The sequence below is a fragment of the Niveispirillum sp. KHB5.9 genome, from assembly GCF_048066115.1.
GTDB lineage: Bacteria > Pseudomonadota > Alphaproteobacteria > Azospirillales > Azospirillaceae > Niveispirillum.
The window spans coordinates 1-115343 of the sequence record NZ_JBLTYX010000010.1; the positions used below are offsets into that span (position 1 = coordinate 1).

The 115343-nt window shown below is 66.2% G+C and carries 95 protein-coding genes and 1 riboswitch (1 of these 96 running past the window's edge); of the genes, 60 read left to right on the plus strand and 35 right to left on the minus strand.

All coding sequences use genetic code 11. The features are described 5' to 3' along the window. Positions 1 to 132 precede the first annotated feature (132 nt). The 9 genes from prmB (at position 133) to ACM9HJ_RS16915 (ending at position 8794) form a co-directional block, all read left to right on the plus strand. On the plus strand, positions 133 to 1074 hold the full coding sequence (gene prmB / locus ACM9HJ_RS16875; protein WP_416572921.1) for a 50S ribosomal protein L3 N(5)-glutamine methyltransferase: 942 nt from the start codon (positions 133 to 135) through the stop codon (positions 1072 to 1074). A 46-nt stretch (positions 1075 to 1120) separates the two neighbouring features. Beyond that, positions 1121 to 3421: a putative monovalent cation/H+ antiporter subunit A gene (locus tag ACM9HJ_RS16880; RefSeq protein ID WP_416572922.1), complete on the plus strand. Its 2301-nt coding sequence runs from the start codon at positions 1121 to 1123 to the stop codon at positions 3419 to 3421. After that, positions 3421 to 3816, plus strand: a complete 396-nt coding sequence (locus ACM9HJ_RS16885) for a Na+/H+ antiporter subunit B (protein WP_416572923.1) — start codon at positions 3421 to 3423, stop codon at positions 3814 to 3816. Before ACM9HJ_RS16880 ends, ACM9HJ_RS16885 begins: the two co-directional genes overlap by 1 nt. Next, positions 3816 to 4175 carry a Na+/H+ antiporter subunit C gene (locus ACM9HJ_RS16890; RefSeq protein ID WP_416572924.1) on the plus strand — a complete coding sequence of 120 codons (360 nt, stop codon included), beginning with the start codon at positions 3816 to 3818 and terminating at the stop codon, positions 4173 to 4175. The genes ACM9HJ_RS16885 and ACM9HJ_RS16890 overlap by 1 nt, the downstream gene beginning before the upstream one ends. Next, positions 4172 to 5725 (plus strand): proton-conducting transporter membrane subunit, encoded by a 1554-nt coding sequence (locus tag ACM9HJ_RS16895; RefSeq protein ID WP_416572925.1) that lies wholly within the window; start codon positions 4172 to 4174, stop codon positions 5723 to 5725. Before ACM9HJ_RS16890 ends, ACM9HJ_RS16895 begins: the two co-directional genes overlap by 4 nt. Then, the gene (locus ACM9HJ_RS16900; protein WP_416572926.1) at positions 5722 to 6195 is read left to right on the plus strand and encodes a Na+/H+ antiporter subunit E; all 474 of its coding nucleotides are present in this window, start codon (positions 5722 to 5724) and stop codon (positions 6193 to 6195) included. Before ACM9HJ_RS16895 ends, ACM9HJ_RS16900 begins: the two co-directional genes overlap by 4 nt. After that, positions 6192 to 6494, plus strand: a complete 303-nt coding sequence (locus ACM9HJ_RS16905) for a monovalent cation/H+ antiporter complex subunit F (protein ID WP_416572927.1) — start codon at positions 6192 to 6194, stop codon at positions 6492 to 6494. The genes ACM9HJ_RS16900 and ACM9HJ_RS16905 overlap by 4 nt, the downstream gene beginning before the upstream one ends. Then, complete coding sequence (gene mnhG / locus ACM9HJ_RS16910) at positions 6487 to 6852, plus strand: monovalent cation/H(+) antiporter subunit G (RefSeq protein WP_416572928.1); 366 nt, start codon at positions 6487 to 6489, stop codon at positions 6850 to 6852. The genes ACM9HJ_RS16905 and mnhG overlap by 8 nt, the downstream gene beginning before the upstream one ends. Before the next feature lie 232 nt (positions 6853 to 7084). After that, positions 7085 to 8794, plus strand: coding sequence for a long-chain-fatty-acid--CoA ligase (locus tag ACM9HJ_RS16915; protein ID WP_416572929.1), 1710 nt, complete (start codon positions 7085 to 7087; stop codon positions 8792 to 8794). Positions 8795 to 8971: 177 nt separating this feature from the next. Here the strand turns inward: ACM9HJ_RS16915 and recQ are convergent, their stop codons facing one another. The 4 genes from recQ to ACM9HJ_RS16935 form a co-directional block, all read right to left on the minus strand. After that, positions 8972 to 10837 (minus strand): DNA helicase RecQ, encoded by a 1866-nt coding sequence (recQ, locus tag ACM9HJ_RS16920; protein ID WP_416572930.1) that lies wholly within the window; start codon positions 10835 to 10837, stop codon positions 8972 to 8974. A gap of 362 nt (positions 10838 to 11199) precedes the next feature. Next, positions 11200 to 12003: an alpha/beta hydrolase gene (locus tag ACM9HJ_RS16925; protein ID WP_416572931.1), complete on the minus strand. Its 804-nt coding sequence runs from the start codon at positions 12001 to 12003 to the stop codon at positions 11200 to 11202. Then, the gene (locus ACM9HJ_RS16930) at positions 11972 to 12103 is read right to left on the minus strand and encodes a hypothetical protein (RefSeq protein ID WP_416572932.1); all 132 of its coding nucleotides are present in this window, start codon (positions 12101 to 12103) and stop codon (positions 11972 to 11974) included. The genes ACM9HJ_RS16925 and ACM9HJ_RS16930 overlap by 32 nt, the downstream gene beginning before the upstream one ends. 61 nt (positions 12104 to 12164) lie before the next feature. Then, positions 12165 to 12887, minus strand: a complete 723-nt coding sequence (locus ACM9HJ_RS16935; RefSeq protein WP_416572933.1) for an alpha/beta fold hydrolase — start codon at positions 12885 to 12887, stop codon at positions 12165 to 12167. 174 nt (positions 12888 to 13061) lie between these two features. On the opposite strand from ACM9HJ_RS16935, the gene ACM9HJ_RS16940 reads away from it, so the two are divergent. Beyond that, entirely contained in the window at positions 13062 to 14726 is a 1665-nt protein-coding gene (locus tag ACM9HJ_RS16940; RefSeq protein ID WP_416572934.1) for a DEAD/DEAH box helicase, read from the plus strand. A gap of 5 nt (positions 14727 to 14731) precedes the next feature. Then, a complete protein-coding gene (locus ACM9HJ_RS16945) occupies positions 14732 to 14974 on the plus strand; it encodes an Lrp/AsnC ligand binding domain-containing protein (RefSeq protein WP_416572935.1) in 243 nt (80 codons plus the stop codon). Here ACM9HJ_RS16945 and pseG read toward each other — a convergent pair. Beyond that, positions 14967 to 16010, minus strand: a complete 1044-nt coding sequence (gene pseG / locus ACM9HJ_RS16950) for a UDP-2,4-diacetamido-2,4,6-trideoxy-beta-L-altropyranose hydrolase (protein ID WP_416572936.1) — start codon at positions 16008 to 16010, stop codon at positions 14967 to 14969. The two genes, ACM9HJ_RS16945 and pseG, sit on opposite strands and share 8 nt — an antisense overlap. Before the next feature lie 138 nt (positions 16011 to 16148). Between pseG and ACM9HJ_RS16955 the strand changes: the two genes are divergently transcribed. The 3 genes from ACM9HJ_RS16955 (at position 16149) to ACM9HJ_RS16965 (ending at position 18790) form a co-directional block, all read left to right on the plus strand. Next, positions 16149 to 17231, plus strand: a complete 1083-nt coding sequence (locus tag ACM9HJ_RS16955) for a 3-oxoacyl-ACP synthase III family protein (protein ID WP_416572937.1) — start codon at positions 16149 to 16151, stop codon at positions 17229 to 17231. 225 nt (positions 17232 to 17456) lie between these two features. Then, entirely contained in the window at positions 17457 to 18593 is a 1137-nt protein-coding gene (locus tag ACM9HJ_RS16960; RefSeq protein ID WP_416572938.1) for a PepSY-associated TM helix domain-containing protein, read from the plus strand. Continuing rightward, positions 18590 to 18790, plus strand: coding sequence for a hypothetical protein (locus ACM9HJ_RS16965; RefSeq protein WP_416572939.1), 201 nt, complete (start codon positions 18590 to 18592; stop codon positions 18788 to 18790). Before ACM9HJ_RS16960 ends, ACM9HJ_RS16965 begins: the two co-directional genes overlap by 4 nt. Before the next feature lie 196 nt (positions 18791 to 18986). On the opposite strand, the gene ACM9HJ_RS16970 is transcribed toward ACM9HJ_RS16965, so the two are convergent. The 3 genes from ACM9HJ_RS16970 to ACM9HJ_RS16980 form a co-directional block, all read right to left on the minus strand. Continuing rightward, complete coding sequence (locus ACM9HJ_RS16970; protein WP_416572940.1) at positions 18987 to 20405, minus strand: M20/M25/M40 family metallo-hydrolase; 1419 nt, start codon at positions 20403 to 20405, stop codon at positions 18987 to 18989. A gap of 318 nt (positions 20406 to 20723) precedes the next feature. Further along, positions 20724 to 21443 carry a hypothetical protein gene (locus tag ACM9HJ_RS16975; protein ID WP_416572941.1) on the minus strand — a complete coding sequence of 240 codons (720 nt, stop codon included), beginning with the start codon at positions 21441 to 21443 and terminating at the stop codon, positions 20724 to 20726. Between the two features lie 47 nt (positions 21444 to 21490). Then, positions 21491 to 22153, minus strand: coding sequence for a MarR family winged helix-turn-helix transcriptional regulator (locus ACM9HJ_RS16980; protein ID WP_416572942.1), 663 nt, complete (start codon positions 22151 to 22153; stop codon positions 21491 to 21493). A 656-nt stretch (positions 22154 to 22809) separates the two neighbouring features. On the opposite strand from ACM9HJ_RS16980, the gene ACM9HJ_RS16985 reads away from it, so the two are divergent. Beyond that, positions 22810 to 23592, plus strand: a complete 783-nt coding sequence (locus ACM9HJ_RS16985; RefSeq protein ID WP_416572943.1) for an SDR family NAD(P)-dependent oxidoreductase — start codon at positions 22810 to 22812, stop codon at positions 23590 to 23592. 51 nt (positions 23593 to 23643) lie between these two features. Beyond that, on the plus strand, positions 23644 to 24273 hold the full coding sequence (locus ACM9HJ_RS16990; RefSeq protein ID WP_416572944.1) for a LysE family translocator: 630 nt from the start codon (positions 23644 to 23646) through the stop codon (positions 24271 to 24273). Positions 24274 to 24279: 6 nt separating this feature from the next. Here the strand turns inward: ACM9HJ_RS16990 and ACM9HJ_RS16995 are convergent, their stop codons facing one another. After that, a complete protein-coding gene (locus ACM9HJ_RS16995) occupies positions 24280 to 25086 on the minus strand; it encodes a hypothetical protein (protein WP_416572945.1) in 807 nt (268 codons plus the stop codon). A gap of 204 nt (positions 25087 to 25290) precedes the next feature. Between ACM9HJ_RS16995 and ACM9HJ_RS17000 the strand changes: the two genes are divergently transcribed. Continuing rightward, positions 25291 to 26634 carry a glutamine synthetase family protein gene (locus tag ACM9HJ_RS17000; protein WP_416572946.1) on the plus strand — a complete coding sequence of 448 codons (1344 nt, stop codon included), beginning with the start codon at positions 25291 to 25293 and terminating at the stop codon, positions 26632 to 26634. A 164-nt stretch (positions 26635 to 26798) separates the two neighbouring features. Here ACM9HJ_RS17000 and flgH read toward each other — a convergent pair whose 3' ends face one another. From flgH to flgF, 4 genes are all read right to left on the minus strand, one after another. Then, a complete protein-coding gene (gene flgH, locus ACM9HJ_RS17005) occupies positions 26799 to 27578 on the minus strand; it encodes a flagellar basal body L-ring protein FlgH (RefSeq protein WP_416572947.1) in 780 nt (259 codons plus the stop codon). An 11-nt stretch (positions 27579 to 27589) separates the two neighbouring features. After that, the gene (gene flgA / locus ACM9HJ_RS17010; RefSeq protein ID WP_416572948.1) at positions 27590 to 28573 is read right to left on the minus strand and encodes a flagellar basal body P-ring formation chaperone FlgA; all 984 of its coding nucleotides are present in this window, start codon (positions 28571 to 28573) and stop codon (positions 27590 to 27592) included. An 87-nt stretch (positions 28574 to 28660) separates the two neighbouring features. Then, positions 28661 to 29446 carry a flagellar basal-body rod protein FlgG gene (flgG, locus tag ACM9HJ_RS17015; protein ID WP_416572949.1) on the minus strand — a complete coding sequence of 262 codons (786 nt, stop codon included), beginning with the start codon at positions 29444 to 29446 and terminating at the stop codon, positions 28661 to 28663. A 26-nt stretch (positions 29447 to 29472) separates the two neighbouring features. Next, the gene (gene flgF, locus ACM9HJ_RS17020) at positions 29473 to 30195 is read right to left on the minus strand and encodes a flagellar basal-body rod protein FlgF (protein WP_416572950.1); all 723 of its coding nucleotides are present in this window, start codon (positions 30193 to 30195) and stop codon (positions 29473 to 29475) included. A gap of 78 nt (positions 30196 to 30273) precedes the next feature. Here flgF and ACM9HJ_RS17025 point away from each other — a divergent pair, with 78 nt between their 5' ends. Further along, positions 30274 to 30852, plus strand: a complete 579-nt coding sequence (locus ACM9HJ_RS17025; protein WP_416572951.1) for a mismatch-specific DNA-glycosylase — start codon at positions 30274 to 30276, stop codon at positions 30850 to 30852. 32 nt (positions 30853 to 30884) lie between these two features. Then, positions 30885 to 31202, plus strand: a complete 318-nt coding sequence (gene fliN, locus ACM9HJ_RS17030) for a flagellar motor switch protein FliN (protein WP_416572952.1) — start codon at positions 30885 to 30887, stop codon at positions 31200 to 31202. 111 nt (positions 31203 to 31313) lie between these two features. On the opposite strand, the gene ACM9HJ_RS17035 is transcribed toward fliN, so the two are convergent. Next, entirely contained in the window at positions 31314 to 32219 is a 906-nt protein-coding gene (locus ACM9HJ_RS17035; protein WP_416572953.1) for a LysR family transcriptional regulator, read from the minus strand. Between the two features lie 109 nt (positions 32220 to 32328). Between ACM9HJ_RS17035 and ACM9HJ_RS17040 the strand changes: the two genes are divergently transcribed. Then, the gene (locus tag ACM9HJ_RS17040; RefSeq protein ID WP_416572954.1) at positions 32329 to 32943 is read left to right on the plus strand and encodes an FMN-dependent NADH-azoreductase; all 615 of its coding nucleotides are present in this window, start codon (positions 32329 to 32331) and stop codon (positions 32941 to 32943) included. 288 nt (positions 32944 to 33231) lie between these two features. Here the strand turns inward: ACM9HJ_RS17040 and mgrA are convergent, their stop codons facing one another. After that, a complete protein-coding gene (mgrA, locus tag ACM9HJ_RS17045; protein ID WP_416572955.1) occupies positions 33232 to 34263 on the minus strand; it encodes an L-glyceraldehyde 3-phosphate reductase in 1032 nt (343 codons plus the stop codon). 156 nt (positions 34264 to 34419) lie between these two features. On the opposite strand from mgrA, the gene ACM9HJ_RS17050 reads away from it, so the two are divergent. Next, a complete protein-coding gene (locus tag ACM9HJ_RS17050) occupies positions 34420 to 35496 on the plus strand; it encodes a PA0069 family radical SAM protein (RefSeq protein WP_416572956.1) in 1077 nt (358 codons plus the stop codon). Positions 35497 to 35556: 60 nt separating this feature from the next. Here the strand turns inward: ACM9HJ_RS17050 and ACM9HJ_RS17055 are convergent, their stop codons facing one another. After that, positions 35557 to 36108: an isochorismatase family protein gene (locus ACM9HJ_RS17055; RefSeq protein ID WP_416572957.1), complete on the minus strand. Its 552-nt coding sequence runs from the start codon at positions 36106 to 36108 to the stop codon at positions 35557 to 35559. A gap of 116 nt (positions 36109 to 36224) precedes the next feature. On the opposite strand from ACM9HJ_RS17055, the gene ACM9HJ_RS17060 reads away from it, so the two are divergent. The 3 genes from ACM9HJ_RS17060 (at position 36225) to ACM9HJ_RS17070 (ending at position 37986) form a co-directional block, all read left to right on the plus strand. Next, on the plus strand, positions 36225 to 36458 hold the full coding sequence (locus tag ACM9HJ_RS17060; RefSeq protein WP_416572958.1) for a hypothetical protein: 234 nt from the start codon (positions 36225 to 36227) through the stop codon (positions 36456 to 36458). A gap of 75 nt (positions 36459 to 36533) precedes the next feature. Next, on the plus strand, positions 36534 to 37100 hold the full coding sequence (locus tag ACM9HJ_RS17065; RefSeq protein ID WP_416572959.1) for a glutathione peroxidase: 567 nt from the start codon (positions 36534 to 36536) through the stop codon (positions 37098 to 37100). Between the two features lie 160 nt (positions 37101 to 37260). Beyond that, positions 37261 to 37986: a hypothetical protein gene (locus tag ACM9HJ_RS17070; protein ID WP_416572960.1), complete on the plus strand. Its 726-nt coding sequence runs from the start codon at positions 37261 to 37263 to the stop codon at positions 37984 to 37986. A 144-nt stretch (positions 37987 to 38130) separates the two neighbouring features. On the opposite strand, the gene ACM9HJ_RS17075 is transcribed toward ACM9HJ_RS17070, so the two are convergent. From ACM9HJ_RS17075 to ACM9HJ_RS17095, 5 genes are all read right to left on the minus strand, one after another. Next, positions 38131 to 40155: a glycoside hydrolase family 97 protein gene (locus ACM9HJ_RS17075; protein ID WP_416572961.1), complete on the minus strand. Its 2025-nt coding sequence runs from the start codon at positions 40153 to 40155 to the stop codon at positions 38131 to 38133. 47 nt (positions 40156 to 40202) lie between these two features. Next, a complete protein-coding gene (locus ACM9HJ_RS17080; protein ID WP_416572962.1) occupies positions 40203 to 41672 on the minus strand; it encodes a tryptophan 7-halogenase in 1470 nt (489 codons plus the stop codon). Continuing rightward, complete coding sequence (locus ACM9HJ_RS17085; RefSeq protein ID WP_416572963.1) at positions 41669 to 43201, minus strand: tryptophan halogenase family protein; 1533 nt, start codon at positions 43199 to 43201, stop codon at positions 41669 to 41671. Before ACM9HJ_RS17085 ends, ACM9HJ_RS17080 begins: the two co-directional genes overlap by 4 nt. 99 nt (positions 43202 to 43300) lie before the next feature. Beyond that, positions 43301 to 46684 (minus strand): TonB-dependent receptor, encoded by a 3384-nt coding sequence (locus ACM9HJ_RS17090; RefSeq protein WP_416572964.1) that lies wholly within the window; start codon positions 46682 to 46684, stop codon positions 43301 to 43303. 411 nt (positions 46685 to 47095) lie between these two features. Beyond that, on the minus strand, positions 47096 to 48616 hold the full coding sequence (locus ACM9HJ_RS17095; protein ID WP_416572965.1) for an MFS transporter: 1521 nt from the start codon (positions 48614 to 48616) through the stop codon (positions 47096 to 47098). A gap of 59 nt (positions 48617 to 48675) precedes the next feature. Here ACM9HJ_RS17095 and ACM9HJ_RS17100 point away from each other — a divergent pair, with 59 nt between their 5' ends. The 6 genes from ACM9HJ_RS17100 to ACM9HJ_RS17125 all read left to right on the plus strand — a co-directional run bounded on the left by ACM9HJ_RS17100 (position 48676) and on the right by ACM9HJ_RS17125 (position 56756). Next, a complete protein-coding gene (locus ACM9HJ_RS17100) occupies positions 48676 to 49689 on the plus strand; it encodes a LacI family DNA-binding transcriptional regulator (protein WP_416572966.1) in 1014 nt (337 codons plus the stop codon). Positions 49690 to 49920: 231 nt separating this feature from the next. After that, the gene (locus ACM9HJ_RS17105) at positions 49921 to 51150 is read left to right on the plus strand and encodes an alginate export family protein (protein WP_416572967.1); all 1230 of its coding nucleotides are present in this window, start codon (positions 49921 to 49923) and stop codon (positions 51148 to 51150) included. A gap of 71 nt (positions 51151 to 51221) precedes the next feature. Then, positions 51222 to 53186 carry a methyl-accepting chemotaxis protein gene (locus ACM9HJ_RS17110; RefSeq protein WP_416572968.1) on the plus strand — a complete coding sequence of 655 codons (1965 nt, stop codon included), beginning with the start codon at positions 51222 to 51224 and terminating at the stop codon, positions 53184 to 53186. A gap of 552 nt (positions 53187 to 53738) precedes the next feature. Continuing rightward, the gene (locus tag ACM9HJ_RS17115; protein WP_416572969.1) at positions 53739 to 55049 is read left to right on the plus strand and encodes a CmpA/NrtA family ABC transporter substrate-binding protein; all 1311 of its coding nucleotides are present in this window, start codon (positions 53739 to 53741) and stop codon (positions 55047 to 55049) included. 21 nt (positions 55050 to 55070) lie between these two features. Continuing rightward, positions 55071 to 55943 carry a nitrate ABC transporter permease gene (gene ntrB / locus ACM9HJ_RS17120; RefSeq protein WP_416572970.1) on the plus strand — a complete coding sequence of 291 codons (873 nt, stop codon included), beginning with the start codon at positions 55071 to 55073 and terminating at the stop codon, positions 55941 to 55943. Positions 55944 to 55958: 15 nt separating this feature from the next. Beyond that, positions 55959 to 56756 carry an ABC transporter ATP-binding protein gene (locus tag ACM9HJ_RS17125; RefSeq protein ID WP_416572971.1) on the plus strand — a complete coding sequence of 266 codons (798 nt, stop codon included), beginning with the start codon at positions 55959 to 55961 and terminating at the stop codon, positions 56754 to 56756. Between the two features lie 71 nt (positions 56757 to 56827). On the opposite strand, the gene ACM9HJ_RS17130 is transcribed toward ACM9HJ_RS17125, so the two are convergent. The 4 genes from ACM9HJ_RS17130 to ACM9HJ_RS17145 all read right to left on the minus strand — a co-directional run bounded on the left by ACM9HJ_RS17130 (position 56828) and on the right by ACM9HJ_RS17145 (position 61768). Beyond that, complete coding sequence (locus tag ACM9HJ_RS17130) at positions 56828 to 58519, minus strand: methyl-accepting chemotaxis protein (RefSeq protein WP_416572972.1); 1692 nt, start codon at positions 58517 to 58519, stop codon at positions 56828 to 56830. Between the two features lie 325 nt (positions 58520 to 58844). Beyond that, positions 58845 to 59855 (minus strand): CmpA/NrtA family ABC transporter substrate-binding protein, encoded by a 1011-nt coding sequence (locus ACM9HJ_RS17135; RefSeq protein ID WP_416572973.1) that lies wholly within the window; start codon positions 59853 to 59855, stop codon positions 58845 to 58847. A 2-nt stretch (positions 59856 to 59857) separates the two neighbouring features. Further along, positions 59858 to 60445 (minus strand): ANTAR domain-containing response regulator, encoded by a 588-nt coding sequence (locus ACM9HJ_RS17140; RefSeq protein ID WP_416572974.1) that lies wholly within the window; start codon positions 60443 to 60445, stop codon positions 59858 to 59860. Between the two features lie 6 nt (positions 60446 to 60451). Then, positions 60452 to 61768: a NarK family nitrate/nitrite MFS transporter gene (locus ACM9HJ_RS17145; protein ID WP_416572975.1), complete on the minus strand. Its 1317-nt coding sequence runs from the start codon at positions 61766 to 61768 to the stop codon at positions 60452 to 60454. 533 nt (positions 61769 to 62301) lie between these two features. Here ACM9HJ_RS17145 and nirB point away from each other — a divergent pair. The 4 genes from nirB to cysG all read left to right on the plus strand — a co-directional run bounded on the left by nirB (position 62302) and on the right by cysG (position 69334). Further along, complete coding sequence (nirB, locus tag ACM9HJ_RS17150; protein WP_416572976.1) at positions 62302 to 64776, plus strand: nitrite reductase large subunit NirB; 2475 nt, start codon at positions 62302 to 62304, stop codon at positions 64774 to 64776. A gap of 6 nt (positions 64777 to 64782) precedes the next feature. Continuing rightward, positions 64783 to 65106: a nitrite reductase small subunit NirD gene (gene nirD, locus ACM9HJ_RS17155; RefSeq protein WP_416572977.1), complete on the plus strand. Its 324-nt coding sequence runs from the start codon at positions 64783 to 64785 to the stop codon at positions 65104 to 65106. A 156-nt stretch (positions 65107 to 65262) separates the two neighbouring features. Then, positions 65263 to 67908, plus strand: coding sequence for a molybdopterin-dependent oxidoreductase (locus ACM9HJ_RS17160; protein WP_416572978.1), 2646 nt, complete (start codon positions 65263 to 65265; stop codon positions 67906 to 67908). Continuing rightward, positions 67883 to 69334, plus strand: a complete 1452-nt coding sequence (gene cysG, locus ACM9HJ_RS17165) for a siroheme synthase CysG (RefSeq protein WP_416572979.1) — start codon at positions 67883 to 67885, stop codon at positions 69332 to 69334. Before ACM9HJ_RS17160 ends, cysG begins: the two co-directional genes overlap by 26 nt. Positions 69335 to 69543: 209 nt before the next feature. On the opposite strand, the gene ACM9HJ_RS17170 is transcribed toward cysG, so the two are convergent. Beyond that, a complete protein-coding gene (locus ACM9HJ_RS17170; RefSeq protein WP_416572980.1) occupies positions 69544 to 71925 on the minus strand; it encodes a glycoside hydrolase family 2 TIM barrel-domain containing protein in 2382 nt (793 codons plus the stop codon). A gap of 864 nt (positions 71926 to 72789) precedes the next feature. Between ACM9HJ_RS17170 and ACM9HJ_RS17175 the strand changes: the two genes are divergently transcribed. Continuing rightward, complete coding sequence (locus tag ACM9HJ_RS17175) at positions 72790 to 75735, plus strand: TonB-dependent receptor (RefSeq protein WP_416572981.1); 2946 nt, start codon at positions 72790 to 72792, stop codon at positions 75733 to 75735. Positions 75736 to 75795: 60 nt separating this feature from the next. On the opposite strand, the gene ACM9HJ_RS17180 is transcribed toward ACM9HJ_RS17175, so the two are convergent. After that, on the minus strand, positions 75796 to 82341 hold the full coding sequence (locus ACM9HJ_RS17180; protein WP_416572982.1) for a tetratricopeptide repeat protein: 6546 nt from the start codon (positions 82339 to 82341) through the stop codon (positions 75796 to 75798). 162 nt (positions 82342 to 82503) lie between these two features. Between ACM9HJ_RS17180 and pseB the strand changes: the two genes are divergently transcribed. From pseB to ACM9HJ_RS17200, 4 genes are read left to right on the plus strand one after another with little or no spacing between them, the layout of a single operon-like run. Further along, a complete protein-coding gene (gene pseB / locus ACM9HJ_RS17185) occupies positions 82504 to 83529 on the plus strand; it encodes a UDP-N-acetylglucosamine 4,6-dehydratase (inverting) (protein WP_416572983.1) in 1026 nt (341 codons plus the stop codon). Beyond that, on the plus strand, positions 83526 to 84740 hold the full coding sequence (gene pseC, locus ACM9HJ_RS17190) for a UDP-4-amino-4,6-dideoxy-N-acetyl-beta-L-altrosamine transaminase (protein ID WP_416572984.1): 1215 nt from the start codon (positions 83526 to 83528) through the stop codon (positions 84738 to 84740). The genes pseB and pseC overlap by 4 nt, the downstream gene beginning before the upstream one ends. 4 nt (positions 84741 to 84744) lie before the next feature. Beyond that, positions 84745 to 85509, plus strand: coding sequence for an SDR family NAD(P)-dependent oxidoreductase (locus tag ACM9HJ_RS17195; RefSeq protein ID WP_416572985.1), 765 nt, complete (start codon positions 84745 to 84747; stop codon positions 85507 to 85509). Beyond that, complete coding sequence (locus ACM9HJ_RS17200) at positions 85506 to 86069, plus strand: GNAT family N-acetyltransferase (RefSeq protein WP_416572986.1); 564 nt, start codon at positions 85506 to 85508, stop codon at positions 86067 to 86069. Before ACM9HJ_RS17195 ends, ACM9HJ_RS17200 begins: the two co-directional genes overlap by 4 nt. Before the next feature lie 6 nt (positions 86070 to 86075). Here the strand turns inward: ACM9HJ_RS17200 and ACM9HJ_RS17205 are convergent, their stop codons facing one another. From ACM9HJ_RS17205 to ACM9HJ_RS17230, 6 genes are read right to left on the minus strand one after another with little or no spacing between them, the layout of a single operon-like run. Beyond that, complete coding sequence (locus ACM9HJ_RS17205; protein WP_416572987.1) at positions 86076 to 86684, minus strand: 2-hydroxychromene-2-carboxylate isomerase; 609 nt, start codon at positions 86682 to 86684, stop codon at positions 86076 to 86078. 14 nt (positions 86685 to 86698) lie between these two features. Further along, a complete protein-coding gene (locus tag ACM9HJ_RS17210) occupies positions 86699 to 87379 on the minus strand; it encodes an SDR family oxidoreductase (protein ID WP_416572988.1) in 681 nt (226 codons plus the stop codon). A gap of 23 nt (positions 87380 to 87402) precedes the next feature. Next, the gene (locus ACM9HJ_RS17215) at positions 87403 to 87912 is read right to left on the minus strand and encodes a macro domain-containing protein (protein WP_416572989.1); all 510 of its coding nucleotides are present in this window, start codon (positions 87910 to 87912) and stop codon (positions 87403 to 87405) included. An 8-nt stretch (positions 87913 to 87920) separates the two neighbouring features. Beyond that, on the minus strand, positions 87921 to 88649 hold the full coding sequence (locus ACM9HJ_RS17220; RefSeq protein ID WP_416572990.1) for an ATP-binding protein: 729 nt from the start codon (positions 88647 to 88649) through the stop codon (positions 87921 to 87923). Then, positions 88646 to 89194 (minus strand): hypothetical protein, encoded by a 549-nt coding sequence (locus ACM9HJ_RS17225; RefSeq protein ID WP_416572991.1) that lies wholly within the window; start codon positions 89192 to 89194, stop codon positions 88646 to 88648. The genes ACM9HJ_RS17220 and ACM9HJ_RS17225 overlap by 4 nt, the downstream gene beginning before the upstream one ends. Further along, on the minus strand, positions 89194 to 89757 hold the full coding sequence (locus ACM9HJ_RS17230; RefSeq protein WP_416572992.1) for a hypothetical protein: 564 nt from the start codon (positions 89755 to 89757) through the stop codon (positions 89194 to 89196). Before ACM9HJ_RS17230 ends, ACM9HJ_RS17225 begins: the two co-directional genes overlap by 1 nt. A 161-nt stretch (positions 89758 to 89918) precedes the next feature. Here ACM9HJ_RS17230 and pepN point away from each other — a divergent pair, with 161 nt between their 5' ends. From pepN to ACM9HJ_RS17320, 18 genes are all read left to right on the plus strand, one after another. Continuing rightward, on the plus strand, positions 89919 to 92570 hold the full coding sequence (pepN, locus tag ACM9HJ_RS17235; RefSeq protein ID WP_416572993.1) for an aminopeptidase N: 2652 nt from the start codon (positions 89919 to 89921) through the stop codon (positions 92568 to 92570). Between the two features lie 331 nt (positions 92571 to 92901). Further along, positions 92902 to 94227 carry a methyl-accepting chemotaxis protein gene (locus tag ACM9HJ_RS17240; protein WP_416572994.1) on the plus strand — a complete coding sequence of 442 codons (1326 nt, stop codon included), beginning with the start codon at positions 92902 to 92904 and terminating at the stop codon, positions 94225 to 94227. Positions 94228 to 94295: 68 nt separating this feature from the next. After that, positions 94296 to 95075 carry a M48 family metallopeptidase gene (locus tag ACM9HJ_RS17245; RefSeq protein ID WP_416572995.1) on the plus strand — a complete coding sequence of 260 codons (780 nt, stop codon included), beginning with the start codon at positions 94296 to 94298 and terminating at the stop codon, positions 95073 to 95075. Beyond that, entirely contained in the window at positions 95065 to 96669 is a 1605-nt protein-coding gene (locus ACM9HJ_RS17250; RefSeq protein WP_416572996.1) for a hypothetical protein, read from the plus strand. The genes ACM9HJ_RS17245 and ACM9HJ_RS17250 overlap by 11 nt, the downstream gene beginning before the upstream one ends. Continuing rightward, positions 96666 to 97559 carry a LysR family transcriptional regulator gene (locus tag ACM9HJ_RS17255; protein WP_416572997.1) on the plus strand — a complete coding sequence of 298 codons (894 nt, stop codon included), beginning with the start codon at positions 96666 to 96668 and terminating at the stop codon, positions 97557 to 97559. Before ACM9HJ_RS17250 ends, ACM9HJ_RS17255 begins: the two co-directional genes overlap by 4 nt. A 286-nt stretch (positions 97560 to 97845) precedes the next feature. After that, on the plus strand, positions 97846 to 98322 hold the full coding sequence (locus ACM9HJ_RS17260) for a formate dehydrogenase subunit gamma (protein WP_416572998.1): 477 nt from the start codon (positions 97846 to 97848) through the stop codon (positions 98320 to 98322). After that, positions 98319 to 99863: a formate dehydrogenase beta subunit gene (locus ACM9HJ_RS17265; RefSeq protein ID WP_416572999.1), complete on the plus strand. Its 1545-nt coding sequence runs from the start codon at positions 98319 to 98321 to the stop codon at positions 99861 to 99863. Before ACM9HJ_RS17260 ends, ACM9HJ_RS17265 begins: the two co-directional genes overlap by 4 nt. Positions 99864 to 99937: 74 nt before the next feature. Then, positions 99938 to 100147, plus strand: coding sequence for a DUF433 domain-containing protein (locus tag ACM9HJ_RS17270; protein WP_416573000.1), 210 nt, complete (start codon positions 99938 to 99940; stop codon positions 100145 to 100147). Positions 100148 to 100363: 216 nt separating this feature from the next. Beyond that, complete coding sequence (gene fdhF, locus ACM9HJ_RS17275; protein WP_416573001.1) at positions 100364 to 103234, plus strand: formate dehydrogenase subunit alpha; 2871 nt, start codon at positions 100364 to 100366, stop codon at positions 103232 to 103234. Beyond that, positions 103231 to 104052, plus strand: coding sequence for a formate dehydrogenase accessory sulfurtransferase FdhD (gene fdhD / locus ACM9HJ_RS17280; protein ID WP_416573002.1), 822 nt, complete (start codon positions 103231 to 103233; stop codon positions 104050 to 104052). The genes fdhF and fdhD overlap by 4 nt, the downstream gene beginning before the upstream one ends. Next, entirely contained in the window at positions 104042 to 104254 is a 213-nt protein-coding gene (locus ACM9HJ_RS17285) for a formate dehydrogenase subunit delta (RefSeq protein ID WP_416573003.1), read from the plus strand. Before fdhD ends, ACM9HJ_RS17285 begins: the two co-directional genes overlap by 11 nt. A gap of 174 nt (positions 104255 to 104428) precedes the next feature. Beyond that, positions 104429 to 106078: an OFA family MFS transporter gene (locus ACM9HJ_RS17290; protein WP_416573004.1), complete on the plus strand. Its 1650-nt coding sequence runs from the start codon at positions 104429 to 104431 to the stop codon at positions 106076 to 106078. A 91-nt stretch (positions 106079 to 106169) separates the two neighbouring features. Continuing rightward, entirely contained in the window at positions 106170 to 106964 is a 795-nt protein-coding gene (locus ACM9HJ_RS17295) for a hypothetical protein (protein WP_416573005.1), read from the plus strand. 75 nt (positions 106965 to 107039) lie between these two features. Further along, a complete protein-coding gene (locus ACM9HJ_RS17300; protein ID WP_416573006.1) occupies positions 107040 to 107459 on the plus strand; it encodes a c-type cytochrome in 420 nt (139 codons plus the stop codon). Positions 107460 to 107627: 168 nt separating this feature from the next. Continuing rightward, the gene (locus ACM9HJ_RS17305; protein WP_416573007.1) at positions 107628 to 108074 is read left to right on the plus strand and encodes a MarR family winged helix-turn-helix transcriptional regulator; all 447 of its coding nucleotides are present in this window, start codon (positions 107628 to 107630) and stop codon (positions 108072 to 108074) included. Then, a complete protein-coding gene (locus ACM9HJ_RS17310) occupies positions 108067 to 109137 on the plus strand; it encodes an HlyD family secretion protein (RefSeq protein WP_416573008.1) in 1071 nt (356 codons plus the stop codon). Before ACM9HJ_RS17305 ends, ACM9HJ_RS17310 begins: the two co-directional genes overlap by 8 nt. 97 nt (positions 109138 to 109234) lie before the next feature. Further along, positions 109235 to 110755, plus strand: a complete 1521-nt coding sequence (locus ACM9HJ_RS17315; protein WP_416573009.1) for a DHA2 family efflux MFS transporter permease subunit — start codon at positions 109235 to 109237, stop codon at positions 110753 to 110755. A 63-nt stretch (positions 110756 to 110818) separates the two neighbouring features. Beyond that, positions 110819 to 111064 (plus strand): hypothetical protein, encoded by a 246-nt coding sequence (locus ACM9HJ_RS17320; protein WP_416573010.1) that lies wholly within the window; start codon positions 110819 to 110821, stop codon positions 111062 to 111064. 5 nt (positions 111065 to 111069) lie between these two features. Here ACM9HJ_RS17320 and ACM9HJ_RS17325 read toward each other — a convergent pair whose 3' ends face one another. Both ACM9HJ_RS17325 and ACM9HJ_RS17330 read right to left on the minus strand, forming a co-directional pair. Continuing rightward, the gene (locus tag ACM9HJ_RS17325) at positions 111070 to 111891 is read right to left on the minus strand and encodes a substrate-binding periplasmic protein (protein WP_416573011.1); all 822 of its coding nucleotides are present in this window, start codon (positions 111889 to 111891) and stop codon (positions 111070 to 111072) included. 344 nt (positions 111892 to 112235) lie between these two features. Continuing rightward, entirely contained in the window at positions 112236 to 112742 is a 507-nt protein-coding gene (locus ACM9HJ_RS17330; protein WP_416573103.1) for a TIGR00645 family protein, read from the minus strand. Between the two features lie 208 nt (positions 112743 to 112950). Continuing rightward, positions 112951 to 113069: riboswitch (guanidine-I (ykkC/yxkD leader) on the plus strand. A gap of 71 nt (positions 113070 to 113140) precedes the next feature. On the opposite strand from ACM9HJ_RS17330, the gene ACM9HJ_RS17335 reads away from it, so the two are divergent. From ACM9HJ_RS17335 to ACM9HJ_RS17345, 3 genes are all read left to right on the plus strand, one after another. After that, entirely contained in the window at positions 113141 to 114217 is a 1077-nt protein-coding gene (locus ACM9HJ_RS17335; protein WP_416573012.1) for a putative urea ABC transporter substrate-binding protein, read from the plus strand. Positions 114218 to 114347: 130 nt separating this feature from the next. Then, a complete protein-coding gene (locus ACM9HJ_RS17340) occupies positions 114348 to 115169 on the plus strand; it encodes an ABC transporter permease (RefSeq protein WP_416573013.1) in 822 nt (273 codons plus the stop codon). Further along, positions 115166 to 115343, plus strand: the start of a protein-coding gene (locus tag ACM9HJ_RS17345) for an ABC transporter ATP-binding protein (RefSeq protein ID WP_416573014.1). Its footprint extends 653 nt past the window's final position; 178 of the gene's 831 nt are visible here — the first part of the coding sequence; its start codon is at positions 115166 to 115168; the stop codon falls past the right edge of the window. The genes ACM9HJ_RS17340 and ACM9HJ_RS17345 overlap by 4 nt, the downstream gene beginning before the upstream one ends.

The window sequence follows — 115343 nt, forward strand, 5'->3', positions numbered from 1 at the left end:
ACCGGATTAAAAGCAATACTGTCAGGGCTCGCCTCCGGCTCGACCTGACCTACGGCGCACTTTTCTTGCCCCCGCCGATCCACCCTGCCATCCTGCGCGCCGACCCCGTTTCCAGCCGGAGCAAGTGCCCCCATGTCCGACCTGTCCCTGCCCGCCACCAGTTCCGTGGCGGCGGAACTGTCCACGGTGCGCGATTTCATCCGCTATGCCGTTAGCCGCTTCAACCGCGCCGGGCTGGTGCATGGGCATGGGGCCGTCACCGCCTATGACGAGGCGGCGTTCATCGTGCTGGAGACCCTGAAGCTGCCCGTCGATCAGCTGGAACCCTATTTCGATGCCAGGCTGATGCCGGCCGAACGGCTGGCCCTGGCGGAAATCATCCATAGCCGTGTCCTGACCCGCAAACCCGCCGCCTATCTGACCAAGCGCACCTATATCCAGGGCGTGCCCTTCTATGTCGATGACCGGGTCATCGTGCCGCGTTCCTTCATCGGGGAGCTGCTGTTCGGCGACCTGTTCGGTGGCGATCAGGATTTCACCCTGGTCGATGACGTGACTGAGGTTGAAAGCGTGCTGGATCTGTGCACCGGGTCCGGGTGCCTGGCCATCCTGGCCGCCGGCATCTTCCCGCTGGCCAAGGTGGACGCGGTCGACCTGTCGCCCGACGCGCTGGAAGTGGCGAAGATCAATGTCGCCGACCATGGGCTGGAGGATCGGCTGCAGCTGTTCCATGGCGACCTGTTCAAGCCGCTGAAGGGCCGCAAATACGACCTGATCATCTCCAACCCGCCCTATGTCGATGCCGAGGCCATGGACAATCTGCCGCCGGAATATCAGGCGGAACCGCGCATGGCCCTGGTCGGCGGCGATGATGACGGCATGGCCATCGTCCACCGCATCCTGAAGGACGCGCCGAAATACCTGAATGCCGGCGGCGGCCTGCTGGTGGAACTGGGCACCGGCCGCCCGGCGCTGGAGGCAGCCTATCCCGACGCCGAATTCCTGTGGCTGGAGACCGAGCATTCCTTCGGCGAGGTGTTCTGGATCACACGGGAACAGCTGCTGGAGCTGTGAGCGGCGCAATGCCTGGGCCCTCTGTCACGGAAAGGCGGATATCGGCGTGATCCTGACGGCCATCCTCGCCATCCTGCTGGCGGCATTCATTGCCCCCACTCTGAACCGCCTGCTCCCCGCCCTGTCGCATTGGCTGCTGGCGCTGGTGCCGCTGGCGGCGACCATTGGGTTCGCCATGCAGCTGCCGGGTGTGGCGGCAGGGGCAACCGTGACGGAGGCTACGTCCTGGGCCCCGTCGCTGGGGGTGGCGCTGTCCTTCCGCCTGGACGGTCTGTCGCTACTGTTCGCCCTGTTGATCTGCGGCATCGGCACCCTGATCACGCTCTATGCCGGCGCCTATCTGCGCGGCCATCCGCACGAGGGGCGGTTTTTGCTGTTCATCCTGGCCTTCATGGCGGCCATGCTGGGGCTGGTCACAGCCGACGACATCATCAGCCTGTTCGTTTTCTGGGAACTGACCAGCATCACCAGCTTCATGTTGATCGGTTTCAACCATGAAGACGCCCGCTCCCGCCGCTCCGCCCTGCAGGCCTTGCTGGTCACCGGCAGCGGCGGCATGGCACTACTGGCCGGACTGGTGCTGATGGGTCTGGCGTCGGGCGAATGGACCCTGTCCGCCATCGCCGCCTCGGGCGCCGATCTGCGCACCCATGCGCTCTATCCCGCGATGCTGGTCCTGCTGTTGCTGGCCGCCTTCACCAAGTCGGCACAGGTGCCGTTCCATTTCTGGCTGCCCAACGCCATGGACGCGCCCACCCCGGTCAGCGCGTACCTGCATTCCGCCACCATGGTGAAGGCCGGTGTCTATCTGCTGGCCCGCCTGAACCCCACGTTGGGCGGAACGGAACCCTGGTTCTGGGCACTGGTCCTGGCCGGCGGGGTCACTGCCCTGTGGGGCGGTGCCGTGGCCCTGCGTTCCACAGACCTGAAGAAGATCCTGGCCTATACGACGCTGATGGCGCTGGGCGTTCTGGTGCTGCTGGTCGGCATCGGCACGGATGGTGCGGTCAAGGCTTTTGCCGGCTTCCTGCTGGCCCATGCGCTGTACAAGGGGGCGCTGTTCATGGCCGCCGGATCGGTCGATCATGGCACCGGCACGCGCGAGGTGGGGGAACTGGGGGGGCTCTGGCCGAAAATGCCGGTGACCGGCCTGTGCGTGGCGCTGGCCGCCCTGTCCATGGCCGGCCTGCCACCCTTCCTGGGCTTCATCGCCAAGGAACTGGTCTATGACGGCACGCTGGACAGCATCGGGATCGTCGCCGTGCTGGTCCTGGCCAATGCCACGATGGTGGCCGCCGTCGGGCTGGTCTTCGTGAAGCCCTTCCTGGGGTCGCCCGCCAAGGCGACGGCCCACGCGCATGAGGGCAGCATCGACCTGCTGGCCGGCCCCGCGCTGCTGGCCGCCCTGTCGCTGCTGTTCGGCCTGTGGGCCGGGCTGCCACAGGGCCTGCTGGCGGCCACCGCCGACGCCGTGAAGGGGGCGCCCCTGGGCCTCGAAATGCACCTCTGGCACGGGCTCACCCCCGCCCTGGGCCTGTCAGGCCTGACCATCGCGCTGGGCGTGGGGCTGTTCCTGGTCCTGGCGCCAGTCAAGGCGCTGCTGGCCGGGATACAGCGTATCACCCGCATCGACCATGACCGCGCCTGGGATTGCCAGCTCGCCCTGCTGGACGGCTTTGCCCGCGCCGTCACCGGCCTGTTCCAGAACGGAGCGCTGTCGCACTATCTCACCATCATCTTCGCCGGCATGCTCACCCTGCTGGGCGCCACGCTGGTGATGCGCGGCAGCCTGCCCCGCCTGACACCCGGCTTTGCCCCCGGTGACGCTCTGGGCGTGGCGCTGGCGCTGCTGATGCTGGCCGGCACGGTCGGTGCCATCCGGGCCGGGTCGCGGCTGGCCGCCATCCTGTCGCTGTCGGTGAACGGCATGTCGGTTGCCCTGTTCTTCCTGCTCTATGGTGCCCCTGATGTCGGCATCACCCAGTTGATGGTGGAAACCCTGACCGCCATGATCCTGGTGCTGGTCCTGGGCCGCCTGCCCTTGCTGGCACCGGGCAGCGACCGGCCGGCAGCGGCGAAGATCATCCATGCCTTCATCGCCATCGGCCTGGGCGGCGTGGTCACCCTGATCATGCTTTCGGTGCTAGACCAGCCGCTGCCGCTGGATCTGACCCGCTTCTTCGGTGACACCTCGCTGCTGGAGGCGCATGGGCGCAACGTCGTCAATGTCATCCTGGTGGATTTCCGCGGCTTCGACACGCTGGGGGAAATCACCGTGATCGCCACCGCCGGCCTGGGCGTCTTCGCCCTGATGAAGGCACGGCTACGGCGGAAGGAGCGGACCTGATGGACAGCCTGATCCTGCGCACATCCGTCCGCCTGCTCCTGCCCCTGATGATGCTGTTCAGCATCTTCATCCTGTGGCGCGGGCATAATGAACCCGGCGGCGGTTTCGTGGGCGGGCTGATCTGCGCCGTCGGTTTCGCCCTGCATGCGCTGGCCTTCGGCGTGGATGCCATGGTGAAACTGCTGCGCGCCGATCCGCGCTCCATCCTGGGGGCCGGGCTGCTGCTGGGTGTCGCCTCCGGCTTCATCGGCGTCCCCACGGGTGAGCCCTATATGACCGCGCAATGGCTGGGTGGCCTGGGCACGCCGGTCCTGTTCGATATCGGCGTCTATCTGGTCGTGGTCGGCGGCATCCTTTCCATGGTCCGCGCCCTGATGGAAGAGGGGGCGGGCTGATGGAAACCATCATGGCCCTGGCCGTGGGCGGCATGGTCGCCGGTGCGGTCTATCTGTTCCTGTCGCGGCAGTTCCTGCGCGTGCTGTTCGGCGTGGTCTTGCTGTCCAACGCCGTCAATGTCGCCATCCTGACCGTGGGCCGCCTGACCCCGGGTCAGCCGCCGCTGATCGCCCCGGGCACGGAGATCCTGGCCCAGGGCGTGTCCAATCCCCTGCCCCAGGCCCTGATCCTGACCGCCATCGTCATCGGTTTCGGTTTGCTATCCTTCGCGCTGGCGCTCGGCTGGCGCGCCTATCAGGAGTTGGGAACCCTGGACAGCGGTGCCATGCGCGCGGCGGAACCGGAGGACGGCCTGTGAGTGCCTGGCTGGTCACCGCCCCCATCCTGACCCCGCTGGCCACCGCGGCACTCTGCATGGTCGCCTGGAAGCACCCGGCTGCCCAGCGTGCCCTTTCCCTGGCCGGCAGCTTCACGCTGATGGTCCCGGCCGGCCTGCTGATCTCGCGTGTGACCGATAACGGGGTGCAGGTGGCGCAGATGGGCGCCTGGGCGGCACCCTTCGGCATCACCCTGGTCGCCGATCCGCTGGCCGCGATGATGGTGCTGGTCGCCTCCATCATGGGTTTCTGCTGTGCGCTGTACGCCATGGGCGATATCGACCCGGTGCGGGAGGGCGGCGGCTTCCACCCCGCGTTCCAGGTGCTGATGACCGGCGTCTGCGGTGCCTTCGTCACCGGCGACCTGTTCAACCTCTATGTCTGGTTCGAGGTGATGCTGATCAGCAGCTTCGTCCTGCTGTCGCTCGGCGGGGAAAAGCGACAGATCGACGGAGCGGTGAAATACGTGGCCATCAACCTCGTGGCGACCGCCTGCCTGCTGCTGGCCGTGGCTTTGCTCTATGGCGTCACCGGCACGCTGAACATGGCCGACCTGTCGCAGCGCCTGCCCCACGTCGCCAACCAGGGGCTGGTCAGCGCCATTGCGGTGCTGTTCATCATCGCGTTCGGGATGAAGGCGGCCCTGTTCCCCTTCTTCTTCTGGCTGCCCGCCGCCTATCACACCCCGGCAGCCTCCGTGCAGGCCATCTTCGCCGGGCTTTTGACCAAGGTCGGCGTCTATGCCCTGCTGCGGGTCTTCACCCTGATCTTTGTCGGCGATACCGGCTGGACCCACTCCATCCTGCTCTGGCTGGCCGGGATCACCATGATCCTCGGCGCGCTCGGATCGCTGGCGGTACGCGACCTGAACCGTGCCTGGTCCTGGCAGGTGGTGGCCCATATCGGATCCATGACCATGGGGCTGGCCATCGGCACGCCGCTGGCGCTGGCCGCCACCGCCTTCTATCTGGTGCACGACATCGTGGTGAAGACCAACCTGTTCCTGGGCGCGGGCATCGTGCGGCGTCTGGCCGGCGGGATGGCAGATTACGCAAGCCTGGGCGGGCTGTTCAAGGCGGCCCCCTGGCTGTGCATCCTGGTGTTCGCGCCGCTGGGATCGCTGGCCGGTTTCCCGCCCTTGTCGGGTTTCTGGGGCAAGCTGCTGCTGGTCCGCGCCGGGCTGGAGACGGAACATTATATCATGGTCGCGGCATTGCTGGTCACCGGCCTGCTGACCATCTGGCTGGTCGGCCGCGTCTGGGTGGAGATGGTGTGGAAGGCTCCGGCCGAGGCCCCCACCCCGCTGCCCCCCACCTTCCGCACCACCGCCCTGATCCTGCCCCTGGTTCTGCTGTCGCTGATCACCATCGGCATCGGCGTACAGCCTGAACGGCTGCTGGCCGCCGCCGGCCGGGTGGGCGACAGCCTGTACGATCCCAGCGCCTATGTGGAGGCTGTGCTGGGCATCACCCCCGACCAGGGCCAGCCGACCCTGGTCGGCGAACTGCCACCGCAGGGGGACGCGCCATGATCCTGCTGGCTATCAATCTGCTGCTGGCGCTGGCCTGGATGGGCATCAATGCCGATTTCAGCCTGTCCGGCTTCATCATCGGTTTCATCCTGGGCCACCTGATCCTGTGGCTGGCCCGCCCGCTCTATCCCGGCCAGCGTTATTTCCGCCGCCTCTGGGGCGGCAGCGCCTATGCACTGTGGCTGGCGAAGGAGATTTTCGTCTCCTCCTGGAAGGTGGCCAAGGCCGTGCTGGGTATGGGTGATCCCATCCGCCCCGCCATCATCGCCATCCCACTGGATGCGAAGAGTGATTTCGAGATCACGCTGTTCGCCTGCTCCATCACCCTGACACCGGGCACCCTGACCCTGGACATCGCCCCCGACCGCCGCACCCTCTATATCCACGCCATGTTCGCATCCGACCCTGATGCCGTGCGGGAAGAGACCAAGGCGACCATGGAACGCCGCATCCTGGAGGTGCTGCGATGACGCCGTTCCTGGCCACTTGCATCACCATCGCGCTGGCCTTGCTGGTCCTGGCGCTGTGCCTGTCGGTATACCGGGTGCTGCGCGGGCCGACGCGGGGCGACCGGATCGTCGCCATCGACCTGTTCGGTGTGCTGGCCGTGGCCCTGATCGCCTTGTTCGCCATCTGGATGGACCGGGCGGTGTTCCTGGATGCCGCCATCGCCCTGGCGCTCGTCGCCTTCTTCGGCACCGTCGCCTATGCCCGCTTTGTGGAGGACAAGGCCGCCCGCAACCGGACCAAGGAGGATGGCGATGAATGAAGCCTGGCACGCCCTGGTCGGCATCCTGGCCGTGCTGGGGGCCCTGTTCTGCGTCATCGCCGCCATCGGCGTGGCCCGCCTGCCCGATGCGCTGACCCGCATGCATGCCAGCAGCAAGGCCGGCACCCTGGGCTGCGGCCTGATCCTGGCCGGGGTCGCCCTGTTCCACCCGCAGGTGGATGTGCTGGCCCGCGTCATCGCCGCCATCCTGTTCCTGTTGCTGACCACGCCTGTGTCCGCCCACATGATCGGCCGCGCCATCCATGCCAGCCGTGAACGGCTCTGGTCCGGCACGGTGCGCGACGAGTTGCGGGGGACAAAGGATGATCCGGGCGAACGGTTGGGTAGAAAACATTAAACCAACGGCAAGCCCCCTCGCCGTTGTAGGCCGGCGACCGCCGGCCCGCGCCCACATGGGCGCGTGAGCCAAGCCGACGGATGTCGGCGCCCGGCGCCTGAGGGAACAAAAAAACCTTCAACCTTCCGTAACGTCACCCGGATTAATCGCTTGAGGTTGCGTTTTCGCTCCCGATATAGGTCAATCAAAGGCGCGACGCTGGAGCGCGCCAAGAGCATACCGGGAGGGCAAAATGGCCGAAGCCGCCATCAAGACGAACGCGCGCGACCCCTTCATCTGGGAGAAGAGCTACCCGTCGGGTGTCAGCTGGGACATCGATCTGCCGGCGCAATCCCTGCCCGATATGCTGGACGCCTCCATCCGGCGTTTCCCCAACAATCCCTGCCTGGATTTCCTGGACAAGAAATACACCTATGCCCAGGTCGGCTCGCTGGTCGACCGGTTCGCGGCGGGCTTGCAGAAGCTGGGCCTGAAAAAGGGGCAGAAGGTCGGCCTGTTCCTGCCCAACACCCCCTATTCGGTGATCTGTTTCTTCGGCATCCTGAAGGCCGGCGGCACGGTGGTGAATTTCAACCCGCTCTACGCGGAACGTGAAATCGCCCACATGATCAATGACAGCGAGGCCGACTGGATGGTCAGCCTCGACCTGAAGGTCACGTACGACAAACTGGCCAAGATGTTCGGCCAGACCCGCCTGCAGAAGATCATCGTCGTGCCCATGGCCGACATCCTGCCGTTTCCCAAGAACTGGCTGTTCCCCATCGCCAAGCGCAAGGATGTCGCCGACATCCCCCATGACGACCGTCATGTCCGCTTCAAGGCGCTGACCGCCAATGACGGAAGCCCGGCGCCCGTCACCATCGACGCCGTCAACGACATCGCCGTGCTTCAATACACGGGCGGCACCACCGGCGTGCCCAAGGGCGCGATGCTGACCCATTTCAACATCACCGCCAACACCCGCCAGGCCGTCACCTGGTTCAACGAGGCAGAGGATGGCAAGGAGCGCATGCTGGGCGTGCTGCCCTTCTTCCATGTCTTCGCCATGACCTGCGTGATGAACCTGACCCTGATGAAGGGCGGGGAGATCATCCTGCTGCCCCGGTTCGAGCTGGACCAGGTCATGGACGTCATCGACAAGAAGAAGCCGACCCAGTTCCCGGCCGTGCCCACCATCTATACGGCCATCAATAATCACAAGGACGTGGGCAAGTACGACCTGTCCTCCATCAAGCTGTGCAATTCCGGCGGCGCGCCGCTGCCGGTCGAGGTGAAGGCACAGTTCGAGAAACTGTCGGGCTGCAAGCTGGTGGAAGGCTACGGCCTGTCGGAAAGCTCCCCCATCGCCACCATCAACCCGCCCCATGCCAGCCGCGCCGGCTCGATCGGCCTGCCTGTTCCCGGCACCCAGATCCGCATCATCAGCCTGGAGGACCGCACAACGGAGATGCCCCGGGGCGAGCGCGGCGAGATCTGCATCATCGGCCCGCAGGTGATGAAGGGCTATTGGAACAAGGAAGAGGCGACGCGCGACACGCTGGACGGCGACATGCTGCATACCGGCGATGTCGGCTATTTCGACGAGGATGGCTATATCTTCATCGTCGACCGCATCAAGGACATGATCCTGGCCGGCGGCTACAACGTCTATCCGCGCAATGTGGAAGAGGCGATCTATCAGCATCCCAACGTCGCCGAATGCATCGTCCTGGGCGTGCCCGACCCCTATCGCGGCCAGACCGTGAAGGCGTACATCAAGACGCGCGAGGGCTGCGCGCTGTCGAAGGACGACATGAAGGCCTTCCTGCATGACAAGCTGTCGACCATCGAACAGCCCAAACTGTACGAGTTCCGCGACGAACTGCCCAAGACCATGATCGGTAAGCTATCGCGCAAGGCGCTGCTGGACGAGCTGGAGGCGGAGCAGAAGAAGGCGGGGTGAGGGGCTGCGATAAGTCTGGGCTGCCGGGCGTCCAAAAATATCAACCGTCACCCCGGCGAAGGCCGGGGCCCAGGTCGTAGAGCGAAGCGCTTGTCACTTGGGCCCCGGCTTCAGCCGGGGTGACGGTTGAGGGTACGGCAACGAAGGGGCCCACAATCTTCGGGAAGAGTCACTCCCTCAGCTATGTGTCAGCACCACATCCAGGAAATATTCCCCGTAGCGCTCCAGCTTGCGCGACCCCACACCCGGCAGCGTGCCCAACTCGTCCAGGTCGGTCGGCCGTTCCCGCACCATCTCCATCAGCGTCGCGTCATGGAAGATGACATAGGGCGGCACCCCCTGTTCGCGCGCCAGTTCCAGGCGCAGCGCCTTCAGCGCGTGCCACAGCGTATCGTCCGCCGGTGACAGGTCGGCCGTCGATGTGCGCGGCTTGGCCGCCCCGCCGCCACCCGACGATGACCGCCCCCGCCCCTTGGCTTCCGCCGCCGGATCGCGGCGCAGGCGCACGACCTCCTGCCCCTTCAGGACAGGTGGTGCCGTCTCCGTCAGGATCAGGCCGCCATGGCCCTCCGGATCGGCGCACAGGAAGCCGTTGGCCACCAGTTGGCGGAACACGCTGTGCCATTCCTGCTTGCCCAGTTCGGTGCCGCAGCCGAAGGTCTTCAGGCTGTTGTGCCCCTTCTCCACCACCTTGTCGGTGGACACGCCGCGCAGCACATCGACCAGATGGCCCACGCCGAACCGCTGCCCGGTGCGATAGACCGCCGACAGCGCCTTCTGCGCCATCACGGTGCCGTCATAGGTCTCCACCGGCTGGAAGCAGGTGTCGCACTTGCCGCACGGCTTGGGATATTCCTCCCCGAAATAATTCAGCAAGGTCTGGCGGCGGCAGCGTGCGGTCTCGCAGAAACCCAGCAACGCTTCCAGCTTCTGCCGCTCCGTGCGCTTGAAGGCCGGCGGGCTGTCGGACCCCTCCACCATCATCCGCATCTGCACGACGTCGGCGAAGCCGTAAAGCATCAGCGCCTCAGCCGGCAGCCCATCGCGCCCGGCGCGCCCCGTCTCCTGGTAATAGGCTTCCAGCGAACGCGGCGGGTCCATATGCACGACGAACCGCACGTTCGGCTTGTCGATACCCATGCCGAAGGCGACGGTGGCCACCATCACCACGCCTTCGCCCTTGATGAACCGGTCCTGATTGTTCTGCCGCGTCTGCGGGTCCAGCCCGGCATGATAGGGCAGCGCGTCGATCCCCTGGTCGGCCAGATGCTGGGCGATGGCATCGACCTTGCCGCGGGACAGGCAATAGACCACGCCCGCATCCTCCGGCCGGCGGCGCAGGAAATCCACCAGCTGGCGGCGCTCCTGGTCCTTCGGCACGATGCGATAGGCGATGTTGGGCCGGTCGAAACTGGCCAGGAACAGCCGCGCGTCGCTCAACCCCAGGCGGGCGGCGATATCGGTCCGGGTCTGCGCATCCGCCGTCGCCGTCAGCGCCACGCGCGGCACTTCCGGGAACTTCTCATGCAGGATGGACAGCTGGAGATATTCCGGACGGAAATCATGGCCCCACTGGCTGACGCAATGCGCCTCGTCCAGGGCGAACAGCGCGATACGTGAGCGTTCCAGCAGTTCCAGGAAACGCGGCGTCACCAGCCGTTCGGGCGCCACATACAGCAGGTCCAGATCGCCCCGCTCGCACGCCCGCTCCACCTCCTGCGCCTCCCGCCAGTCCAGCGTGGAGTTCAGATAGGCCGCCCGCACCCCCAGCTGGCGCAGCGCATCCACCTGATCGCGCATCAGGGCGATCAGCGGTGAGACGACGATGGCCACGCCCGGCCGCACCAGGGCCGGGATCTGATAGCAGAGCGACTTGCCCCCGCCGGTGGGCATCAGCACCAGCGCATCCCCGCCGGCCACGACATGTTCGACAATGTCGGCCTGCATGCCCCGGAACGCCGGATAGCCCCAGACCTTGCGCAACACATCCTGCGCCGCTTCCAGCGGCGACAAGGCAAGGTCATTGGCGAGGGCGTCGGGCATGGACTGCTATGGCTTGCGGTTACGAATGTGTGGAGCCACCAGATAGAGGATGGCTGCCGACAGGTTTACGGCAGCATGGGCGGCGGGTCCAGGGCTAAGGTGGCCTCTTGTACGACAGGCCAGGGGCGAGCAAGGGGTGTAATTGCAGACTTCCTAACCGGTTCCTGCTATTCTTCACCCATCAACGCCATAGCCGTGCCCGGATGAGACGCCCGACCTTTCGGAGCGGGTGTGTGCATCACTCCGAACGAAACCGATTTTGTGTTGCATGATGTTTCACATGGTCGGAGTAGTTGGGTTGGCAACTCCGAATGCTTGACAGGAAAAGCCCCGCGTAAACGTCTAGGCTGTAAGGGCTTCCCCTACCCCAACCACGCCCCCATCGCCCGTCGCAGTAAAGGCAGCGGGATCGTGTGCCCGCCCTCGAACGGTTCATAGGTGACTGTGAACCCGCGCCGGCGCAAGGCAGGTACCGTCACCTCCGCCGTCGCCTTCTCCGGCAGCACCCGGTCGCCCGTGCCATGGATGATGTGGATTTCCGCCCCCGGTCCACGCGTGATCTTGGGAATGGTGCTGGGTGCCACCAGGAACAGGCGGGCGAACAGGTCGGGATTGCGGATGCCCAGATCCAGCCCGAAGGTGGCCCCGTCGGAAAAGCCCATCAGGGCGATGCGCGCCGCATCGATGGGCAGCAGGGTGAAAACCTCCGCCAGCGCCCGGTTGATGCGCCCCAGGTCGGGTCCCATGCCCGGCCTCACCCGGCTGCCGCCCTGCTGGCGGATCGGGTCCAGCCAGTCCCAGGTGCGCCCGGCGGAATCGGGGGCAAGCAGGACCAAGCCCAATTCATCGGCCAGCGGCAGCAGCCCCTGCGCCAGCGGTCCGCCACCCTGCCCCGCCCCATGCAGGGCCAGCAGCAGCGGTGCGGGCCGCCCGACCGGCATTGTCGATGGAATGTAAAGCACGCCCAGATCGCCCAACCGCCGCAGGCCATGGGCGGGCGGATCGGCGGGCGGCACCCCCGACGGCCGGGCCGTCAGTTCACCTTGCAAGGCATGGGCGGGCGATGCGACCCCGGCGAGGGCCGGGACCGTCAGCAGGCAAAGCAACCGGCGGCGCGACAGGCCACCGATCGGATCAATGGTGCCCGTGGCCGCCATGATGGCCATGGCCGTGACCCCCGTCGCCTCCCGGCGCCTTGATGGCGGCGATGCACAGGGCGGCCAGGACGCTGGCGATGACGAACAGGCCGATACCCGCGAAGCTCATGATAATTCCTCCGAACCGAATTCCGCCGCACCCTAACGGCGCACCGATGCCGATGCAACCGTCACACCGCCGCACTCAACCAGTCCCTTATCAGCGCCGTCACCGCCTTGGGCTGTTCCAGCGGCGACAGGTGGCCGCAGCGCGGCAGGATATGCAGATGCGCGCCGGTGACCGCCTGCATGATCTCCCGCGACCGGTCGGGCGGGGTCTGGGCATCGTCGGCACCGACGATGATCAGGGTGGGCACCTTGATGCCGGGCAGGTCCGGCCGGCTGTCGGGGCGGGACAGGATGGCGGCCTGCTGCCGGCAGAAGGCGTCGCGGCCCACGCGCGCCGTCATGGCCAGCACCACGCCACCGATCTCCGGCACCTCCACATGGTCGGGATGCACCTGGGTGGCCAGCAGGCGCGGTGACATGCCCCGGAACTTGCCGATGCGCGCCAGCTTCAGCATCGCCTCGCGCCGCCGCCGCTGCTCATCCGTGTCGGGCCGGGCCGAGGTATCGCACAGGCACAGCCGCGTCACCCGTTGCGGCGCCTGGCGCAGAATCTCGAACGCCACATAGCCGCCCATCGACAGGCCAGCCAAGGCGAAGCGGTCGGGCGCATTGTCCAGCACCGATGCCGCCAGGGCGCCGATCGTGTCATGTCCGGTCAGGTCGGGCACCTTCATATCGGCGATATCGGACAGGTTTTCGATCTGATGGGCCCACAACGCCCGGTCGCACAACAGGCCCGGCAACAGGAGGAGGGGCTGCCCTGCGTGCGGCGTGGGGTGCGTCATCGCCCGAAATCCTTGCTCTCAAAGGCCGAAATTGATATCGAAGGCGCGACCGTAATGCATCGCGCCCCGGATCGCCAATGCGAAGGGATGCGGAATTGCCATCGGTCGATCGATTTTCGCCGCCGACGTCACGGTGTTTATGTTCGACGTCGCCTCCAGAATGATGAAGGCCTAATGCTGTTCTCGGAACTTGGACTCGGGTCCGAAGTCCTGCGCGCCGTTGACGAAGTCGGTTATACCACGCCGACGCCGATCCAGGAAAAAGCCATCCCGTGGGTCCTCCAGGGCCGGGATGTGCTGGGCTGCGCCCAGACGGGCACCGGCAAGACCGCCTCTTTCACGCTGCCGATGATCGAGATCCTGGGCCGCGGCCGTGCCAAGGCCCGCATGCCCCGCTCGCTGATCCTGGAGCCGACGCGCGAGCTGGCCGCCCAGGTGGCCGAGAATTTCGAGCTGTACGGCAAGTACCACAAACTGAACATGGCGCTGCTCATCGGCGGTGAAAGCTTCGGCGACCAGATCAAGAAGCTGGAACGCGGCGTCGACGTGCTGATCGCCACGCCCGGCCGCATGATGGACCTGTTCGACCGCGGGAACATCCTGCTGACCGACATCAAGATCCTGGTGATCGACGAAGCCGACCGCATGCTGGACATGGGCTTCATCCCGGATATCGAGCGTATCGTCAGCCTGCTGCCGCGCAAGCGCCAGACCCTGTTCTTCAGCGCCACCATGCCGCCGGAGATCAAGCGTCTGGCCGACAAGTTCCTGACTACCCCGGAAGAGGTGACGGTCAGCGCGCCGGCCAGCACCGCCACCACCGTGGCCCAGCACCTGCTGGTCGTGGACGAGCAGGACAAGCGCGAGGCGCTGCGCCGCCTGATCGCCACCGACGATGTGAAGAACGCCTTCATCTTCTGCAATCGCAAGAAGGACATCGCCGTCGTCCATGGCTCGCTGGTCAAGCATGGCTTCAATGCCGGCGCCCTGCATGGCGACATGGTGCAGTCCAAGCGGACGGAGACGCTGGAGGCCTTCAAGGCCGGAACCATCGATCTGCTGGTCTGTTCCGACGTGGCGGCGCGCGGCATCGACATTTCCAATGTCAGCCACGTGTTCAATTTCGACACGCCGCACCATTCCGAAGATTACGTGCACCGTATCGGTCGCACGGGTCGTGCCGGCAAGTCGGGCCGCGCCTTCACCATCGCCACGCCGGAAGACGGCAAGCTGGTGCAGGCCATCGAAAAGCTGATCGGCAAGGAAATCCCGCGCTTCACTGTCGAGGGTCTGGCGACGGCTGAACTGTCATTCGACGCCGATCCGCGCCGCCGTGGCCGCGCCACGCCGCGCAAGGACGGGCCTGGTCGTGGTGGCCGTGACCGTGGGGAACGCGGCGAGCGTGGCCCCCGCCCCGAGCGTCACGCCCATGTTCATGTCGAGCCGGAGACGGCCGAGGCCGCCATCGAGGCGCATCAGCAGAAGCAGGACCGTCCCGAGCGCCAGGAACGTCCCCGTCACGAACATCGCGGCGACCGCAACGAGACGCGTGGCGATCGCAACCGTGACCGATCCGAAGCCCGGCCGGAAGCACGCCCCGAGGGTCGTCCGGAGAGCCGCAACGAAGGCCGTGGCGAGTTCCGCCGCGATGAATACCGCCGGGACGAGCATCGCCGTGACCGCGACGACCGTCGCGACCGCCGCCCCCGCCGGGATGAGGATGATGATCGCGGCCCGCCCGTGGTCGGCTTCGGCGACGACGTGCCGGCCTTCATCCTGCGTGCCGCCCGCCCGCCCAAGGCGCCGGCCCATGAGGTGGTGGAGAGCGTGGAGGCCTGAGGCGCATGCAGACGATCTTCGTCCAGGTGAAATGCGAGTTGGGCCGCGCCTATGACGTGGCCGACCTCGCCGTGCAGACGGTGCCGGAAGTGTCGGAAGTGCATTCCGTCTCCGGCCAGTACGACCTGATGATGAAATGCTTCCTGGAGGATGGCGAGGATATCGGCCATTTCGTCACGGGGCAGCTCCAGACTCTGGACGGGGTGAAGGACACCTTCACCATCATCACCTTCAAGGCGTTCAGCTGAGGCGTTTCAACAACGCCTTGGCCACCCGTTCCGCCCCCTGTCCGTCGATGCCGCCGGCCGCGATGCGTCGCGCCAGTTCGCTCCGCGCCGACAGATTGGCCCATAATGCCAATGCCTTGGCCACGATGGCATCGGCAGCCGCCACCCGGTCGCCCCGCGCCTCGATGACGGCGGCCCATCCCCTGGCCCTGGCATCATCCGCCGCCGGCACCTGATTGTCGGCCACCACGGCCAGCAGGCTGGGCACGCCCAGGGCTGCCAGTTCCGCCACGGTACCACCACCCGCCGTTACGGCCAGCCCGGCCGCCGCCATCAGCGCCCCCATTTCCCGGCTGTCGACATGCAGCCGGACCCTGTCGGCAAACCGCCCGCAGGCGGCGGTAATGCACTCCAGCGCCGGGTTGCTGCCGCCGGCCACCACATCCAGCCGCACACCCACCGACAGCAGCGGCGCCAGCCGCTTGACCACCGGCACGGTCAGCCCCGCCGGATCCGACCCGCCGAAAGTCAGCAGGATGCTGACCCGCTCCGCCAACGCCAAACACGGCCCCGCCGCCGCCAGCCTGATCTCCCGCCGCAGCAGCAGGTACGGTTCCCCGGCCAGCAACTCCGCCCCCGGCGCGATGGTGCCATAGGGCAGCCCCGCCGCCCCCGGTGCCGGGTTCCACACCAGATCGGCGGAGAGCGCCCGGTCGGCCAGATCATCCAGCGCCAGCACTACCCGGAATCCCGGCCGCACGGCCGCCCGCCAGTCCGCGTCCAGCCAATAGCTGTCCACCACCAGCCCCGACGCCCCCAGCCGTCGGGCCAAATCCAGCAATTCCGCCGGATCGTCACCCGCCAATGAATGATGCGCGAAGCCCTCATCCGCCAGCCGCCCCGCCAGCGACGGCGTGATCTCCGCCGTGGCGAAGGCCACCTCCGCCCCCTGGTCGCGCAATGCCTCGGCCAGGGCCAGGCAGCGCATGATGTGCCCCGTACCCTTGGCCGGGCTGGCATCGGCACGGATCAGGACCAGCGCCGCGTTGCGCGACATCAAGGCGGCTCCTGTCAGAGGGTTGTAAAGTCTGGCAGAAAAATGCCTATCACCCGCCTCCGCCTCCGTCCAGCTTGGATCGGAGGGGCGCTTTATGCTCTAGTGGGGGCACGACATGAAGGTCAGGACAGTGCAGCCATGAAGGCCATCATCGAAGGGGTACGGATCGCCGGTGTGCGGGCCGTGGTGCCGCGCCAGCGCCATTCCTTTGTCGAGGAACCGGGCATCTTCGCACCGGACGAGGCGCGCAAGCTGCATGCCGGGATCGGTGTCTATGAACGCCGCGTCCTGCCGCGTCCCTATTGCGCGTCCGACATGTGCCGGGCGGCGGCGGAAGGGCTGTTGCAGCAACTGGGCTGGGACCCCGCATCGGTCAACGTGCTGATCTTCGTCAGCCAGGATGTGGATTATGTCTTGCCCGCCACGGCAACCGTGCTGCAACACCATCTGGGTCTGCCGACATCCGCCGCCTGCTTCGATGTCACCCTGGGCTGCTCCGGCTTCGTCTATGGCACCTGGATGGCGGCACGTCTGCTGGGCGGGTCCAGCGCCAAGCGTGCGCTGGTCCTGTGCGGCGACAATTCCACCCGCTGGCTGCACCCGGAGGACAAGGCCACCCTGCCGCTGTTCGGCGATGCCGGGTCGGCCACGGCGCTGGAGATCGATCCCAATGCCTCGCCCATGCATGTCAGCCTGGGTACCGATGGCGGCGGGGCCAAGCATATCTTCGTGAAGGCCGGCGGCAAGCGCGACTGCCTGATCCCCACCGACCCGCCCCGGTCGGAAGCGGAGATGGCTCGGCTCTACCGCGATGCCCGCCTGCAATTGAACGGGGCGGAGGTCTTCACCTTCACGCTGCGCGCCGTGCCCAGCCTGCTGAAGGAGGCGATGGCCGATGGCGGCGTGACCGTCGACAGCCTGGATTTCGTCGTGCCGCACCAGGCCAACAAGATGATGCTGGACCATATCCGCAAGAAGATCGGCTGCGACCCGGCCAAATACATCATCGACATGGAAAAGTACGGCAATACCAGCAGCGCGTCGGTGCCGCTGGCCATCTGTTCCCGCCTGGGTGCGGAGCTGGAGGGCGGCACCAAGAAGCTGCTGATGGCCGGGTTCGGGGTCGGCTGGTCCTGGGGCACCATCCTGGCCGATATCGGCCCCATCCCGGCGCCGCAAGTCGTGGACCTGCCGGAGGACTATCCCTGCATGGCGGTGTGACCTAGAGTGTGATCGGTTTAAATGGAATCATTTAAACCGTGAATCACACGACAAACCAAAAGCTTAGAGCCCGTCAGGCACTTCTATGAGCGCCTGACGGGCTCTAATATCTGGTCCGGGCCAACATCTGTCGCTGACGGGCCGGAGCGAACTATCGCTTGCGGCATCGATAGTCGAGATCTATAAAACTGCGAATTAATCGCAATAACACTTGGCAGCAGTCCCATGACGCCCCGGACGATCCGCGTCTGGTTCCTGGTCCATAAATGGTCCAGCCTGATCTGTACGGCCTTCCTGCTGATGCTCTGCATCACCGGTCTGCCGCTGATCTTCCATGAGGAGATCGATCACCTGACCGATGGTCAGAAGGCCCTGGTCGCAACCGACGCGCCCAACAAATCGCTGGATGAACTGATGGCCATCGCCCTGGCATCGCGGCCGGGCGAGGTCGGGCTGTTCTTCAGCTTCGATGAGGATCGCCCCGTCGCCAACATCACCACCGGCCCGCGTCCCGACGTGCCCGGCGAACTGATGACCACCCAGTCCTTCGACATGCGCACCGGTGAGGTGGTGGGTGTTTTCACCGATGAAGGCGTCATGCATTTCATCCTGCAGCTGCATATCGACATGTTCCTGGGCCTGCCAGGCATGCTGTTCCTGGGGCTGATGGGCTTGCTGGCCTTCGTGGCCACCGTGTCGGGCGTCGTGCTCTACGCCCCCTTCATGCGCAAGCTGGCCTTCGGCACCCTGCGCACGACGCGCAGCACCCGGGTCAAATGGCTGGACTATCACAATCTTCTGGGCATCGTGACCCTGGCCTGGGTCAGCGTCGTCGGCCTGACCGGCGTCATCAACACCCTGGCCACGCCGATCGTGCAGCTGTGGCAGGCCAATGATCTGGCGGAGATGACAGCCGCCTATAATGGCCAGGATGCCGTGGCGCCCGACAAGCTGGGCTCCATCCATGCGGCGGTGGAGGCGGCCCGCCAAGCGGCCCCCGGCAACCGGGTGCAGTTCGTGGGCTTCCCCGGCGGTGCCTTCAGCAGCAAGCACCATTATGCGGTGTTCCTGCAGGGCGACACGCCCCTGACGGAAAAGCTGCTGACCCCCGCCCTGGTCGATGCCCAGACGGGTGAGCTGACGGCGATGCGCCCCCTGCCCTGGTATGTGCAGGCGCTGCTGATGTCGCAGCCGCTACATTTCGGTGATTATGGTGGGCTGCCCATGAAAATCCTGTGGGCTATCCTGGACATCATCACCATCATCATCCTGGGTTCCGGCCTGTATCTGTGGCTGGGCCGGCGCAGCAATGCGCGTGAACCGGGAATGGTGGCAGCGCCCATGGCCGAGGCCGCGGAATGAACCGGCGCGATACGACAAGCCGCAGCCGGCAGTCCCTGTGGGCCGTGTTCGCAGCCCCCATCATCATCGCCATCCTCAGCACCGTGGGCCTGGTCGTGGCCCTGGCGGGGGATGGCTGGCACGACATCCTGTCCTGGCTGACCCTGGGCGTGCCGGTGGCCGCCATCGTCTGGGCCATGAAGGCACGGCGGTCGTAACGACAGGTGATGACTTCCTATGGGCTGTGGGGGCTTAGCAAGCTCCACCGTCACCCCGGCGAAAGCCGGGGCCCAGCGTAAGGCGCGGTTAGCGCCGATATGACTCATATCGCGGCAGACGCCGCTCTGCACCTGGGCCCCGGCTTTCGCCGGGGTGACGGTTGGAGGAGCCGAAACGCGTTAGCTCCCCTGCTTTTCAATGGTCCTTCTTGTCCACCGGACCGAAGGCCACGGGGGATTCGGCCGCCAGCCAGACGAAGCTGGCATAGGCAGCGACCGCCTGATCCAGCTTCTTGGGATCCACCTTGTCCAGCGTGTCATCAGCTGTATGGTGGTAATCGAAATAATCGGTGCCATCCAGGCCCAGGCCGGCGCTGGCCACGCCCTCGGCCGTCATCGGGCCGATATCGGGTCCGCCGCTGCTGGGGCCACGGCCGGGCACGATGCCCAGCGGCGCCAGGATCTTGCCGATGGCGGTGATCACCGGTTTGGCTTCCGGCCGGACATTGGCGTTGAAGGTGATGACGGGACCGGCGCCGAAATCGGCCTCCGTCCCCACCTGATGCTTAGGCAGTTCGGCGGCATGCTGCTTGGCATAGGCTTCGGCACCCACCAGCCCCACCTCCTCCGCCCCGAACAGGACAAAGCGCACGGTGCGGCGCGGGGCCTGCGGCAGGGATTTCAGGATTTTGGCCGTGGCCAGGACGATGCCCACCCCGGCCCCGTCATCCAGCGCACCGGTGCCCAGGTCCCAGCTGTCCAGATGCGCGCCGATGACGACGATCTCGTCCGGCAGTTCCCGGCCCTTGATCTCCGCCAGGACATTGGCGTCGTTCAGCGTGCCCATGGCCTGGCTGGACAGGACCAGCTTGATGCTGACCGGCTGGCCTAGCGCCAGCACACGGTTCAGCTGGTCGGCATCGGGGTTGGACAGGGCGCCAGCCGGGATCGCTGTCACGCCCTCGGCATAGCGGGTGATGCCGGTGTGCGGGAAACGGTGGCTGTCGGTGCCGATGGACCGGATCAGCAGGGCCACCGCCCCCTTGCGGGCCGCGGCCTCCGGCCCCTTGCCGCGCACGCCCACGGCCTCGCCATAGCCGCCGCCATCCTGCAAACGGCTCATCTTCTTGTCGACGAAGGCGATCTTGCCCTTCAGGCTGCCCTCGGGTGCCGCTTCCAGGTCCTCCAGCGTATCGAAACGCACGATGGGCGCCTCGATGCCTTCGGGCGGCGTAGTGACGCTGTGGCCCAGGGCGTTGACATGCAGGTGGTGGGCAACAGGCTTGGTGATGGACGCCATCTCCAAGCCACGCTCCCAGCCATCGACGGTGAAGGGTTCCACCTTGATGTTGGTCAGGCCCAGTTCCTTGAACCGCGCCTCGGCCCATTGATGGCTCAGCTTGGCGGCGGGCGATCCGGCCAGACGTGGCCCCACCCGCACGGTCAGCGATTCGACGAAGCCGAAGGCACCGGACCCGGCCAGGGCCTTGCCCTGGATGTCAGTGGCGGTCTTCACAGCGGCGGGGGGAAGCACGGGGGCATCGGCGGCAAAAGCCGGCCCGCCCAGGGCCAGCAGCGCCACACCGGTGGCCAGCAGGAAACCGAAACGCTTCAAGGCACTCGCTCCTTCACGAACGGCCGGGGATCCCGGCTGCATGCGCGACAAGGTAACCCAGGCCACGCCGGTTCGGAAAAAGCTGAATTGTAACAGACACAAATCGGGCGTAACCCTGACCCGCTTCTTCTCTTTCCATTCGCCTGGAGGGGAAAAGCCGCCGGCCTGTCGATGGCAGTCGACAGGCCGGAACCTTTTTCTGTTCCCTCAGGCGCCGGGCGCCCGCATCCGCGGGCTTGGCTTACGGCGCACGTGCGCCGGGCCGGCGGTCGCCGGCCTGCAGCGGCCCGGGAAGGGCCGCTGCCTGCACTTAACGCCTTACTTCGGCGCCATGACCTTGCCCGGCAGGCTGAGATTGCCCGAGGCGACCTTGAACACGTTGGAGACGCACAGCAGCGGGGCATGCAGATTGCCATTGACCTTCAGGCCGCTGGTCACCCCGTCATAGGAGGCCCCGGCGATACCACCCAGCAGCTTCAGCGGAATGCGCACCTCCACCAGGTCGCCGGAGAAATGCGTGGGATATTCCGGGCTGTCGATCAGCAGCGGCACGCCCGGCCAGGTTTCCGGCAGCTTGGGCGTGGCGCCCTTGGGAATGTCCGTCACCTTCAGCCCGGCACCGCAGGCCTTGTCCTCGTTCAGGACCACCCAGTGCGGGTGCCAGACATGGCGGTTCTTGGCCCCCTTGGCGGCGTCATCGAAATCGGGGTGGAAGGTCACCGCCAGGGCCACGATGCCCTGGTCCTTGTCGAACCCGATATCGCCGCTGTTCAGCGTGGTGGGCCAGACATAGGCATAGACTTCCGAACCCTCGAACTTGCCGGTGGCATCGGGCTTATCCTTGCCGGCCTCGCCCCGCACGCGGGTGGCGAACAGCACCTCGCCCTTCTCCACGGTGATGCGGGTCTCGACAATGTCGAAGGAGGCCAGTACCTCCTGGTTGGGGGCGGCGGTCACGGTATGCGCCGCTGCGGCGGAAGGCAGGCAAAGGGGCAGCGTCGCGGCGAGCATGGCGCCCGCCAGCCAATTCCTGAACATGATCTCTATCCTTCTCTGATGCTTGGATGTTGCCTGGAGGGGAATGCCTATCCCTTGTGGAAAGCGGCCCAGGTGGCAGCCCTGGTCGCGGGATCGGCGGTGACATGGTCGGCGCATTCGACCCGGAAATCCCGGCGGCCGAAGGCGGCGTCCACAAAGGCGCAATGATGCGGCCTGTCGGCATCATCATGCGCAAAGGGGCGAAAATGGCGGCAGGTCGCGCACATCCGCTGGATGGGAATGGCGCCGGCCTCCTGCAGGTGACGGATGACACCGACCAGCATCATCAACATCTCCTCCTGCGCGGGGGGGGCCAGGGCGGCGATGGCATCCTGGGTGGGGTTGGGCATCGCCTCCGCCTGGCGCAGCAGGTCGCGCCCCGAAGGCGCGATACGCACCAGGACCGACCGTCGATCGCCCGCCCCCGTCACCTTGGCCACATGACCCTTGCGCTCCAGGGCGTTGATACTGTCCGTGGCGGTCGGCTGCGACACGCCCAGTTCCGCCGCCACCTCCTTCACCTTCACGCCCGCATCGCCGCGCACCGCCAGGAAACCCAAGATGTTCAATTGGGTCGGCGTCAGTTCCAGCCTTGTGGCGGCATCCCATTCCTGCGACCGCAGGACGGCGGTGATGCGCGCAAGGCCATCACCGATCCGGTCGGGCAGAGGGGCGGGCCAAGAAGGGGGATTGGGCGGGTTCGTGTTCATGGGAAAAACATATAGGATTCCTATTTAAATGCCAAGAGGAACATTCGCCACGATGGGCCGTCCACACGAATGGCAGGCATACGCAAGCCGGATGGTCATGCGGTGACCTTCTGGATAGGGCCGGAGCACCCAACACAAAAACGCTTGACGCCCATGCCTGATCGGAGCACCATCAAATCGTAACAAAGATACGGAGGGTGGTTTTGATGATCCAAACGCTCTTTTCGCAGTGGGCGGCCAAGTAAAGAAGGCGATCAACTGCGTTCCGTAGCTTGGGAGGGTGTGTAAAAACATGGACCCACCGCAGCAGGATTTAGCGATTACTTGATATATCGCAGCAACCATCCCGAGGCCGCTTTTTGACATAGGTCCTTGTGGTTTCGGTATTGAGGAGACCCCCGTAGGCGCATCCAGCTACGGGGGTTTTCTTTTGCCTACCCACCCCCCAACCGAGCGGGTGCGCCATCACGGCGCTTTGGCCCCCGACCGGAAACGGTTATGCAGAAGATGGTGACGGTCCCACGCCGCACGTGCGGCGTAGCCAAGGCGCCGGATGGCGCCGCCGGCAATTGAGGCCGGTGATCGGTTACGATCACCGGGACTTGATATGGGCCGGACAAGCCATCAACAGAGACCGACCGGACGGGAAGAAAACCATGCAATTGAACAAGGATATCGCCGCCATCGTCACCGGCGCCGCCTCCGGCCTGGGCGAGGCAACGGCCCGGGCGCTCGCCGCCACGGGTGTACGCGTGGCACTGTTCGACCTGAATGCCGAACGCGGCACCCAGGTGGCGGCGGAGATCGGCGGCCTGTTCGTGTCCGTCGACGTGACCAGCGAGGACAGCGTCGCCAACGCGTTTGCCACGGCCCGCGCCGCCCACGGCCAGGAACGCATCCTGGTCAATTGCGCCGGCATCGTCGCCGGGGCCAAGACCGTGGGCCGCAACCGCGAGACGGGTGCCGCCGTCGGCCATTCCCTTGCCCTGTTCGAGAAGGTGATCCAGGTGAACCTGATCGGCACCTTCCGCTGCATCGTGGCCGCCGCCACCGGCATGGCCGGTGCGGAGCCGATGGAGGATGGAGAGCGCGGGGTGATCATCAATACCGCGTCGGTCGCCGCCACCGACGGGCAGATGGGCCAGGCCGCCTATACGGCGTCCAAGGCCGCCATCCTGGGCATCAGCCTGCCCGTGGCCCGTGATCTGGCTGCCGAGGGCATCCGTATCAATTCCATCCTGCCCGGCATCATGGAAACCCCGATGATGGCCGGCATGGCCGACAATGTCCGGGCCAGCCTGTCGGCATCCGTTCCCTTCCCCAAGCGTCTGGGCCGCCCGGCGGAATATGCCAGCCTGGCGCTGGAGATTTGCCGCAACACCTATCTGAACGCCGAAAGCTTCCGTCTGGACGGTGCCATCCGTCTGGCCCCGCGCTGACCATTCGGGGGCGGGTTCCACCCCCCGCCCCCGATTCCATAAGGTGATGTGATGCCGATCCCCTTCGACACGCTGGCCGCCTTCATCGTCACGGCCCTGCTGCTGGCTTTCGCGCCGGGACCGGACAATATCTTCGTGCTGACCCAGTCGGCCCTGAAGGGACCGTGGAAGGGCGTGATGGTGACGCTGGGCCTGTGCACCGGCCTGATCGTCCATACCACCGCCGTGGCCCTGGGCGTGGCCGTGATCTTCCAGACCTCGCAGCTGGCCTTTACCGCCCTGAAGGTGGTGGGGGCGCTGTACCTGCTCTATCTGGCCTGGGGCGCCTGGCGGGCGGGACCGGAAAGGCTATCGGATGGGGAGGAAGCGAGGGGGGAGTACGGCAAGCTGTATCTGCGCGGCATCATCATGAATGTCACCAACCCCAAGGTGGCCATCTTCTTCCTGGCCTTCCTGCCGCAATTCACCGATCCGGCCCGCGGCGGGCTGGTGGTGCAGATGTTCGTGCTGGGGGGCGTATTCATGGCCTGCGCCCTGGTCGCTTTCTCCGCCATCGCCTTTGCCGCGGGCGGCATCCGCCGCTGGCTGCGCACGTCGGACCGGGGACAGGTGCTGCTGAACCGCATCGCCGCCCTGGTCTTCGTGGGCTTGGCCGTGAAGCTGGCCACGGCGCAGCGCTGACGGGGATCATATCCCCGCCAGTCCACGCCCCGCATCCAGCCTCAGCACCAGATCGGCCCGGCCGGGCATTTCATCCAGGATATGGCGGGTCAGCCGTTCATAATACTGGATGAAGGCGGCCACCTGTGCATCGCTCATGGTGGCGTCGACAGGCTTGCCCTCCCGCCGCAGCCTTGCGCGCAACCCTTCCTCCTGCTGGATGCGCCAGTCGCGGACGATGGCGAAATCCGGGGCGGCCAGCAGGACCAGGGCGTCGATACGGCCGAACAGGCGCTGGTATTCCGCGGCCAGGCACTGATTGACATGCCGGCGCCAGCGCCCGTCGGCATCCCGGTCACGCTCCAGCGCGTTCACGGGCACCGACAGCGCCGCCGCATCCTGCGGTACCGCCCCCACGCACCAGCCCTCGAACAGCACGACATCCACCGGCCCCTCGACCCGCACCCTCGTCGCGGCACGGGTATCGACAGCCTTGTCGAAACGGGGCAGCAAGGTGGGGCCCGCCTGCGTCAGCCCGTCCAGCACCGATAAGCCCAGCGCCACATCATGCGTGCCGGGCACGCCGCGTGTGGCCAGCATCGGATGGACATCGCGGGCCAGCGCATCGCGCTCCGGCCGGGTCAGATAGAGATCGTCCAGCGACAGCACCGCCACGCGCAGCCCCGTTGCCGCCAACCGCTGCGCCAGCCCGTCGGCCAGGGTGGATTTGCCACTGCCCTGCGCCCCACAGATGCCCAGCACGAAGGGGCGCCGCCCGGCCACCGCCATCCGCTGCCGCAACAGCGCTTCCACCCGATCAAGCGAACTGCCCATGGTCCCTCCCTTTGCGGGAACGGTAAGACGCCGGGCCCCATCGCGGCAATGGTGGCGCTTGCCTGCCCCCCCTTTCCTCTGCCTATACTGATCCATCCGAAACAACGTGGAGGGCTGCGGGCGTAGCTTCATTTCCCAGCCCCGAAGGCCGGCGCGATGCCGGCTGCGACGGGTGCATCTGGGCCGCCAACCCGCGGCGTGGTCATGAGTACATTGGAAGAATTCATCCGTTCGCGGCGCATCACCGAGGTTGAATGCCTGGTGCCCGACATGGCCGGCATCGCACGCGGCAAGATCGTGCCCGCCGAGAAATTCCTGCGTATCCTGCGCGACCGTGGCCTGCGCCTGCCGGAATCCATCTTCATCCAGACCGTCACCGGCGAGTATCCCGAGGACGAGGATGTGACGAGCGTGGAGAACTGGGACGTCTATATGACGCCCGACCCCGCCACCGTCCGTGTCGTGCCCTGGTACAGCGAACCCACCGCCCAGGTCATCTGCGACTGTTTCTATGCTGACGGTTCCACCGTCGACATCTCGCCCCGCTCCGTACTGAAGCGCGTGCTGGCACTCTATGACGAGCGCGGCTGGAAGCCCATTGTGGCGCCGGAGCTGGAATTCTTCCTGGTCGCCGTCAACAAGGACCCGGACTATCCGCTGGTCCCGCCCATCGGCCGTTCCGGCCGGCAGGAAAGCGGCCGGCAGGCCTATGGCATCGACGCCGTCAACGAATTCGACCCGATCTTCGAGGATGTCTACGATTTCTGCGAGAAGCAGGAGATCGACGTCGACACGATGAGCCACGAGGCCGGTGCCGCCCAGATCGAGCTCAATTTCAACCATGGCGAGGCGCTGGAACTGGCCGACCAGGTGTTCCTGTTCAAGCGCACGGTGCGCGAGGCGGCAATCCGCCATCAGGTCTATGCCACCTTCATGGCCAAGCCCATGCAGAACGAGCCGGGCAGCGCCATGCATGTCCACCAGTCGCTGGTGGATGCCAAGACCGGCACCAACCTGTTCGCCAATGCCGATGGCAGCGACACGCCCCTGTTCATGAGCTTCATTGCCGGCCTGCAGAAATACCTGCCCTACGCGATGCCGCTGCTGGCGCCCAACGTCAATTCCTACCGCCGTCTGGTGCAGGGATCGGACGCGCCGATCAATGTGCATTGGGGCCGCGACAACCGCACCACGGGCTTCCGCGTGCCGGTCAGCCCGCCGGAGGCGCGGCGTGTGGAGAACCGGGTGGCCGGTGCCGACGCCAACCCGTATCTGGCCTTCGCCGCGTCGCTGGCCTGCGGCTATATCGGCATGACCCAGGAGTTGGAGCCGTCGGACCCGGTCAAGGGCTCCGCCCACCGCTTGGCCTTCTCGCTCCCCCGCCACCAGGGCGACGCGCTGAACAAGTTCAACGCCTGCAAGCCGTTGAAGGAGATCCTGGGTGACCGGTTCGTCTCTGCCGTCAGCGCCGTGAAGCAGGCGGAATACGACGCCTACCAGCGCGTGATCAGCAGCTGGGAACGCGAGAACCTGCTGCTGAACGTGTAAGCGGCAAGGAAGCCTGAAGGAACGGAAAGCCCTCGGACATGTGAGTGTCCGGGGGCTTTTCTGTCAACCAGTACCCAGGCCGGCGACCGCCGGCCCGCGCCGCGTGGGCCGTCAAGCCAAGGGCGCGGATGCGCCCGCCCGGCGCCTGAGGGAACACGAAACAATTAAAACGGGCTGATCGCCTCGATCACCTGCTGGCCCCAGCGCGGTGCCTGCACGTCGGTGATCTGGCCGCGACCGCCGTAGGAGATGCGGGCTTCGGCGATCTTCTCGTACGAAATGGTGTTGGCCGACGTGATGTCCTCCGGCCGGATGATGCCGGTCAGGGTCAGTTCGCGCACCTCGTTATTGACGCGGATTTCCTGCTTGCCGTTCACCACCATGTTGCCATTGGGCAGGACCTGCACGATCAGGGCCGCCACCTGCATGTTGATCTGCTCCTGACGCTGGATGGTGCCGGTGCCGGTGCTGTTCGACGTGCCGGAGGTGGACAGCAGGTTGGCCGGGTCCACGGTATTAGGCAGGATGTTGTTGGTGCTGGCCTCCAGGCCGAACAGGTTGGGGATGCCCATGCTGTCGCTGCCATTGCGCGACCGGGTGCTGTTGTTCTGAAGCTGGGCACGGTCGTTGATCTGGATATTGACCGTCATGATGTCGCCGACGCGGGCGGCGCGCTGATCCTTGAAGAAGGCGCGCGCACCGGCACGCCACAGCGAATTGGCCTGACGGTCCTGCACCGGCGCTTCCGGCATGGGCAGGCGCACGGGGCGGTAATTGGGATCGCGCGACGGATCGTCGATGCCCGACAAAGCCGGGGTCTGACCCACGGCGGCCAGCTTGTCGGTGACGCAGCCGGTCAGCGGCAGGACGGTCAGCGACAGCAGCAGGGCGGTGCGGCCAGTGCGGGTGAAAGCGGTACGGCTCGACAGGGTACGGGCGGACATCTCGGTTCTCCTTACCGGGCCGCCTTCTTGGACGTGCCCGACACATGGCTGACAGGGGCGATGCCTTGGCCGGCGGGGTTGACGGTCACCAGATTGGGACCGGCCACGACAGCCTCGATCACTCTGCTGGAGGACGTATTCACAATCCGTACCAACTCGCCCTGGGCCCCGTCGGAAAGCGCCTTGCCCGAGGCCGTCAGGGTCATGGCCTTGCTCTGGAGCAGGATGGTGACGGCCTGGCCCTTGGCCACGACCACCGGTTCCCGCACGTCCCGCACATAGACGGCCTGGTTCGGCGCCACGGCGCGGCGGACGGTTTTGCCAATCATTTCAGATACATCGGTAACCGCACCGGCCTGCACGCGGTCGCGCGGCTGGCGGATATAGGTGATGTCGGCGTCGGCGATCACCTCACCGGTGTTCAGCCGGCGGGCCAGGACCGGCAGTTCGACCATGTGCACGGCACGGCCGCCGACCGGCTGGCGCAGCAGTTCCTGGCCCGTGGCAGGGGCGACGATTTCCGCCGACAGCCGACCGCGCTGGGCATCATAGGCAAGATTTTCCACGCGCACGGAGGCATCGTTGCCGGCCGGCAGGAAAAGGCTGAGCGTGCGGTTGTCCAGCAGCACATCCACCCCGTCGCCGGCTCCGGCTTCACGCAAGGCCTGGCGCAGGCTGGCGACGATGGCGTCGCTGGTCACCTGCACCGAGGCGCGTTCGATGGTGATGCGATCGGCACCACCCGCCGCACGCCAGTCGACACCATTGGTCGACGCGATGCGCTGCAAAGCGGGGGCGTCCAGGCTGACGCGGCGGCCGGGCTCCGGCGCGGTCAGGATCGGATGCACCGCCTGTTCCGGTGACAGGCCGTCGAACAGGTCGCCCAGCAGAATTTGCCCATCCATCACCGACGCGCCCGACTTCAGCGTGGCGGCCCCGGCGGCGGTACCGGTCAGCAGGGCGGCGGCGAGCATCAGGGCGGCGAAGCGGGTCATGGCACGGACTCCGGGCGGGGGTGGGCAAAATTGTCCTAGCAGGGCCGTCAGGCCCCGGCGGCGACGCTTCAGGAACTTAAAAACCAATCAGCGCAGCTGGCTGACCGACTGCATCATCTGGTCGGTGGTGGAGATCACGCGGGAATTCATTTCGTAGGCGCGCTGGGCGGTGATCAGCTGGGTGATCTCGGCCACGATGTTGACGTTGGACGTCTCCACGGCACCCTGCATGATGCGGCCGAAACCGGGGGCGCCCGGCGGGCCTTCGATGGCGGCACCCGATGCCGGGGTTTCCAGCAGCAAATTGTCGCCGATGGCTTCCAGGCCGGCGGTGTTGGGGAAGGTCGCCAGCTGGATCTGGCCGACATTCTGCGGCTCGATCTGGCCGTCGATCTTGGCCAGAACCTCACCGTTCGGGTTGATGGTGATGTCGATGGTGTTCTGCGGCACCACGACGCCGGGCATCACCTGGTAGCCGTCGGCCGTGACGATGGTGCCTTCGGCGTTCAGCGACAGTGAGCCGTCGCGGGTATAGGCGGTCTCGCCGTTGGGCAGCTGGATCTGCAGATAACCCTGACCGTTGATGGCCACGTCCAGCGTGTTGCCGGTGGGGTTGATGTTGCCCTGCTCGTTGATGCGGTAGATGGCGGCGGCCTTCACACCCAGACCCACCTGGATGCCCGACGGAACGATCGTGCCGGCGTCGGACGAGGTGGAGCCCACGCGGCGCTGGTTCTGGTACAGCAGGTCCTGGAATTCGGCCCGCTGACGCTTGTAACCGGTCGTCGTCATGTTGGCGATGTTGTTGGAGATGGTTTCGACGTTCAGCTGCTGGGCCAGCATGCCGGTGGCGCCGATGGAGAGGCTGCGCATGGTTTTGATCCTTCCTGCTGGCTTGATTACTGAACGCGGGCGAGCTTGCCGATGGCGCCGCGGATGCGTTCGTGTTCGGTATCGATCATCTTCTGGACGCTCTGGTAGGTGCGCAGCACGTCGATCATCTGCGTCATCTCCACCACGCTCTGCACGTTGCTGCCTTCGATCGTACCCTGGGTGACCTCGGGCTGTTCGACGGCAATTTCTTCCTGGTTGGCCTCATACAGGCCACCGCCCAGTTCCATCATCTTCTGCTGGTCGGCGAAGGTGACGACCTTCAGCTTGCCCAGCGGGCCGGCCTCGGTGCCGACCGAACCGTCGCCGGCGATATGGATGTCCTTGGCGTCGGCCGGCACCACGATGCGCTGGTTGTTGGTGTCCATCAGCGGCAGGCCGGAATGGTCCACGACCTCGCGGTTGCTGTTCAGCTGGAAGGCGCCGCCACGGGTATAGCGGGTGCCGCTCAGCGTTTCGACAGCGAAATAACCCTCGCCGCGCAAGGCGACATCCAGCTCATTGTTGGTGACGGTCAGCGGACCGGCCTCGGTGTTGCGCAGCAGGCCGTAATCCTGGACGAAGCTCATCCGGTCGCCCTGCTTGTCGGGGCGCTCCATATATTCCAGGAACAGCATGCGCTGCGACTTGAAGCCGGTGGTGTTCATGTTCGCGATGTTGTTCGACACCACGTCCAGCTGCCGGCGCAGGGCTTCCTGGCGGGACAGGGTGATGTAGAGTGAATTTTCCATCGCGGTGACTTCCTCATGCTGGCCGGTGGGCCGTTGCTCGCCAGAACTAAAAGCAAGGGGCGTGCCAACTGTCGGGGAATGGCGGAGTTCCGCGGTTTCCTGTTGCGCCATGATCGGGAGCGGCAAATACTGCCGCCCATCATGATCCTGCCCGATATCCTGGCCCCCGGCCTCCACCTCGTCTTCTGCGGTACGGCCCCGTCCCGCGTCTCCGCCGCCAAGGGGGCGTATTACGCCAATCCCGGCAACGCCTTCTGGCCGACGCTGGCGCGCACGGGCCTGGTGCCCGACGGTTGGCGGGCATCCGACTTCATCCGCATGAACGAACTGGGCCTGGGCCTGACCGACCTGAACAAGGTAGAGATCGGCAATGATGTCGACCTGACGGCGGACGGGTTCGATATTCCCGGCTTTGCCGCCAAGATGCGCGCCCACCGTCCGGCCGCCATCGCCTTTACCAGCAAGAACGGTGCCCGGCTGTTCCTGGGACCGAAGGCACCCCTGTCCTGGGGGCGTCAGACGGATGACTGGGAAGGCATCGCCCTGTTCGTCCTCCCCTCCCCCTCCGGTCAGGCGCGGGGCAGCTTCTCACTCGCGCCCTGGCAGGAAGCGGCCGCCTTTGTCGCTGCACGAAGGCCGGCACCCGTGCTAGGGTGAATCCCGGTACAGGCTTACCGGGATGGAGCGACATGCCCGACCAGGACGATATCGATGCCATGTTCGGCGAGATGGCCAGCGGCGGTTCCGTCCGCTCGCTCCCTGAACAGCAGGAGATTTCCGCCGTCTATGACACGGAGGTGGAGATGAGTGTCGTGCTCGGCACCTCCTTCATCCGCGTGCGCGACCTGCTGAAGCTGGGCCGCGGCGCCATCGTGGAGCTGGACCGCAAGATCGACGATCTGTCCGACATCGTCGTGTCCGGCCGCATGGTGGCGCGGGGCGAGGTGACGATCGTGGAGGACAAGATCGCCGTGACCTTCCGCGAATTCGCGCGGATCAATAATTAAACCCTGCTCATCCGCCGCAGGTCAGGTCGAGCCTTAGGCGAGCCCTGACAAGCGACGGTGCGGCTTGCAGATGTCAGGGCTCGGGCTTGCGCCCTCGACCTGACCTACAACTCACCTCGTATTCGGGCAGCCTTCCCAACTCCGGTCGCGGCCGAACCGTTCGACCAGCGCGTCCATCAATACCCTGATCTTCGTGGGCATCTGTGCTGCCGGCGGTGGGCGCAGCAGATAGAGGCTGGCCTCCGGGATCGGGTATCCCGGCAGCAGATAGACCAGCTCCCCTCGCCCGATGGCGGGACCCGCCAAGAAGGCCGGCAGGCGGCCCACGCCCAGGCCCGCCACCACGGCGGTCAGCAGCGCCTGGCCATTGTCGGCCACGAACCGGCCGCGCGGACGCACCGCGACCTCCCGCTCCCCATCCCGCAGCCGCCAGACCTCGTCGCCCTGGTGCACGGCCGCGTGCCGTTCCAGGTCTTCCGGCTTCTCCAGGGGCGGGGCCTTGACCAGATAGGCGGGGCTGGCCACGAACACGCCATGCACCGGCCCGATGCGCCGCGCCACCAGCGAACTGTCGGGCAGGTGACCCAGCCGAACGGCGACGTCGTACCCCTCGCCCACGATATCGACATGCCGGTCGCTGTAGCTGGTGCGGATTTCCAGCTGCGGGTGGGCCAGGGCCAGTTCCGCCAGCAGCGGCGCCAGATGCGTCAGCCCGAAGCTGAGCGGGGCGGCGATGCGCAGCAGGCCGGACGCGCCACAGCCGGCGGTGATGGCATCGATGCCGGCCTGCATCTCCGCCACCATGCGGTCGGCATGCGGCTTGAACCGGGAGCCGGCATCGGTGATCGACACGCCGCGCGTGGTACGGGCCAGCAGTGGCACGCCCAGCTGCGCTTCCAGCCGCGCCAGCCGCCGGCTCAGCAGGGATTTGGAAATGCCCAGCCGCTCCCCCGCCCGGCTGAAGCCCCCGGCCTCCACCACCTCCACGAAGGCCCGCACATCATCCAGCTCGACCATGGCTGTTCCCGATTCCGCAACAGTCTTTCCCAGGATTGGCCACTAGTGTCGCCGATCCTGCAACGCCAACTTATCGCACATGCACTCCTTCCTTCGAACGGAAACGAAGATGACCAACATTCTTGTGATTGAAAGCTCGGCCGGCGGTGACGCGTCGGTCACCAAGCTGCTGGTGGGCGAGGCGCTGGCCGGCCTGTTGGCCGCCAACCCGGCCGCCAACGTGACCCGCCATGATCTGGGCCTGAACCCCGTCCCGCATGTGACGGCGGAAAACCTGGCCGGCCTGCGCGGGGAGCCGGTGACGGCGGCGGAAAAGGCCACCCGCGCCCTGTCCGACAAGCTGGTGGCGGAGCTGAAGGCGGCTGATGTGATCCTGGTCGGCGCGCCCATGTATAATTTCGGCGTCTCGACCGTCCTGCGCTCCTGGTTCGACCATGTGCTGCGCGCCGGCCTGACCTTCACCTATTCCGAAGCCGGCCCCAAGGGTCTGCTGGAAGGCAAGCACGCCATCGTGATCGAGGCGCGCGGCGGGCTCTACAGCGAGGGCCCGGCCAAGGAAATCGACTTCCAGGAACCCTATCTGCGCCAGCTGTTCGGTTTCATCGGCGTCACCGATGTGACCTTCGTGCATGCGGAAAAGATCGGCTATGGCCCCGACGCCCGCGCCGCCGCCATCGACGGTGCCAAGGCGACGCTGGCCGCGATCACCGCTGTTGCGGCGTGAGTTTCCTGAATTGACCTTTCCCTCGTCATCCCGGCGAAAGCCCATAGGCGCTAACTTAAGAGGTTTGCCCTGTCGTGGAAGCCCCTTCTACCGTCACCCCGGCGAAGGCCGGGGCCCAAGTGACAAGCGCTTTGCTCTATGATTTGGGCCCCGGCCTTCGCCGGGGTGACGGTAGTGAGGGCGGGATTGGTCTGCTCAATTGCCTAAGTTAGCGCCTATGGGCTTTCGCCGGGATGACGAGGGATATAATTCTACAAAGTCGATAGGCCCTGGGGTGCCCGAGGGAAATTATAATGACGAAGACCCCCGCCACAGGTCTGTGCCGCCATCCTGGGCATGGGTGTCTATGGCGGCCAGTTCTTCTACCGTGAAGGACAGGTTGCCCACCGCGTCCAGCGAATTGTCCAGCTGTTCCACATTGCGCGCGCCGATCAGGGCCGATGTGACGCGCGGATCGCGCAGCGCCCAGACGATGGCCATCTGCGCCAGGCTCTGTCCCCTTGCCTTGGCGATGTCGTTCAGTGCGCGGATGCGGGCCAGATTGTCCGGGCTGATCATGCTGGATTTGAAGGAACCTTCCTTGCCCGCCCGGCTGCCGGTCGGCACGCCCGACAGGTAACGGTCGGTCAGCAGCCCCTGCGCCAGGGGGGAGAAGGCGATGCAGCCGGTGCCCAGATCGGCCAGCGTGTCCAGCAGCCCGTTCTCGATCCAGCGGTTCAGCATCGAATAATTGGGCTGGTGGATGAACAGGGGCACCCGCTCCGCCGCCAGGATTGCCGCCGCCTTGCGGGTCAGTTCTGGTGAATAGCTGGAAATGCCGACATAAAGCGCCTTGCCCTGCCGGTGCAGATGCGCCAGCGCACCCATCGTCTCTTCCATTGGCGTCTTGGGATCGACGCGGTGGGAATAGAAGATGTCGACATAATCCACCCCCATGCGCTTCAGCGACTGGTCGAGGCTGGCCACCAGATATTTGCGGCTGCCGCCGATGCCGCCATAGGGGCCGGGCCACATGTCCCAGCCGGCTTTGGTGGAGATGATCAGCTCGTCGCGATGGGGCTTCAGGTCGCTTGCCAGCACCCGGCCGAACATCTCCTCCGCTGAACCGGGCGGGGGGCCGTAATTATTGGCCAGGTCGAAATGGGTGACGCCGCGGTCGAAGGCCCGGCGCAGCATGGCGCGCCCCGTCTCATAGATATCCGTGCCGCCGAAATTCTGCCAGAGACCCAGGGAGATCAGCGGCAGGTCGATGCCGCTTTTCCCGCAGCGGCGATAGGGCATCTGGCCTTCATAGCGGTTGGCGGCGGGCATGTAGCTCATGGGTCCATCCTCAGGGTTCCGGTGGATCAGGCGCATAGGATAGGCCCGGCGGGGCGGCGGGCAAGCACCATCTCCACCCCGTCACGAAAGCGCTTTGCCGGACGACGCCCGCCTGATATGTTCACTTTATGTTCCATTTCCGGCCAGGAGGCAACGGTGGATGAACTGTCGCCACAGCCGACAAGGGGACGCGCCGCCGTCAGCAATCTCGGTTCCCGGTTCGAACGCGAACAAAGGGTGCGGATCGATGATGGCTGGGGCTGTGACGGGGGCCTGCCGGAGAAGCTGCGCACCATCGTCATGGCCGACGCGGCGCGCAGCATCATCAGCCGCAATGACAGCCCCGACATTCCCTTCGACAGTTCGGTGAACCCGTATCGCGGCTGTGAACATGGATGTGTTTACTGCTTCGCCCGGCCCACCCATGCCTATCTGGGCCTGTCGCCCGGGCTGGATTTCGAGACGAAGCTGTTCGCCAAGCGCGACGCGGCGGCACTGCTGGCCCGCGAATTGCGCTCCCGCTCCTACGTCTGTCGGACGCTGGCCCTGGGTGCCAATACCGATCCCTATCAGCCGGTGGAGCGGGAGGAAGGGATCACGCGCGAAATCCTTTCCGTCTGCCGCGATTTCAACCAGCCGGTCAGCATCATCACCAAATCGGCCAATGTCCTGCGCGACCTGGACATATTGGCGCCCATGGCGGCGGACGGGCTGGCGCATGTGGCGATGTCGATCACCAGCCTGGATCGTGATCTGGCCCGCACCATGGAACCGCGCGCCAGCACGCCGGGGAAACGACTGGAGGCCGTGCGGACCCTGACCGGGGCCGGCGTGCCGGTAGCGGTGCTGACCAGCCCGATGATCCCGGCCCTGAATGATCATGAGATGGAAGCCATTCTGGAGGCGGCGGCCGATGCCGGGGCCACGGCCGCCAGCTATATCCTGCTGCGCCTGCCGCTGGAGATTGCCGACCTGTTCGGCGAATGGCTGCGCACGCATTATCCCGACCGGGCGGAACGGGTGCTGTCACTGATCCGCCAGTCACGCGACGGGGCGCTGTACCGGTCGGAATTCGGCACGCGGATGAAGGGCACCGGCGCCTATGCCGACCTGCTGCGCAGCCGTTTCCGGCTGGCCATTAAACGCCTCGGCCTGGACCGGCGGCGTTGGGAGATGGATTGCTCCAAATTCAGGGTGCCGGCGGCACCGGTGCGGCAATTGTCACTGTTCTAGAACGGTTTCCGGTTAGCCGGAAGCCGTTCCGGCGGCGATTGAGGAACAGGAAAAGCCATATCATTTGATCAGCCGCAGCACTTCCCTGAATTCCGGCCGGTCATAGCGTTCCAGCCATTCGAACAGCACCATTTCCACCGTGACCAGTTCCACCCCGTGGGCGCGCAACCGGTCGAAGGCGGCCTGACGGCTGGCGGGCTGGCGCGATCCCGCCGCATCCATCACCACGCCCACCCGCAGACCCAGCGCCTTGAGGCCCAAGGCGGTCTGCAACACGCAAACATGCGCCTCCGTTCCGGCCAGCAGCACCGTGCCCCCGCCGGCCGCCCAGGCCAGGAAATCCCCCTGGCGCGCGGCGGAAAAATGCACCTTGCCGAAGCGCAGCGGGATCAACGCCGCCAGTGGGGCGGTGGTAGGGCCGATGCCGGCCGGATTCTGTTCCGTCGCCGCCACCGGCACGCCCAGCCTTTGCGCCGTGCGCACCAGTTTCAGGCAGTTTTCCACCACCGCATCGGCTCCGTCGATGGCAGCCAGCAGCCGGTCCTGCACATCGATGATGACCAGCCGGCTGTCGGTGGTCAGCAGCCATTGCGGGGGTGCTGTGTCGGTCATCACGCGGGCTCCTCTGGGCTGCCATGCCCTTCAATCTGTGCGGCGGATCACTTTCCGGCAAGGGGCCACGGCAGATAGTCCGGCCAGTTCACCACGACATGATGATGGAGGCGGCGATGGGCCGCTTGATCCTGGTTCTCTCGACCTTGTTCCTGCTCTCCGCCTGCGCCGGGCCCGACACCGTCAGCCCGCCTTTGCAAGTGGCGGACGAACATCCCCACTTTGCCAACTGCGCCAGCTATATCCAGGCTTCCATGCCGGGCACGGATGCCGAGACGGCCCGCGCCACTGCCCTGGAAAACTGCCTGGCGCGCAATAGTGGCGGCCGTCAGGTGGCGACCCGGCTTTGATCACTGGACGCCGGCCCCGGCTCTGCTGCATTCTCCCCCGGACTTCCCTTCCCGATAAGGTGGATCATGGGTGAAATGGCGATGCGTGCTGGCCGGCGGGCCGTCCTGGCCCTGGCCGGCGGCTTGGCGATGATGGGGGTGATGGGCATGAGCGTTCCGGCACAGGCGGCCAGCGCCTATGATTATGGTTTCACCGCCATCGAGGGTGGGCCGCTGAAGCTGGACAGCTATCGCGGCAAGGCCGTGCTGGTGGTCAATACCGCATCGATGTGCGGCTACACCCCGCAATACAAGGGCCTGCAGGCCCTGTGGGACAAGTACAAGGACAAGGGCCTTGTCGTCCTGGGCGTGCCGTCCAATGATTTCGGCGGGCAGGAGCCGGGCTCCGCCGCGGAGATCAAGGAATTCTGCAACGTCAATTTCGCCATCGACTTCCCCATGACCACGAAGGAACCGGTGAAGGGACCCGACGCCCATCCGCTGTACAAGTGGCTGGCCGAACAGAAGGGCGAGCCGAAATGGAACTTCCACAAATACCTCATCGGCACCGACGGCAAGCTGATCGAGGCTTACGGTTCCAAGGTGACACCGGATTCCCCCGAACTGGCGGCGGCCATCGAGAAGGCGCTGCCTAAGGGCTGATATCAAACCTGCGATGAGAATGGCGGCGCCCGGCGCCTGAGGGACCGCGCGTCAAACCAAGGGGTTGAGCTTGTAATTGGCTTACAGGCTGGGTAGGGTCGGCGAAAGCGCCAGCCGCACAGGCGGGCCGGCCCCATCCCCTTGAAAAGCTTGGGAAGAAATGAGCTACGGCCTTTACGATAACCACCGTCGCTACCGCCGTCGCGTTTGGGCCCGCGTGGGCAAGGCCGTCCTCTGGCTGACCCTGTTGGGCGGGGTCGCCGGCTTCTCCTATCTGGTGGGTGTGGAGCAGCTGAAATCCCGTGAAGGTTCGATCCAGGAAGAGCTGGCGAACATGATTGCGGCCAAGGACAAGGCCGAACGTCGCGCCCAGCAATTGCAGCAGATCGCCCAGACCCAGGAAATCCGGGCCAATGAGCTGGATATCCGCCTGCAGCGCGAAGTGCCCAGCGGTGAGTTGGCCAAGCTGAACGAGCTGGTGGCCCGCAAGCTGGCCGAAGGGGTGAACCCCGAACGCATGGCCTTCGTGATCGAGCAGACCAGCAATCCGCGTTCGTGCGGTCGGCCGGAAACCAAGCGCTTCGTCCTGCCCACCCCGATCTACAAGGGTTCCAACACCCAGGTGGCCTTCGCCGACGGCACCATCATCGTGACCGGCGAGGGCGTGCCCGCCCGCAACGAGGGCGGCAGCCCCGAAGCCTGGTACGACCCGACCAAGCCGGTGAAGGTCAGCTTCACCGACGCCGCCGGCAAGGTGGAAGAGGTCAATGGCGTCCTGCCGCTGACCCACAACCTGATCACCACCGACAAGGAAGTGCGCCTGACCGTGGGTGCCGGCGCCCGTTCCTTCGTGGAGGTCACGGGCGAGGTCTGCCGCTTCCCGTAAAGCCCGCTTGCTTATTCATGCCCTCCCCCTTGATGGGGGAGGGAGGTATCCGCCGCGAAGCGGTGGGAGGGAGAGGGTGGCCGCCGAACAGTGCCGTTGTTCCCTCTCCCTCCCTCTCCCGCAAGCGGGCGAGGGTAAATTTCCTCACAGCGCCTTGAACCGCACGGCTACGCCGCCGCCCGGTGCCATGTCCAGGTCCAGGCTGTCCTTGGACGTCACCACTCGCTTTTCGATCTTCAGCGCCGTCGGGCTGGTACGGTAATCCGCGCCGGCCCCGTCGGCATAGATCTGCGCCTCGAAACGCTTGCCGGCCGGCAGGAAGTCCAGCTTTTGGGTCAGCTTGCGGGCTTCCTCGTCGGTCACCGCACCCAGGAACCAGTCCTTGGCCCCCCGCTGCTGACGGGCGACGACGACGTAATCGCCGATCTCCGCCTGCAGGGTCTTGGAGACCTCCCAATCCGCCGCCACGTCGCGGATGAACTGGAACGCGTCCAGCCGCGCCTCGTAATTCTCCGGCAGGTCGGCGGCCATCTGCACGGGGCTGTACAGCACAACATAAAGCGCCAGTTGGGTGGCCAAGGTCGACTGTACCCGCGCCTCCAGCTTCACCTTGCCATGCACCAGGTCGAAGATGCCGGGCGTATAGTCCATCGGCCCTGCCAGCATCCGGGTGAAGGGCAGGATAGTCACATGCTCGGGCGGGTTGGTGGGCTTGCCCCAGGCGTTGAATTCCTGGCCGCGCGCGCCTTCCCGGCTGACCCAGTTGGGATATGTCCGGCGCAGGCCGGTATCCTTCACCGGTTCATGCGTATCGACGGCAATCTTGTTGCGGGCCGCGACCTCCACCGCATGCAGGTGATGGCGCACCAGATACTGGCCGGCGAACCATTGCTGGCCGCCCTGGTCGTCCAAAATGGTGCCGCTATGCTTCACATAGCCGCTTTTCACCGTGTTCACGCCGACCTTGGCATAGAGCTTCATGGCGTCTTCAAGCTGGGCCTCGTAATTGACCACGGCCCCGCCCGTCTCATGATGGCCGATCAGCCCGACGCCCTTCGACTTGCCATAGGCGGCCAGGGCCGGCAGGTCGAAGTCCGGATAGGGTTCGGTGAAGCTGAACTTGTCGCCATTGGCGATCCAGTCGCCGTCCCAGCCCTTGTTCCACCCTTCGACCAGCACGCCGGTGAAGCCGTACTTGGCGGCGAAATCCATGTACCGCTTCACGTTGGCATTGTTGGCACCATGGATGGGGCCGCTGCCCCAAGTGGATTTCTCCAGATGCATCTCCCACCAGATGCCGACATATTTGCCGGGCTTGAACCAGGAGACATCGCCCAGCTTGTTGGGCTCGTTCAGGTTCAGCTCAATCCGGCTGTCGGCCAGCGCCGCGGCACTGTCGCCGATCAGCACCGTGCGCCAGGGGGTGGCGAACGGCCCCGTCTTGCGGGCCAGCACCCCGTCGGGCCAGGGCATCAGCCTGGCCGTCAGCGTCCCCGCCCCATCACCCGCCAGCAGCATGGACGGGAAATCCACCAGGGCCGCTTCATGGATCGACAGGTGCAGCCCGTTGTCGCCCTTCAGGGTCAGCGGCGTTTCGGCGATGGTGATGCGGCGTGCGTCGGTCCTGGTATAGAGATACTCGTCCCGCTCCTCCCCCAATGCCGGGTACCACCAGGCCTTTTGCGGACCGACCGGCCGGAACTGCGTGCGCTCCGCCACCACCTCCACATCCTGGCCGGCGGGAATGGCGTTGTAGCCATAGCGGAAGCCGATCCCGTCATCGAACAGGCGGAAGGTGACATCCACCTTGCCGTTCAGCGCCGTATCACCCGCCAGCGTCACGGTCAGTTCGGTGTGGTTGTCGCGCACCGTCCGCTGCTCGCCCCAGGGCTGTTCCCAGCTGCTGTCGCTGGCCAACCGCTTGGCGCCTGTGATGGCGGTGTAGCGCACCGGTGCCTCGCCCTTGAAGCCCAGGCCCAGGGCGCCCGGCGCCAGAACGGGCGCGCCCTTGCGGCTGACCTCGTAAAAGGCCTGACCGTCCTTCACGAAGACGCACAGCTCGATCAGCTTGCCCGGCGACTGGGCGCATTCCCGGTCGGCGGCCAGCGCCGGATTGGCGGTGCTGAGTGCCACGAGCGAGGACAGGAGCGTCAGCGAACGGAAATTCATCGAACAAGCCTCTTTGCTGGATAGGACGGGTGGGAAAGACGGCGGCATCACCCGCCCCGCAGATAGGCGTCATGCACCGGCTGGCGCAGCACCTGGTTCTTCACGAAGCCCAGCATATGGCGCAGATGGGCTTTCAGATCGTCGGGTGGCAACAGGTCCACACCCGGCGGATGGCTGTCGGGCAGCAATCCATGGCCGGCAAGGAAGGCACGCCAGCTATCGGGGGCCAGATCGTCCTCCTCCCACGGCGCCAGTTCGCCGCGCGCCCGGAACAGGGCGACACGGTGGAACAGATCGTCCGACAAAGGCAGCGCCCGTGCCGCATCCCAGAAGGCGCCGGGATGGCGGGCAAGGTGATAATGCAGGGCCTGGAAATCCCGCAGATGGGTGAAATGGCCGGCCGTTACCCGGTTATATTCCGCCTGCGCCGCATTGAGGCGCATGGTGCGCGGGAAATGCGCCAGCAGATGCACCAATCCCTGCTGCACCGACAACAGGTCCAGGTCATGCAGCGGGTCAAGCCGCACGGCGGCCGACCCCAGCGCCACACAATTGCCGTCCCAGGCGCGGGCCCGCAGACCGGGGCTGCTGGACCGCACAATGGCATCCTGGGGCGCGAAACCGCAGAGCGACGGCAGGCGGCGCAGTACGTCGCCCTCCCCCGGCCCGGACTTCCACACGGCGGTGATAAAGGTGCCGGCCTGGGCCGGGCGCAGGGCCAGCCAGCCATCGGCGAACCCCCGCACCTCCGCATAGGTGGGAATGCTGGTCAGTCGCGGCCCGCGCGCCGTCAGCACCCGGTCGGCGGGGAAAGCCCAACTCGTCATGCCGTTGCCCGGCCCGCCGATCAGCAGCGCGTCGGGACCGGTGACATCCAGGAAGAAGTCACCCTCCACCCGTCGCCCATCCTCCAACGCCAGCGCATTGATCAGGCCGGTTTCCCCGTCGCGAACGGGGGACAGGCTGGCGGCCGACAGGATTGTCACCCCGGCCTGACGCGCCACATCCTTCAGCACCCCGGCATAGGCCAGGGCCGGCAGGTGGTAGCCGTAATCGCTGCGCCCGTACCGCTCACTCTCCGTATCCGGAATGAATAGCCTTCCCTGCCGCGCGGCGGCGGCCGTCAGGCTGAAATCCTCCAGCGGCACCGACAATCCGTGTCGGCGGGCGCGCAGCCAGTGGGGGAAGAAATCCTGACCGGCGATGGGTGAGCCGAAGGCGCCGAACGGATGCAGGAAGGGGGCGACCGCCCCGCCCGCATCGGCGAAGTTCCAGCCCAGCGTATAGGCCCCACCGACGGCGGACAGCAGGCGGCGCTCATCCAGCCGCAACTGTTTATGCAGCGCCTCCAGCGCCGGCAGGCTGGCATGCAGGTCGGCCGAAGTCGCCTTGGACGGCAGTTCCACGGCGGTGACCGTCAGGCTGGACGGGGCCAGCGCACGGGCCAGGGTGGAGGCGGCCAGCCATAGCGGCGCATCACGGCCGACGATGACCAGATGGTTGATGGGCTGGCTCATGCGGCCTCCCCCTGTCCGGCGGCGTCGCGTGCCGCGCAATGTCTCTTGATAAAGTCACCGTGGCTGGGCACGCCGACGACACCATCGCGGATGCGGGTGCGCAGGTCCGACAGGCGCTTTTCCAGCTCCGCCAGTGGCAGCCTGTCGGCCAGCCGCGCATAATCACCGGGCATCACGCCCTGCCCCTCGAACACCGACAGCCAGCTGTCGCGGGAGAACAGGCCCAGCTTGTATCCCGGCGCCACCGCCCCCTCGCGGAACAGCTCCAGCTTGTGCATCAGGCTGTCGGGCAGGGGCATGGTGCGCACATGGTCCCACAGCGGCTCCCCATGCCGGCTGTTGGCCATGTAATGCAGGACCAGGAAGTCGCGTACCCGGTCGTAATGGATCGCGAACAGCCGGTTGAACTCCGCCGGCAGGCGCGGATCGATGCCGCCGGCCCGGGGCATCAGTTCCACCAGATCGAACAGGGCCGCCTGGATCAGGAAGATGGACGTGCTTTCCAACGGTTCCAGGAAGCCGCTGGCCAGACCCACGGCCAGGCAATTGCCCGCCCACGCCCGTGCCCACCGGCCGGCGGCAAAGCGCAGCAGGCGTGGTTCCATCTGCGCCGGCCCGTCCAGGGCTGCCATCAGCGTGTCATGCGCCTCCTCCTCCCCGCACCAGCGGCTGGAGAAGACGTAGCCATTGCCGATCCGGTGCTGAAGCGGGATGCGCCAGGTCCAGCCGGCCTTGGCCGCAGTGGCGCGGGTGAAGGGGGTCAGCGGCTCCACCCGGTCCGACGGCACAGCCAGCGCCCGGTCGCACGGCAGCCACTCGCTCCAGTCACACCAAGGCACTTGGCACGCGCCCCCCACCAGCAGGGAACGGAAACCGCTGCAATCCACGAAGAAATCGCCCTCGACGCTCTCGCCCGACTTCAAGGTCAGGCTCCGGACATGGCCCGTCTCCGCATCGCGATGCACATCGGTGATCCGCCCTTCGATCCGCTTTGCGCCGCGCCGTGTGGCCCAGCCACGCAGAAAGCCGGCATAAAGCCCGGCATCGAAATGATAGGCGTAGGAATAGGTGGAGCGGATGGAGGCCGTGTCCGCGTCCGGCAGCTCGAACGCGTTCGCCCGGCACAGTTCGATGGCGTAGCAATAATCCTGCAAGGACCCGGCATCGATACCGGCCAGCCGGGCACGGGCCCAGTGATGCTGAAAATCCACGCCGGCCCAGGGTTCGCCAAAGGCACCGAACGGGTGGATATAGCGGTCGGTGGGATTGTTCCAGCCGACAAATTCGATACCCAGCTTGATGGTGGCGCCGGTGGCGCGCATGAACTCCGCCTCGTCGATGCCCAGGCGGTCGTTGAACTGCTTGATATGGGGCAGCGTCGCCTCGCCCACGCCCACTGTCCCGATCTCGTCGCTTTCGATCAGGGTCAGGTCGTACTGGTCGGATGGCAGCAGCCGCGACAGGCCGGACGCCATCATCCATCCCGCCGTGCCACCACCGACGACCACAATCCGCAGACGCTGTGCCATCTCTGCCTCACCCCGTGAAAGCCGCCGCAGGTCAGGGCGCATTCTATGAAAAAAGGGGGCGCCGCCGGAGGGAGTTTTGGCGGCGCCCCTTGGGGAGGATCAGAATTTCACGCGGGCACCGACCTGGACGCGGCGGTCGGCCTTGCCCCAGTTGGCATCCTTGTAGACAGCCTTTGCCCCCGGCGTGGCGGCACTGTCACCAAAGATCTGCTGCTGATAGACCGTCTTGGTATCCAGCAGGTTCGACCCTTCGATGGCCACTTCCAGGTTCTCGCTGATGGAGTAGCGGATGGAGCCATCAAGGAACCCGGCCGCCTTCTGGAACACCGGCAGGCCGATGCAGCAATCCAGATTGTTGGTCAGGAAGCGCGAGCGCCAGTTATAGGCAAGGCGCAGACCGATCGGCCCCTGCTCATACAGGCCGACAATGTTGTAGGTGTGCTTGGAGATGCCGGCCAGCTTGTGACTGTCGATCACCGCACCACGCCCACCCGACACGTCCAGACCGGCACCGAAGCCGCCGGTACCGCCGGCATCGAGCGCGCCCTGGGTCACCAGGTTGGAATTGTTGATCCCAGACTGGTCCACGTACGTGTAGTTGACCTGCATGCCCAGCCCGCTCCACAGGCCCGGCAGGAAGTCGAAGAAGGTCTGGTAGCCGGTTTCGAACCCGTACAGCTCGCCCCCGCCCTTCTGGTTGCGCGGACCACGCATGATCACGGTCTGGGTGGAGGTGCCATTGGTGAATTCGCGGACGAACTCGCCGTAGGAGATGGAATTGCGCAGCTTCTTGTAGAAGCCGCCGAAGGAGAACAGGCCGCTCTTGCCCAGGTAATATTCGTACGCCAGATCGAACTGGTCGGCCTTCAGCGGCCGCAGGCCCGCATAGCCGGATTCCGCCCGGAAGACGAAATTGTAGCCTGTGACCTGACCCGCCGCGTTCTTGATCAGGTAGGGAGAACTGGCGGTGGTGTCGATGACCGGCGTCTGGATGGAGACGAAGTTGCGCAGCAGGCCGAAATCCGGACGCGCCATGGCACGCGACGCCGCGAAGCGGATGAACTGGTCGTCATCCAGCCCGAAGCGCACATTGAAGCTGGGCAGGACGTTGGTGTAGTCGGTCTTGAAATTGTTGGCAGTGCCGGCGCCGTTTGCAAATGCCAGGATGGCCGGCGTCAGGGAACAGGCGGGGTTCACCACCGCACCCGGCGGCAGGGTGGCGCCGCACGGCGTCTGCTGCAACTGCACCAGGGCGGTATTGGTGGGGAAGCCGACGCTGCCCTCGCTGTCGATCTTGGTCTGCACCAGGCGGGCACCGATATTGCCGTCCACGGTGATGCCGTTCAGGATCGTCATGTCACCGCCGCCAAAGCGCAGCATGGCATAGCCGGCATTGGTTTTTTCCTGCACATGCATGACTTCCGACGGCAGGAAGCAGCTGCCCGAGGGCAGGCCGGCGCGATCGCAGATCGGTGCCCAGCTCATCGGCGAATTGGTGTTGGGGCCGGACAGCGACTTCACCAGCCGGTCACGATCCTTCAGCACGTCACGGCTGAGATAGACCAGCTCGCCATTGGGATAGACGTCGCCATTGTAGAAATCGTCGCCCAGATCGACCGTGTCCCAGATGCCCGCACCATAGCCCTTGAAGGGCTGGCCATTGCCGCAGCCGGCGGGATAGGCCCCACCCGTGCTGTCGGCATTGAAACCGGGGCCGTTGCAGTTCCAGCTGGCGGCAACGGGCGACCAGTTGAAGGTGGAATAGCGCACGGTCTGCTTGCGATCGGCATGGCGCACGCCGACCTTCAGCGAATGCAGCCAGCCATCGGCTTCGTCCAGGTCATAAGTGGCGTCGCCGCGGAACGCCGTCTCCTTGGCGTCATTGTCCTCCAGATGCGCCTGGATGAACGGGATCCAGTAATTATGCGGGTTGGACAGGCCGCCCTGGGCATAGTTCACGTTGGAACCTGGGCTCATCACCACCTGCGGCACCCCGTCCTTGCCGACGGAATATTGCATGTTGGCCATGGAGCCAGTGGCCACCAGGATATCGTCATTGGTGGTCGACGCCGTGATGCGCTGTACGTCGAAGGTGGTGTGCAGCCGGTCGGTAACGTCCCACTTCACATTGAAGGAAAGATCCTTGGTCCCTTCCTTGTGATCGAAATTGCGTGCCTCGTTCTGGAAATAGAGGCCGTCCTGCAACGTGGTGCAATTGGCACCCGCACCGCAGAAATTCACAAACGGCTGGCCGGGAACGGCGGAGCCGGTATTGATCGCATCCTGCAGACTGTCCCACGATCCGCGCCAGGACCCATGTCCCTGGGTCAGCAGGCCGCTTTCCAGCATGCCGTCGGCACCGAACTTCAGGGCAGGCGACCCGGTGGCCGGGCCGATGATGCTGGTGCTGCGCGGCCGGAAGGCGGACGAGCCATAGGCGCCGCCATCCAGGATCACGTGGCTGGCATTTTCCAGCCAGGCATTGTGATATTTGGACTGCATATACTGCACGGTAGCCTGGAAGCTGCCATCCGGGCTTTCATACTGGCCGGCGGCAGAGATGCCGCGACGCGTGCGGTCGTAATCGACCAGCGAATAGCGCACGCCGTCGGGCATATAGGCCCAGCCCGTGCCGCCGAACGGGTTGGCCGTGCAGGCGACGGTGCCATCGGCCGACACGTTGGCATTGCCGGCGGCATTGGTGGCACCGGCCGAGCAATAGGTGTTGATCTTGTCCATGATGACGCTTTCGGTCCGCGTCACCACATCGGAATGGGCGTAATTGCCCAGCAGGCCGAACTTGCCGGCATCCGTCTCCCAGACATTGCTGATCAGGCCGGAATATTCGCCCGTCCATTTCTTGGACTTGTCGCCGTAGGAGCCCTTGATATTGCCGGCGATGGCCAGCCCGTCACTGTCGAACGGCAGCCGGGTGCGCAGATTGACCGTGCCGGCGATGCCGCCTTCGATCATGTCCGCCGTCTGGTTCTTGTAGCTGTCGACGCCGGCCATCAGTTCGGGCGAGACGTCGTTGAAATTCAGCCCGCGATAGCTGTCGGCGGAGAAGCTGTCGCGGCCGTTGAATTCGGTGCGGACCTGCGGCAGGCCGCGGATCAGGACGCTGGTCGCCTCACCCGAGGGATGCGTGCTGTCATCGGCCGATTGCAGGCGCGACACGGTGATGCCGGGCACGCGCTGCAACGCTTCCGATACCGACTTGTCGGGGAAGGCGCCGATATCGGTGGCGGTGATGCTGTCCACCACCGTGCCGGCATTGCGCTTGATGTCCAGCGCACTTTCCAGTGCGGCACGCACACCGACAACGACAATTTCCTCCAGCACCGGTGCGGCTTCGACCTTGGCATCGTCGGCGGGCGCCGTCTGGGCCTGGGCGCCGCTGGCGCCGGCAAAGGCCAAGGCGAGCAGCGAGACGCCCCCGCGCAGCCACAGACCGCGGCCGCGGTTGATCTGGTGATCCTTCACTTCCTGTTTCCTCCCCTGTTCAGGCTTTTAGCACCCGATCCCGACGGACCCGGCAGACCCTGAGATGACGATCCCCACCATCCCACGTCAGGATAGCCCGTCGTCTTGTTTGCGTAATTTTGCGCAAACTTGCGCTGGGTGCAAGGGTAAATTTTGGCGGACATGTGGATTTTGATTATCTATTTGTTTTAAAATGATAAAAACTCTCCGCCCTCCTGAGATTTGATGCAATTAGCTGCTCGATTCCTGTTCTTGAATCCCCGCATTACGGCATCAATTAATGCAAAATTTGCGTAAGCACGTGCAGCAATTCCAGGAAATGACCGTAGGTCAGGTCGAGCCGCAGGCGAGCCCTGACAGGGAAAGCTTGAAAGCAACTGTCAGGGCTCCGGCTTACGCCCTCGACCTGACCTACGGCTTTTCGCTGCGGGGGATGGCCAGGGTGCAAACCGCCGCCAGCACCAGCGACAGGGCCGCCAGGCTCAACGCATGGATGGCCTGGCCGCCGAACGCCCGGCCGACCAGCGGCCCCAGGATGGTGGCGGCCACCAGCTGCGGCAGCACCAGGAAGATGTTGTGGATGCCCATATAGACCCCGGCCTTCTGTGGCGGGATGGCGCTGGACAGCATGGCATAGGGGATGGACAGGATGGCGGCCCAGGCGATGCCGATCGCCACCGCCGGCAGCCACAGCAGCATGGGATCGTCGATCACCCGGAACCCCGCCAGCCCCAGCGCCCCCAGCAGCAGGCAAACCGCATGGCACGCCCGCCGCCCCACCCGCTCGGCAAAAGCCGGCAGAGCCAAGGCCGCCAGGGCGGCCACGCCATTATACCCGGCGAACAGCACCCCCACCCAGTCGGCGCCCGCATTATAGGCGGCGGACGCCGCGTCGCTGGTGCCGTAATGGCGGGCGGCCACGGCCGGCACCGTATAGATCCACATGGCGAACAGCCCGAACCAGGTGAAGAACTGCACCAGGGCCAGCCGCTTCAGCATCGCCGGCATATGCAGGATATCCTCCACGATCTCCAGCATGCCCAGCGACACCGCACCTCGGCGGCGCGCCCAGGCCACGGCGATCTGGGCCAGACCGAAAGCGACCGCCAGCCCGGCGATGAAATGGATTTCCCGCTCCTGCCCCGTGGACAGGGCGAAGGCGAACAGCGCAAAGCCCCCCACCATCCACAGCGCCCCACCGCGCAAACCACGTTCGCCGCTGGACATGTCGTCCCCGGTCACCTTCGCCAAAGGCCGTGCACAGGGCCTTTCGGGCGTGGTGACCACCGTCCAGACCACGGCTACCAGCAGGCACAGCGCACCCACATAAAACGCCGCGCGCACCGATGGCGGCAGCGCCTCCCCATCGCCGCGCGCACTCATCCCGAACCAGCGGGCCATGACCCAGGGCAGGACCGACGCGAATACAGCACCTGCCCCGATGAAAAACACCTGGGTGGCGAATCCACGCGTGCGCTGTTCATCGGGCAGCGTGTCGGCCACCAGGGCGCGGAACGGCTCCATGGCGATGTTGATCGCCGCCGTGAGCAGCCAGAGTGTCATCGAACAAGCCCAGAGCGTGGATGCGTTGGGCATGGCGCACAGGGCCAGCGCCGACAGCACGGCACCGGCCAGCAGATAGGGCCGCCGCCGCCCCAGCGGCGTCCATGTCCGGTCCGACAGGTAACCGACGATGGGCTGCACCAGCAGGCCGGTGATCGGCGCCGCGATCCACAGGATCGGCAGATCGGCGATATCGACACCCAGCGCCTGGAAGATGCGGCTGGTGTTGACATTATGCAGGCCCCAGACGATCTGCACCCCGAACAGGCCGCAGCACATGTTCCAGATCTGGCGGGAGGACAGCAGCGGCCGGGCCACGGCCGGGCCGCCACCGGGGGCGGCCCCGGCGTTCTCGTCACTCGCTTGCAATTTGCCCCCTCCCATGCGCTATGCTGCCGCGCTTTCCTTTTCCGGCAGCTTTGACCCTGATGGCCGTATCCGGCAACTCCAAAACCACACTTGAAGATCTGGCGAAGCTGGCCGGCGTTTCCGTCGCGACCGTGTCGCGCGCGCTGAACGACCATCCGACCATCAGCACGCGGACCAAGCAGCGCATCTGGGCGCTGGCGCGCGAGCATGACTACCCATTCCGCCATTACATGCCGGCCAGCCCCATTGGGGCGGAGGGCACGATCGCCATCGTCACCCCCTTCGTGCATGGCAAGCCGCTGCCTTTGTCCCACCCGTTCTTCCTGGAACTGCTGGCCAATATCGGGGAGGCGGCGCGGGCACGCGACTGCGACTTCACCGTCAGCCATGTGGCACCGGCCAGTTTTGACGATCTGGTGGCCACCGTGACCACCAGCCGGGCCAGCGGCGTCATCTTCCTGGGCCAGGGCACCCTGCATGAGGCGTTCAACCGCTTGGCCGGCACCAATGCCCGCTTCGCCGTCTGGGGCGCACAGCTGCCCGGTCAGGAATATTGCACCATCGGGTCGGACAATCTGCAGGGCGGGCGCCGCGCCACGCTGCATCTGGCCCGGCTGGGCCGCAAGCGCATCATGTTCCTGGGCGGCAACGACCCGGAGGCCCAGCATCGCCGCAAGGGCTATTGGGAAGCTTTGGCCGAAAGCGGGCTGGAGGTCGATCCCAAGCTGGATATCGCCGCGGAGTTCGAGCTGGAGTCTGCCGAGGCCGCCGTGGGCCGCCTGCTGCGCCGGGGCGTGCAGTTCGACGGCGTTGTGGCCGCATCCGACCTGATCGCGCTGGGCGCCATGCGGGCGCTGCGCCGCAACGGCCTGTCGGTACCGCGCGACGTTTCCGTCGTGGGATATGACGACATGCTGCTGGCCCGGCTCAGCACCCCGGCCCTGACCACCATCCGCCAGGACACGGGCGAAGCGGGGCGCAAACTGGTCTCCCAGATCCTGGACCCGCTGACCGACCACCGCGCCGAACTGCTGCCCACGGAACTGATCGTGCGCGAGAGTTGTGGCGCCTGAGCGCGCAAATGCCATGCTGCACTGCCCCTAAAATGGGCGAGCGAGCCCCATACGCCAAGGAAAACAGCGCTTCGCACCTGCGGCATGGGAATTGCTGATGGTTAACGCGGTGTGAGGCCAACGGCGGTCTCCCCTTCATAGGATCGGTTCCCCGATCCACCAGACAATGGCGTCTGAACGCCCGGGATGATCCCCGGGACGTTTAGGCGCCTTTTTTATTTGGAGCCTCAGATGACGACGCGGAAAAACGCGCGCAGCCTGTCCCTGCTGATCCTTGCCCCCGTCCTGTCATTGACCGCCTTGCCCGCGATGGCGTCCGACGCCGCCGCCCTGGTCAAGGATGGCAAGTTGCTTGTCGATTTCCGCTATCGCCTGGAAAATGTCGATCAGGCGGGCCTGCCGGAGGATGCCACCGCCCATACGGTGCGGGTCCGTTCCGGCTTCCAGACCGGCAAGATCAACGGTTTCTCCCTGCTGGCCGAAGCCGAAGCCGTCGCCCATATGAACCAGGCCTTCAATGACAGCCTGAACGGCAAGACCCGCCGGCCGGTGGTCGCCGATCCCGACGGCATGGAACTGAACCGCCTGCAGGTCGACTATACCGGCTTCACCAAGACCACGGTCACCGTGGGCCGCCAGCGCCTGAACCTGGACAACCAGCGCTTCATCGGCGCCGTCGGCTTCCGCCAGAACGAGCAGACGCTGGATGCGGTGAAGATCAACAGCCAGGCCATCGACAAGCTGGACCTCACCTACGCCTATGTCGCCCAGGTCAACCGCGTCTTCGGGCACAAGAGCCCCCAGGGCGAGTTCGAGGGTGACAGCCACCTGTTCAATGCCGGCCTGACCCTGGCGCCCTATGCCAAGGTCACCGGCTATGCCTATCTGCTGGACCTGGAGGAACAGCCGCTTCTGTCCACCGCCACCTATGGCGGGCGCGTGGCGGGCAAATATGCCCTGGACAAGGTCACCCTGACCTATGCCGCCGACTATGCCCGCCAGAGCGACTATGAGAACAACCCGCGCGATATCTCGCTGGATTATGTCGGGCTGGAACTCACCGCCACCTATGCCGGCCTGTCGGTCGGCGGCGGTTATGAAAGCCTGGAAGGCGACGGGGTGCGCGGCTTCGCGACACCGCTGGCCACGTTGCACAAGTTCCAGGGCTATGCCGACGTCTTCCTGACGACGCCCGCCAATGGCATCGACGATGCCTATGGTCGTATCGGTTATGAAACGAAGCTGGACTGGGGCCGTATCACCGGCTTTTCCGCTGCTCTCTGGTACCATGATTTCGAAGCCGAAAAGATCAACCGATCCTATGGCAGCGAGGTCAATGCGGAAGCATCGGTGAAGCTGGGCCCGAAGGTCACCATCAGCACCAAATACGCCGATTATGATGGCGACGGCACCTTCGCCGATCGCCGGAAATTCTGGCTGTCACTGGAATACACCTACTGATCCCACCGTGGCCGCCCATCCAAGTGGCTGGGCGGCCGCCTTGTCCGCTTCCTTGCGGAGGAGCATCCGCCATGCCCGACTTTCCCCGCCTTGCCGCCCTGCGCTTCCTGATCTCCGCCCGTGCCCAAAGGTTGAACAGGCTGAAACGGCTGGCCCGGCTCTGTTCGCTGGTTACCGGCATCGGCGGGCTGGTGCATGCGCTGCAACGTGAACGCGGCACCACCAACCTGCATCTGGGTGCCCACGATGACAGCTCCCTGCCCGATCTGAATGCCCGCCGGACAGAAACCGACCAGGCGATGGAGCGGGTGCGGGCGGAACTGGCCGGGATCGATCCGCTGGGCTGGGAAGGGTCGCTGACCGGCTGCCTGCGTTTCGCCCGGCGTGCGCTGCTGGACCTGCCCGACCTGCGGGCGCGGATCACGGCAAGGCAAGTCGATCTGCGCACCGCCACACTCTCATATTCCGCCCTGGTGGAAGCGCTGCTGGCCGTGGTCACCGCCGTGGCCGGGATCAGCACCGACAACCCCCTGTCGCGTGCCCTGACCGCCCTGCTGAATTTCATGCGCGCCAAGGAATTCGCCGGCCAGGAACGCGCCGTGGGGGCCGCCGCCCTGACAGCAGGCCAGTTCGACGCCACCCGGTTCCGCCGCATGGCACAGCTGGAAGGGGCGCAGAAGCAGGCGCTGGGCCTGTTCACCGACCATGCCGATGCCGGCCAGCGCCGGTTCCTGGCCGCCACGCTGCGGGGCCCGGATTGTGGTCAGGTGGAGGCGTTGCGCACCCTGTTGCGCGATACCGGCCCCAACCGGCCCGTCACCGCCATCAGTGCCGGCCAATGGTTCGCCGCCGCCACCGGCCGCATCAACCGGCTGAAACAGGTGGAGGACCGGTTGATCACCGATCTGGAAAGCCTGTGCACCGACCGGATTGCGGAGCTGGCGGAGGAACTGACGGCCCCCATCGCCGGGGCGCCCCTGCATCTGCGCCTGTTCGCCTGGGCCCTGGGCGGGCGGCTGCGCCGGGCCGGCGACTGGTCGGAACGGGTGGCCGATGGCATGTCCACCCTGGATCGCAGCCATTTGCCACCCTGGCTGGCCAGTGCCCTGGACAGCGTGACCGGTGATATCGACCCCGACCTGTCGCCCGCCGCCCAGCAGCAGCGCGAGCGCCAATGGGCCGAAGCCAACCGCGAGGCGCTGGAAGCGGTGATCGACCGGTTCAGCCAGCAGCATGAACAGGCTTTGTCGATCATGGCCAACCATGCCGGCGGTATCCAGGGTGATGCCCGCAGCATGGCCGATCTGGCCGGCCGCAATGCCCGCCATTCCCTGACCATGGCCAGCGCCAGTTCCCAGACGCGCGGCGGGGTGGAGGCGGTGGCGGAAGCCGCCGGATCGCTGTCGCTGTCCATCCGCGACATCAATGCCCAGGCCGGCCAGGCCCTCTCCGTATCGGCGGAAGCGGTGGCGGAGGCGCGGGAAACCCACCGCGCCGTGGAGGGGCTGACCGATGCCGCCCGCAATATCGGCCGCATCGTGGAGATCATCGGCGAAATCTCCGGCCAGACCAACCTGCTGGCGCTGAACGCCACGATCGAGGCGGCGCGGGCAGGCGAAGCCGGCAAGGGCTTCGCCGTGGTGGCGGGAGAGGTGAAAAGCCTGGCCAGCCAGACCGGCCGCGCCACGGATGAGATCGCCGGCCGGATCGAGGAGATGCAAACCGCCACCGGTGCCGCCGTCACCGCCATCGGCGCCACCGCTGCCAAGATCGAAGCCATCGCCGGCCTGATCGCCGGGATCGAAGCCGCCCTTTTGCGCCAGCGCCAGGATACCGAACGGATCGAGGAGAATATGCGCAGCGTCGCCGAAAGTGCCGCCGATATCGACAGTGTGGTGGAGGATGTGGCCCAGGGGGCCGACCATATCGGCCGCATGACCGGCAACGCCCTGTCGGCCACGGGGGAGTTGTCGCGGCTGGTGGACAGTCTGCGCGACGGGCTGGAAGGGTTCGTCACCCGCGTGCGGGCGGCCTGATCCCCCTGTCGGGCTTTCCCCGTACCCCTTGAAAGGCGGCCGGTGCGACCCGGCCGCCCTTTTCATATCCGGTATATTGCAGCGCAAAAGGATAGGTTTGGCACCGGGACCCCCTAAGGCGCCCCAAGAATGCCGCCCGTGGCGCCTAAAAAATCATCAATACCCCGCACTGCACAAATCCGCGCCATCGCCGCCCGCATCTTGGGCGGATTTTGCGCCATTGCCTTGGGCAGATAGCGGGGCCAGCCGCGCCCCATGATGGTTAACCATCTGATAATCCATACAATCCACATTGCCCCGCCGACCTTTCGGCATTTGGCACGCATTTCGCTAATCAGGGACTACACACGCGGTGCGGGGCGATGCTGCTCCTTTCCCGGGCTGGCAGCAGCCAGGGCCGCGTGTGCCGAAATCGCGGCTCCCATGGCGGGACCGCCTGGAGCAAAGGCGCTCCGATGGTAAGCATGGCCGCATTTCGCGGGCCCTGCCTGCTGTCGGAGCGCCTTTTTGTTTTTCACCCCCGGCCGCGGCCGGAAAAGGAGCCCGACGATCATGAGCCAGACCGACACAACCCCCGCCGGCCTGACCCGCCGTTCGCTGCTGACCACCACCGCCCGGGCCGCCGGTGCCGCCGCCTTGCTGACGGCCGCACGCGCCGCCTTGCCGGGCGGTGGTGCCTGGGCCGCATCCGGGCCGGAGGTGACGGGCGCCACGCTGGGCTTCATCGCGCTGACCGACAGCGCACCGCTGATCGTGGCCAAGGTGAAGGGCCTGTTCGACAAATACGGCATGCCCGACGTGAACGTGGTGAAGCAGGCCAGTTGGGGCACCACCCGCGACAATCTGGAACTGGGCGGCGGTGCCGGCGGCATCGACGGCGCCCATATCCTGACGCCCATGCCGTACCTGATGTCCACCGGCAAGATCACCAAGAACAACGTGCCGCTGCCCATGGCAATCCTGGCCCGACTGAACACCAACGGGCAGGCCATCTCCGTGGCCGCGCGCTACAAGGAACTGGGCATCACCACCAAGGCCAAGGGCCTGAAGGAGGCCTTCGCCAAGGCCAAGGCCGAGGGCAAGGAGATGAAGTGCGCCGTCACCTTCCCCGGCGGCACGCATGATCTGTGGATGCGCTATTGGCTGGCGTCCAACGGCATCGACCCGGACAAGGATGTCTCCACCATCGTCGTGCCGCCGCCGCAGATGGTGGCCAATATGAAGGTCGACACGATGGAGGCCTTCTGCGTGGGCGAACCCTGGAACGCCCAGCTGGTCAACCAGGGCATCGGCTTCACCGCCCTGACCACCGGCGAACTGTGGCACGACCATCCGGAAAAGAGCTTCGCCATGCGCGCCGATTGGGTGGAAAAGAGCCCCAACGCCGCCAAGGCCTTGCTGGCGGCGGTGATCGAAGCCCAGATCTGGTGCGACAAGCCGGAGAACAAGGCCGAGATGTGCCAGATCGTCTCTGGCCGCGAATGGTTCAAGGTGCCGGTGGACGACATCTTGGGCCGCGCCCAGGGCACCATCGATTATGGCGACGGGCGCTTGGTCAAGGACAGCCCGGAGATCATGAAATACTGGCGCGATCATGCCTCCTACCCCTACCAGAGCCATGACCTCTGGTTCCTGACGGAGGATCAGCGCTGGGGTTATCTGCCCGCCGACCTGGATACCAAGGCCCTGATCGCCAAGGTCAACCGCCAGGATCTGTGGCGCGATGCCGCCAAGGCGGCCGGCGCCACCGACATTCCTACCGGCACCTCGCGCGGCATCGAGAAATTCTTCGACGGCCGCGCCTTCGATCCCGCCAACCCGGCGGCCTATCTCGCTTCGCACGACATCAAGCGTATCGCCTGAGTTTTGGGGAGGAACAAACACATGTCGACGATCAGCGAAGATAGCGCCGTCGGGCGGGTGCAGGGTGGCGGCGGGCTCACCGCCCTTGCCGCCACCCTGCAACGTCTGCCCGTCCAGGCCTGGACGAAATTCCGTGAAAGCGTGCCGTTGCTGGTGGCACTTGTCGTGCTGCTGGGCATCTGGGAACTGGCCTGCCGTGGGGCGGGCGCGTCACTGCCGCCGCCGTCGCGGGTAGTGAGCGATACCTGGGAACTGATCATCGATCCGTTCTTCGACAATGGCGGCGTCGATAAGGGCCTGTTCTGGCACCTTTCCGCCAGCCTGAAGCGGGTAGCCATCGGCTTTGCCCTGTCATCGGTCACCGGCATCGCGCTGGGCGTGCTGATCGGGCAATCCAGCCTGGCCTATCGCGGGCTGGACCCGATCTTCCAGGTGCTGCGCACCGTACCGCCGCTGGCCTGGCTGCCCATTTCGCTGGCGGCCTTCCGCCATGCTGATCCCAGCGCCATCTTCGTGATCTTCATCACGTCGATCTGGCCCATCATCCTGAACACCGCCGTGGGCGTGCGCCAGATCCCGCAGGATTACCGCAATGTCGCCCGCGTCCTGCGCCTGTCGCCGCTGGAATTCTTCTTCCGCATCATGATGCCGGCCTGCGTGCCCTTCATCTTCACCGGTCTGAAGATCGGCATCGGCCTGTCCTGGCTGGCCATCGTGGCGGCGGAGATGCTGATCGGCGGGGTGGGCATCGGCTTCTTCATCTGGGACGCCTGGAACAGCTCTCTGATGAGCGAGATCATCCTGGCTTTGGTCTATGTCGGCCTGGTCGGCTTCATCCTGGACCGCATCATCACGCTGATCGGCAACCGTGTCGCCGGCCGCAAGGTCGGCTGAGCAGAGGATACAGTCATGACCGCTCCCTATCTCTCGCTGGAAAATGTCGGCATGGATTTCACGGTCGGTGGACGTGTCTTCCATGCCGTGACAGAGGTCAACCTGGCCATCGAACGCGGCCAGTACGTCTCCATCATCGGCCATTCCGGCTGCGGCAAATCCACCCTGTTGAACATCGTCGCCGGCCTGACCCGCTGCACGGCCGGCGGCGTCATCCTGGATGGCCATGAGGTCAACAGCCCCGGCCCCGACCGGGCCGTGGTCTTCCAGAACCATTCCCTGCTGCCCTGGCTGACCGCGTATCAGAATGTGCGGCTGGCCGTGGACAAGGTGTTCGGTGCCACCAAGAGTGCCGACCAGCGCCATGACTGGACCCTGCACAATCTGCGGCTGGTCCATATGGACCATGCAGTGGACAAGCGCCCGGACGAGTTGTCGGGCGGCATGAAGCAGCGCGTGGGCATCGCCCGGGCGCTGGCCATGGAGCCCAAGGTGCTGCTGATGGACGAACCGTTCGGCGCCCTGGACGCCCTGACCCGCGCGCACCTTCAGGACACGGTGATGGAGATCCAGACCCGTCTGAACAGCACAATCATCATGATCACCCATGACGTGGATGAGGCGGTGCTGTTGTCCGACCGGATCGTGATGATGACCAACGGTCCGTCCGCCACTATTGGCGAGGTGTTGACGGTCGATCTGCCCCGTCCCCGGCGGCGGTTGGACCTGTCGGACGATGCGCGGTATGTCGGCTACCGGGCGTCGGTGCTGCGTTTCCTGTATGAACGGCATGCGAAGCCTGAGGCGGCTTGAAGCGCAGATAGAAAGAAGGGGATGGAACTGTCAGGCCCCATCCCCTGTTCATCGTGAACCGGACTGTTTACTCAGGCGGCGCGAACGGTGGCGATGAAACTCTCCACCTCACGCCGCAAGACCTCTGCCTCCTTGGACAAGCCGTTGGCCGAGCCCAGAACCTGGGTGGCGGCGGCACCGGCCTCCGAAGCAGCTTGGCTCACGCCCGTGATATTGGAGTTCACCTCCTGCGTACCATGGGCCGCCTGCTGGACGTTGGAGGATATTTCACGCGTGGCCGCACCCTGCTGCTCAATCGCCGCCGCAATGTTGCCGGCGATCTCATTCAGGCGGGCGATGGTCTTCTCAACACCCTCGACGGCGGTCTTGGCTCCACCTGTCGCCGCTTGGATTTCGCTGACCTTCAACTGGATATCCTCGGTGGCCCTTGCCGTTTGGGTAGCCAGCGCCTTTACCTCCGATGCAACCACGGCAAATCCCTTGCCGGCGTCGCCGGCCCGTGCCGCCTCGATCGTCGCATTCAGGGCCAGCAGGTTGGTCTGCCCCGCGATCTCGTTGATGAGCTTGATGATATCATCGATCTGCTGCGCCGCCGTGACCAGGATGGTCATCGTATCGGAGGTACGCCTGGTCTCCATCACGGCTTGACTGGCGATCTGGGTGGAACTGGAAACCTGCCGTCCGATCTCCTGGATGGAAGACGCCAGTTCTTCCGTCGCGCTGGCGACCGTCTGGACATTGGCGGATGCCTGCTCAGAGGCTGAGGCCACGACCATCGCCTGCCGGCTTGTCTCTTCCGCCGTGCCCGACATCGCCGATGCGGTCGCCTGCATTTCGGTGGCCGCCGACGCCACGGTCTCGACAACGCCCTTCACCCGCGCCTCGAAGGCATCCGCAAGCTTCAGCATCGCCGCGCGACGGTCCGCGTCGGCCTTGGCCTTCAATGCCACCTGTTCGGCCTGAAGGCGTTCCATTTCAATGGCATTCTCCTTGAACACCTGGACTGCCGCCGCGATCTTGCCAAGTTCGTCGCTACGCTGGCGGAACGGCACCTCCACCGTCTTATCGTTGGCGGCCAGCTTGCGCATCACATCCGTGATACCGACGATCGGCGTGCTGACGCCGCGGACCACCGCCAGGCCAAGCAAGGACGAAAGCACGACCGCCACAGCCATACCGACCCATGTTGCCAGTCGGGAAGCGTCCAGCGCCTGCTGCTGCTCGGCCGATCTGGCCACCAGCAGGTCGCTTTCAACATCGCGTATCTCCGCCGCGATACGGCGCAGCCTGTCGAAGGCGGACTTGCCGGCACCATTAGCCTCCATGTCACGCGCCGCCTGCATGGTGGCCGTATTGGCCATCAAAGCGATCTCACGTTCGGCGACATCCTTCTGCCATTGATCGATGGCCACCTTCAGATCGTCCAGACGCCGCTGCTGAGCGGGATTATCCGCCGTCAGTTGCTTGGCTGTTGCCCAACTTTCGGCGGTCAGCTTGGCGCCGACGGTATAGGGTTCAAGGAACTCCTTCTTGCCAGAGACGAGATAGCCGCGCAGTCCGGTTTCCTGATTCACCATACCGGATTCGATGCTGTCGACACTATCAAGCACCTTATATGTATGCGTGTTCCAGTCACTGGCTAGGCGCACAATCGATATTTGCGTATTGATATAGACGCCCATCAACATAATAACGATGAGAACACCAAAAAATGAGAACCCTATTTTTGATTTGATTGATATGTTATTCAGAAATTCAAACATGGCGCGCCCTTTCTGTGGCCCTCAAAGCGATTTGACAGGAGAATATGTGAACATAAAGGCATAAATTCCTTTCTAAATTCCAGGAATACTGCCCACATAACTTCAAGCCTACATATGGATGCAGTTCACGGTCAATCTGACCTTGCGTATAGCACTGATCAATCGATCATGATTATTAATAAATAATTATCTTCAACTCCACGCTGGCAACGTGGGCTGATTTCTTTCCATTGAATCAAAGCGTTTCCTGGTTCCAGCGCGAAACGGCGCCACAGCCCATATCCGGGGGCGGCAAAGCAGGGAGGGGGCCATCCCCTCCCCTCCGTTAGCAACCCATCGCCTCATCATACAGGTCCGGCCGCCACACCGCCGCCGCCAGCCCCGCCCGCTCGGCCTCCGGCAGTTCCAACTGCCCCGCCGCCGCCATCTCCGCGAGCAGCTTTTCCACATCCGCTGGATCGGGCCGGTTGCGGTTGGGCGCCGGGATGGCCCCCTTCAGCGTCAGTTCGATCAGATCCGCCGGCAATCCCACATGCCGCGCCTCGGCCAGCAGCCTTGCCAGTTCCCCCCGGTTGGCGGGATCGCCGCACCAGTCGGCGGCCTTGACCACCGCCCGCACCAGCGCCGCCGCCTGGGCCGGGTTTTCCTCTGCCCATTCCGTGCGCAGGCCCAGCACCTTCTCCAGCCCGTCGGGGCGGATATCGGCCTTGGTGACGACCACCTGCCCCACGCCGCGCTGCATGGCGCGCTGGTTCCAGGGTTCACCCGCGCAATAGCCGTCGATCCAGCCGCTGGCCAGACTTTCCACCATGCGCGGCGGGGCGATGACGCCGATATTCACCTCCGACCGCCCGTCGATCCCGCCATCGGCCAGCCATTTCAGCAACTCGTAATGGTGGCAGGAGAAATGGAAGACGGTGACAAAGGACAGAAGCGGTTTGCCAGCCGCGCGGTCGGCATCGATGATGGGACGCAGCGCGCGGGCCCGCAGGGAAGGCGCCCCCGCCATCACCTCCGGCGCCACCGCCATCATGCGTTCATACAGGTCCAGCGACAGGGTGATGGCATTGTTGCCCAGACCCAGCGACACCGGCACCTGCAACGCCGTGGCCGGCACCCCGGCAATGCCCTGATGCAGGGCCAGCGCCAGTGGCGCCAGGATATGGGCGGCATCGACCAGCCCGAAGGCCAGCCGGTCGCGCAAAGCCGCCCAGGAGGGCGCGCGTTCCAGCACCAGATCGATCCCTTCCGCCACGGCGAAACCGCGTTCGGCCGCCGCGACGGGAATGGCGCAATCCACCAGGGGCGCGAAGCCCAGCTTGACGATCTCTGCCATTCCTAAAGCTCCATCTCGAAGGCGGTGATCACGCTCTGCGCGATGTCGGACAGTTTTCGGTTCTGCTTCATGGCGGTACGGCGCATCAGGTTGTAGGCATCCTCCTCCGACAAGCCGCGATGCTTCATCAACAGGCCCTTGGCCTTTTCCACCTGCTTACGGTCCTGAAGCTTGGCCTGTGCGTCGTCCCGCTCGCGGCGCAGCCGGTCGAAGGCGTTGAAACGGGTGATGGCCGTCTCCACGATCGGCTTGATCCGGTCCTGACGCAGCCCGTCCACGACATAGGCGGAAACGCCGGCCTCGATCGCGGCATGGATCATGTGGCTGTCACTCTGGTCCACGAACATGGCGATGGGCCGCTGCACCACGCGGCTGACCTGGAACATCTGCTCCAGCGTGTCGCGGTCGGGGTTCTCCAGGTCGATGATGATGACATCGGGGGCAAGGGCCTGGATGCGGGCCAGCAGGTTGACCGACGGGCCGATGGTGCTGACCCGCACCCAGCCCGCCTCCACCAGCCCGCGCTCCACCACCGAAGCGCGGTCGGGATTGCCGTCGATGACCAGGATGTTGGGTTCGTTATTGGCCAATAGGTCTCACTCCGCCGGCACGGGAAGCACGCCCCGCACCTCTTCCACCGCACCCTCGTTGAACCGGATCAGCAGCGTGGGCAGCGATGCCAGCGTCACCGCCATGCCCAGATACAGCAAGCCCTGCTGATAGCTGATCCCTTCCGCCTTGAACAGGAAGCCGGCGGCCACCGCCCCCATATTGCCCCCGGCCCCGACCACGCCGGATACCGCCCCCAGCGCCTTGCGGTTCACGAACGGCACGATGCCGAAAGTGGCGCCACAGCCCATCTGCACGAACAGGGAGAAGAACAGCATGGCGGCGATCGCCACCCACAGCACCGACATCTGCGAAAACACCACCAGCGCCAGCCCCTCGGCGAACAGCACCAGGAACAGCAGGCGCACGCGGGCCTGCAACCCGGCCTGCCCCGCCCAGCGGTCGGACAGCCAGCCACCCAAGGTGCGGGCAAACAGGCTCATCGATCCGAACAGGCCGGCGATGATGCCGGCCGTCGCTAGGTCCAGCTTGAACGTATCGAAGAAATAAATGGCGGCGATGTTGTGCAGGGTCAGTTCCACCCCGAAACAGGCACCATAGGCCAGGAACAGCGCCCAGACCCGGACATCGCGCAGCACGGCCAGGAACCCGCCCTTGCCGCGCGCCCCGCCGGCCGGCGGCAGACGGCCCGCGGCCCGCAGGTCCTTGAAATCGCCGTCGGGACAATCCTGGGTAAAGCGCCAATAGGCCAGTGCCGCGACCAGCAGCACCAGACCCGGCACCACCATGGCCAGCCGCCAGGCATGGTGCTTGTCCACGCCCAGGAACAGGATGCCGCCCAGCACCAGCGGCATCACCATCTGGGTGATGCCGCCGCCCAGATTGCCCCAGCCCGCCGTGGTGGCATTGGCCGTGCCCACCACGTTGGGCGCGAACATCACCGACGTATGATACTGGGTGATGACGAAGGCGGCACCGACGGCGCCAATGGCCAGCCGCGCCAGCAGAAAGGTTTCGTAACTGTCGGCCTGACCCACGGCCATCACTGGGATCGAACCCAGTGCGAGCAGGCCGGTATAGGTGCGGCGCGGCCCGAACCGGTCGCACATCGGCCCGATGATCAGGCGGACGGCAACAGTGATGGCCACCGACGCGATCATGATATTGCCGATCTGCCCCTTGCTCAGGCCCAGATCATCGCGGACCACGGCCATCAGCGGGGCGATGCCGAACCAGCCGAAAAAGCAGAGGAAGAAGGCGAACCAGGTCATATGGAAGGCCCGCATCTGCACGCTTTTCAGCGTGAACAGGTCGATGCGCGTGGCCTTGTTGCGGATATCCATCGTGTAAAGCCCTTGGGGTCCGGGGCCGTCCGTTTCGTTACCGTCGCGGCCGGCCATGCGTTGCGGCGGTGGCTTTCGCCCTCGCCCTGCCTGGTCGTCCGCCGTTGGACGATGGAGTATCCCTGCCTCGGGACGTTCCCTCCTTCGCAATGCCCGTGCCAGCAGGGGGAGGCGCGGATTTCCGCCGCTCCGCCACCAAGGTGGCCTTCGCATTTGCACAAAAATGCATCATGCCCAGAGGTGTGCCTGAAATTTTAGCAACAATGGCTTGTCCCGCCCTCCGCGCAAAGGGCATGATTCATTTAAAACCAATCACTTAAGCGGTTGGCACGCCGTTCGCTATAGGGAAAGCGAGGCAGGGCGATGGAGCCCCACCTCACGCCTGTCCTTCGGGGCGGCGCATATAGGGGTCCAAGGCCGGGCCCCACCGGATAATGGCGTCCGAACGTGTAACGGTCCCGCGAGGCGGGGCGATGCACGGTCGGGCGCCTTTTTTATTGCGCTTTTTTTGCGCAGAGCCTGGAGAGCCAGACATGACCCCCATCTCCATCCAACCGGCCCCATCAGCACGCCCCCGGCTGGTCGTCATCGGCAACGGCATGGCCGGCATCCGCGCCGTGGAGGAGCTGCTGCAACGCGCCCCCGACCGGTACGAGATCACTGTGTTCGGCGCCGAACCGCGCGTGAACTACAACCGCATCATGTTGTCCCCCCTGCTGTCGGGGGAGAAGACGTTCGATGAGATCGTCATCAACGACCTGGACTGGTACGCGACCAACGGCGTGAGGCTGGTGGCCGGCGACGCGATCGAACGGATCGACCGGGAACGGCAGGTGGTGGTGGCCAAGTCGGGCCTGGAGACGCCATACGACCGGCTGCTGATCGCCACCGGTTCCATGCCCATCGTCATCCCCATTCCGGGCGCGCGGCTGCCGGGTGTGGTCACCTTCCGCGACGTCGATGATGTGGATGCGATGCTGGCGGCATCGGCCAAGGGCGGGCATGCCGTGGTCATCGGTGGCGGGCTGCTGGGGCTGGAAGCTGCGGTCGGGCTGAAGGCGCGGGGGATGGAGGTCACCGTCCTGCATCTGGCAGGCCATCTGATGGAGCGGCAGCTGGACCCGTCCGCCGGGCATCTCCTGGCCAAGGAATTGGAACGGCGCGGCCTGACGGTCCTGACCCGCGCCGACACGGCCGCCATCCTGGGCGACACCCATGTCACGGGGGTGGCGCTGAAGGACGACACCAACCTTCCCGCCGATCTGGTGGTCATGGCCGTCGGCATCCGCCCCGACACGCGGCTGGCGGCGGCGGCGGGTCTGGAGGTCGGGCGCGGGATCATGGTCGATGACCATATGGTCACCAACGACCCGGCCATCACCGCCGTGGGCGAATGCGTGCAGCATCGCGGCAATTGCTATGGCCTGGTGCAACCCCTGTTCGATATGGCGAAGGTCCTGGCCGACCATCTGGCCGGCAAGCAGGTGGCCGGCTATGCCGGCTCCGTCACCTCCACCAAGCTGAAGGTCACGGGCGTGGATGTGTTCTCCGCCGGTGATTTCTCCGGCGGGCCGGGGACGGAGGATATCGTGTTCCGCGATGCCGGACGCGGCGTCTATAAGCGCATCGTGCTTGCCGACGGCCGCATCAAGGGTGCGGTGATGTATGGCGATACTGCCGATGGCGCCTGGTATTTCCAGTTGCTGAAGGCCGGTGAGGATGTGTCGGGCCTGCGCGACACGCTGATCTTCGGGCAAGGGTACGGTGCCAAGGAAGGCGGTGCCGCAAACCCTACCGCCGCCGTTGCGGCGCTGCCTGATACGGCGGAAATCTGCGGCTGCAACGGCGTCTGCAAGGGCACCATCGTCAAGGCCATCACCGAAAAGGGCCTGACGACCCTGGATCAGGTCAAGGCCACGACCAAGGCGTCGGCCTCCTGCGGGTCCTGCACCGGTCTGGTGGAAGGGCTGCTGGCCCACACGCTGGGCGGGGAGTATGAAGCCGCCGGCGTCAAGCCGATGTGCAAATGCACGGACCATGACCATGACACGGTCCGCCGTCTGATCCGCGTGCAGGAACTGAAATCCATCCCGGCCGTCATGCAGGCGCTGGAATGGAAGACGCCCGATGGCTGCCATTCCTGCCGCCCGGCACTCAACTTCTACCTGCTGGCCAACTGGCCCGGCGAGTATCAGGACCATGCGGCCAGCCGCTTCGTGAATGAGCGCGTGCATGCCAATATCCAGAAGAACGGCACCTATTCCGTCGTGCCCCGCATGTGGGGCGGGCTGACCAATGCCAAGGAACTGCGCGCCATCGCCGATGTGGTGGACAAGTTCGACATCCCCACCGTGAAGGTGACGGGCGGTCAGCGCATCGACCTGCTGGGCATCAAGAAGCAGGATCTGCCCGCCGTCTGGGCCGACCTGAACGCCGCGGGCATGGTGTCCGGTCATGCCTATGGCAAGTCGCTGCGCACGGTGAAGACCTGCGTGGGCTCCGAATGGTGCCGCTTCGGCACGCAGGCGGCGATGAAGATCGGCGTGGATCTGGAGCGCATGACCTGGGGTTCCTGGACCCCGCACAAGTTCAAGATGGCCGTGTCCGGCTGCCCCCGCAATTGCGCCGAAGCCACCATCAAGGATTACGGCGTCGTCGCCACCGATGGCGGCTTCGACCTGTATGTCGGCGGCAATGGCGGCATCAAGCTGCGCGGCTGCGACCTGCTGGCCAAGGTGACCACCGAAGCCGAGGTGCATGAATATTGCGGCGCCTTCATGCAGCTCTACCGGGAGGAGGCGCATTACCTGGAGCGCACCGCCCCCTGGATCGAACGTGTGGGTCTGGATTTCGTGAAGACCCGCATCGTCGACGATGCTGACAATCGCCGCACCCTGCATGAACGCTTCCTGTTGAGCCAGCGCCATGCCCAGGTCGATCCCTGGGCCGAGCGTGCGCCCGGCACGACCGCCGCCCGTGATTTCCAAGCCCTCGCGACCGTGGAGTAAGCCGCCATGCACCATCCCCTTGAATGGAAGGATATCGGCCCCCTGTCGGAAATCCCGGTCCAGGGCGCGCGCCGTGTCGAACACAAGGAAGGCCGCATCGCCGTCTTCCGCACCGTGGATGATCAGGTCTTCGCCCTGCGTGACGAATGCCCGCACAAGAAGGGCCCTTTGTCGGAAGGCATCGTCCATGGCCATGCCGTGACCTGCCCCCTGCATAACTGGGTCATCGACCTGGCCACGGGTTTCGCCACCGGTGCCGACGAAGGCTGCACCGGTCGCATCCCGGCACGGCTGGTCGATGGTCGGGTGCAACTGGGTCTGGTGGCGTAACCCCGCTTTTCGTCATCCCGGCGAAAGCCGGGACCCAGGGGCCAATCGCCCGAGCTTTCCACCGGCGGTCATCGACGCTGCCGAGAGGTTTGATCCTGTGGCCCCTGGGTCCCGGCTTTCGCCGGGATGACGGGTAGAGAGCTTCAAGGAGTCCCCATGTCCAACCTTGAAACCCGCACCACCTGCCCCTATTGCGGCGTCGGCTGCGGGCTGATCGTCAGCCGGGCGCGGGATGGCTGGGTGGTGGGCGGCGACCCCGACCATCCGGCCAATCAGGGCCGCCTCTGTTCCAAGGGTGCGGCCCTGATCGACACGGTGAACGCAGAAGCCGCCGGCGATGTCCGCTTGCTGTATCCGCTGGTAGACGGAAGGCGTGTCGCCTGGGACGAGGCCATTGCCGAGGTCGCCACCCGCCTGTCGGCCACCATCGCCGATCATGGCCCCGACGCCGTGGCCTTCTATGTCTCCGGCCAGTTGCTGACGGAGGATTACTATGTCGCCAACAAGCTGCTGAAGGGCTTCATCGGCAGCCCGCATATCGACACCAATTCCCGCCTGTGCATGGCGTCCACCGTCGCCGGGCACAAGCGCGCCTTCGGGGCCGATGTCGTGCCCGGCTGCTATGAGGATCTGGAGATCGCCGATCTGGTGGTGCTGGTCGGCTCCAACCTCGCCTGGTGCCATCCGGTGCTGGCCCAGCGCCTGCGCGCCGCCAAGCGCGACCAGGGCACCAAAGTGGTGCTGATCGACCCGCGCGGCACGGCCAGTTCCGATCTGGCCGACCTGCATCTGGCACTCAAGCCCGGCAGCGACGTGGCCCTGTTCAACGGGCTGCTGGCGCATCTGGACCAGGCCGGTGCCATCGACCGCGCCTATGTCATGCGCCATGTCACGGGGCTGGATGCGGCACTGGAAACGGCGCGGGAGGATGCGGCCAATACCGCCGAGACCTGTGGCCTGGACCCGGCCGACCTTGCCACCTTCTATGACTGGTTTACCGCTACCGCGCGCACCGTCACCGTGTTCAGCCAGGGCGTGAACCAGTCCAGTCGCGGCACCGACAAGGTCAACGCCATCATCAATTGCCATCTGGCCACGGGCCGGGTGGGCAAGCCGGGGTCCAGCCCCTTCTCCGTTACCGGTCAGCCCAACGCCATGGGCGGGCGCGAGGTGGGCGGGCTGGCCAACCAGCTGGCCGCCCATATGAACCCCGACGATCCGGCGGACGTGGACCGCCTGCGCCGCTTCTGGAACGCGCCATCACTGAAGGGTGGCCAGGGGCTGAAGGCCGTGGACATGTTCCGCGCCATCCGCGAAGGCCGCATCAAGGCCCTGTGGATCATGGCCACCAACCCGGCCGTCAGCCTGCCGGAAGCGGACCTCGTCCGCGAAGCCCTGCGCCTGTGCCCCACGGTGATCGTGTCCGACATCGTGGGCAGCACCGACAGCCTGGATTTCGCCCATATCAGCCTGCCGGCCCTGGGCTGGGGGGAGAAGGACGGCACCGTCACCAATTCCGAACGCCGCATCTCCCGCCAGCGCCCGTTCCGCGAGGCACCGGGGGAGGCCAAGGCCGACTGGTGGATCATGTCCAAGGTGGCCGCCGCCATGGGCTTCGGGCGGGATTTCGCCTGGCGCAGCCCCGCCGAGATTTTCCGTGAGCATGCATTGCTGTCCGGGTTCGAGAATGACGGCTTGCGCGCCTTCGACATCGCCGCCTGGGGCAAGTCGCGCGAGGCCGATTATGCCGGCATGCAGCCCTTCCAATGGCCGATGCCGGCGGGGGCCAAGCGGGGTACGGAGCGGATGTATGCCGATGGCCGCTATACCCATGGCAATGGCCGCGCCCGCATGCTGGCCGTCCGCCATGTGGCGCCGGTGGAACGCGCGTCGCTGCGCTTCCCGCTGATCGCCAATACCGGGCGCTATCGCGACCAGTGGCACACGATGACCCGCACGGGCCTGTCCGCCCGCCTGTCGGCCCACCGGCCGGAACCGCTGCTGGAAATCCATCCCCAGGATGCCGCCACCGTCGATGTGCTGGAGGGCGAGCTGGCCCGGGTGATCAGCCTGCAGGGTGAGGCGGTGCTGCGCGTGGCGATCACCGACGCGCAGAAGCCCGGGCAGGTATTCATCCCCATGCACTGGTCCGACACGCTGTCGGCCAAAGGCGGGATCGGAAGACTGGTGGCACCCCATACCGATCCCATCTCCGGCCAGCCGGAAAGCAAGCATGTGCCGGTGCGGGTGGAACGGTTCATCACCCAATGGGCGGGCCTGTTCTTCACCACCCGCAAACCCGACCTCTCCGCCCTGCCATATTGGGTGCGGCAGGAGGCGGGGCCGTGCCGCATCTATGAACTGGCGGGCGATGCCACCCCGGCCTTCGACGGGCTGGCGGATTGCGAGGCCCTGGAATTCACCGACCCGGCGCGGGAGATCACCCGCCAGGCCTGGCTGAAGGACGGTAAGCTGGTCGCCGCCCTGTTCCGGGCACCCGAACGCCCTGAAATCGCGCGCGACTGGCTGCGTGACCTGTTCGCCAAGCCCACCCTTTCCGCCAGCGACCGCGCCCGCCTGCTGGCGGGCCGCGCGCCGGAGGCCGAAGGCGCCGATGAAGGTCCCACCGTCTGTTCCTGCAATTGCGTCGGCCGTAACAAGATCGTCCGCGCCGTGGCCGAGGGCCGGGCCTGTTCGGTCGCCGATGTCGGTCGCCTTACCGGGGCCGGCACCGGCTGCGGTTCCTGCATTCCCGAGATCAAGGAGATCCTGCGCCATGCTGCACCTGTCGTCGCGGCCTGATCCGGCGAACCCGATGCCCTATTTCCCCATCTTCCTGGACCTGCGCGGTCGCACCGTGCTGCTGGCCGGCGGGGGGGAGGCGGCGGCGTCCAAGGCCCGCCTGCTGGCCCGTGCCGGGGCTGACATCCTGCTGGTCGCCCCCAGCCTGTGCGAGGAGATGGCGGAGCTGCTGGAAACCGGTGTGATCCGCCGGCGGGAGAAGGCGTTCCGCCCAGACCTGCTGGACGGGGCGATCATCGCCATCGACGGGTCGGGCGATCCCGACCTGACCGACCGTATCCGTTCCGCCGCCTTTTCCCGCAATGTGCCGGTCAATGTCGTGGATGTGCCGGAACAGTGCGACTTCACCGTACCGGCCATCCTGGACCGGTCACCGGTCATCGTCGCCGTCTCCACCGGCGGCGGTGCCCCGGCCCTGGCCCGCAATATCCGCCAGCGGCTGGAAGCGGCCATCCCCGCCGGCTATGCCGGCCTAGCCAAAGCGGCGGCCAATGCCCGCGCCAGTGTCCGCGACGCCCTGTCCACCACCCGCGACCGTCAGCGCTTCTGGGACCGCGTGCTGTCCGGAACCCTGGCCGAACGGCTGATGGCGATGGAGGGGGATGCAGCGGTGACGGAGATTGAGGCGGAATTGTCCCGCTTCATCGCCGGTGGCCGCGATGCGGGCGGTTCCGTCATCCTGGTCGGTGCTGGCCCCGGCGATCCCGGCCTGCTGACCCTGCATGCCGCGCGCGCCATCGGGTCGGCCGACATCATCCTGCATGACGCGCTGGTGCCCGACAGCATCCTGTCGCTGGCGCGGCGGGAAACGCGGCTGGTCTCGGTGGGCAAGCGCGCCGGCTGCCGCTCCGTCCCGCAGGAATTCACCAACCGGCTGATGGCGGCCTGCGCCCGCAAGGGCATGCGCGTCGTGCGTCTGAAGGGTGGCGACCCGTTCATCTTCGGCCGGGCGGGGGAGGAGGCGGAGTTCCTGCGCGATCGCGGCGTGTCGGTCACCGCGATCCCCGGCATCACCGCCGCCATGGGGGCCGCCGCCCAGCTGGGCCTGCCGCTGACCCATCGCGGCGTGGCAAGGTCGATGCGCGTCGTCACCGCCCATTGCCGCACGAGCGGGGAGACGGATGCCATCGACTGGGTGAAGCTGGCCGATCCCGGCACGACGCTCGCGCTCTATATGGGCCGCGACCGGCTGGGGGAGATATCCGCCAGCCTGATCGCCGCCGGCCTGCCGCCCGACACGCCGGCCGCCCTGGTGGCCAATGCCTGCCGACCGGATGCGGAGGTGCGCTTCGCCGCCATCAAGGACCTGCCCAACGCCCCCGCCCTGACCGACCAAGGCGCTCCCAGCCTGATCCTGGTCGGGGACGCCGTGGCCCATGCGCCGGGTTGGGCGGTGGCAGATGTAGCGCGGATTAGCGCAGCGTAATCCGCGGGAACTACAGTGCTTTCCCCGCAAAAGTCTTGGGCACCTTCGTTGCCACTTTCTCCACCGTCACCCCGGCGGAGACCGGGCCCAGGTCGTAGAGCAATGCGCTTGTCATCTGGGCCCCGGCCTCCGCCGGGGTGACGGTAGATATTGCGGGAACCCTGACAGCCCAGACTTTCGCAGGGGCATTCAGGAACGGTTCGTAGAGATCACGACCCAGCCTTGATCGTCACCGCACCCGGCTTCAGCCCCTCGCCGGTCACGGTCACCTTGATCTTACCCTTGGTGTCGGTGGCCCGCACCATCACCAGCGCCCTGCCGTTCCAGGCCTTGCGCTGGGCCGACGCGAAGGCGGTGTGGTCGGTGGGGGAGCCATTGTCGAAGGCGGCCAGAGTCCCCGCCCCTTCCACACTGACCGACAGAACCTGGGCCGCATCGGGCACGCGGTTGCCCTTGGCGTCCACCACTTCCACCCGCACGAAGCCGACATGGTCGAAGCCGGGCGCCAGTTCCGCCTGCTCCGCCACCAGCTTCACGCCCGCCGCCGGCCCGGCCGTGCGCAGCTCATGCTCCGCCACCTTCCGGCCGCCCGCATCATAGCCCACGGCACGCAGCGTGCCGGGTGCGAACGGCACCTCGAACTTGATGGCGCTGTCATCTTCGTTGCGCGGCTTCTTGCCCAGCGACTTGCCGTTCAGGAACAGTTCCACGGTCGGCGTGTTGGCCGCCACCTCCACCTTCTCCACATGGGTGCCCTTGTCGGCAGGCGTCCAATCCTCCAGCACGCCCGGCCCCTTGGGCTGCGGCATGGCCACGCCGACCATGGTGGGCAGTTCGGACGTGTCGATCACTTCCGTCACCCGCCGCGCCAGCCGGACCACCGGCGTCTGGGCCCACCAGGAGGCGCGTTCCCAGCCGATGGGCTTCACCACATCGGTACGGTCGACCAGACCCGACGGGTTGGAGATGAAGGGCCAGCCGGCGCGATCCGCCTCGCCCAGATAATCGGCACCCGTCCACAGGAACATGCCGGCATAGGGCGCATAATCGCGCACGGCCAGCCAGGACCCCCGGTTCTTGGAATTCTCCGTGCCGATGATCATGCGCGTCGGCTTGTCCTTGTGCGCTTGGGTCAGCTCGTTCTCGCGGTAATTCTGCCCCACCACGTCCAGCATGTCGGCCAGGCCGTTCTTGTAATCACCCGAAGTATTGGGCCGGAACAAGGCCATGGTGACGGGCCGCGTCGGGTCCTCGGCATGGAAGATGGCCTTCAGCCGTTCGATGATCGATTTGGCGACGATCGGATAGGGCGTGTCATGGATTTCATTGCCGATGGACCAGATGGCCACCGACGGATGGTTGCGGTCACGCTTGACGAAATCGCGCGCGTCCAGGGACGACCAGTCGGTGAAGAACAAGTGATAATCCTGCGGGTTCTTGGCCACCGTCCACATGTCGAACGCCTCGTTCATCACCACCAGCCCCAGCCGGTCGCAGAGATCGAGGAATTCCGGACCGAACGGATGGTGGGCGGTGCGGATGGCGTTCACGCCCAGCGCCATCATCCCGCGCAACCGGCGTTCATAGAAGGACAGCGGCACCGCCATGCCGAAGGCGCCGCCATCGGCATGGATGGCCACACCCTTCAGCTTCACATTGCGGCCGTTCAGCCAGAAACCGCTATCGGCGCGGAATTCCATCTGCCGCACGCCGAAGGCGGTGCTGTCGGTCTCCAGCACCGTGCCGTCATCGCCCACCACCTTCAGTTCGGCACGGTAAAGCTTGCCCTGGCCGATATCCCAGCGGGCGGGATTGGCGATGCTGGTCACCGCCGACAGCTTCACCGCCCGGCCGGCCGGCAATGTCACGGCCTCGCCCTTGGTCGTCGCCACCGGGCGCCCGTCGGGGCCGATGATCACCACCTCCAGCCGGGCGGTACGGTCGGCCTTGCTGCGGTTGATGATGGCGCTTTCCACCGAAACCTGCGCCGTCCCATCGGTGATCACCGGCGTGCTGACCCGCGTGCCCCAGCCATCGACATGCACGTCACCGGTCAGCAGCAGACGGACAGGACGATAGATGCCGCCGCCGGCATACCAGCGCGAGGCCGGCTGGTTGGCCGTGTCGGCCCGCACGGCGATGACATTCTCCCCACCCGCCTTCAGATGGTCGGTGATCTCGTACCGGACGGAGGAATAGCCGTTGGGGCGGTGGCCGACATGCATGCCGTTGATCCAGACGCCGCCGCGTTCCATCACCCCGTCCAGTTCGATGAACACGCGCTTGCCCTTGTCGGCTGCCGGCAGGGTGAAGCTTTTGCGGTACCAGGCCACGCCCGTGGGCAGGAACCCGCCCGACCCGGTGGCCGGCGCGTTCACGTCGAACGGGCCGGCAATGGCCCAGTCATGCGGCAGATCCACCTTCGCCCAGTCGGCGGCAGCACCCTGGCGGCTCTCGGCACCGGCAATATCGCCCTTGGCGAAGGTCCAGCCGGCGTTGAAATCCCGCGTCTCGCCGGCATTGCCAGCGGTGGCAGCAAGCAGTATGGCGAGGCAGAAGGCCGAACCGGCCGCAATAACAGACTTGCGCATGTTCCAATCCCCAAGGTTGCCGGCCGTCCCTGATCGATGCGGGCGGCCTTTTCATTCGTCACGAGCCGTCGTGGTATGACGGCATGCGGGGCTATGTCAGGCGGACATGGCAGACGGGACCAGTCCCGTCGCATCCATCGGACGTCACCCTTGACAGCTCATATTATATGATATTACATCGCACAATATGGGATGTGATTAATCATACTTTTTTCTGGCCCAAACCACATCCCCTTTCGGCGGCATGCCCGGCAGAAACTTAGCCGGAAGCATTACCGCAATCATTTAAAATAGCGTTCCGGTATTTTTCCGGCGTAACCATGCATATCCCAAAATACAGAATAGAGAATCCCAGCATTTGCAACGATTGCGGGCGCTTTATTCAGCCCATGAATACTTGTTGACCCGACTGCCGTGATCGATTAATCAGACAAATATGTGATCCAAATAATCCGATCCGTTCGCAAGAGACCCGATAGGGCAGGCGACGAGATCAAGAACCAGGGGAGTGGAACACATGGGGAGGAGAGGCGTGCGCATGACCGGACCGGCCCTGGCGGCTGTGACCGGGATGGCGACGGCGGCACGGTTGCCGCGACAAGGGTGCAATGGGCGCACGGGCGCCGCGGACCTGCTTTTCCACGACATGCATCGGCTTTCCACCCACCGCTGAACCCGGCGGCGGCCAGCATCTTCGCAGACGGTATCCGGCACCGACAGGGTGCAAAGGGTCCCGCCAGCGCACCATCCATCCGGCCGGTAACAACGCAGGGTGGATTTCAAGGAGCGTCAAGCATCCAAAAAAACCCAACAAGGCCCCACCGAAAGGGGCCGCGACAAGGAACTTTCATAGGGAAGATGAAAATGCTCAAGCAACGTGCCTATACGTCCCGGCGCCTGGAAGCGTCGCTGTTGGCCCTTGGCGTCGCCATGGCCTTCACCCTGCCCGTGTCCGCCCAGACGGCCCCTTCCTCCGACAGCGCTCTTGAAGAGATCGTTGTCACCGGTTTCCGCGCCTCGCTGAACAGCGCGCTGAACCTGAAGCGCAATGAAACCGCCGCCATCGACAGCATCGTGGCGGAGGATATCGGCAAGTTCCCCGACAGCAACCTGGCCGAAAGCATGCAGCGCGTGCCCGGCGTGGCGCTGGCCCGCGGCGATGGCGGTGAAGGCCGCAACATCTCCGTGCGCGGCCTGGGCGCCGGCTTCACCCGTGTGCGCATCAACGGCATGGAAGGTGCGGCCCAGACCGGCTCGTCCGACATCTATGGTGCGGGCAATTCCGGCCGCTCCTTCGATTTCAACGTCTTCTCCACCGAGATCTTCTCCTCGCTCGCCGTGCGCAAGACGCCGTCGGCCGATGTCGAGGAAGGCTCGCTGGGTGCGACCGTCGACCTGCGGGCACCCAAGCCCTTCGACAGCCGCGAGGATTCGGTCATCACCGCGACCGCCAAGGGCGTCTATAACGGCGTGTCCAAGAAGGTCGATCCGCGCGGATCGTTCCTCTTGTCGCAGAAGTTCGGCGACGAGGGCCAGTTCGGTGTCCTGGGCTCGCTCTCCTATCAGGAGCGCAGCATCCGCGAGGTCGGCTATTCCGCCGTGGATTTGCTGTCGGCCAGCGCCAACGGCCTGTTCTGCGCGCCCATCGGCGTGACGCCGGTCTATCCGGCCGTCTCCGCCGCCAAGGGCACGACGGACACGATGTGCTCCACCAACAATCCGCGTACCGGCACCGTGGCCGCCTGGAACACCATCCAGGCCCTGCGCCGCGCCGACCAGCCGACAACACCCGGCTCCGGCGCCTTCATCCCGCGCCTGCCGCGCTACATGAATTCCGAACAGGACCAGGAGCGTCTGGGCGCCACCCTGACCTTCCAGTACAAGCCCAACGAAGACACCGACATCTCGATCGACACGCTGTATTCCCGCTTCGACGTGACGCGGCGTGACAATTACATCGCCGCCGTGTCGTTCGCCCGCACCATCACCAACAACGGCCAGCCCATGGTGTCGGTCCGCGACATCCAGTTCGACCAGAACGGATCGCTGGTCTATGGCCTGTTCGACGGCGTCGATGTCCGTTCCGAAGGCCTGGTCGACAAGTTCACCACCACCTTCAAGCAGGCCAATCTCGACTTCGCCCATCGCTTCAGCGACAAGTTCGAGCTGAGCGGCGTGGTCGGCTTCAACCGGTCGCAGTTCGATGGCAAGCAGCGCTTCCAGACCTTCATGGACGCCATCGACACCGATAATTTCTCCATCGATTTCCGCGATGGCGGTACCACGCCCAAGCTGGGCTTCGGCTTCGACGTCTCCAACCCCGCCAACTTCACCTATGCCCCGTCGCTGGCCGACGGCACGGTGCTGGGCGGCTTCTCGTTGCAGGGCAATCCCGTCCGTCGCCGCACCGACAACCTGACCGGCGAGTTGAACCTGGCCTATACCGTCGCCGATGGCTTCACCGTCAAGACCGGCGGCCAGTTCCGCGAAAGCGACTTCCTGTCCACCGGCGTGCGGCAGTACACGGCCGACGCCGCCGTCCGCGCCTTGCCGACCGGCACGACGCTGTCCTCCATCACCAAGACCATCAGCGGGCTGGACAGCCTGTGGGGTGAGAACGCGCCGGGTAGCTGGGCCGCCATCGACCTGGACAAGTTCAAGGACACGTTCGACACCGACGGCATCCGCGATTGCGACTATAGCTGCGGTGGTGTCCGCACCCGCATCCGCGAGCGGGTGAAGAGCGCCTATGTCATGGGCACCTTCGACCTGCAGGATGCGGCGGACATGCCGGTGCGCGGCGATGTCGGCATGCGCTATGTGAAGACCAACATGCTGGCGTCCGGCTATATCGCCGTCGCCCCGCCGGCCGGCACCACCTCGCCCACCGGCGTGGTCGGCCAGTTCTCCGAGGTCAATCATTCCTATGACGACTGGCTGCCCTCAGCCAATGTCGTGGTGGAAGCCACCGACGATGTGCTGCTGCGCCTGTCCGGTGCCAAGGTCATGGCACGGCCCGAACTGGGCATCCTGTCCCCGACCAGCGGCATCAACCCGGTCACCCGCATCGGCAACATCAACAACCCGTTCCTGGACCCGATCCGCGCCAACACGTTCGACGTGGCGGCGGAATGGTATTTCCGTCCCGGCTCGCTGCTGTCGGTGGCGTATTTCTACAAGGACATCAAGAGCTTCATCCAGAACGTGAACTCGCAGATGCCCTTCACCGAACTGGGCCTGCCCAACGCGCTGCTGGACGGGTCCAACACCGCGCCGACGGAAATCTTCACGGTGTCGCGTCCGTTCAACACGCCGGGTGGCCCGCTGAAGGGCTTCGAAATCAACGCCCAGATTCCGTTCACCTTCCTGGACGGCTTCTTCGCTGATTTCGGCGTGCTGGCCAACTACACGCGCGTCACCTCGAAGATCAATTACATCCTGGCCTCGGCCGGCGGCGTGCCCACCGTGACCACCACGGCCGATCTGGTGGGCCTGTCCAAGAACACCATGTCGGGCACGATCTATTACGAGAATGATGATTTCTCGATCCGCGCCACGGCCAATTACCGTGACAGCTTCATCCGCGGCATCCCGGCCTCGCCGGGCAGTGATCTGCAGGGCAATGCGTCCACCGTCTATGTCGACGCGTCCGCCTCCTACAATGTCACGCCGGAGATCAAGCTGATCCTGGAAGCGCAGAACCTGACCGACGAACAGAACCGCCTGTATGTCGACAGCAAGCGTCAGGACACCCTGTTCGAAACCCGCATCGGCCGTACGGTCACCGCCGGTGTGAACGTCAAGTTCTGATCCCGTCTCTCTCAGCGTCCCCTCAAACTCGCCGCCGGTCTCCCAAGACCGGCGGCGTTCTTATTTGAGGTCCGCCAGCCGCCGCGCCATGTCGATCAGCGCCGCCGTCATGCCCTGCCCCTGGTCCATCAGGCGCATGGTGGGAAACCAGGGCCGCGCGCCGGTGCCCAGCCGGGTCCAGTCCGGCGGGCCCAGCCGCCAGACGGGTGCGCCCAATGCCCCCGCCAGTTCCCCCACGGCCGAGGGGGCCGTGATCACCAGGTCCAGCGCCGAGATCAGCGCCGCCTGCCCTTCCAGATCGTCATCCAGGTCCAGGTCGTCGAAGCGGGTAAGCGGGAAATCCGCCGCGTCCCATTCCCCCCGCCAGTCGCCCCGCTGCAGGGACACCAGCGTCACGCCGGGCAACGCCGCGACGGATGCCAAACCGGCCAGCGGGAAGTATGAGGGCGAGCGTTCGGCATTGATCCGCGCCGACCGCCAGCAGACACCCACCTTCAACCCCGGCCCCAGTGCGGCCAGCCGCTCCCGCCAATGCGTCAGCAGGTCGGCACGCGGACACAGATAGGGGGCGGGCGCCATATCGCCCGGCCGCTGCCACGACAGGCCCGCCACGTCGCCGGCGGCCACCGCCAGATCGGCGTCACGCGGGTCCGCCGTCGGCCCGCGCACCGTCGCCTGCGGGAAGGCACGGGTAAAGAGCGGCACCAGCCGCGCATCCCCCTCGATCACCAGATGACCGCACCGTTCCAGCAGGGCCGGATAGAGGGTCGCGAACATCAGCTGGTCGCCCAGCCCCTGCTCCCCCCAGACCAGCAGCCGCCTGCCCGCCAGATCCTCCCCCCGCCAGAGGGGCAGGGAAAGGGTGCGCCCCCGGATCGACGGCGTGCCCTGGAAGCGCGCCCGATAACCGTCCCAGCCGGGCGCCAGCGTGCCGTCCGCCAGATCCAGCAGGCCCAGATTGTACCGCGCCGTGGCCAACCCCGGTTCCGCCGCCAGCGCCCGCCGGTAATGCCCGCGCGCCATGGCCGGGTCGGCCGCCAGCCGGCCCAGGCTGTTCCAGGCTTCCGCCTGTTGCGGGTCCAGCGCCAGGGCCGCTTCCAGCTCCGCCCGCGCGCCGGCCCCATCGCCCGCCATGCGCAGCGCATCGCCTAGCCCTGCCCGCAGCCCGGCCTCCCCGCCGCCCAGGGCCAGGGCATGGCGATAGGCGGCCACCGCATCGGCGGGCCGGTCCATCTCCTTGCACACGGTGGCCAGGTTGGCATGGGGCACGGGATTGGCCCGGTCGAAACCGATGGCGCGCCGATGGGCCTTCGCCGCCTCTTCCAGCCGCCCCTGTGCACGCAGGGCGTTGCCCAGGTTGGTCCAGGCGCCGGCATCGTCGGGACGCAGGGCGAGCGCCCGGCGGTAGGCCGTCTCCGCCGCTCCTGGCCGTTCCAGTTCCTGGCGCAGATTGCCCAGATTGACCCAGGCGGCACCATAATCGGGGGCCGCGGCCACCGCCCGTTCCATGAAGGGTTCCCCCGCCGCCGCCCGCCCCGTCTGCTGCAGGGCCAGGCCCAGCAGGTGCAGCGCCACGGGCTGTTCGGGAATTCGGGCCAGGATGGCGCGGTAGAGCGGGATGGCACCGGCCGGGTCCCCGCCCTTCTGCCGCCCGATGGCGCGTTCCAGCCATTGGTCGGGATCACCCGCCGGCGCCCCGTCCTCCATCAACCCCGCCAGGGCCTTGACGATGGCGGGTATCTGCCCGGCCGCCCGCTGGCCCGGCGGCGCGGTGAACAGCCGCATGCTGGCGAACCAGGGACGGATATCGGCGCCAAGCCCCGTCCAGTCGATCCCGGCCGACAGCCGCCAGACCGGCACGCCCAGCGCCCCCGCCATCTCCCCCACCGCCGTACCGACGGTGATCACCAGGTCCAACCCCGCCGTCAGCGCCAGCGCCGTCTCCAGATCGTCGCGAAGATCCACCCCGTCCCAGCGGTGCAGCACCACCCCATGCGCCGCCGCCAGCGCATCGATCTCCGCCGCCGCCCCGTCATATTGCAGCGACACGACCTGGATGCCGGCCAGGCGCAGCAGGGGCAGCCAGTCCGTCAGCCGGGTATAGCCCGCGTCCCGCGCCGCCGTGCGCAGCTGGCTGCGCCAGCACAGGCCGACCCGCAGGCCCGGCGGCAGCCCGGCCAACCGGTCCCGCCACAGCGCCGCCAGGTCCGGCCGTGGCGCCAGGAAGGCCGCGCCGTCCCAGCCGGAAAGGGCGGGCGCCAGCAGCGACGGCAGGCTGCCTGCCGGCACATGGCAATCCACCCCGACCTCGCTCCCCTCCGCCAGGACCACGGCAAAGGGGAAGGCGCGGGCCAGGATGGGCACCAGACGCGGCTCCGCCCATAGCGTCACCTGCCCGCCCAGCCGTGCCAGCCGGCCGTAATGGGCGGCGAACATCAGCTCGTCCCCCAGACCCTGCTCGCGCCAGACCAGCAGGCGACGGCCGCCCAGGGGGCCGCCATCCCAGCGCGGAACGGGGGGCGGATGGCCCCAGGCGACCTCCCCGCTGGCGAACCGCGCCTCATGCCCGGCCCAGCCCGCCTCCAGGTCGCCCACCGACAGGGCCAGCAGCCCGTCATTGTACAGGGCGCGGGCGAAGTCCGGCCGGATGGCAAGCGCACGGGCCAGCGTCGCGCGCGCCGCCGCCACCCTGCCCTGGCCCGCCTGCAGCACCGCCAGGTTGACGGCGGCCTCCGCATAGGCAGGGTCGGCGGACAGGGCCTGTTCCTGGCACCGCACCGCTTCCGCACCGTCGCCCATATGGCCCAGGCACAGGCCCAGATCGCTCCAGCCGTCGGCCATGCCGGGCGCCAGCGCCAGGGCCTGGCGATGGCTCTGCGCCGCCTCCGCGTAGCGGCCGAGATGGCGCAAAGCCACGCCCAGATTGACCAGGGCGCGCGGATAACCGGGCCGCTGCGCCAGGGCCCGGCGATGCGCCTTCTCCGCCTCGGCATAGCGGCGCAGTTCCACCAGCGCGGCCCCCAGGTTGGTCCAGGCCTCCGCGAAATCCGCGCGCAGGGCCAAGGCCCGGCGGAAGGCCTTCTCCGCCTCGGCGAACCGGCCCAGCCCCTTCAGCAATCCGCCGCGCGTATTGTGGGCGGCGGCGAAATCCGGGTCCAGCGCCAGCGCCCGGTCGATGAAGGGCAGCGCCTCGCGTCCGCGCCCGGTCTGCAAAAGCACCTGTGACAGCAGGTGCAGCGCGTCCACATCATCGGGTACGGCCGCCAGCACGGCGCGGTAGCCCGCTTCAGCACCCGCCAGATCGCCCGCCTGATGGCGCTCCACCATCGCCGGCAATGCCGGCGGTTCCCGATCGGCGGGGTGCGGCGGGGACGAGAGGACCCGGACCATGGGGGCGACGGTGTCGATCGCCTCGGCTTGCGTGAACAGGCGCATGGTGGGGAACCAGGGCCGCACCGCCATGCCCAGCGCGCTCCAGTCCCGCCCGTTCTGGAACCGCCAGACGGGCACGCCCAGCGCCCCCGCCATCTCCCCCACCGCCGTGGCGGCACCGATCACCAGATCCAGCCCCGCGATCAGGGCGGCCGCACTTTCCAGGTCGTCGGTCAAATCGATGTCGGGAAAGGAATGGACCCTTGCCCCCGTGCGGTGGGCCAACGCCGCGATCTCCGCCTCCGCCCCGTCATATTGCAGGCTGACCGGCACGATGCCGGGCAGGGTGAGCAGCGGCAGCAGATCGGCCAGCTCCAGATAGGAACTGGCGCGGTCGCCCTCCCGGTTGCGCGACCGCCAGCAGAAACCCACGCGCAGGCCCGCCGGCAGGGTCGCGAGCCGGTCCGCCATCGTCCCGGCCAGGGCCGGATCGGGCCGCATCCAGGCCGTTGCCGCCGCGAACCGGGACGGGGCGGGCCGCAGCAGGCCGGCCAGATCGCCCATGGCGCAGTGGAAATCCCCATCGCGCGGATCCTCCGTCTCCGCCCGCGCCACGATGCCGGGAAAGGACCGGGCGATCAGGCCCACCAGACGCGGGTCGCATTCCACGATGACCCCGGCCCCCGCACGGATCAGGTCGCCGATCAGGCCGGCGAACAGGATCTCGTCCCCCAGCCCCTGCTCGCGCCAGACCAGCAGGCGGCGGCCGGCCACATCCTCCCCGCGCCAGGCGGGAATGGCGAAGCGCCGGTCGGGCGTGGATTGCCCCGCCGCGAAGCGCGTGCGGTAATCGGCCCAGCCCTGTTGCGTCAGACCATTGGCCAGCAGCAGGTGGCCGCGATTGAAACGGGCCAGGATATTGCCGGGGTCGGTCGCCAGCACCCGGTCCAGCAGTGCCAGCCCTTCCGCCCCGCGCCCCTGCAGGTCCCGGATGCGGGCCAGATCGATCAGGGCCGGCGGATAATCCGGCACCAGGGCCAGCGCCCGTTGCAGCGCCGCCTCCGCCCCGGCCTGGTCCAGCGTGCGGTACAGGGCATAGCCCAGTCCGGCCCAGACCTCCACCCGGTCGCAATCGATGTCGCGCGCCCGTTTCAGGGCCGCCACCGCCTCGCCGAAGCGATGGGACGCCCGCAGGGCGGCGCCCAGGTTGACCCAGCCCGACAACAGGCGGGGATCGGCCTGCACCGCCGCCCGATGCGCCGCCACGGCACCGGCATGATCGTCGCGCCCCTGGCGCACCAGCCCCAGTGCGTCATGGGCGGGCGCCATGCCGGGATGGGCGGCCAGAACGGCGGCCAGATCGGCCTCCGCCCCGTCCAGGTCCCCCTCGTCGATCCGGCACAGGGCGGTATTGACCAGGGGAACGGGATTGCCGGGCTGCAAGGCCAGCGCCTGGCCGTAGCGCGCACGCGCATCCGCCGGCCTGCCCGCGGCACGCAGGGCGCCGGCCAGCCGCGACAGGCCGGGCGCATGGCCGGGCCGCAGCATCACCGCCTGTTCCAGCAGCCCGACCGCTTCGCCCGCCCGTCCGGCACCCAGCAGGGCTGTTCCCTGCCGGAACAGAGTCTCGGCATCGCCCGCCACCACCGTCCGGGTCCGCAGCCGGGCCAGTTCCCTTGCCATGTCGGCCAGCAGACCGGGGAAGCCGCGCCCGGGCGCGGGGGCGAAGCAGCGCGTGGTCCCATACCAGGGCCGGGCCCCCGCGCCCAGGCGCGTCCAGTCATCGCCCGTACCCACCCGCCAGACCGGCACGCCCAGCGCGCCGGCCAGTTCCGACACCGACGTGGCGGCACTGACCACCAGGTCCAGTGCCGCCATCAGCGCCGCCACCCCGTCCAGATCGTCGCGCAAATCCAATGCCGGCCGGAACAGGTCCAAGCCGTCCGGCACGCCGGCCGCCAACTCCGCCGCCGTGGCCGGGTCATCCAGATCATATTGCAGCGCCACCCAGCGGATGCCCGGCAGCGCGAACAGCGGGGCGAAATCCGCCAGCTGCGGATAAAGCCCCGTGCGTTCCCCGCCCTTCAACCCGCTGCGCCAGCAGAAGCCGACGGTCAGCGCCGGGCCATCCAATACCAGTGCCCGCCGCCAATGCTCCACCCGCGCCGCGTCGGGCGTCAGCCAGGGTGCGCCGGAAAACCGCCCCAGGGACGGCCGCGCCAGCCGGGGCAGGCTGCCCGCCGCGATCTGCAGGTCGGCCGCCGGCGTCGTGCCCGCCGCCGCCACGCGCAGATGCGCAAAGGACCGGGCGAACAGGGGAACCAGGCGCGCCTCGCATTCCACCGTGACCGGTCCGTCCAGCCCGGCCAGGTCCGGAAAGACGCTGGCGAACAATATCTCGTCCCCCAGCCCCTGTTCCGGCCAGATCAGCAGATGGCGGCCTTCCAGCATCTCCCCCTGCCAGAAGGGCAGGTCCAGGTTTCGCCGCGGCTGGCGCTGGCGGGCGCGGAACCGTTCCTCGTAATCGGTCCATCCCTGTTGCAGCCGTCCCTGGGCCAGATGGTCCAGCGACAGGTTGAACCGGGCGATGGGCTGATCGGCATCCAGGTCCAGGGCACGGCGGAAGGCAGACACGGCCGCCGCATCGTCGCGCCGGCGCAGCAGCGTGCCCAGATTGGCATGGGCCACGGCCAGGGCGGGGTTGAGGTCCAGGGCCTTGCGCTGGCACGTCTCCGCCTCGTCAAGCCGACCCAGTTCCAGCAGCGCCACGCCCCGGTTGGACCAGGCGTCGGCCCGGGCCGGGTCGGCGGCCAGGGCCTGGCGTGCCGCCTTTTCCGCCGCATCGGGCCGGTTCTGCTCCAGCAGCACGGCCGCCAGATTGGACCAAGCATCCACCAGCTTCGGATTGGCCGTCAACGCGGCGCGGAAGGCCCGCTCCGCCGCCGCGAACTGCCGGTCCTGCATCAGCATGCCACCCAGATTGTTCTGGATGGCGGCCGATCCCGGTGCCGCCTTGGCCGCCGCCAGCACCAGCCGCAGCCCCTCCTCATGCTCCCCCGTCTGCCACAGCGCCAGGCCCAGCAGATGGGAGATATCGGTGTTGCCCGGCAATCGTTGCAGCAACCGCCTGTAACCGGTCACGGCCCCTGCCAGATCGCCCTGCTGGTGGCGGGCCATGGCCGCGTCCAGCTGGCGGGCGGGCGAGTCGGCTTCGGGCGGTTTCTTCCGGTCCATTTCGGGTCCGTGAGGGGCGGGATGGCGCCACCTTAGCCCATGCACCACGCCCACTCCAACCCGGATGGCGCCACCTGAAAGCACTAAATGCCGGAAATACTTAACCCTGCCCCGCAAACTGGCTAGCATGGAGGCCTTGCCCGCCAGCGGACCGGACCATCGATGACCACAGAAACAACCCGCGCCCCCGCCCTGTTCAAGGGCGCGTCCGTCCTGATCACCGGCGGCACCGGTTCCTTCGGCCGGCAGTTCACGCGTTTCCTGCTGAAACATGGCAAGCCGCGCCGGCTGGTCATCTTCTCGCGCGACGAGTTCAAGCAGTATGAGATGCAGCAGCAATTCGCGGACATGGATAACCGCGACGCGCTGCGCTTCTTCATTGGCGATGTCCGCGACCAGCAGCGCCTGTCCATGGCCATGCGCGAGGTCGATTACTGCATCCACGCCGCGGCACTGAAACATGTGCCCACGGCGGAATACAATCCCATCGAATGTATCCGCACCAATATCAATGGCGCGGAAAACGTGGTCCAGGCGGCACTGGCCAACAAGGTGAAGAAGGTGGTGGCCCTGTCCACGGACAAGGCCGCCAGCCCCGTGAACCTCTATGGGGCGTCCAAGCTGGCATCCGACAAGATCTTCGTGGCAGCCAACAACCTGTCGGGCTCCGTCGGCACCCGTTTCGCCGCCGTGCGCTATGGCAATGTCGTGGGCTCCAGAGGTTCCGTCGTCCCCTTCTTCCGCAAGCTGATCGAGGAGGGGGCGAAGGAACTGCCCATCACCGACGAGCGGATGACGCGGTTCTGGATCACGCTGAACAAGGGCGTGGATTTCGTCGCCTCCTCCTTCACCATGATGCAGGGGGGGGAGATTTTCGTGCCCAAGATCCCGTCCATGCGCATCGTGGACCTGGCACGCACCATGGCGCCCCACCTCTCCCACCGCATCGTCGGCATCAGGCCGGGGGAGAAGCTGCATGAGATCATGATCACCGAGGATGATGCGCGGCAGACCGTGGAACTGCCCGACCGCTACATCATCGAACCCGCCTTCAACTGGTGGGACCGCGGCCCCTATGCCAAGCAGGGGGCCACGGGCGTGGGTGACGGGTTCAGCTATCGCAGCGACACCAATCCGGAATGGCTGTCGGACGACGCCATGCGGGCCCTGCTGGAGCGGCCTTCGTGACCAGGGGCTTCCTGCCCTATGGGCGGCAATGGATCGACGAGGCGGATATCGCCGCCGTGGAACAGGTGCTGCGCGGCGACTGGCTGACGCAAGGCCCCTCGGTCGGCTGGTTCGAACGGGCCTTCGCAGAGAAGGTGGGGGCACGTCACGCCGTCACCTGTGCCAATGCCACGGCGGCCCTGCATGTATCGATGATGGCGCTGGACCTGAAGCCAGGTGACGCCGTGGTGGTGCCCAGCGTCACCTTCCTGGCCACGGCCAATGCCGTGCGCTATGTCGGCGCCCAGGTCGCCTTCGCCGATGTCGATCCCGACACCGGCCTGATGCGCCGCCAGGATGCGGAAGACGCGATTGCGCGGGCCGAGGCCCTGGGCTGGCGCGTGCGGGCCCTGGCGCCCGTGCACCTGGCCGGACAGACGGCCGACATGGCGGGCCTGGCGGCCCTGGCCCGTGAACGGGACCTCGCCATTGTCGAGGATGCGGCCCATGCCGTGGGCACGCGCCTGGCCGGTGCGGACGGCGCCCTGGTCGCTGTCGGCGCCTGCGACCGGTCGGACCTGGCCTGCTTCTCCTTCCACCCGGTGAAAACCATGGCCACGGGTGAGGGCGGCATGGTCACCACCAATGATGACGGGCTGGCCAGGCGCGTACGCGCCGCCGTGTCGCACGGCATGACCCGCGATCCGGCGGATTATGCCGATGTGGCGGCCGCGACCGCCGCCGACGGCAAGCCCAACCCCTGGTATTACGAGATGCCGGAACCCGGCTTCAATTACCGGATGACCGACATCCAGGCGGCCCTGGGCCTGTCGCAACTGTCCAAGCTGGACGCCTTCGTCCGCGCCCGCCAGACGCTGGTCGATGCCTATGATCAGGCCCTGGCACCGCTGGCCCCCGTCTTGCGGCCGGCCGGGAAGAAGCCGGGCGTAATGGCCGGCTGGCACCTCTATGTCGCCCTGATCGACTTCACCGCCCTGGGTATGGACCGGGCGGCCTTCATGGGCGCCCTGCGACAGGACGGGGTGGGCAGCCAGGTGCATTACATTCCCGTCCACACCCAGCCCTATTACCGGCGTCTCTATGGCGATCTGGTGCTGGCGGGTGCGCAGGCCTGGTACGATCGCTGCCTGTCGCTGCCGCTGTTTCCGGCCATGTCCATGGCAGACCATGACCGTGTCGTCGCTTCGCTGACGCGCATCATCAAGGGATGATCCGATGCCCGCCCTCATCAACCCCATGGACCTGTCGGGCCGCCATATCCTGGTGACCGGCGCATCGGCCGGCATCGGCCGGGCCACGGCGATATTGGCGGCGAAACTGGGCGCCCGCGTCACCGTTACCGGTCGTGACCAGGCACGGCTTTCCGCGACATTGGCCGACCTTCCGGGCGATGGCCACCGCGCCGACGCCTTCGATTTGTCCGCCATCGACGCCATTCCCGGCTGGATGAAGGCGGCAGCATCCGGCAACGGCCCCATCGACGGCCTGGCCCATTGCGCCGGCATCCAGACGCTGCGCCCCATCCGCATCTTCCAAGCCGATTTCTTTGACGAGGTGATGCGCACCAACCTGGGCGCCTCCCTGGCCCTGGCCAAGGGTCTGCGGCAGAAGGGGGTGAAGGCGGAAAAATCCAGCCTGGTCTATATCTCCTCCACCGCCGCCACGGCCGCCTCACCCGCCAATGTCGTCTATGCGGCGGCCAAGGGCGGCATCATCGCCGCCACCAGGGGCCTGTCGGCCGAACTCCTGCCCGATGCCATCCGCGTCAATTGCGTGGTGCCCAGCATCGTGATGACCGAACTGATCGAACGCGGGTTCGAAAAGCTGAATGGCGACCAGATCGGCCATCTGGAAAAGCTCCAGCCGCTGGGTTTCGGCCATCCCGACGACGTGGCCAACGCCATCTGCTTCCTGCTGTCGGACGCCGCCCGCTGGATCACCGGCACCTCGATGGTGGTGGATGGGGGCCGGACGGCATGACCGGTCACGCCATGACCTTCCGCTCCCCCACCACGGGCGATGCCGCCACGCTGCTGGCCTGGCGGCGCCTGCCGGAGGTGACGGGCAACAGCTTCACCGATGTGGATGACGATCTGGACAAGCAGCGCGCCTGGATCGACCGCTGCAACACGCGGACCGATTATCTGCACAGGATCATCCAGGTGGATGGGGTCGATGTCGGCTATACCAGCATCACGATCACCCATCCCGCCTGGGGGGTGGGCAGCATCGGCGCCTATATGGGCGACCGGCGCGGGCGCACCGGCATCGGCGCCCTGAATTTCGCGCCCGTCCTGAACCATTGTTTCCACCGGCTGGGCCTGCGCAAGGTGGTGAACCAGATCTTCGCCGACAATGAAAAGGTGCTGAAGGGCCAGACGCTGCTGGGCTATCGCCATGTCGGCGTGCTGAAAGCCCACGCCCTGAAGAACGGGCAGCCGCGCGACGTGCATCTGTTCGAAATGCTGGCCGACGACTGGGCCAGGGCCCGCCCCCGCTTCGGCCTGCTCTACGACCTGGACGGGGTGGATGTGGGGTGAGACCCCTCACCACCCGCCCCGGCGCAGCCAATCCCCCATTTGCTCCATGCGATCGGCCCCCCAGAAGGGCTCCCCGTCCACGAAGAAGAATGGCGCGCCGAACACGCCGCGCGTGATGGCCTCGTCCGTTTCCGCGCGCAGCCGATCCTTCACCCCCGGCTCGGCGATCCCCGCCTCCACCGCGTCGCGTTCCAGGCCCAGGCTGGCGGCCACATCGAGCACATTTTCCGGCAGGGCCATGTCGCGCCCTTCCACCCAATGGGCGTGGAAAATGGCGCGAGCCAAGGCGGCCGGACTATGCTCCCCGCCTGCCTGGTCCAGCCAGTAGAAGGCGCGCGCCGCCGCCAGCGAGCCGAAGGCCTGGGGCAGCGGCTGGTGCAGGGGCACACCCCACAGCCGGGCGCAGCGCGGCACGTCATGGCGCAGGTAATCGCCCGCCAGCGGCTTGTTCAGGTTGGGTACGGCACTGGTGACCTTGAACACGGCCCCCAGCAGGATGGGCCGCCAGCGCACGGGTCGGCCCCAGCCTTCGGCCAGCGCGTCGATGCGGGCGGCCGCCAGATAGGCGTAGGGGGAGGCGAAGTCGAAATAGAAATCGATGGGTGCGGCGCTCATCGCGAAACCTCCCGTCACCAGGGAATACGGCGTCCATCATAGCCGAAGAAGGCGCCGCTGTCGGCCGGGGTGGCACCGGCGATGACACGGCGCATGCCGGCCACGCTGTCGGGCGGCGTCACCGGCGCCTTGGGCCCGCCCATGTCGGTCTGCACCCAGCCCGGATGCATGACGATGCAGGTGATGCCATCCTCGCGCCAATCGGCGGCCAAGCTGCGATTGCCCATGTTGATCGCGGCCTTGGAGGCGCGATAGGCATACATGCCCCCGCTCTCGTTCTCCGCGACGGAGCCCAGCTGGCTGGACACGGTGGCCACCTTGGCGCCCGCGGCCAGATTGGGCTTCAGCGCCTGGGCCAGCAGGAGAGGGGCCAGGGCATTGACCTTCAGGGTCATGAGCCAGCCATCGACATCGATCCCGTCCCTGGACTGGGCGGACAGGTCCGGCCCCATGATGCCGGCATTGTTGATCAGCAGGTCGACCGACCGCCCCTTCAGCGCTGCCGCGAAGGCGGCGATGGAGGCCGGGTCGTCCACCGACAGGCCCAGCACCTCCACCCCCTTCACCCCGGCCAGCCCGCCGGGCCGGGCCGCATCACGGCAGGTGGCGATGACGGTCCAGCCATCGGCCACGTACTGGCGCACGAACTCCAGGCCGATGCCGCGATTGGCGCCGGTGATGACGACGGTGGGCATGTTTCCTCCGGTCCCGTTGGTCCTCAGGCGGCCAGCGCCGCATTCAACGCCTTGATGTTGTCCCCACCCGTGGCGACAAACAAGACCCGATCCAGCGCATCCGGCCGTTGCGCGACGAAGTCCCGCACCGTGGCAACGGCCACCTGGGCCGCCAGTTCCTTGGGGAACCGGTAGGCGCCGGTGGAAATGGCGGGCAGGGCGATGGACCGCGCGCCCTTTTCCACGGCCAACTCAAGCGCGCGGCGATAGGTGCGGGCCAGGACCTTGTCCTCCCCCATCTTGCCGGTGATGAAGACGGGCCCGACCGCATGCACCACCCAGCGGGCCTTCATATTGAAGCCCGGCGTGATCCCGGCATCGCCGCGCCCCACCGGGTCCAGCGCCGTGGCGGCCGCGAACAGCGCCGGCCCCGCCGCCTCATGGATGGCCCGCGACACGCCGGTCCCACCACCCAGACCCGGGGCGGCGGCATTGACCACGACATCCACATCCAGCGCGGTGATGTCGCCCTGGTGAACCAGCAACTCGGTCAATTGATACCTCAAACCGCGAAGGCCAGCGTGGCGGTGCGCCCGCCATCGCTGACGGTCAGGCCCGCCGACATGACGCGCATGATCTCCAGCCCGCGACCCGACTTGGCTTCCACATTCACCGGTGGGCGGATGCTGTCGGGGTCGTAGCCCCCGCCCTGGTCGGCGATGCGGATATGCAGATGCCCGTTTTCCAGCCAGGCTGATAGGTCGATGCGGCGGTTGGCCCGGTCCGGATCGGCCAGGGTGGCGGTCAGCCGCTGGCAGAAGGCGTCGAACTGGCTGGGATCATCGACCAGCGACCCGCCCATGGCCAGGTTGCCATGCAGGACGGCATTGATGATGGCCTCATGCAGTGACAGTTCGGCATCGTGGCGCACCGTCACCGGCAGCAGCCCCCGCGCCAGCAGCCCTTCACAGAACTGCGCCGCCGTATCCAGTGTCCAGGCCAGCCGCGTGGTCAGCGACACCAGCAGATGCCCGTCGGCCAGCGCCGTCTTCAATTTTTCCGTCGGCAGGGTGCCGGCCGGGCCCTGCTCGATGACCGCGGCACAGCCCGACCGCAGGGCCGCCATCAGATCCACCGCCGCCCCTTCGGCCACCAGACGCACGATGGCCGCCTCCGCATGCGGACCACCATCGGCCACCGGCAGGCCCAGTTCCGCGGCCATTCGGGCCTGCTCGGCCCTGTCCAGCGTCTCACCGGCCACCTGGAATTCCATCTTGCCCCCGCCCTTCATCCCGAAGCGCCCCTTGACTGGTCTACCGCGACAGACCCACCCCCGTCATCCGACAGATCGACAACCAGGGGCGTGCCGATGACAAAACCATCACCCGGCGGATATTCCGCCGCTACCCGTCGGGCTAGATCATCACCCGATCGTGAGAAACCGTACAGTGTCTTTCCATCAGTCCAGCCGCCCAGCGACGGATTGCCGACCTTCACGCACCACAGACGGTCGAATCGGTTCCAATGCCGATCCAACATGGAAACCATCCGGCGCGGGGAAGCGCGAAGCCTCTCGATCCGGGTTTCCGACAGGGTGATGACGCCGGTCATCTGCACGATATGGCGGTCCGCCTCCTCCAGCGCCTGGCGGATGGCGGCCTCCTCCTTCTTGGCATGGCGTAACGCCGCTGCCACCATATTCTTCTCATCCACGGCCCGCGCGAGCTTACGTTCCACCTGTTTGATGACACGCATGATGCGGCGGGCCGCCATCACCATGCCGGCCCCCGCCACGGCCAGCGCCAGCAGGCTGACCAGGTTCATCCAGGTGGCCATCAGACATTCCCCGCGGCACGGCCGGTGCCGACGAAGGTCAGTTCCTGCAGCGCGAAGCCCGAATCGGCAGGAAATTCCGTGGCCAGCATCTGGCGGGCATTGCGCTCCCCCGGGGCCCAGACGCGGACATTGTTGGTATAGCGCCAGATGGTGGGGGCGCTGTCGAAGTCGCGCTGCGCCTGATCGGCCAGCATCCGGTTGGCGACGCGGCCGGTATAAAGGCTGTCGGCCACACCCTGGCGGCCCAGCTCGTGCCAGACCTCCACCCGGTCACGCTCCACGGCCCCCAAAGTCATTTCCAGACGCGACAGCTGCGACTTCATTCGGAACCGTTCGGCGTTGCGCCGGTCGCGGTGGGCGGCATGCTCGCGATTATGGGCCATCAGCTTTTCCAGGGCCGCCTGCGCCTCCCTGGTCTCGCGCCGGACCTTGTCATGGTCGGCCACCCATTCATAGACGTCCGGGATCACCACCCGCAGCATCTCCAGCAGCACGATGGCCACAAGGCAGGCGGCGGCCCCCGACAGGATCACCACATCCGACGTGGTCAATTCCAGATACATCCACCCTCCGGACCGGCCCCATGACATCGGTACCGATGATAAGGGGACGGGTGCCGCGGAACAGTGAAATTTTTCACCTGCGCTACCGGACGATGGCCTATCCTGCCCGCAACCGCGTGCCGAAGTGCCGCCCCATACGCAGCAATCAGGGAAACAAGGTCATGGACAAGGGTTCGCCGAGGGCCATCCTGCTGAGGGATTACGCCGCCCCCGCCTGGTGGATCGAAACCGTCGATCTGTCGTTCGATCTGCGCGACGGCGGCACCATCGTCACTTCCCGCCTGGGTTTGCGCCGCAACCTTGATGCCGGCCCCGGCCCCCTGGTCCTGGACGGGCAGGAGCTGGAATTGCTGTCTGTCACCGTCGGCAACCGCCCCCTGGGTCCCGATGATTACGCCCTGACGCCCGACCACCTGACCCTCACCGGCCTGACCGGTGATCAGGCGGAGATCGAGATCGTCACCCGCATCCACCCGGAAAAGAACACGGCGCTGGAAGGGCTCTACAAGTCGTCGGGCAATTACTGCACCCAGTGCGAGGCGGAAGGCTTCCGCAAGATCACCTATTTCCAGGACCGTCCCGACGTGATGGCCAGGTACAAGGTGCGGGTGGAGGGCGACCGCGCGCTCTATCCCGTGCTGCTGTCCAACGGCAATCTGGTGGACCAGGGCGAGGCGGCGGATGGCCGCCACTGGGCGCTGTGGGAGGATCCCTGGCCCAAGCCCTGCTACCTGTTCGCGCTGGTCGCCGGCAAGCTGGTGCATATCGAGGACAGTTTCCGCACCACGTCCGGCCGCGACGTGACCTTGCGCATCTATGTGGAGCCGGGGAACGAGGACAAGTGCGGCCACGCCATGGAAAGCCTGATCAAATCCATGAAGTGGGACGAGGATGTCTATGGCCTGGAATATGACCTCGACATTTTCAACATCGTGGCCGTCGGCGACTTCAACATGGGGGCCATGGAGAACAAGTCGCTGAACGTGTTCAACACCAAGTACATCCTGGCCCGCCCGGACACGGCCACCGATACCGATTTCCTGGGGATCGAGGCGGTGGTGGCGCATGAATATTTCCATAACTGGACCGGCAACCGCGTCACCTGCCGCGACTGGTTCCAGCTGTCTCTGAAGGAAGGCCTGACCGTCTTCCGCGATCAGCAGTTCAGCGCCGATATGAACTCGGCGCCTGTGAAGCGCATCCAGGACGTCACCCGCCTGCGCCAAGTGCAGTTCGCGGAGGATGCGGGGCCGACCGCCCACCCGGTGCGCCCGGAAACCTATATCGAGATCAACAATTTCTACACGCCCACCGTCTATGAGAAGGGGGCGGAGGTCCTGCGCATGTACCATACGCTGCTGGGTGCGGCGGGGTACCGGCGGGGCATCGATCTCTATTTTGCCCGCCATGACGGGCAGGCGGTGACCACGGACGATTTTCTGGCCGCCATGCGCGATGCCAATCCGGACGTATCCTTGGATTGGAACCAGTTCCAGCGTTGGTACGCCCAGGCTGGCACCCCCACCGTCAGCGGCGAGGGTACCTATGACGCGGCCAGCCGCACCTATCGCCTGACCCTGCGCCAGACCCTGGCCCCCACACCGGGCCAGCCGGTGAAACTGCCCATGCTGGTGCCGGTGGCAATGGGCCTGGTGGGGCCGGACGGCGCCGACCTGGCCTCGCGGCTGGAGGGGGAAAGCCAGGCCGTTTCCGGCACCCGCGTCCTGGCCCTGACCACGGCGGAACAGAGCTTCACTTTCACCGACGTACCGGCCGCCCCGGTACCGTCGCTGTTCCGCGGCTTCTCCGCCCCTGTCAAGCTGGCCTTCGATTACACCGATGCCGACCTGACCTTCCTGATGGCCAATGACAGCGATCCGTTCAATCGCTGGGAGGCCGGGCAGACGCTGGCGTCGAGCCTGCTGCTGGGTCTTGTGGAGGATCGGGCGGCCGGGCGTGACATGGTCGTGCCCAAGGGCTTCGTCGATGCCATCGGCGCCACCATCGCGCGGGGTGCGGAGGACCCGTCCTTCACCGCCCTGGCCCTGGCCCTGCCGTCGGAGAATTACCTGGGCCAGTTGATGGAGGAGATCGATGTGGACGGCATCCATGCCGCCCGCGATCTGGTCCGCGCCATCATCGGCCGCACCCACCGCGCGGCATTGCTGTCGACATACCGCGCCAATGAGGAACAGGGTGAATTCAGCGTCAGCCCGGAAGCCATCGGCCGCCGTGCCCTGAAAAACGCCTCCCTGGCCTATCTGCTGGCCGCGAACGACGCGGAAGGCAAGGAACTGGCGCTCAACCAGTACCGCACCGCCACGGGCATGACCGACGTGATCACGGCCCTTGCCCTGATCGCCGACAGCGACATGCCGGAACGCCCCACATCGCTCGCCGCCTTTGCCGAGAAATGGAAGGACGAGGCGCTGGTCATGGACAAGTGGTTCATGATCCAGGCCGCCTCTTCGCGCGCCGACACGCTGGTCAATGTCCAGGCGCTGCTGTCCCATCCCGGCTTCAACATCCGCAATCCCAACAAGGTCTATGCCCTGGTCGGCGGCTTCACCGGCAATGCCACGGCGTTCCACGCCGCCGACGGCTCCGGCTATGAGTTCCTGGCCGACCGGGTGATCGAGCTGAATCGGCTGAACCCGCAGGTGGCCAGCCGCATGGCCAAGTCGTTTGCCCGCTGGCGCAAATATGATGGCGAACGCCAGGCCGCGGCCAAGGTCGCCCTGGAACGCGTGGCCCACACGCCAGACCTGTCGCGGGACGTGTACGAGATCATCGCCCGCAGCCTGGAGGGTTGAAGCGCCACCCATTCCATTTCATGGCGGCACCCGTAAAGGCTGTCGCCATTGTCTTTCTTCACCCGCAGACCCGTCGGAAACGCATAATATACGGAAGGTCATATAATCATATTCGCATTTGGTGTCGGCCGGATTAGTAGGCAGAGTTAGTTCTCTCAACTAACGAAGGGGGAACAAAATGTTCGGTCTCGGCAGGGTGGATCAAAAAACAATAAACATGGCAAATGCATTGGATGCGTTGCGAACCAATGTCATGATTGCCGATGAGAAATTCAATATCACCTACATGAACTCTTCGGTTATCCAGCTGATGCGCGAAGCAGAAGATGACTTGAAGAAGGAACTCCCGAACTTCAGCGTCGATCGTCTGATCGGCAGCAACATTGACATTTTCCACAAGAAGCCGGAACACCAACGCCGGATGCTGACGGCGCTGACCAAGCCGCACCATGCCACCATCCATGTCGGCAAGCGGGTGTTCGACCTGCTGGTGACGCCGCTGTCGGATGGCGACAGGCGTGTGGGCTATGTCGTGGAATGGGCGGATGCCGCCGAGCGGTTGCTGAATGTCGATTACGCCGCGCAGTTGAAGGCCATCCACCGCTCACAGGCCGTGGTGGAACTGGATGTGGACGGCCACCTGATCGATGCCAACGACAATTTCCTGAAATCCATGGGCTATACGCGCGAAGAGGTGAGAGGCAAGCCTCACAGCATGTTCGTGGAGGCCGAATACCGCGCCGGGCGCGACTACGCCGAATTCTGGGAAAAGCTGCGCCGCGGCGAATACCAGGCCGCGCAGTTCAAACGCATCGGCAAGAACGGCAAGGTCGTGTGGATCGAAGGCGCGTACAACCCGATCTTCGACGACAAGGGCAAGGTCACCAAGATCGTCAAGTTCGCCAACGACATCACGGCGCAGGTGGAATTGCTGGGCAACCTCAAATCCCTGATCGACCAGAATTTCGGGGAGATTAATTCGGAAATCGGGCGGTCCAAGTCGCAAGCCTCCCAAGCCAACAGTGCCGCGAGCGATGCGGCGGAGAATGTGCGCGCCGTGGCCTCGGGCGCGGGGGAACTGGCGGCATCGGTGGATGAGATCGCGCAGTCCATGGCCAAGTCGCGTGCCGCCGCCGACAGCGTCTTTGCCAGGGCGGAAGCGGCGGAATCCTGTACCGGCCGCCTGACCAGCACGGCCCAGGCCATGAATGGAATCGTTGCCATCATTCAGAACATCGCCGGGCAGATCAACCTGCTGGCCCTGAACGCCACGATCGAGGCGGCGCGGGCCGGCGATGCCGGGCGCGGCTTTGCCGTGGTGGCGTCGGAGGTGAAGAACCTGGCCAACCAGGCCGCCCGCGCGACCGAGCAGATTTCCACGGAGATCGACGGCATCCAGAGTTCGTCGCGCGAGGTGGCGACGGCCTTGGATGCCATCCGCGATGCGGTGCATTCGGTGCACGAACTGGTCACCGCCACTTCCGCGGCCGTGGAGGAACAGAGTGCCGTGACGCGCGGCATGTCGTCCAACATGCAGCGCATGTCCCAGGCCGTCACCACCGTGTCCTCCAACATCACCGGCATCTCCGGTGCCGTGGACGAGGTGGCGCATGCCGTGGAGAAGACAAGGCAGGCGGCGGAGGTGCTGGTGCGTTGATGCTGGCGGGGGGCGGTGGCACCGGATAGGATGCGGCAGCCTCATCCCCCGGAGCCCCCGTTTCCGCCTTGAATTTCCTGCGCAAGATCCTGGCCCCTGTGGCGCCCAAGCCCAAGAAGCGGGTGCGCCCGGCCCTGCCGCCGCCGCGCCTGATGGCGGTGGCCGGCGTGCCGGTGCCCGTGGAGGTGCGGGTATCGGCGCGGGCAAGGCGGCTGTCCATGCGGGTGGACGCGGCGCGCAACATCGTGCGCGTCTCCACCCCGCCGCGCATTGCCGATGCCGATTTGCACCTGTTCGTGGGAAGGCACATGGACTGGCTGCGCCAGCGCCTGTCGGCGGTGCCGGACAAGGTGCCCTTCGTCCCCGGCGCAATCGTTCCCATCCTTGGCATCGACCATGTCATCCGCCACGCACCCGATGGACGGCGCACGCCGCAGCGCCTGGCCCTGCCAGACGGCACGCATGAGCTGCGCGTGGGCGGGGAGGCGGAATTCGTGCCCCGCCGCGTGGCCGATTACCTGAAGGCCGAGGCCCGCCGCCTGCTGTCCGCGCGGTCGCAGGAAAAGGCGGCGCGGCTGGGCGTCCGCGTCGCCGGCATCACCGTGCGCGACACCAGATCCCGCTGGGGCAGTTGCTCACCCGACGGGCGCCTGTCCTATTGCTGGCGGCTGGTCATGGCCCCGGAACCGGTCTTCGACTATGTGGTCGCGCATGAGGTGGCCCATCTGCGGGAGATGAACCATTCCGCCCGCTTCTGGGCCGTGTGCGCCAGCCTGACCGACGGGGTGGACGACCATCGCGACTGGCTGCGCGCCAATGGCGCCCGGCTGCACCGTTATGGCGGCTGACGCGCGGGCCTGGCTGGCGGCGCTCGCGGCCCTGGTGGTGCTGTCCCTGCTGCTGGGCCTGCCACCCATTCCCGGCCATATGCTGGCGCCCGACCATCGCGGGCTGGTGCTGGAACTGCCCTTGCTGCTGGCGGTGCTGGCCCTGGTGCGGGTTCGGCCGCAACCGGCCGTCGCCTGGGTGCTGGGGACCGCCTGCTGGTTGATCCTTTTGCTGCGGCTGGCCGATCTGGTGGCCCTGATGACCGCCGGCCGGCGGTTCGAACCCGCCTTCGACCCAGCCCTGGTCCCCGCCCTCTGGGATGTGGTGGCCAAGGGTGCCAGCGGACTGGCCTTAGGCATCGGTCTGATCGTCGGGCTGGGTGGGTTGCTGCTGCTCTGCCGTTGGCTGGCCGGGCTGGCACTGGTTCCTTTGGAGCTAAAGCATGGCCGCCCCGCCCTTTTTGCCCTGGGCCTGGGCTGCGCACTGGCGGCGCTCACCGGCCTGCCGCTGGTGCAGCCCCTGGACCGCGGACCTGTCGGCGCCATCGCCGAACAGGCCGACCGCTGGCAGGAGGCGGAGCGGATGCAGGCGGCGATGCGGACCGTCCTCGCCCACGACCCGACGGCCGGCATCGCGCAGGACAGCCTGTTCGCCGCCCTGCGTGGCCGGCCCGTCATCCTGGCCTGGGTGGAATCCTACGGCTTCTCCGCCCTGACCGATCCGCGCCAGGCCGGGATCGTCCGTAGCCGGCTGGCGGCGCTGGACACGGAACTGGCCGGGGCGGGGTTCCGCCGCCGGTCGGGCCTGGTGGAAAGCCCGGTGATCGGCGGGCGCAGCTGGCTGGCCCATGGCACGCTGCGCGCCGGCATCCGCCAGGATCAACCCCTGGCCCAGCAACTGGTCCTGGCCGCCGGTCGCGGCGGGCTGGTGCGCAGCCTCGACCGCGCCGGATGGCGCACCATCGCCGCCATGCCCGGCCTGTCCATGCAATGGCTGGAAGGCCCCGCCTGGGGGTTCGAACAGGTGCTGGACCGTAGCGCCTTCGCCTATGACGGCCCCACCTTCGGCTGGTCGCCGATGCCAGACCAAGCCTTGCTCGCCAGCCTGACGCCGGAAAGGCTGGCCGGCGACACACGCCCCCTGTTCCTGGAAATCGTGCTGACCAGCAGCCACGCCCCCTGGACACCGCTTCCGCCCTGGCCAGCCGATGGCGCTTCCTATACCGACACCGACCTGCGCCCGGATTATCGCGACATGGCCGGCGCCTATGGGCGGTCGCTGGACTACAGCCTGCGCGCCCTGGGTGACTGGCTTGTGCGGCGGGCCCCGACGGATGCGCTGATCCTCATCCTGGGCGACCACCCGGCTTTGGACTGGATTTCTGAGGGTCGCGACCATCTGGTGCCGCTGCACATCCTGTCACGCGATGCGGCATTGCTCGACCGGCTGGACGGTCTGTCCCTGGCCGATGGCATGGTGCCGGACGGAAATGGCAAACCCCTGCCAATGTGGGACATCTATCCGCAACTGCTGGCCCGTTTTGGTCCACAACCCTTGCCAGCACCGCCGATCCATGACGACATGGCGAAAAAACCTGGGGAGGCCACGCCATGATCGACAAGCTCGAACTGTTCCTGGCCCTGGCCCGCGCCCGCCATTTCGGCCGTGCCGCGGAAGAGGCGGGCGTGTCCCAGCCCACCTTGTCGGCGGGGGTCAAGCATCTGGAGGAGATGCTGGGCGTGCCGCTGGTCGTGCGCGGGTCGCGTTTCCAGGGCTTCACGGCGGAGGGGGAACGGCTGCTGGAATGGTCGCGCCGGCTGGTCGGCGACTGGCGTGCCATGCGTCAGGATATCGACGCGCTGCGCAAGACGGTGTGCGGCCATTTCCGCCTGGCCGCCGTGCCCACCGCCCTGGCCATGGTGCCCAAGCTGACCATTTCCGTGCTGGACCGGCATCCGGGCGTGGATTTCCTGATCCTGGCATCCAACTCCCAGAAGATCATGGAGCAGGTGGAAAACCTGGCCATCGATGCCGGCCTGACCTATCTGGACAATGAACCGGTCGGCAATTTCATCCAGATCCCGCTCTATCGCGAGCGCTATCACCTGATCACCGGGCCGGACAGCGCCTTCTCCGGACGAACGGAAGTGCGCTGGGCGGAATTGCAGGGCGTGCCGCTCTGCCTTCTGTCGCCCGACATGCAGAACCGCCGCATCATCGACCGCGCCCTGCACCGCGTGGGCGTGAAGGCGGAGGTGGCGGTGGAAAGCAATTCCATGACGGCGCTGGCCGCCCATGTCCGCACCGGCCGCTGGACCAGCATCATGCCCACCGTGCTAATGGAAGCCCTGGGCCTGCCCGTGGAATTGAAGGCCATCCCCCTGGTCGATCCGGTGATCGAGCATACGATCGGCATGGTGATGATGGACCGCGAGCCCCATTCCCCCATGGCCACTGCCATGATCGCGGCCGCCAAGCGGGTGTCGCTGATTCAAAATCCATAAAATATCCCCGACAAAAGTCGAGATAAGCACCATGAGAATGATTCGCAACCACCGATAGCGCATGGTTAACGGCATCGCCGCATGCGGCGGGCGGGTGGCTGAAACCCCTTGTTTCCTGCGGCACACCACGAAAGTCATGCCACGCCAATGGCTTGGATAGGGAGTGGGTGAACCTCTCTCATCCCAACCGTTCGATCAGGATGTGCAATCGCTCAACAAAACAATCCCATTGATATGGGGGGCTTTTCGGCAAAACCTGCAAAGGTGATTGCCCGCTGGAGTTCCCATGACCCCCCTCATGCCTTGGGACGAGCGCCACGCAGCCGATATCATTCATCGGCATCTGCATCTGGAGGGACCGACCCTCCCGATCCTGCATGCTCTGCAGGAGGCGTTCGGCTTTATTCCCGACCCTGTTGTGCCGATGATCGCCGATGCGCTGAACCTGTCGCGCGCGGAAATCCATGGCGTCGTCACCTTCTATCACGATTTCCGGCAACAGCCGGCGGGCCGCCACGTCATCAAACTCTGCCGGGCGGAGGCCTGCCAATCGGTGGGCGGGGAGAAGGTCGCCACCAGCCTGCTGGAACGGCTGGGCATCGCCTGGGGCGAGACCACCAAGGACGGCAACGTCACCGTAGAGGCCGTCTATTGCCTGGGCCTGTGCGCCTGCGCGCCCGCCGCCCTGGTGGATGGCGAGCCGGTGGGACGGCTGGATGGCGCCAAGCTGGCCGCCGCGGTTGAGGAGGTGCGCTGGTCATGACCCGTATCTTCATTCCCCAGGATGTGGCCGCCCTGGCCGTGGGTGCCGAAAAGGTCGCCAAATCCATCGCCGCCCAGGGTGGCGATCAGGTCACCATCATCCGCACCGGTTCGCGCGGCCTGTTCTGGCTGGAACCGATGGTGGAGGTGGAAACCCCCGCCGGCCGCATCGCCTATGGTCCCGTGGCGCCCTCCGACGTGCCTGGCCTGTTCGCGGCCGGCTTCCTGACCGGGGCCAAACACCCGCTCTGCCTTGGCCCCACGGAAGACATCCCCTGGCTGGCCCGCCAGAACCGCCTGACCTTCGCTCGTTGCGGCATCATCGATCCGCTGTCGATCACCGATTACAAAACCCATGACGGCTTCAAGGGCATCACCCGCGCGCTGAACCTGGGTCCCGCCAACACCATCGAAGAGGTGGTGAAGTCCGGCCTGCGCGGCCGTGGCGGTGCCGGCTTCCCCACCGGCGTAAAATGGCGCACGGTTGCCGCCGCCGCTGCCGATCGCCGCTACATCGTCTGCAACGCCGATGAGGGCGACAGCGGCACCTTTGCCGACCGCATGATGCTGGAAGGCGATCCGCTGGCCCTGATCGAGGGCATGGTGATCGCCGGCTATGGCGTGGGGGCAAACAAGGGCTACGTTTATTCCCGCAGCGAATATCCCCACGCCAACCATGTCTTCAACCGCGCGCTTTATGTGGCGCGCAAGGCCGGGCTGCTGGGCCCGTCGGTCCTGGGCACCGATTTCGGCTTCGACATCGAATTGCGCGTCGGTGCCGGCGCCTATGTCTGCGGGGAGGAGACGGCCCTGCTGGAAAGCCTGGAGGGCAAGCGCGGCGTCGTCCGGGCCAAGCCGCCTTTGCCCGCCATCAAGGGCCTGTTCGGCCGGCCGACGGTGGTGAACAATCTGCTGTCGCTGGCCACCGTCCCCACCATCCTGGCCAATGGCGCGCAAGCCTATGCGAATTACGGCATGGGACGGTCGCGCGGTACCATGCCCATCCAGATCGCCGGCAATGTGAAGTTCGGCGGCCTGTTCGAGGATGCGTTCGGCATCACCCTGGGTGAGATCGTCAACGAGGTCGGCGGCGGCACCCTGACAGGCCGTCCCGTCCGTGCCGCGCAGTGCGGCGGACCGCTGGGGGCCTATTTCCCCCCCTCCCTGTTCGACACGGCCTATGATTACGAGGCGTTCACGGCGCGCGGCGGCCTGATCGGCCATGGCGGCATCGTGGTGTTCGACGACAGTGTGGACATGGCGGCCCAGGCCCGTTTCGCCATGGAATTCTGCGCCATCGAATCTTGCGGCAAATGCACCCCCTGCCGCATCGGCTCCACGCGCGGGACCGAAGTGATCGACCGTATCCGGGCCGGTGTCGAGGTGGAGACCAATATCGCCCTGGTGGAGGATCTCTGCCAGACGATGAAGTTCGGCTCCCTCTGCGCCCTGGGTGGCTTCACCCCCTATCCGGTGTTGAGCGCCATCCAGCATTTCCCCGAGGATTTCCGGCGCGGGTCCATGCCCGTGGCGGCGGAATAGGGGGCGGGGATGCTTGGCGGAACCGCACTTTCGGCCTATCTTGATCCTGTCGCCGCCGTGCGGAAGGGAAAGCCATGCCCCAGCTTGATCGCATCACCCAGGATCCGTCCGTCATGGGCGACAAGCCCTGCGTCCGCGGCCTGCGCGTCACGGTGGGCATGCTGGTCGCCCAGGTTGGCGCCGGACGCGGAATCTACGAGCTTCTGGGCGATTATCCGTATCTGGAACGCGAGGACATCCTGCAAGCCCTGCGCTACGCGGCTTGGCCTATCTGCTTGCAGTAACGCGAAAGCCAAAATCCACCGTCATCCCGGCGAAAGCCGGGACCCAGGGGCCAAGCGCCCAACCTCTCGGCAGCGCCGGTCGAGGGAGCGGATAGGTTTGCCCTTATGGCCCCTGGGTCCCGGCTTTCGCCGGGATGACGAGAAAAGCAATTCCACAATCACGTCGGGCCCCGATTGCGAGCGCCCGGCCTCCCCCCTGAATCAGGAGCGGGCCAAATGACTCTCGTGCACGAAACTGACTATGGCACCCCCGCGTCGCGGTCGGAAAAGCTGGTGACCCTGACCATCGACGGGCAGAGCGTCACCGTGCCGGAAGGCACCTCCATCATGCGGGCGGCCATGGAGATGGGGACGCAGATCCCCAAGCTCTGCGCCACCGACATGGTCGATGCCTATGGTTCCTGCCGCCTCTGCCTGGTGGAGATCGAGGGGCGGAACGGTACGCCGTCTTCCTGCACCACGCCCGTGGCGCCGGGCCTGAACGTGAAGACCCAGACCCCGCGCCTGAAGCAGCTGCGCAAGGGGGTGATGGAGCTTTACATCTCCGACCATCCGCTGGACTGCCTGACCTGTGCGGCCAATGGCGATTGCGAATTGCAGGACATGGCCGGTGCCGTGGGCCTGCGCGAGGTGCGCTATGGCATGGATGGCGCCAACCATTTCGCGCCCACGTCGAAACTGAAACTGCCCAAGGATGAGAGCAACCCCTATTTCACCTACGACCCCGCCAAATGCATCGTCTGCTCCCGCTGCGTGCGGGCGTGCGAGGAGGTGCAGGGAACCTTCGCGCTGACCATCGAGGGACGCGGTTTCGACAGCCGGGTGTCGCCGGGCCAGCATAACGCCTTCATGGACAGCGACTGCGTGTCCTGCGGCGCCTGTGTCCAGGCCTGCCCCACCGCGACACTTCAGGAAAAGTCGGTCATCGAGATCGGGCAGCCGGAACATTCCGTCGTCACCACCTGCGCCTATTGCGGCGTGGGCTGCGCCTTCAAGGCGGAAATGCGGGGGGACGAGCTGGTGCGCATGGTCCCCTACAAGGATGGCAAGGCCAACCGGGGCCATTCCTGCGTGAAGGGCCGCTTCGCCTGGGGCTATGCCACACACAAGGAACGCATCCTGTCGCCGATGATCCGCGACAGCATCGACCAGCCCTGGCGCGAGGTCGGCTGGGAGGAGGCGATCGGGTTCACCGCCAACCGGCTGAAGAACATCCAGGCCAAATATGGCAAGGACAGCATCGGCGGCATCACCTCTTCCCGCTGCACCAATGAAGAAACCTTTCTGGTGCAGAAGCTGATCCGCGCCGGCTTCGGCACCAACAATGTCGATACCTGCGCCCGCGTCTGCCATTCCCCCACCGGTTACGGGTTGAAGACCACCTTCGGCACCTCGGCGGGCACCCAGGATTTCGACTCTGTCGAACATACCGATGTGGTGATCGTTATCGGCGCCAACCCGACGGACGGGCATCCGGTCTTCGCGTCCCGCCTGAAGAAGCGGCTGCGCCAGGGGGCCAAGCTGATCGTCATCGATCCGCGCCGCATCGACATGGTGAAGTCGCCCCATATCAAGGCGGCCGTGCATCTCCCCCTGCGGCCGGGCACCAATGTCGCCATCGTCACCGCGCTGGCCCATGTCATCGTCAGCGAAGGGCTGGTGGATGAGGAATTCGTGCGCGAACGCTGCGACTGGACGGATTTCCAGGAATGGGCCGCCTTCGTCGCCGAACCGCGCAACAGCCCGGAGGTGGTCGGGCCGATGGCGGGCGTGGAGCCCGACGCCATCCGCCAGGCCGCCCGCATCTTCGCCACCGGCGGCAATGGCGCCATTTATTACGGCCTGGGCGTGACCGAGCATTCCCAGGGCAGCACCACGGTGATGGCCATCGCCAATCTGGCCATGGCCACGGGCAATATCGGCCGGCCGGGCGTGGGCGTGAACCCGCTGCGCGGACAGAACAATGTCCAGGGCGCCTGCGACATGGGTTCCTTCCCGCATGAATTCTCCGGTTACCGCCATGTCGCCGACGATGCCGTGCGCATCATGTTCGAGGAATTGTGGGGCGTGCCGCTGTCGGCCGAACCCGGCCTGCGCATCCCCAACATGCTGGACGCCGCCGTCGACGGGACCTTCAAGGGCCTCTATGTGCAGGGTGAGGATATCCTTCAGTCCGATCCCAACACCCACCATGTCGCCGCCGGCCTGGCCGCCATGGAATGCGTCATCGTCCAGGACCTGTTCCTGAACGAGACGGCCAATTACGCCCATGTCTTCCTGCCCGGGTGTACCTTCCTGGAAAAGGACGGCACCTTCACCAACGCCGAACGCCGCATCCAGCGGGTGCGCCGGGTGATGGCGCCCAAGAACGGCTATGCCGACTGGGAAGTGACCCTGCTGCTGGCCAAGGCCATGGGCTTCACCATGGATTACGCCCATCCCAGCCAGATCATGGACGAAATCGCCAAGGTCACCCCCAGCTTCAAGGGTGTCTCCTATCAGCGGCTGGAGGAAATGGGGTCGATCCAGTGGCCCTGCAACGACAAGGCACCCCTGGGCACGCCCGTCATGCATATCGGCGGCTTCGTGCGCGGCAAGGGCAAGTTCGTGATCACGGAGTACATCCCGACGGAGGAGCGCACCGGTGCCCGCTTCCCGCTGCTACTGACCACGGGCCGCATCCTGTCGCAGTACAATGTCGGCGCCCAGACCCGCCGCACGGCCAACACCGTGTTCCATGGCGAGGACCGGCTGGAAATCCATCCCCATGATGCGGAAAACCGCGGCGTCAAGGATGGCGACTGGGTGAAGCTGCAAAGCCGGGCGGGGGAGACCACGCTGCGGGCGGAGATCACCGAGCGGGTGGCGCCCGGCGTGGTCTACACCACCTTCCATCACCCCGACACGCAGGCCAACGTCATCACCACCGACTATTCCGACTGGGCCACCAACTGCCCGGAATACAAGGTGACGGCGGTGCAGATCAGCCTGTCCAACGGCCCCACCCAATGGCAGCAGGAGTACGAGGCGCAGGCCCAGCGCTCCCGCCGCATCGCAGGCCATGACCCGGCGGAGGCGGCGGAGTGACCAACCCCGCGAAACCCCTCCAGCGGCTGGCCTGGCGCGACGGCGCGATGCGGGAAGGAACCCGCATCGCGGCGGAGGAGGTGCCCGTCGCCATCGTGCATGACGGCGCCACCTATGCCGTGATGATGGCCAGCCCGGTCGATCTGGAGGATTTCGCGGTCGGTTTCTCCCTGACAGAAGGCGTGATCGAGACGCCCTCCGAGGTGGAAGATTTGGAACTGGTGGAGACGGAACTGGGCTGGGTGGCCCGCCTGTGGCTGACCAAACGGTCGCGTGATGTGCTGTCCGCCCGCCGCCGCCGCCTGACCGGCCCCGCCGGTTGCGGCCTGTGCGGGGTGGAAAGCCTGTCGGAAGCCAACAAGCCCGCCCGGCCGGTGGGTGAAGGCGCCTCACTGACACCGCTTGCATTGGCCGAAGGGTTTGATGCGATGTCGCAACAGCAGACCCTGGGCCGTCTGACCCGCGCCGTCCACGCCGCCGCCTTCCTGGCCCCCGACGGCACTCTGACGGTGCGGGAGGATGTGGGGCGCCACAACGCGCTGGACAAGCTGATTGGCGCGCTCGCCCGCCAGGGCATCGACGCCAGCACCGGCGCCATCCTGATGACCAGCCGCGTGTCGGTGGAACTGGTGCAGAAGGCGGCGATGGCCGGCTGCGCCCTGCTGGCCGCCGTCTCCGCCCCCTCCACCCTGGCCGTGAAGCTGGCCGACGATGCGGGCATGACCATGGTGGCCGTGGCCCGTTCCGACGGGTTCGAAGTTTTCAGCCATCCGCACCGTATCCTGATCGAAACCGAGGAGCAGACACGTGTCGCCTGACAAGCTGGTCATGATGGCCAACCAGATCGGCGCCTTCTTCGCCAGCCAGGGCCCGGACGGGTCCAAGGGCGTGGCCGACCATATCAAGAGTTTCTGGGACCCGCGCATGCGGGCCGGCATTTTCGAGCATCTGGACAAGGGCGGCGAGGGCCTGAAGCCGATCGTCGTCCAGGCGTTGGAAAGCCTGCGACCCAAACCATAGGAGGGTTTTCGCCTCACATCACTGTCGATATCCCAACGGAAACGCCACCCGCGTTTCCGAATGAAGTTTCTTGTCCCAAAGCACCCGACCGGGGCCATCCACAGAAGCCCCGGCACATAACGCGTCCATCCAAATCCGCCTTACAGGGGCGAACGAACAGGAGGAAACAAGGGCATGGTAGCGGCAGATCAATCACAGGCGCAGGGTTTTGGACAGCCCGGCCTTCTGGACCGCGAGCGCATCATCGCGCATGCGGGCTTCAACCGCTGGCTGGTACCGCCGGCAGCACTGGCCATTCATCTCTGCATCGGCATGGCCTATGGCTTCAGCGTGTTCTGGCTGCCGCTCAGCCAGTCGATCGGCATCACCGCCCCCGTGGCCTGCCCGGCGGAAACGGCTGGGCTGCTGAATGCCCTGTTCACCACGTCCTGCGACTGGAAGGTGGCGGACCTGGGCTGGATGTATACCCTGTTCTTCGTCCTGCTGGGCTCCAGCGCCGCCATCTGGGGCGGCTGGCTGGAACGTGAAGGCCCGCGCAAGGCCGGCTTCGTGGCCGCCTGCTGCTGGTGCGGCGGCCTGCTGATCTCGGCGGTCGGCATCTATACCCATCAACTATGGCTGATGTGGCTGGGCTCCGGCGTGATCGGCGGTATCGGCCTGGGGCTGGGCTATATCTCGCCCGTCTCCACCCTGGTGAAATGGTTCCCCGACCGGCGCGGCATGGCCACCGGCATGGCCATCATGGGCTTCGGCGGCGGTGCCATGATCGGCTCCCCGCTCGCCAACATCCTGATGAACAATTTCAAGACCGATACGTCTGTCGGCGTATGGGAAACCTTCGTCGTCCTGGCCGTCGTCTATTTCGTCTTCATGATGGCCGGCGCCTTCGGCTATCGCATCCCGCCGCTGGGCTGGGCGCCCAAGGGCTGGACCCCGCCGGCCGCCAGCGCCAAGCCGATGATCGCGCATGGCAATGTCCATGTGAAGGACGCGCACAAGACAAGGCAGTTCTGGCTGATCTGGGCCGTGCTCTGCCTGAACGTGTCGGCCGGCATCGGCGTGCTGGGCATGGCCTCCCCGATGCTGCAGGAGATTTTCGGCGGCGCCCTGTTCGGGCAACCGGAACTGGGCTTCTCCGACCTCAACCCCGATCAGAAGAAGATCATCGCGGGCGTGGCCGCCGGCTTCACCGGCCTCCTGTCGCTGTTCAACATCGTGGGCCGGTTCTTCTGGGCCTCGCTGTCGGACAAGATGGGCCGGAAGATGACCTATTTCACCTTCTTCGCGCTCGGCATCGTGCTCTATGCCTCGGCCCCGTCGCTGGCCCATATGGGGTCCAAGATCGGGTTCGTGGTGGCCTTCGGCATCATCCTGTCCATGTATGGCGGCGGCTTCGCCACCGTGCCGGCCTACCTGGCCGACATGTTCGGGACGAAGTTCGTGGGCGCCATCCATGGCCGCCTGCTGACCGCCTGGTCCACCGCCGGCATCCTGGGTCCCGTGGTGGTGAACTATATCCGCGAGGCGCAGATCGCCGCCGGCGTGCCGCGCGCCCAGGTTTATGACTACACCATGTACATCCTGGCCGGATTCCTGGTGCTGGGCTTCATCGCCAACGCCCTGGTCACGCCCGTGGACCGCAAATGGTTCATGAAGGAGGATGAGCCGGCACCGGTCGTGGCGCAGGCCGCCGGCCCCGGCAGCAGCGATGTCGGCAGCGGCGGGCTGGACGCCAAGGTGCTGCTGGCCTGGCTGGCCGTGGGCATCCCCATCGCCTTCGGCGTCTATCAGACGCTGCAGAGCGTGGTGAAACTGTTCCAGTAACCGGCACGGGCCGGAGACCTGGAACCATCGCAACCGGACCGGCTGGGCCCCCGCCCGGCCGGTCCTTCGTCATGGAGAAGGGTTCCCCCGCATGCATGTCGCCACCCTGCTGAAGCCGGAGATGTTCGAGATCGCCATCGACGGCGCCCCCACCGCCATCGCCGGCCTGTTCCCCGACTGGCACCTGCATGACCGGTTCGGGCTGGTGATCGACGAGGCGTTCGGCGGCATCGGCGCCACGCACCTGTTGCAGGTGGCCCAGACCCAATATTACGCGGCCAGGCCGTCGCGGCGGGAGAATGTCTATCCGGAGATCTACGCCTTCCATATCGGCAAGGGCCATGGCGCCCACGCGCCCTATGATTTCTGGCCCCGACGGCGCGAGGTGATTCTGGAGACGCTGGACCCGCGCGATGTGCTGGACGCCATCAACGACCGCGGCATCACCCGGCTGGCCGTGCCTAACCGTCCGCCCGTGACGGTTGAACACCGCCCCAAGGAGGTGGAGGCGGCATTGGACCGCATCACCTCCTGCTTCGTCTATGGTGCCATGGGCCGAGTTGCCGGCGGCGATGTCGCCATCACCGGCCGCGACCGGCGGACGGAGTTCAATCCCAACCAGGTACTGCGTCCCTCCCCGGCCGCATCGGCCGCGCGCACGACCCCGCCCTCGGGCCGGCCGGTGAAGGAGACGGAGGATGGCTACACCGCCTGGCTGATCGAACGCGGACGCGATGTCACCGATGCCGACCGGGCGCGCGCACAGGCCCGGCGCGAGGCGCTGAAGGCCGATGGGCTGGCCACGGAGACCTATCACCGCACCGGCGTGATGGACGCGCTGGGGCGTCTGGCCGCAGCCGGCCGGTGGGACCATTTGGCAGCTTGACCAAAGGCTTCCGCCCCGTTGAGATGGTCACCACGCCGCAACGCCGGCGCCCCAACCCCCGTGGGAGACCTTGAGATGAAGTCCCTGTTCGCCGCCATTGCCCTGACGGGCATCGCCACGCTGTCCGCCGGCGCCGCCATGGCCCAGGACGCCGCCAAGGGCGAGGCCGTGTTCAAGAAGTGCATGGCCTGCCACCGTGTCGGCCCGGATGCCAAGAACCTAGTCGGCCCCATCCTGAACGGCGTCGTCGGCCGTACCGCCGGCAAGGTCGACGGCTACAAGTATTCAGACATCAACCATAATTCCGGTGAGGCCGGGCTGGTCTGGGACGAAGCCCATCTTGTGGACTATCTGGCCGACCCGCAGGGCTTCCTGAAGAAGTACCTGACCGAGAAGGGTGCCGCCGACAAGGCGGTGGGCGCCACCAAGATGGCCTTCAAGCTGCCGAACGAGCAGGAACGCAAGGACGTCGTCGCCTTCCTGAAGACCAAGTAAGCACCATCGCCTTGCAGGTCCGAAAGGCCGTGCCCCTTGCGGGGGGTGCGGCCTTTCGTCTTTCAGGGCAGTCCCCGGCAAGCCGGCAACCCGCCCCCCGCTTTGTCCGCATGGCTGCCCCGGCGCTCCATGCCTTGCTTATAGTAAGCATGCTCATATTATGTATGCATGAGCAGCAACGACCCCACCCCCCAGTTCGGCGCCATGCTGGCGGATTCGGCCCGCCTGATGCGCAAGCGCTTCGACCAGCGCCTGCGCTTCACGGGCAGCACCCGCGCGCAATGGCACGCCATCTTCAAGATCTCCAAGCAGGAGGGCATGAAGCAGGCGGAGCTGGCCGACGCGCTGGAAGTGGAGCCGATCACGCTGACAAGACTGCTGGACCGGATGGAGGAGGGCGGCTGGGTCGAGCGCCAGGCCGACCCCAATGACCGCCGCGCCCGCCTGCTGTTCCTGACGGACAAGGCGCGCGACGCGCTGGGCCCCATGCGGCTGCTGGCCGAGGAGATATTCGAAGAGGCGCTGGCCGGGCTGGACCCGGCGGAGCGCGAACAGCTGATGCATCTGCTGATGCGGGTGCGGACCAATCTTTCCAAGGGTGAGAATGATGAGTGACACGGGCCATGTCCGCCCCCTGCCCGCCTGGCGCCGTCTGGCGCTGGGCCTGGCCCTGCCGGTCGTGCTGGCGGGCGCGGGCACCTATATCTGGGTAACCGGCGGCCGGTACGTCACCACCGACAATGCCTATGTGAAGCAGGACAAGGTCGCTGTGGCGCCGGAGGTGCAAGGGCTGGTGACGTCCGTGCATGTGGGCGAGAGCATGGCGGTCAAGCGCGGCGACCTGCTGTTCGAACTGGATGCCCAGCCCTACCGCATCGCGCTGGCCCAGGCCGACGCCGCCATCGCCACCGCCCGGCTGAATGTGGAGCGCATGCGTGCCGACCTGTCGCAGAAGCGGGCCGAACTGGCTGGCGCCGAGCAGGAGCTGGAATTCCGCCAGCGCGACCATGACCGCCAGGCCAAGCTGGCCCAGAGCGGCTATGCCGCCCAGGCCAAGCTGGACGAGGCGCGCAACGAGCTGCGCGCCGCCGAACAGGAGGTCGCCAAGGCCAAGCAGGGCGTGGCCGCGGCCCTGGCCGATCTGGGCGGCGATCCCGCCATCGCCACCGACAGCCACCCGACCGTGATGCAGGCCCTGGCCGCCCGTGACCGTGCGGCCCTGGACCTGGCACGCACCGCCGTGCATGCGCCCGCCGATGGCATCGCCAGCCAGACCGACCGGTTGCGTGTGGGCCAGATGGCCCTGCCCGGCCTGTCGATGCTGAGCCTGGTGGAAACCCGCGCCACTTATATCGAGGCCAACGTCAAGGAAACCGACCTGACCCATATGCAGCCGGGCCAGACCGCCACCATCGTGCTGGACGCCTATCCCGGCCGCACCCTGACAGCCAAAATCACCAGCATCGGGGCCGGCACCGGTTCGGAATTCTCCATCCTGCCGGCGCAGAACGCCACCGGCAACTGGGTGAAGGTGGTGCAGCGCGTGCCCGTGCGCCTGGAAATCGCCGGCGGTGGGGCGGTGCCGCTGCGCGCCGGCCTGTCGGCCAATGTGGAGATCGATACGGGCCATGCCCGCGGCCTGCCCGGCTTCGCCACCGCCCAGGCAGCCGGTCGCTGAAGGCCGGCAACCGCCGGCCCGCCGCACGTGCGGCGTGAGCCAAGCGGCCGGACGGCCGCGCCCGGCGCTTGAGGGAATATGAGTTAAGGATGGCATCATGACCGACGCTGCCGCCCCCCTGAAACGCGGCCCCCTGACCATCGCCATCATGCTGGCGACGATCATGCAGGTGCTGGACACCACCATCGCCAATGTCGCGCTGCCCAGCATGCAGGGCAGCTTAGGCGCGGCACAGGACAGCATCACCTGGGTGCTGACCTCCTACATCGTGGCCTCCGCCATCATGACGCCGATGACCGGCTGGCTGACCGACAGGATCGGGCTGAAGCAGTTGTTCCTGATCTCGGTTGTGGGTTTCACCCTGGCTTCCATGCTGTGCGGCACGGCCGGCAGCCTGGAGGAGATGGTGGCCTGGCGCCTGACCCAGGGCGTGTTCGGCGCGGCCCTGGTGCCCCTGTCGCAAACCGTGCTGCTGAACATCAACCCCGAGGAACGCCACGGCCAGGCCATGGCCATGTGGGGGGCGGGTGTCATGGTCGGTCCCGTCATCGGCCCCACGCTGGGCGGCTGGCTGACGGAAAGTCTGAACTGGCGCTGGGTGTTCTATATCAACGTGCCCATCGGCATCATCGCCTTCCTGGGCATCCTGGCCTGGCTGCCGGCCGCACCCAAGCGGCCCAGAGGGTTCGACTTCATCGGTTTCGCGCTGCTGTCCATCGGCGTGGGTGCTTTACAGCTGATGCTGGACCGGGGCGAACAGCTGGATTGGTTCGCCTCACCGGAGATTTGGGTGGAACTGGGTGTCTCCATCTCCGCCTTCTGGGCCTTCGGCGTGCATATGCTGACGGCGCAGCGGCCCTTCGTGCCGCCGCACCTGCTGCGCGACCGCAATCTGGTGCTGGGGCTGGTGTTCATCTTCATCGTCGGCATCGTGGTGCTGGCCGCCATGGCGCTGCTGCCGCCCATGCTGCAACGGCTGATGGGCTATCCCACCATCACCACCGGCATGGTGATGGCGCCGCGCGGCATCGGCGTCATGGTCTCCATGCTGATGGTGGGGCGGCTGATGCGGGTGGTCGACCCGCGCCTGCTGATCCTGGTGGGGTTGTGCGTCACCGGCTGGTCGCTGCATATGATGACGGGCTTCACCATCATCATGGACAGCACCCCCATCATCGTGTCGGGCGTGATCCAGGGGCTGGGCATCGGCATGGTCTTCGTGCCGCTCTCCGCGATGGCGTTCGCGACTCTGGCCCCGGAAGACCGGGCGGAGGCGGCGGGCCTGTTCAGCCTGGTGCGCAACATGGGCAATAGCCTAGGGGTTTCCATCGTCATCTCCGCCCTGGCCCATTTCACCCAGGTCAACCATGCGGAACTGGCGGCCCATGTCAGCCCGTTCAACCCCAATATCGACGGCCCGCTGGCCATGGCGGGGCAGGCGGCACCGGAATTGCTGGCCGCCGCCGACCTGATGGTCAACCGGCAGGCTGCGATGATCGCCTATCTCAATGATTTCCAGATGATGATGGTGATCACCCTGGCGGCCATCCCGCTGCTGCTGCTGTTGCGCAAACCGAAGAATGCGATGGCCCCCGATGCGCATGCCGCGATGGAATAACCACCACGCTTCCCATTCGCATGGAGGTTGCATTAAATTGATCCCATCGGAAGAGGTGACGGGATGAGCGACGCGATCCGGCAAATCAGGGCACGTGCCCGGCGCAAGGCCGCGGGGCTGGTGCGGCTGGAATTCTGGGTACCGGCAGACCGGCGGGAGGAGGTGCGCGCCGCTGTTGCCGCCGTGCTGGCCGATGAGGATCTGGCGGTGGAGCCTGCTGGCGATGGCACGGCCGACGCCGCGGACAACGCCCCCGTCGTGCAGCGCCGCCAGCGCCTGATGACGGATATCGACGGGTTGCTGGACTGAAAACCCTATCGCCGTGCCGGTGCCTGTGCCGTCGCGGCGGACAGGGGAGCGGCCGCCCCGATCGGTTCCAGCCCCATGGCACGCACCAGGGAAGGCAGCGTGCCGTCATCCGTCAGCGACCGGATGGCCTCGTCCATCTCCGCCACCGTGACGGTACTGGCCGGGCTGATCAGGCAGGTGCGCTCCCGCCTTGCGATCCGGATCGTGTCGGGCCGTACGGCACCCGCCACCGACGGATCCCGCGCCAGGGCCTGGCGCCAGGCCGCCAGGGGCAGGATCACGGCATCCAGCCGTCCGCCTTGCAGCTTGCGCAGATTGCCCTCGGCATTGCGGGCATCGATGCGCTCCGCCCTGCCATCGGCGAACATCGCCTCCACCTCCGGCGGATAGAGGAAGCCCAGCACCGCACCGACACGGGCCCCCTTCAAGCTGGACAGGTCCGCCTCCCCGCGCAGGCCCGCCGACAGCAGCACGATGTCATGGTCGGCGAACAGGGACCGGGTGAAGCGGTCGGGCCCGAAGGCGGGATAATAGGCCTGGGCCGCCAGGCAATAGGCATCGACATTGCCGACCTGGAGTTCGGCGGTGATGCGGTTGCGCGGGACATAGCGGAACGCCGCCTCACGCCCCAGACGGGCCGCCACCGCCTTGCCGAATTCCAGGGCGAAACCGCCCTTCAACTGCCCGCCCTCCACCAGCGCGAAGGGTGCCTCGTTATGGTCACCGAAGGCGAAGATCAGGGATTGGGCCTGGGCCGGCGGCAATAACACCAGTGCGGCCAGAATGACCGCCAGCAAGCATCGCACACCAGCAAACAGACCGGTCATCCCGGTTCCCCCTTTCCCCGTCAGGGACATGTCGCGATCACATATCCCACCTTTAGGGGTTTTTTAATAAATTTCTTTGGACCTGGGGGAAACATTGCAACCCTGAAACAATCGGTCACACCCCATCGGGCTTTTGCCCGCCGCGCGATGGCATGGAACAGTAGATAGGCGAGCCCGATATGGAACGATGCACGGCCCACCGGGGCAAGGGCGTCGTGGCCCGGCTTGGGACCAATTGATGGCGAGCCGTTGGACCCGCCCTACGCGGCGACTGGCACCGCGCCGCCCATGCGGCGTGGTGGCCAGACCGCGGATGCGGTGCCGGCGCTTGAGGAAACGAAAACTCAGTCCTTGGCCTTGGCTCCGAAGGACAGCTTGTCCAGGGCCCCCATCAGCACGGCCGACACCACGAAGGTCAGGTGGATGATGACCAGCCACATCAGCTTGTCGTTGGTCACCTTGTCGGCATCCATGAAGCTCTTCAGCAGGTGGATGGAGGAGATGGCGACGATGGAGGCGGCGACCTTCACCTTCAGCGTGCCGCTGTCCAGCTTGCCCAGCCAGGACAGCTTCTCGTCACCCTCGTCCAACTCGATGCGCGACACGAAATTCTCGTACCCGCTGATCATCACCATGACCACCAGGCTGCCCACCAGGGTCAGGTCGACCAGACTGAGGGCCGCCAGGATCAGGTCGGCCTCGCTCTCCCCGAACAGGGCGTAATCGAACAGATGTACCAGTTCCACGACGAAGCGGCAGGTGAAGGCCACCAGCACGACCGAAAGGCAGAGATACATCGGCACCAGCAGCCAGCGGCTGGCATAGAGGGTGCGTTCGATGAGGCGTTCGATCACGATGAGGGCTCCGTCACGGGCGATGGCATGGCGTGGCAATGAAGCAAACAGCCGGGCCTGTCAACCATCGGGATGCTGCACTGCAACTGCCCATGGATTGGGCATGACCGGCAGGCAGAATGCCCTTCATCGCGCCAGTTGCCGCTTTATCGGCGCCCGTTCCGGCGGCTTTCCGGCTGGCACGCCCCTTGCTGCTATGCGGTGCAGTAAAGGTGGCTAGGGTTCCGGCCGTGGATGACACGGTGACTGGTCCGAGAGCTGCCGCCAGACGCCGCCGGTCCGCTGGCCCCGTCTGGTACACGGCGGGATAAAAGCCCGGGAGATCGAGGTGGGTTGGCGCCCTCTTCCGGTCTCCGCCAACCCCCAAACCGGTTTTGGAAACCTTTGAGGGGTTGATGATGACGACGCGCCGCTTCCTTGGAAAATTGACCGCCGGCCTGGTTGCCGCCTCGCTGCTCTCGATGCCGGCCCTTGCCGCACCGAAGAAGGATTTCAAGCTGGCCTGGTCGATCTATGTCGGCTGGATGCCGTGGCAGTATGCCGCCGAGCAGGGCATCGTGAAGAAATGGGCCGACAAGTACGGCATTTCGATCGAGGTGGTGCAGTTCAACGATTATGTGGAAAGCATCAACCAGTACACGGCCGGCGCCTTCGACGCGGTGACCGTCACCAACATGGACGCGCTGTCCATCCCCGCTGCCGGTGGGGTGGACACCACCGCCGTCATCGTCGGCGACTTCTCCAACGGCAATGACGCCGTCATCCTGAAGGGCAAGGACAAGCTGGCCGATCTGAAGGGCCAGAAGGTCAACCTGGTGGAATATTCCGTGTCCCACTATCTGCTGGCCCGCGCGCTGGAGAGCGCCAAGCTGACGGAGAAGAAGGACGTCACGGTGGTTTCCACCTCCGATGCCGACATGGTGGCCGCCTGGTCCACGGCGGATGTGTCGGCCGTCGTCACCTGGAACCCGCTGGTCGCGGAAATCCTGGCCACGCCCGGCGCCAAGAAGGTGTTCGACAGCAGCCAGATCCCCGGCGAGATCATCGACCTGACCGTGGCCAACAGCGATGTGCTGAAGGACAATCCGGCTTTCGGCAAGGCGCTGGCCGGCATCTGGTACGAGACGATGGCCATGATGTCCGCCCAGACCCCCGCCGGCACCGCTGCCCGCACCGCCATGGGCAAGGCGTCGGGCACCGATCTGGCCGGCTATGAGAGCCAGTTGAAGGCCACCCGCATGTTCTACACCCCCAAGGACGCCCTGGGTTTCGTGCGAGGGAGCGAGCCGAAGGCGACCATGCAGAAGGTGGCGGGCTTCCTGTTCGACCACGGCCTGCTGGGCAATGGCGCGCCGTCGGCCGAAGCCGTGGGCATCGAGTTCCCCGATGGCGTCACCTACGGCAACGCCAAGTTCGTGAAGCTGCGCTTCACCGACACCTACATGGCGGCCGCCGCGGACGGGAAACTGTAACCGGAAGCGCTCCGTAGGTCAGGTCGAGCGTTGGCGAGCCCTGACACTCATCTGCACCGTCGCTTGTCAGGGCTCGGGGCTTCGCCCTCGACCTGACCTACGGCCCTTCCCTCTTTCCCATGGAACCCCCATGCGCCTGATCAACCGAAAGCCCGACCGGGCAGGCTGGATGCTGCTGGCCGCACTGCCGTTCCTGGCGGTGCTGGTGGCCTATGCCATGGGCTCGGCGGTACGGCTGGCGGACAATCCGGCGGACAAGCTGCTGCCGGGCCTGGCCTCCTTCGCCGATGCCATCGACCGCATGGCCTTCACCCCGGACAAGCGCACGGGCAACATCCTGCTGTGGCTGGATACCGGCGCCTCCCTGGCGCGGCTGGCGGCGGGTGTGGCCATCGCGGCGGCGGGCGGGCTGCTGGTGGGGCTGGCGGCCGGGCTGCTGCCCTATATGCGGGCGATGTTCGCCCCCTTCGTCACCGTGGTGTCGATGGTGCCGCCGCTGGCCGTGCTGCCCATCCTGTTCATCATGGTCGGGCTGGGCGAGGCGTCGAAGGTCACCTTGATCGTCGTCGGCGTCCTGCCCTGCCTGATCCGCGACCTGATGCTGAAGATCGATGATCTGCCACGCCAGCAGCTGATCAAGGCCCAGACGTTGGGGGCCAACAGCTGGACCATCGCCATCCGCGTCGTCCTGCCCCAGATACTGCCCCGCCTGATCGACAGTATCCGCCTGAACCTGGGGCCGGCCTGGCTGTTCCTGATCTCCGCCGAAGCCATCGCCAGCGAAAGCGGCCTGGGTTATCGCATCTTCCTGGTCCGCCGCTATCTGGCCATGGATGTCATCCTGCCCTATGTGGCCTGGATCACCCTGCTCTGCTTCCTGATGGATTTCGCCCTGCGGGTGCTGCAACGCCGCGCCTTCCCCTGGTTCGAGGATGCGAGGGCCGCAGCATGACGCAAATCTCCGTCTGCGATGTCTGGAAGGAATATGGTGAGCAGGTGGTCCTGGAACGGATCAATCTGGAGATCGCCCCCCGTTCCTTCGTGGCCCTGGTGGGCCCGAGCGGCTGCGGCAAGACCACCTTCCTGCGCATGCTGCTGTCGCAGGAGACGCCCAGTAAGGGAGAAA

Excerpts from the sequence above, each read along its gene's own strand:
- ACM9HJ_RS16905 (WP_416572927.1), top strand. The coding sequence starts at position 6,192 with ATGACGCCGTTCCTGGCCACTTGCATCACCATCGCGCTGGCCTTGCTG.
- ACM9HJ_RS16990 (WP_416572944.1), top strand. The coding sequence starts at position 23,644 with ATGCCGATCCCCTTCGACACGCTGGCCGCCTTCATCGTCACGGCCCTG.
- fdhF (WP_416573001.1), top strand. The coding sequence starts at position 100,364 with ATGACTCTCGTGCACGAAACTGACTATGGCACCCCCGCGTCGCGGTCG.
- ACM9HJ_RS17300 (WP_416573006.1), top strand. The coding sequence starts at position 107,040 with ATGAAGTCCCTGTTCGCCGCCATTGCCCTGACGGGCATCGCCACGCTG.
- ACM9HJ_RS17075 (WP_416572961.1), bottom strand. The coding sequence starts at position 40,155 with ATGAATTTCCGTTCGCTGACGCTCCTGTCCTCGCTCGTGGCACTCAGC.
- ACM9HJ_RS17115 (WP_416572969.1), top strand. The coding sequence starts at position 53,739 with ATGAGCCAGACCGACACAACCCCCGCCGGCCTGACCCGCCGTTCGCTG.
- ACM9HJ_RS17110 (WP_416572968.1), top strand. The coding sequence starts at position 51,222 with ATGCCCGACTTTCCCCGCCTTGCCGCCCTGCGCTTCCTGATCTCCGCC.
- ACM9HJ_RS16930 (WP_416572932.1), bottom strand. The coding sequence starts at position 12,103 with ATGAGCTTCGCGGGTATCGGCCTGTTCGTCATCGCCAGCGTCCTGGCC.
- recQ (WP_416572930.1), bottom strand. The coding sequence starts at position 10,837 with ATGCCCGACGCCCTCGCCAATGACCTTGCCTTGTCGCCGCTGGAAGCG.
- ACM9HJ_RS17125 (WP_416572971.1), top strand. The coding sequence starts at position 55,959 with ATGACCGCTCCCTATCTCTCGCTGGAAAATGTCGGCATGGATTTCACG.
- ACM9HJ_RS17265 (WP_416572999.1), top strand. The coding sequence starts at position 98,319 with ATGACCCGTATCTTCATTCCCCAGGATGTGGCCGCCCTGGCCGTGGGT.
- ACM9HJ_RS17225 (WP_416572991.1), bottom strand. The coding sequence starts at position 89,194 with ATGGCCACCTGGATGAACCTGGTCAGCCTGCTGGCGCTGGCCGTGGCG.
- ACM9HJ_RS17040 (WP_416572954.1), top strand. The coding sequence starts at position 32,329 with ATGACCAACATTCTTGTGATTGAAAGCTCGGCCGGCGGTGACGCGTCG.
- fliN (WP_416572952.1), top strand. The coding sequence starts at position 30,885 with ATGCCCGACCAGGACGATATCGATGCCATGTTCGGCGAGATGGCCAGC.
- ACM9HJ_RS17055 (WP_416572957.1), bottom strand. The coding sequence starts at position 36,108 with ATGACCGACACAGCACCCCCGCAATGGCTGCTGACCACCGACAGCCGG.
- ACM9HJ_RS17135 (WP_416572973.1), bottom strand. The coding sequence starts at position 59,855 with ATGGCAGAGATCGTCAAGCTGGGCTTCGCGCCCCTGGTGGATTGCGCC.
- ACM9HJ_RS16925 (WP_416572931.1), bottom strand. The coding sequence starts at position 12,003 with ATGGCCATCATGGCGGCCACGGGCACCATTGATCCGATCGGTGGCCTG.
- ACM9HJ_RS17230 (WP_416572992.1), bottom strand. The coding sequence starts at position 89,757 with ATGTATCTGGAATTGACCACGTCGGATGTGGTGATCCTGTCGGGGGCC.
- ACM9HJ_RS17160 (WP_416572978.1), top strand. The coding sequence starts at position 65,263 with ATGTCCAACCTTGAAACCCGCACCACCTGCCCCTATTGCGGCGTCGGC.
- ACM9HJ_RS16980 (WP_416572942.1), bottom strand. The coding sequence starts at position 22,153 with ATGAACACGAACCCGCCCAATCCCCCTTCTTGGCCCGCCCCTCTGCCC.
- ACM9HJ_RS17325 (WP_416573011.1), bottom strand. The coding sequence starts at position 111,891 with ATGACCGGTCTGTTTGCTGGTGTGCGATGCTTGCTGGCGGTCATTCTG.
- ACM9HJ_RS17260 (WP_416572998.1), top strand. The coding sequence starts at position 97,846 with ATGACCCCCCTCATGCCTTGGGACGAGCGCCACGCAGCCGATATCATT.
- ACM9HJ_RS16885 (WP_416572923.1), top strand. The coding sequence starts at position 3,421 with ATGGACAGCCTGATCCTGCGCACATCCGTCCGCCTGCTCCTGCCCCTG.
- ACM9HJ_RS17315 (WP_416573009.1), top strand. The coding sequence starts at position 109,235 with ATGACCGACGCTGCCGCCCCCCTGAAACGCGGCCCCCTGACCATCGCC.
- ACM9HJ_RS17170 (WP_416572980.1), bottom strand. The coding sequence starts at position 71,925 with ATGCGCAAGTCTGTTATTGCGGCCGGTTCGGCCTTCTGCCTCGCCATA.
- ACM9HJ_RS17340 (WP_416573013.1), top strand. The coding sequence starts at position 114,348 with ATGCGCCTGATCAACCGAAAGCCCGACCGGGCAGGCTGGATGCTGCTG.
- ACM9HJ_RS17320 (WP_416573010.1), top strand. The coding sequence starts at position 110,819 with ATGAGCGACGCGATCCGGCAAATCAGGGCACGTGCCCGGCGCAAGGCC.
- ACM9HJ_RS17130 (WP_416572972.1), bottom strand. The coding sequence starts at position 58,519 with ATGTTTGAATTTCTGAATAACATATCAATCAAATCAAAAATAGGGTTC.
- ACM9HJ_RS17205 (WP_416572987.1), bottom strand. The coding sequence starts at position 86,684 with ATGAGCGCCGCACCCATCGATTTCTATTTCGACTTCGCCTCCCCCTAC.
- cysG (WP_416572979.1), top strand. The coding sequence starts at position 67,883 with ATGCTGCACCTGTCGTCGCGGCCTGATCCGGCGAACCCGATGCCCTAT.
- prmB (WP_416572921.1), top strand. The coding sequence starts at position 133 with ATGTCCGACCTGTCCCTGCCCGCCACCAGTTCCGTGGCGGCGGAACTG.
- ACM9HJ_RS16995 (WP_416572945.1), bottom strand. The coding sequence starts at position 25,086 with ATGGGCAGTTCGCTTGATCGGGTGGAAGCGCTGTTGCGGCAGCGGATG.
- ACM9HJ_RS17220 (WP_416572990.1), bottom strand. The coding sequence starts at position 88,649 with ATGAAGGGCGGGGGCAAGATGGAATTCCAGGTGGCCGGTGAGACGCTG.
- ACM9HJ_RS17080 (WP_416572962.1), bottom strand. The coding sequence starts at position 41,672 with ATGAGCCAGCCCATCAACCATCTGGTCATCGTCGGCCGTGATGCGCCG.
- nirD (WP_416572977.1), top strand. The coding sequence starts at position 64,783 with ATGCACCATCCCCTTGAATGGAAGGATATCGGCCCCCTGTCGGAAATC.
- ACM9HJ_RS17250 (WP_416572996.1), top strand. The coding sequence starts at position 95,065 with ATGGCGGCTGACGCGCGGGCCTGGCTGGCGGCGCTCGCGGCCCTGGTG.
- ACM9HJ_RS17000 (WP_416572946.1), top strand. The coding sequence starts at position 25,291 with ATGAGTACATTGGAAGAATTCATCCGTTCGCGGCGCATCACCGAGGTT.
- ACM9HJ_RS17025 (WP_416572951.1), top strand. The coding sequence starts at position 30,274 with ATGGCGGAGTTCCGCGGTTTCCTGTTGCGCCATGATCGGGAGCGGCAA.
- ACM9HJ_RS16985 (WP_416572943.1), top strand. The coding sequence starts at position 22,810 with ATGCAATTGAACAAGGATATCGCCGCCATCGTCACCGGCGCCGCCTCC.
- pepN (WP_416572993.1), top strand. The coding sequence starts at position 89,919 with ATGGACAAGGGTTCGCCGAGGGCCATCCTGCTGAGGGATTACGCCGCC.
- nirB (WP_416572976.1), top strand. The coding sequence starts at position 62,302 with ATGACCCCCATCTCCATCCAACCGGCCCCATCAGCACGCCCCCGGCTG.
- ACM9HJ_RS17175 (WP_416572981.1), top strand. The coding sequence starts at position 72,790 with ATGCTCAAGCAACGTGCCTATACGTCCCGGCGCCTGGAAGCGTCGCTG.
- pseB (WP_416572983.1), top strand. The coding sequence starts at position 82,504 with ATGACCACAGAAACAACCCGCGCCCCCGCCCTGTTCAAGGGCGCGTCC.
- ACM9HJ_RS17100 (WP_416572966.1), top strand. The coding sequence starts at position 48,676 with ATGGCCGTATCCGGCAACTCCAAAACCACACTTGAAGATCTGGCGAAG.
- ACM9HJ_RS17210 (WP_416572988.1), bottom strand. The coding sequence starts at position 87,379 with ATGCCCACCGTCGTCATCACCGGCGCCAATCGCGGCATCGGCCTGGAG.
- ACM9HJ_RS17295 (WP_416573005.1), top strand. The coding sequence starts at position 106,170 with ATGCATGTCGCCACCCTGCTGAAGCCGGAGATGTTCGAGATCGCCATC.
- ACM9HJ_RS16945 (WP_416572935.1), top strand. The coding sequence starts at position 14,732 with ATGCAGACGATCTTCGTCCAGGTGAAATGCGAGTTGGGCCGCGCCTAT.
- ACM9HJ_RS16975 (WP_416572941.1), bottom strand. The coding sequence starts at position 21,443 with ATGTTCAGGAATTGGCTGGCGGGCGCCATGCTCGCCGCGACGCTGCCC.
- ACM9HJ_RS17195 (WP_416572985.1), top strand. The coding sequence starts at position 84,745 with ATGCCCGCCCTCATCAACCCCATGGACCTGTCGGGCCGCCATATCCTG.
- ACM9HJ_RS17180 (WP_416572982.1), bottom strand. The coding sequence starts at position 82,341 with ATGGACCGGAAGAAACCGCCCGAAGCCGACTCGCCCGCCCGCCAGCTG.
- ACM9HJ_RS16965 (WP_416572939.1), top strand. The coding sequence starts at position 18,590 with ATGAACCGGCGCGATACGACAAGCCGCAGCCGGCAGTCCCTGTGGGCC.
- ACM9HJ_RS17035 (WP_416572953.1), bottom strand. The coding sequence starts at position 32,219 with ATGGTCGAGCTGGATGATGTGCGGGCCTTCGTGGAGGTGGTGGAGGCC.
- mgrA (WP_416572955.1), bottom strand. The coding sequence starts at position 34,263 with ATGAGCTACATGCCCGCCGCCAACCGCTATGAAGGCCAGATGCCCTAT.
- ACM9HJ_RS17085 (WP_416572963.1), bottom strand. The coding sequence starts at position 43,201 with ATGGCACAGCGTCTGCGGATTGTGGTCGTCGGTGGTGGCACGGCGGGA.
- ACM9HJ_RS17145 (WP_416572975.1), bottom strand. The coding sequence starts at position 61,768 with ATGGATATCCGCAACAAGGCCACGCGCATCGACCTGTTCACGCTGAAA.
- flgH (WP_416572947.1), bottom strand. The coding sequence starts at position 27,578 with ATGTCCGCCCGTACCCTGTCGAGCCGTACCGCTTTCACCCGCACTGGC.
- ntrB (WP_416572970.1), top strand. The coding sequence starts at position 55,071 with ATGTCGACGATCAGCGAAGATAGCGCCGTCGGGCGGGTGCAGGGTGGC.
- ACM9HJ_RS17070 (WP_416572960.1), top strand. The coding sequence starts at position 37,261 with ATGAGCTACGGCCTTTACGATAACCACCGTCGCTACCGCCGTCGCGTT.
- ACM9HJ_RS17200 (WP_416572986.1), top strand. The coding sequence starts at position 85,506 with ATGACCGGTCACGCCATGACCTTCCGCTCCCCCACCACGGGCGATGCC.
- ACM9HJ_RS16890 (WP_416572924.1), top strand. The coding sequence starts at position 3,816 with ATGGAAACCATCATGGCCCTGGCCGTGGGCGGCATGGTCGCCGGTGCG.
- ACM9HJ_RS17310 (WP_416573008.1), top strand. The coding sequence starts at position 108,067 with ATGAGTGACACGGGCCATGTCCGCCCCCTGCCCGCCTGGCGCCGTCTG.
- ACM9HJ_RS17105 (WP_416572967.1), top strand. The coding sequence starts at position 49,921 with ATGACGACGCGGAAAAACGCGCGCAGCCTGTCCCTGCTGATCCTTGCC.
- ACM9HJ_RS16955 (WP_416572937.1), top strand. The coding sequence starts at position 16,149 with ATGAAGGCCATCATCGAAGGGGTACGGATCGCCGGTGTGCGGGCCGTG.
- ACM9HJ_RS17335 (WP_416573012.1), top strand. The coding sequence starts at position 113,141 with ATGATGACGACGCGCCGCTTCCTTGGAAAATTGACCGCCGGCCTGGTT.
- ACM9HJ_RS17270 (WP_416573000.1), top strand. The coding sequence starts at position 99,938 with ATGCCCCAGCTTGATCGCATCACCCAGGATCCGTCCGTCATGGGCGAC.
- ACM9HJ_RS17255 (WP_416572997.1), top strand. The coding sequence starts at position 96,666 with ATGATCGACAAGCTCGAACTGTTCCTGGCCCTGGCCCGCGCCCGCCAT.
- ACM9HJ_RS17290 (WP_416573004.1), top strand. The coding sequence starts at position 104,429 with ATGGTAGCGGCAGATCAATCACAGGCGCAGGGTTTTGGACAGCCCGGC.
- ACM9HJ_RS17065 (WP_416572959.1), top strand. The coding sequence starts at position 36,534 with ATGGCGATGCGTGCTGGCCGGCGGGCCGTCCTGGCCCTGGCCGGCGGC.
- ACM9HJ_RS16960 (WP_416572938.1), top strand. The coding sequence starts at position 17,457 with ATGACGCCCCGGACGATCCGCGTCTGGTTCCTGGTCCATAAATGGTCC.
- ACM9HJ_RS17060 (WP_416572958.1), top strand. The coding sequence starts at position 36,225 with ATGGGCCGCTTGATCCTGGTTCTCTCGACCTTGTTCCTGCTCTCCGCC.
- ACM9HJ_RS16900 (WP_416572926.1), top strand. The coding sequence starts at position 5,722 with ATGATCCTGCTGGCTATCAATCTGCTGCTGGCGCTGGCCTGGATGGGC.
- ACM9HJ_RS16935 (WP_416572933.1), bottom strand. The coding sequence starts at position 12,887 with ATGACGCACCCCACGCCGCACGCAGGGCAGCCCCTCCTCCTGTTGCCG.
- ACM9HJ_RS17305 (WP_416573007.1), top strand. The coding sequence starts at position 107,628 with ATGAGCAGCAACGACCCCACCCCCCAGTTCGGCGCCATGCTGGCGGAT.
- flgF (WP_416572950.1), bottom strand. The coding sequence starts at position 30,195 with ATGGAAAATTCACTCTACATCACCCTGTCCCGCCAGGAAGCCCTGCGC.
- flgA (WP_416572948.1), bottom strand. The coding sequence starts at position 28,573 with ATGACCCGCTTCGCCGCCCTGATGCTCGCCGCCGCCCTGCTGACCGGT.
- ACM9HJ_RS16940 (WP_416572934.1), top strand. The coding sequence starts at position 13,062 with ATGCTGTTCTCGGAACTTGGACTCGGGTCCGAAGTCCTGCGCGCCGTT.
- ACM9HJ_RS16915 (WP_416572929.1), top strand. The coding sequence starts at position 7,085 with ATGGCCGAAGCCGCCATCAAGACGAACGCGCGCGACCCCTTCATCTGG.
- flgG (WP_416572949.1), bottom strand. The coding sequence starts at position 29,446 with ATGCGCAGCCTCTCCATCGGCGCCACCGGCATGCTGGCCCAGCAGCTG.
- mnhG (WP_416572928.1), top strand. The coding sequence starts at position 6,487 with ATGAATGAAGCCTGGCACGCCCTGGTCGGCATCCTGGCCGTGCTGGGG.
- pseG (WP_416572936.1), bottom strand. The coding sequence starts at position 16,010 with ATGTCGCGCAACGCGGCGCTGGTCCTGATCCGTGCCGATGCCAGCCCG.